89 protein-coding genes and 17 pseudogenes (2 of these 106 only partly in view) are annotated in these 115,343 nt (G+C 62.5%); 68 read left to right on the top strand and 38 right to left on the bottom strand.

Annotation, left to right across the window (positions count from 1 at the left end; translation table 11 throughout):
• From H2O14_RS24630 to H2O14_RS24640, 4 genes and pseudogenes are all read left to right on the top strand, one after another.
• A pseudogene (locus H2O14_RS24630) lies at positions 1–806 on the top strand (methylmalonyl-CoA mutase family protein) (it extends 972 nt beyond the left edge of the window).
• Positions 807–897: 91 nt separating this feature from the next.
• Positions 898–1,359: pseudogene (locus H2O14_RS28130) on the top strand (enoyl-CoA hydratase/isomerase family protein); the annotation flags it as partial.
• A gap of 38 nt (positions 1,360–1,397) precedes the next feature.
• On the top strand, positions 1,398–1,568 hold the full coding sequence (locus tag H2O14_RS28135; RefSeq protein ID WP_246697842.1) for a hypothetical protein: 171 nt from the start codon (positions 1,398–1,400) through the stop codon (positions 1,566–1,568).
• Between the two features lie 2 nt (positions 1,569–1,570).
• Positions 1,571–3,202, top strand: coding sequence for an AMP-binding protein (locus H2O14_RS24640; RefSeq protein WP_182829991.1), 1,632 nt, complete (start codon positions 1,571–1,573; stop codon positions 3,200–3,202).
• Between the two features lie 152 nt (positions 3,203–3,354).
• On the opposite strand, the gene H2O14_RS24645 is transcribed toward H2O14_RS24640, so the two are convergent.
• Positions 3,355–3,726, bottom strand: coding sequence for a nuclear transport factor 2 family protein (locus H2O14_RS24645; RefSeq protein ID WP_182829992.1), 372 nt, complete (start codon positions 3,724–3,726; stop codon positions 3,355–3,357).
• A 109-nt stretch (positions 3,727–3,835) separates the two neighbouring features.
• On the opposite strand from H2O14_RS24645, the gene H2O14_RS24650 reads away from it, so the two are divergent.
• The 6 genes from H2O14_RS24650 to H2O14_RS24670 all read left to right on the top strand — a co-directional run bounded on the left by H2O14_RS24650 (position 3,836) and on the right by H2O14_RS24670 (position 8,504).
• Positions 3,836–4,312, top strand: a complete 477-nt coding sequence (locus tag H2O14_RS24650) for a MarR family winged helix-turn-helix transcriptional regulator (RefSeq protein WP_182829993.1) — start codon at positions 3,836–3,838, stop codon at positions 4,310–4,312.
• Positions 4,313–4,479: 167 nt separating this feature from the next.
• Positions 4,480–5,355 carry a Fic family protein gene (locus H2O14_RS24655; protein ID WP_246697796.1) on the top strand — a complete coding sequence of 292 codons (876 nt, stop codon included), beginning with the start codon at positions 4,480–4,482 and terminating at the stop codon, positions 5,353–5,355.
• The gene (locus H2O14_RS28140) at positions 5,322–5,633 is read left to right on the top strand and encodes a hypothetical protein (protein WP_246697797.1); all 312 of its coding nucleotides are present in this window, start codon (positions 5,322–5,324) and stop codon (positions 5,631–5,633) included. Before H2O14_RS24655 ends, H2O14_RS28140 begins: the two co-directional genes overlap by 34 nt.
• Positions 5,634–5,911: 278 nt before the next feature.
• Positions 5,912–6,808 carry an ABC transporter substrate-binding protein gene (locus H2O14_RS24660; protein ID WP_182829994.1) on the top strand — a complete coding sequence of 299 codons (897 nt, stop codon included), beginning with the start codon at positions 5,912–5,914 and terminating at the stop codon, positions 6,806–6,808.
• Positions 6,809–6,878: 70 nt separating this feature from the next.
• Entirely contained in the window at positions 6,879–7,724 is an 846-nt protein-coding gene (locus tag H2O14_RS24665; RefSeq protein ID WP_182829995.1) for an amino acid ABC transporter permease, read from the top strand.
• 3 nt (positions 7,725–7,727) lie between these two features.
• A complete protein-coding gene (locus tag H2O14_RS24670) occupies positions 7,728–8,504 on the top strand; it encodes an amino acid ABC transporter ATP-binding protein (protein ID WP_182829996.1) in 777 nt (258 codons plus the stop codon).
• A gap of 31 nt (positions 8,505–8,535) precedes the next feature.
• Here H2O14_RS24670 and H2O14_RS24675 read toward each other — a convergent pair whose 3' ends face one another.
• Together H2O14_RS24675 and H2O14_RS28145 are read right to left on the bottom strand one after the other, a co-directional pair.
• Positions 8,536–9,111: a LysR substrate-binding domain-containing protein gene (locus H2O14_RS24675; RefSeq protein WP_246697798.1), complete on the bottom strand. Its 576-nt coding sequence runs from the start codon at positions 9,109–9,111 to the stop codon at positions 8,536–8,538.
• A 173-nt stretch (positions 9,112–9,284) separates the two neighbouring features.
• Positions 9,285–9,374 (bottom strand): annotated as a pseudogene (locus H2O14_RS28145) (LysR family transcriptional regulator); the annotation flags it as partial.
• Positions 9,375–9,520: 146 nt separating this feature from the next.
• On the opposite strand from H2O14_RS28145, the gene H2O14_RS24680 reads away from it, so the two are divergent.
• Together H2O14_RS24680 and H2O14_RS24685 are read left to right on the top strand one after the other, a co-directional pair.
• Positions 9,521–10,735: a PLP-dependent aspartate aminotransferase family protein gene (locus H2O14_RS24680; protein ID WP_182829997.1), complete on the top strand. Its 1,215-nt coding sequence runs from the start codon at positions 9,521–9,523 to the stop codon at positions 10,733–10,735.
• 31 nt (positions 10,736–10,766) lie between these two features.
• Positions 10,767–12,179 carry a M20/M25/M40 family metallo-hydrolase gene (locus H2O14_RS24685; RefSeq protein WP_312858727.1) on the top strand — a complete coding sequence of 471 codons (1,413 nt, stop codon included), beginning with the start codon at positions 10,767–10,769 and terminating at the stop codon, positions 12,177–12,179.
• A gap of 209 nt (positions 12,180–12,388) precedes the next feature.
• Here the strand turns inward: H2O14_RS24685 and H2O14_RS24690 are convergent.
• The 3 genes and pseudogenes from H2O14_RS24690 to H2O14_RS24700 form a co-directional block, all read right to left on the bottom strand.
• Positions 12,389–14,225, bottom strand: a pseudogene (locus H2O14_RS24690) (glycoside hydrolase family 15 protein).
• Positions 14,226–14,228: 3 nt separating this feature from the next.
• Positions 14,229–15,065 carry an SDR family oxidoreductase gene (locus tag H2O14_RS24695; protein ID WP_182829999.1) on the bottom strand — a complete coding sequence of 279 codons (837 nt, stop codon included), beginning with the start codon at positions 15,063–15,065 and terminating at the stop codon, positions 14,229–14,231.
• Between the two features lie 70 nt (positions 15,066–15,135).
• The gene (locus H2O14_RS24700; RefSeq protein WP_182830000.1) at positions 15,136–15,345 is read right to left on the bottom strand and encodes a hypothetical protein; all 210 of its coding nucleotides are present in this window, start codon (positions 15,343–15,345) and stop codon (positions 15,136–15,138) included.
• A gap of 499 nt (positions 15,346–15,844) precedes the next feature.
• On the opposite strand from H2O14_RS24700, the gene H2O14_RS24705 reads away from it, so the two are divergent.
• From H2O14_RS24705 to H2O14_RS24720, 4 genes are all read left to right on the top strand, one after another.
• Positions 15,845–16,387, top strand: a complete 543-nt coding sequence (locus H2O14_RS24705; RefSeq protein WP_312858728.1) for a Pycsar system effector family protein — start codon at positions 15,845–15,847, stop codon at positions 16,385–16,387.
• Positions 16,388–16,783: 396 nt separating this feature from the next.
• On the top strand, positions 16,784–17,620 hold the full coding sequence (locus tag H2O14_RS24710; protein WP_312858736.1) for an alpha/beta hydrolase: 837 nt from the start codon (positions 16,784–16,786) through the stop codon (positions 17,618–17,620).
• Positions 17,621–17,774: 154 nt separating this feature from the next.
• Entirely contained in the window at positions 17,775–18,566 is a 792-nt protein-coding gene (locus tag H2O14_RS24715) for a gamma-glutamylcyclotransferase (protein ID WP_182830001.1), read from the top strand.
• Between the two features lie 68 nt (positions 18,567–18,634).
• On the top strand, positions 18,635–19,354 hold the full coding sequence (locus H2O14_RS24720) for a gamma-glutamylcyclotransferase (RefSeq protein ID WP_182830002.1): 720 nt from the start codon (positions 18,635–18,637) through the stop codon (positions 19,352–19,354).
• 60 nt (positions 19,355–19,414) lie between these two features.
• On the opposite strand, the gene H2O14_RS24725 is transcribed toward H2O14_RS24720, so the two are convergent.
• Positions 19,415–20,314, bottom strand: a complete 900-nt coding sequence (locus H2O14_RS24725; protein WP_182830003.1) for a LysR family transcriptional regulator — start codon at positions 20,312–20,314, stop codon at positions 19,415–19,417.
• 315 nt (positions 20,315–20,629) lie between these two features.
• On the opposite strand from H2O14_RS24725, the gene H2O14_RS24730 reads away from it, so the two are divergent.
• The 6 genes and pseudogenes from H2O14_RS24730 (at position 20,630) to H2O14_RS24755 (ending at position 27,518) form a co-directional block, all read left to right on the top strand.
• Complete coding sequence (locus H2O14_RS24730) at positions 20,630–21,319, top strand: hydrolase (protein WP_182830004.1); 690 nt, start codon at positions 20,630–20,632, stop codon at positions 21,317–21,319.
• A 66-nt stretch (positions 21,320–21,385) separates the two neighbouring features.
• Positions 21,386–21,670 (top strand): XapX domain-containing protein, encoded by a 285-nt coding sequence (locus H2O14_RS24735; protein WP_182830005.1) that lies wholly within the window; start codon positions 21,386–21,388, stop codon positions 21,668–21,670.
• Positions 21,670–23,650: pseudogene (locus H2O14_RS24740) on the top strand (amidohydrolase). The gene H2O14_RS24735 and the pseudogene H2O14_RS24740 overlap by 1 nt, the downstream one beginning before the upstream one ends.
• Before the next feature lie 194 nt (positions 23,651–23,844).
• On the top strand, positions 23,845–24,267 hold the full coding sequence (locus tag H2O14_RS24745) for a DoxX family protein (protein ID WP_246697829.1): 423 nt from the start codon (positions 23,845–23,847) through the stop codon (positions 24,265–24,267).
• Positions 24,264–25,862, top strand: a complete 1,599-nt coding sequence (locus tag H2O14_RS24750) for an MFS transporter (RefSeq protein WP_182830007.1) — start codon at positions 24,264–24,266, stop codon at positions 25,860–25,862. Before H2O14_RS24745 ends, H2O14_RS24750 begins: the two co-directional genes overlap by 4 nt.
• A gap of 102 nt (positions 25,863–25,964) precedes the next feature.
• Positions 25,965–27,518: a VOC family protein gene (locus tag H2O14_RS24755; protein WP_182830008.1), complete on the top strand. Its 1,554-nt coding sequence runs from the start codon at positions 25,965–25,967 to the stop codon at positions 27,516–27,518.
• Positions 27,519–27,694: 176 nt separating this feature from the next.
• Here the strand turns inward: H2O14_RS24755 and H2O14_RS28150 are convergent, their stop codons facing one another.
• Both H2O14_RS28150 and H2O14_RS28155 read right to left on the bottom strand, forming a co-directional pair.
• The gene (locus H2O14_RS28150) at positions 27,695–28,009 is read right to left on the bottom strand and encodes an ATP-grasp fold amidoligase family protein (RefSeq protein ID WP_409526975.1); all 315 of its coding nucleotides are present in this window, start codon (positions 28,007–28,009) and stop codon (positions 27,695–27,697) included.
• Entirely contained in the window at positions 27,907–28,623 is a 717-nt protein-coding gene (locus H2O14_RS28155) for an ATP-grasp fold amidoligase family protein (protein WP_312858729.1), read from the bottom strand. Before H2O14_RS28155 ends, H2O14_RS28150 begins: the two co-directional genes overlap by 103 nt.
• Positions 28,624–28,708: 85 nt before the next feature.
• Here H2O14_RS28155 and H2O14_RS24765 point away from each other — a divergent pair, with 85 nt between their 5' ends.
• On the top strand, positions 28,709–30,211 hold the full coding sequence (locus tag H2O14_RS24765) for a lipopolysaccharide biosynthesis protein (protein WP_182830009.1): 1,503 nt from the start codon (positions 28,709–28,711) through the stop codon (positions 30,209–30,211).
• 31 nt (positions 30,212–30,242) lie between these two features.
• Here the strand turns inward: H2O14_RS24765 and H2O14_RS24770 are convergent, their stop codons facing one another.
• Together H2O14_RS24770 and H2O14_RS29650 are read right to left on the bottom strand one after the other, a co-directional pair.
• Entirely contained in the window at positions 30,243–30,893 is a 651-nt protein-coding gene (locus H2O14_RS24770; RefSeq protein WP_182830010.1) for a hypothetical protein, read from the bottom strand.
• Between the two features lie 77 nt (positions 30,894–30,970).
• A pseudogene (locus H2O14_RS29650) lies at positions 30,971–31,357 on the bottom strand (polysaccharide biosynthesis protein GumK); the annotation flags it as partial.
• A gap of 512 nt (positions 31,358–31,869) precedes the next feature.
• Between H2O14_RS29650 and H2O14_RS24780 the strand changes: the two are divergent.
• Positions 31,870–32,877, top strand: a complete 1,008-nt coding sequence (locus tag H2O14_RS24780) for a dihydroxyacetone kinase subunit DhaK (protein ID WP_182830012.1) — start codon at positions 31,870–31,872, stop codon at positions 32,875–32,877.
• Positions 32,878–32,884: 7 nt separating this feature from the next.
• Positions 32,885–33,526 carry a dihydroxyacetone kinase subunit DhaL gene (gene dhaL / locus H2O14_RS24785; protein WP_182830013.1) on the top strand — a complete coding sequence of 214 codons (642 nt, stop codon included), beginning with the start codon at positions 32,885–32,887 and terminating at the stop codon, positions 33,524–33,526.
• 82 nt (positions 33,527–33,608) lie between these two features.
• On the opposite strand, the pseudogene ybaL reads toward dhaL, so the two are convergent.
• Positions 33,609–35,409 (bottom strand): annotated as a pseudogene (gene ybaL / locus H2O14_RS24790) (YbaL family putative K(+) efflux transporter).
• A 77-nt stretch (positions 35,410–35,486) separates the two neighbouring features.
• Here ybaL and H2O14_RS24795 point away from each other — a divergent pair.
• The gene (locus tag H2O14_RS24795) at positions 35,487–35,759 is read left to right on the top strand and encodes a helix-turn-helix transcriptional regulator (protein ID WP_182830135.1); all 273 of its coding nucleotides are present in this window, start codon (positions 35,487–35,489) and stop codon (positions 35,757–35,759) included.
• A 124-nt stretch (positions 35,760–35,883) separates the two neighbouring features.
• Here H2O14_RS24795 and H2O14_RS24800 read toward each other — a convergent pair whose 3' ends face one another.
• Positions 35,884–36,900, bottom strand: a complete 1,017-nt coding sequence (locus H2O14_RS24800) for a LacI family DNA-binding transcriptional regulator (RefSeq protein ID WP_182830014.1) — start codon at positions 36,898–36,900, stop codon at positions 35,884–35,886.
• 167 nt (positions 36,901–37,067) lie between these two features.
• On the opposite strand from H2O14_RS24800, the gene H2O14_RS28650 reads away from it, so the two are divergent.
• From H2O14_RS28650 to H2O14_RS24820, 5 genes are read left to right on the top strand one after another with little or no spacing between them, the layout of a single operon-like run.
• A complete protein-coding gene (locus H2O14_RS28650; RefSeq protein WP_281410065.1) occupies positions 37,068–37,469 on the top strand; it encodes a substrate-binding domain-containing protein in 402 nt (133 codons plus the stop codon).
• Complete coding sequence (locus H2O14_RS28655) at positions 37,466–38,008, top strand: substrate-binding domain-containing protein (protein ID WP_312858730.1); 543 nt, start codon at positions 37,466–37,468, stop codon at positions 38,006–38,008. The genes H2O14_RS28650 and H2O14_RS28655 overlap by 4 nt, the downstream gene beginning before the upstream one ends.
• A gap of 21 nt (positions 38,009–38,029) precedes the next feature.
• Positions 38,030–39,577, top strand: a complete 1,548-nt coding sequence (locus H2O14_RS24810) for a sugar ABC transporter ATP-binding protein (protein WP_182830015.1) — start codon at positions 38,030–38,032, stop codon at positions 39,575–39,577.
• 46 nt (positions 39,578–39,623) lie between these two features.
• On the top strand, positions 39,624–40,565 hold the full coding sequence (locus tag H2O14_RS24815) for an ABC transporter permease (RefSeq protein WP_182830016.1): 942 nt from the start codon (positions 39,624–39,626) through the stop codon (positions 40,563–40,565).
• A 9-nt stretch (positions 40,566–40,574) separates the two neighbouring features.
• The gene (locus H2O14_RS24820) at positions 40,575–41,405 is read left to right on the top strand and encodes an N-acyl homoserine lactonase family protein (RefSeq protein WP_182830017.1); all 831 of its coding nucleotides are present in this window, start codon (positions 40,575–40,577) and stop codon (positions 41,403–41,405) included.
• Positions 41,406–41,488: 83 nt separating this feature from the next.
• On the opposite strand, the gene H2O14_RS24825 is transcribed toward H2O14_RS24820, so the two are convergent.
• Positions 41,489–42,814 carry an ATP-binding protein gene (locus H2O14_RS24825; RefSeq protein WP_246697800.1) on the bottom strand — a complete coding sequence of 442 codons (1,326 nt, stop codon included), beginning with the start codon at positions 42,812–42,814 and terminating at the stop codon, positions 41,489–41,491.
• A 335-nt stretch (positions 42,815–43,149) separates the two neighbouring features.
• Between H2O14_RS24825 and H2O14_RS24830 the strand changes: the two genes are divergently transcribed.
• Positions 43,150–43,998, top strand: a complete 849-nt coding sequence (locus H2O14_RS24830; protein WP_182830018.1) for a MipA/OmpV family protein — start codon at positions 43,150–43,152, stop codon at positions 43,996–43,998.
• Positions 43,999–44,055: 57 nt separating this feature from the next.
• On the opposite strand, the gene H2O14_RS24835 is transcribed toward H2O14_RS24830, so the two are convergent.
• The 4 genes and pseudogenes from H2O14_RS24835 to H2O14_RS24850 form a co-directional block, all read right to left on the bottom strand.
• Positions 44,056–44,778, bottom strand: a complete 723-nt coding sequence (locus H2O14_RS24835; RefSeq protein ID WP_182830019.1) for a response regulator transcription factor — start codon at positions 44,776–44,778, stop codon at positions 44,056–44,058.
• 151 nt (positions 44,779–44,929) lie between these two features.
• A pseudogene (locus tag H2O14_RS24840) lies at positions 44,930–47,991 on the bottom strand (efflux RND transporter permease subunit).
• On the bottom strand, positions 47,988–49,118 hold the full coding sequence (locus H2O14_RS24845) for an efflux RND transporter periplasmic adaptor subunit (protein ID WP_182830020.1): 1,131 nt from the start codon (positions 49,116–49,118) through the stop codon (positions 47,988–47,990). Before H2O14_RS24845 ends, H2O14_RS24840 begins: the two are co-directional and overlap by 4 nt.
• Before the next feature lie 145 nt (positions 49,119–49,263).
• Positions 49,264–49,491 carry a hypothetical protein gene (locus H2O14_RS24850; RefSeq protein ID WP_182830021.1) on the bottom strand — a complete coding sequence of 76 codons (228 nt, stop codon included), beginning with the start codon at positions 49,489–49,491 and terminating at the stop codon, positions 49,264–49,266.
• A gap of 25 nt (positions 49,492–49,516) precedes the next feature.
• Here H2O14_RS24850 and paoA point away from each other — a divergent pair, with 25 nt between their 5' ends.
• The 3 genes and pseudogenes from paoA to paoC all read left to right on the top strand — a co-directional run bounded on the left by paoA (position 49,517) and on the right by paoC (position 53,264).
• Complete coding sequence (paoA, locus tag H2O14_RS24855) at positions 49,517–50,116, top strand: aldehyde dehydrogenase iron-sulfur subunit PaoA (protein ID WP_409526976.1); 600 nt, start codon at positions 49,517–49,519, stop codon at positions 50,114–50,116.
• A complete protein-coding gene (locus H2O14_RS24860; RefSeq protein ID WP_182830023.1) occupies positions 50,113–51,063 on the top strand; it encodes an FAD binding domain-containing protein in 951 nt (316 codons plus the stop codon). The genes paoA and H2O14_RS24860 overlap by 4 nt, the downstream gene beginning before the upstream one ends.
• A 3-nt stretch (positions 51,064–51,066) precedes the next feature.
• Positions 51,067–53,264, top strand: a pseudogene (gene paoC, locus H2O14_RS24865) (aldehyde oxidoreductase molybdenum-binding subunit PaoC).
• A gap of 110 nt (positions 53,265–53,374) precedes the next feature.
• Here paoC and H2O14_RS24870 read toward each other — a convergent pair.
• The 3 genes and pseudogenes from H2O14_RS24870 to H2O14_RS24880 all read right to left on the bottom strand — a co-directional run bounded on the left by H2O14_RS24870 (position 53,375) and on the right by H2O14_RS24880 (position 57,982).
• On the bottom strand, positions 53,375–55,624 hold the full coding sequence (locus H2O14_RS24870) for an FdhF/YdeP family oxidoreductase (RefSeq protein WP_182830137.1): 2,250 nt from the start codon (positions 55,622–55,624) through the stop codon (positions 53,375–53,377).
• 106 nt (positions 55,625–55,730) lie between these two features.
• Positions 55,731–56,806, bottom strand: a pseudogene (locus tag H2O14_RS24875) (catalase family protein).
• 165 nt (positions 56,807–56,971) lie between these two features.
• Positions 56,972–57,982 (bottom strand): LacI family DNA-binding transcriptional regulator, encoded by a 1,011-nt coding sequence (locus H2O14_RS24880; RefSeq protein WP_182830024.1) that lies wholly within the window; start codon positions 57,980–57,982, stop codon positions 56,972–56,974.
• Between the two features lie 180 nt (positions 57,983–58,162).
• Between H2O14_RS24880 and H2O14_RS28160 the strand changes: the two genes are divergently transcribed.
• The 8 genes and pseudogenes from H2O14_RS28160 (at position 58,163) to H2O14_RS24915 (ending at position 66,626) form a co-directional block, all read left to right on the top strand.
• Positions 58,163–58,468 carry a hypothetical protein gene (locus H2O14_RS28160; RefSeq protein WP_246697801.1) on the top strand — a complete coding sequence of 102 codons (306 nt, stop codon included), beginning with the start codon at positions 58,163–58,165 and terminating at the stop codon, positions 58,466–58,468.
• Positions 58,417–59,405, top strand: a pseudogene (locus tag H2O14_RS24885) (ABC transporter substrate-binding protein). The gene H2O14_RS28160 and the pseudogene H2O14_RS24885 overlap by 52 nt, the downstream one beginning before the upstream one ends.
• Positions 59,344–60,414 carry a carbohydrate ABC transporter permease gene (locus H2O14_RS24890; protein ID WP_246697802.1) on the top strand — a complete coding sequence of 357 codons (1,071 nt, stop codon included), beginning with the start codon at positions 59,344–59,346 and terminating at the stop codon, positions 60,412–60,414. The pseudogene H2O14_RS24885 and the gene H2O14_RS24890 overlap by 62 nt, the downstream one beginning before the upstream one ends.
• On the top strand, positions 60,414–61,283 hold the full coding sequence (locus tag H2O14_RS24895) for a carbohydrate ABC transporter permease (RefSeq protein ID WP_182830026.1): 870 nt from the start codon (positions 60,414–60,416) through the stop codon (positions 61,281–61,283). The genes H2O14_RS24890 and H2O14_RS24895 overlap by 1 nt, the downstream gene beginning before the upstream one ends.
• A gap of 29 nt (positions 61,284–61,312) precedes the next feature.
• Positions 61,313–63,250, top strand: coding sequence for a glycoside hydrolase family 127 protein (locus H2O14_RS24900; protein ID WP_182830027.1), 1,938 nt, complete (start codon positions 61,313–61,315; stop codon positions 63,248–63,250).
• A 10-nt stretch (positions 63,251–63,260) separates the two neighbouring features.
• A complete protein-coding gene (locus tag H2O14_RS24905; protein ID WP_182830028.1) occupies positions 63,261–64,361 on the top strand; it encodes an ABC transporter ATP-binding protein in 1,101 nt (366 codons plus the stop codon).
• A 157-nt stretch (positions 64,362–64,518) separates the two neighbouring features.
• The gene (locus tag H2O14_RS24910; RefSeq protein WP_182830138.1) at positions 64,519–65,223 is read left to right on the top strand and encodes a GntR family transcriptional regulator; all 705 of its coding nucleotides are present in this window, start codon (positions 64,519–64,521) and stop codon (positions 65,221–65,223) included.
• A 263-nt stretch (positions 65,224–65,486) separates the two neighbouring features.
• Positions 65,487–66,626 (top strand): M24 family metallopeptidase, encoded by a 1,140-nt coding sequence (locus H2O14_RS24915; protein ID WP_182830029.1) that lies wholly within the window; start codon positions 65,487–65,489, stop codon positions 66,624–66,626.
• On the opposite strand, the gene H2O14_RS24920 is transcribed toward H2O14_RS24915, so the two are convergent.
• Positions 66,619–67,899: a putative bifunctional diguanylate cyclase/phosphodiesterase gene (locus H2O14_RS24920; RefSeq protein WP_246697830.1), complete on the bottom strand. Its 1,281-nt coding sequence runs from the start codon at positions 67,897–67,899 to the stop codon at positions 66,619–66,621. The genes H2O14_RS24915 and H2O14_RS24920 overlap by 8 nt on opposite strands.
• Entirely contained in the window at positions 67,829–69,796 is a 1,968-nt protein-coding gene (locus H2O14_RS24925; protein ID WP_182830031.1) for a PAS domain-containing protein, read from the bottom strand. The genes H2O14_RS24920 and H2O14_RS24925 overlap by 71 nt, the downstream gene beginning before the upstream one ends.
• Before the next feature lie 433 nt (positions 69,797–70,229).
• Here H2O14_RS24925 and H2O14_RS24930 point away from each other — a divergent pair, with 433 nt between their 5' ends.
• From H2O14_RS24930 to H2O14_RS24955, 7 genes are all read left to right on the top strand, one after another.
• Entirely contained in the window at positions 70,230–71,255 is a 1,026-nt protein-coding gene (locus tag H2O14_RS24930; RefSeq protein ID WP_182830032.1) for a LacI family DNA-binding transcriptional regulator, read from the top strand.
• A 19-nt stretch (positions 71,256–71,274) separates the two neighbouring features.
• Positions 71,275–72,579 carry an ABC transporter substrate-binding protein gene (locus H2O14_RS24935; protein WP_182830033.1) on the top strand — a complete coding sequence of 435 codons (1,305 nt, stop codon included), beginning with the start codon at positions 71,275–71,277 and terminating at the stop codon, positions 72,577–72,579.
• A 90-nt stretch (positions 72,580–72,669) separates the two neighbouring features.
• Complete coding sequence (locus tag H2O14_RS24940; RefSeq protein ID WP_182830034.1) at positions 72,670–73,515, top strand: carbohydrate ABC transporter permease; 846 nt, start codon at positions 72,670–72,672, stop codon at positions 73,513–73,515.
• On the top strand, positions 73,512–74,345 hold the full coding sequence (locus tag H2O14_RS24945; RefSeq protein WP_182830035.1) for a carbohydrate ABC transporter permease: 834 nt from the start codon (positions 73,512–73,514) through the stop codon (positions 74,343–74,345). The genes H2O14_RS24940 and H2O14_RS24945 overlap by 4 nt, the downstream gene beginning before the upstream one ends.
• 14 nt (positions 74,346–74,359) lie before the next feature.
• Positions 74,360–76,072, top strand: coding sequence for an ADP-ribosylglycohydrolase family protein (locus H2O14_RS24950; protein WP_246697804.1), 1,713 nt, complete (start codon positions 74,360–74,362; stop codon positions 76,070–76,072).
• A 2-nt stretch (positions 76,073–76,074) separates the two neighbouring features.
• Positions 76,075–76,449 carry a hypothetical protein gene (locus H2O14_RS28165; RefSeq protein WP_246697805.1) on the top strand — a complete coding sequence of 125 codons (375 nt, stop codon included), beginning with the start codon at positions 76,075–76,077 and terminating at the stop codon, positions 76,447–76,449.
• 10 nt (positions 76,450–76,459) lie between these two features.
• Positions 76,460–77,515, top strand: coding sequence for an ABC transporter ATP-binding protein (locus tag H2O14_RS24955; RefSeq protein ID WP_182830036.1), 1,056 nt, complete (start codon positions 76,460–76,462; stop codon positions 77,513–77,515).
• Positions 77,516–77,610: 95 nt separating this feature from the next.
• Here the strand turns inward: H2O14_RS24955 and H2O14_RS24960 are convergent.
• Positions 77,611–78,518: pseudogene (locus tag H2O14_RS24960) on the bottom strand (LysR family transcriptional regulator).
• Positions 78,519–78,662: 144 nt separating this feature from the next.
• On the opposite strand from H2O14_RS24960, the pseudogene H2O14_RS24965 reads away from it, so the two are divergent.
• The 7 genes and pseudogenes from H2O14_RS24965 (at position 78,663) to H2O14_RS24995 (ending at position 85,086) form a co-directional block, all read left to right on the top strand.
• Positions 78,663–79,786: pseudogene (locus H2O14_RS24965) on the top strand (BMP family ABC transporter substrate-binding protein).
• Between the two features lie 29 nt (positions 79,787–79,815).
• Complete coding sequence (locus H2O14_RS24970; RefSeq protein WP_182830037.1) at positions 79,816–80,925, top strand: ABC transporter permease; 1,110 nt, start codon at positions 79,816–79,818, stop codon at positions 80,923–80,925.
• Positions 80,922–81,845, top strand: a complete 924-nt coding sequence (locus tag H2O14_RS24975; RefSeq protein ID WP_182830038.1) for an ABC transporter permease — start codon at positions 80,922–80,924, stop codon at positions 81,843–81,845. The genes H2O14_RS24970 and H2O14_RS24975 overlap by 4 nt, the downstream gene beginning before the upstream one ends.
• Before the next feature lie 27 nt (positions 81,846–81,872).
• Positions 81,873–82,561, top strand: a pseudogene (locus H2O14_RS24980) (cysteine hydrolase family protein).
• Positions 82,558–84,096: an ABC transporter ATP-binding protein gene (locus H2O14_RS24985; RefSeq protein ID WP_182830039.1), complete on the top strand. Its 1,539-nt coding sequence runs from the start codon at positions 82,558–82,560 to the stop codon at positions 84,094–84,096. Before H2O14_RS24980 ends, H2O14_RS24985 begins: the two are co-directional and overlap by 4 nt.
• On the top strand, positions 84,096–84,761 hold the full coding sequence (locus tag H2O14_RS24990) for a cysteine hydrolase family protein (protein ID WP_182830040.1): 666 nt from the start codon (positions 84,096–84,098) through the stop codon (positions 84,759–84,761). Before H2O14_RS24985 ends, H2O14_RS24990 begins: the two co-directional genes overlap by 1 nt.
• On the top strand, positions 84,754–85,086 hold the full coding sequence (locus H2O14_RS24995; protein WP_182830041.1) for a cupin domain-containing protein: 333 nt from the start codon (positions 84,754–84,756) through the stop codon (positions 85,084–85,086). The genes H2O14_RS24990 and H2O14_RS24995 overlap by 8 nt, the downstream gene beginning before the upstream one ends.
• A 68-nt stretch (positions 85,087–85,154) precedes the next feature.
• Here H2O14_RS24995 and H2O14_RS25000 read toward each other — a convergent pair whose 3' ends face one another.
• On the bottom strand, positions 85,155–86,186 hold the full coding sequence (locus tag H2O14_RS25000) for a LacI family DNA-binding transcriptional regulator (protein WP_182830042.1): 1,032 nt from the start codon (positions 86,184–86,186) through the stop codon (positions 85,155–85,157).
• A 130-nt stretch (positions 86,187–86,316) separates the two neighbouring features.
• Here H2O14_RS25000 and H2O14_RS25005 point away from each other — a divergent pair, with 130 nt between their 5' ends.
• From H2O14_RS25005 to H2O14_RS25025, 6 genes and pseudogenes are all read left to right on the top strand, one after another.
• A complete protein-coding gene (locus H2O14_RS25005; protein WP_182830043.1) occupies positions 86,317–87,414 on the top strand; it encodes an ABC transporter ATP-binding protein in 1,098 nt (365 codons plus the stop codon).
• Positions 87,411–88,301, top strand: coding sequence for a carbohydrate ABC transporter permease (locus tag H2O14_RS25010; protein WP_182830044.1), 891 nt, complete (start codon positions 87,411–87,413; stop codon positions 88,299–88,301). The genes H2O14_RS25005 and H2O14_RS25010 overlap by 4 nt, the downstream gene beginning before the upstream one ends.
• On the top strand, positions 88,298–89,146 hold the full coding sequence (locus H2O14_RS25015) for a carbohydrate ABC transporter permease (RefSeq protein WP_182830045.1): 849 nt from the start codon (positions 88,298–88,300) through the stop codon (positions 89,144–89,146). The genes H2O14_RS25010 and H2O14_RS25015 overlap by 4 nt, the downstream gene beginning before the upstream one ends.
• 60 nt (positions 89,147–89,206) lie before the next feature.
• Positions 89,207–90,535, top strand: a complete 1,329-nt coding sequence (locus H2O14_RS25020) for an extracellular solute-binding protein (protein ID WP_182830046.1) — start codon at positions 89,207–89,209, stop codon at positions 90,533–90,535.
• A 171-nt stretch (positions 90,536–90,706) separates the two neighbouring features.
• A pseudogene (locus H2O14_RS28175) lies at positions 90,707–91,348 on the top strand (sugar-binding domain-containing protein); the annotation flags it as partial.
• A gap of 68 nt (positions 91,349–91,416) precedes the next feature.
• Positions 91,417–93,405: a glycoside hydrolase family 2 TIM barrel-domain containing protein gene (locus H2O14_RS25025; protein ID WP_312858738.1), complete on the top strand. Its 1,989-nt coding sequence runs from the start codon at positions 91,417–91,419 to the stop codon at positions 93,403–93,405.
• 108 nt (positions 93,406–93,513) lie between these two features.
• Here H2O14_RS25025 and H2O14_RS25030 read toward each other — a convergent pair whose 3' ends face one another.
• Positions 93,514–94,407, bottom strand: coding sequence for a LysR family transcriptional regulator (locus H2O14_RS25030; protein ID WP_182830047.1), 894 nt, complete (start codon positions 94,405–94,407; stop codon positions 93,514–93,516).
• A gap of 125 nt (positions 94,408–94,532) precedes the next feature.
• On the opposite strand from H2O14_RS25030, the gene H2O14_RS25035 reads away from it, so the two are divergent.
• The 4 genes from H2O14_RS25035 (at position 94,533) to H2O14_RS25050 (ending at position 100,843) form a co-directional block, all read left to right on the top strand.
• Entirely contained in the window at positions 94,533–96,116 is a 1,584-nt protein-coding gene (locus tag H2O14_RS25035; RefSeq protein ID WP_182830048.1) for a proton-conducting transporter membrane subunit, read from the top strand.
• 3 nt (positions 96,117–96,119) lie between these two features.
• Positions 96,120–98,570: a YbcC family protein gene (locus H2O14_RS25040; protein ID WP_182830049.1), complete on the top strand. Its 2,451-nt coding sequence runs from the start codon at positions 96,120–96,122 to the stop codon at positions 98,568–98,570.
• 39 nt (positions 98,571–98,609) lie between these two features.
• Complete coding sequence (locus tag H2O14_RS25045; protein WP_182830050.1) at positions 98,610–99,878, top strand: glycerate kinase; 1,269 nt, start codon at positions 98,610–98,612, stop codon at positions 99,876–99,878.
• Between the two features lie 92 nt (positions 99,879–99,970).
• Positions 99,971–100,843, top strand: coding sequence for a ribokinase (locus tag H2O14_RS25050; RefSeq protein ID WP_182830051.1), 873 nt, complete (start codon positions 99,971–99,973; stop codon positions 100,841–100,843).
• Positions 100,844–100,859: 16 nt separating this feature from the next.
• Here the strand turns inward: H2O14_RS25050 and H2O14_RS29655 are convergent.
• The 10 genes and pseudogenes from H2O14_RS29655 to H2O14_RS28195 all read right to left on the bottom strand — a co-directional run bounded on the left by H2O14_RS29655 (position 100,860) and on the right by H2O14_RS28195 (position 113,168).
• Positions 100,860–102,409: pseudogene (locus H2O14_RS29655) on the bottom strand (trimethylamine methyltransferase family protein).
• Positions 102,410–102,453: 44 nt separating this feature from the next.
• Positions 102,454–104,010, bottom strand: a complete 1,557-nt coding sequence (locus tag H2O14_RS25060; RefSeq protein WP_182830052.1) for an ABC transporter substrate-binding protein — start codon at positions 104,008–104,010, stop codon at positions 102,454–102,456.
• Between the two features lie 30 nt (positions 104,011–104,040).
• Complete coding sequence (locus tag H2O14_RS25065) at positions 104,041–105,027, bottom strand: ABC transporter ATP-binding protein (RefSeq protein ID WP_182830053.1); 987 nt, start codon at positions 105,025–105,027, stop codon at positions 104,041–104,043.
• Complete coding sequence (locus H2O14_RS25070) at positions 105,024–105,869, bottom strand: ABC transporter ATP-binding protein (protein ID WP_182830054.1); 846 nt, start codon at positions 105,867–105,869, stop codon at positions 105,024–105,026. The genes H2O14_RS25065 and H2O14_RS25070 overlap by 4 nt, the downstream gene beginning before the upstream one ends.
• Positions 105,866–106,771 (bottom strand): ABC transporter permease, encoded by a 906-nt coding sequence (locus H2O14_RS25075; protein ID WP_182830055.1) that lies wholly within the window; start codon positions 106,769–106,771, stop codon positions 105,866–105,868. Before H2O14_RS25075 ends, H2O14_RS25070 begins: the two co-directional genes overlap by 4 nt.
• A 1-nt stretch (position 106,772) precedes the next feature.
• Positions 106,773–107,717 carry an ABC transporter permease gene (locus tag H2O14_RS25080; RefSeq protein ID WP_182830056.1) on the bottom strand — a complete coding sequence of 315 codons (945 nt, stop codon included), beginning with the start codon at positions 107,715–107,717 and terminating at the stop codon, positions 106,773–106,775.
• 58 nt (positions 107,718–107,775) lie between these two features.
• Positions 107,776–109,793: pseudogene (locus H2O14_RS25085) on the bottom strand (CocE/NonD family hydrolase).
• Complete coding sequence (locus H2O14_RS25090; protein ID WP_182830057.1) at positions 109,790–111,055, bottom strand: MFS transporter; 1,266 nt, start codon at positions 111,053–111,055, stop codon at positions 109,790–109,792. The pseudogene H2O14_RS25085 and the gene H2O14_RS25090 overlap by 4 nt, the downstream one beginning before the upstream one ends.
• On the bottom strand, positions 111,055–112,992 hold the full coding sequence (locus H2O14_RS25095; protein WP_312858731.1) for an FAD-dependent oxidoreductase: 1,938 nt from the start codon (positions 112,990–112,992) through the stop codon (positions 111,055–111,057). The genes H2O14_RS25090 and H2O14_RS25095 overlap by 1 nt, the downstream gene beginning before the upstream one ends.
• A complete protein-coding gene (locus H2O14_RS28195; RefSeq protein WP_246697813.1) occupies positions 112,989–113,168 on the bottom strand; it encodes a hypothetical protein in 180 nt (59 codons plus the stop codon). Before H2O14_RS28195 ends, H2O14_RS25095 begins: the two co-directional genes overlap by 4 nt.
• Positions 113,169–113,337: 169 nt before the next feature.
• Between H2O14_RS28195 and H2O14_RS25100 the strand changes: the two genes are divergently transcribed.
• Positions 113,338–113,979: a TetR/AcrR family transcriptional regulator gene (locus H2O14_RS25100; protein ID WP_182830058.1), complete on the top strand. Its 642-nt coding sequence runs from the start codon at positions 113,338–113,340 to the stop codon at positions 113,977–113,979.
• Here H2O14_RS25100 and H2O14_RS29125 read toward each other — a convergent pair whose 3' ends face one another.
• Together H2O14_RS29125 and H2O14_RS28205 are read right to left on the bottom strand one after the other, a co-directional pair.
• Complete coding sequence (locus H2O14_RS29125) at positions 113,980–114,651, bottom strand: amidase family protein (RefSeq protein WP_312858732.1); 672 nt, start codon at positions 114,649–114,651, stop codon at positions 113,980–113,982.
• Positions 114,648–115,343, bottom strand: partial view of an agmatine deiminase family protein gene (locus H2O14_RS28205; RefSeq protein ID WP_246697814.1) — the 3' portion only. 1,404 nt of this gene lie beyond the right edge of the window; the window shows 696 of its 2,100 coding nt (coding positions 1,405–2,100); the start codon falls outside the window, past its right edge; the stop codon is at positions 114,648–114,650. The genes H2O14_RS29125 and H2O14_RS28205 overlap by 4 nt, the downstream gene beginning before the upstream one ends.

Here is a 115,343-nt window from a genome sequence, read left to right on the forward strand (position 1 = left end):
TCGAGCAGATCTGCAAATTCAGGGCCGCCAGGCGGGTCTACGCCAAGATCATGTCGGAGCAATTCCGGGCCAAGAAACCCGAATCCATGCGGTTGCGCGTCCATGTCCAAACCGCCGCGATGAGCCTGACCAAAATCGAGCATCACAACAATCTGATGCGGACGGCGATCCAGGCGCTCGGCGCGGTGCTGGGCGGCTGTCAGAGCATGCACACGAACGGTCTCGACGAGGCTTTCGCCATACCGACCGAAGAGGCGATGAAGCTCGCGATCCGGACCCAGCAGATCATCCGCGAGGAAATCAACGTCACGTCGGTCATCGATCCTCTCGGCGGCTCCTATTTCGTCGAAAGCCTGACGCGCGACATGGAGACCGAGATCTGGAAGGTACTCGACGAGGTGCGCGAGCGCGGCGGCGCCATCAAGCTCGTCGAGGAAGGATGGTTTCAGCAGAAGCTGGCGGACTCGGCCTATGCGACCTTCAAGAAGATCGATTCCGGCGAGAAAGTCTCCGTCGGCGTCAACAGGCATGTCGACGAGGCGAGCATCCAGGCCGAGGTCCATATCCACCCCTATGACGAGGAGTGCACCCAGCGGCAGATCGACCGCCTGAAGGCCGTGCGCGCCGGTCGGGACGGCGAGCGGGTGCAAAAGCTTCTGCATGAGCTCGCCGAGCACGCCAAGTCGGACGACATCAACCTGTTGCCCAAGACGATCGAGCTGGTCAAGGCGAAGGCGACGCTGGGAGAAATCTGCGGCGCGCTTCGGGGCGTCTGGGGCTCCTATGTCGAACCCATGATCGTGTGAGGAGAACATCACAGTGAAAGACGCCGTCATTTCCACGCACGAAGGCCCGATCGCCTGGGTGAAGCTCAATCGGCCGGAACGGCTCAACGCCATGAACCGGCAGCTCGTCGACGGCCTCGCCGCAGCGCTGGCGAGGGCCGAGGCCGACGATACGATCCGCGCGATCATTCTTCACGGCGAAGGTCGCGCCTTCTGTTCCGGAGACGACCTCAAGGATCTCGACGCCCAGACCGCATCGCCCGAGGCGGCGCAGGATTGGGTCGACTCGATACAGGACATCACCTTGCAAATCATGCGGTCGCGCAAGATCGTCATCGCCGCCGTTCATGGATGGTGCGTCGGCGGCGCGCTGGAATGGGCGGTCAACTGCGATTTCCGCATCTTTTCCGAGAAGGCGCGGTGGTTCTTTCCGGAAGTGTCCTACGGCTTGTTCGTCACAGGCGGCGTCACGGCGCTGTTGACCAAGCAGGCCGGTCCCCAGATCGCGAAGGAGCTGATGATCCTCGGCGAAAAGCACGACGCCAGGAAGGCGCTCGAGGTGGGCATCGCCTGGAAGGTCGTGCCGGACGACCAACTGCTGGGGAGGCGCGCATGCTGGCGCTCGCGATTGCCGAGCGGCCGGTCGGCGCTGTCGCCGACATCAAGCATGCGATCAATGAAGGCTTTCACTCATCCCTCGAAGACGCCATGGCGCTGGAAACACGATCGACGGTCAGCGGGTTTCTCTCGCCGGAGGCCCAGGCCCGCGCCAAGGAGTTCTGATCATGACGCTCGTCCTCTCCCCGTCCACCACTCTTCCGGTTCCCGGCATGCGCGACGAGGATATAGAGCAGAGAACGCTGCCGCATATCCTGCGCCATCAAGCGGAGCGATTGGGCGGCAGACCCTTCATCGATATCTGCGGACGCTCGGCCAGCTTCGAGGAAATGTTCGACGTGTCGATGCGGTTGGCGGGCGGCTTGCGTCGGCTCGGCGTGCAGAAGTCCGATCGCGTCGCCATGCTGTTGCCGAACTGTTTCGAACTGGTGGCTCTGTGGTTCGCCATCGCCTCGCTCGGCGCTATCGAGGCGCCCAACAATCCCGGCCTCAAAGGCGACCTCCTTTGCCACAATCTCAACAATTGCGGCGCCGACGTGCTGGTCGCCGACGCCGCGGCGTTGCCTGAACTGGCGCGGGTCCAAGCCGATCTTCCCTTGATCCGCACGCTCATCCTGGTTGGCGTGGACGTCTCCGAAGCCAAAGCCGTCGGGATCGACATCCCTCGTATCGTCCGCTTCGAGGAGTGCCTCGCTTCGCCCGTCGAGGTCGACCGCAGGGCCGTCCATTATTCCGATCCGATGGCGATCCTCTACACGTCGGGCACGACCGGCCCCGCCAAGGGCGCGATCATGTCGCATCACCATTGCTATGCCTGGGCGGCCGCGATGGCGGCCAATCTCGGTTTCACGACGCAAGACAGCTATTTTTCGGCGCTTCCGCTGTTCCACACCGACGCCCAGATGTTCGGTGTTTACCTGCCGCTGATCTACGGAGGCAGGGCAACCCTGGTGGAAGGTTTCAGCGCGTCGAAATTCTGGGAGCAGGTTCGCGCCAGCGGCGCCACCGCGACGAATTTGCTTGGCGCGATGGCGGTTATCCTGATGCGGGCTCCGGCGCGAAGCGACGATGCGGACAACCCCGTTCGCGTTTGTCAGTGCATTCCGATGGTCCCCGACAAGCAGGCCTTCGAGCGTCGCTTCGGCATGCGACTCGTGACGGGATACGGCCAGACGGAGACCAGCTTCGTGACGCTCGACACCGTTGACGAGACCCGCGACGGTTCCTGCGGTCGCGCTCATCCAGACTGGGAGGTCGCCATCGTCGACGACAACGACCAGCCGGTTGCGCCCGGCAGTCTCGGAGAAATCGTCTCGCGTCCGAAAAAGAGCTGGCGCATGTTTTCCGGCTATTATCGCAATGAGCCGAAAACCGTCGAGACGCTCAGAAACCTCTGGTACCATTCCGGGGACGCCGGCGTGATGGATGCGGAGGGCTGGCTCTACTTCAAGCACCGCATGAACGAAGCAATCCGCCGTCGCGGTGAGAATATCTCCGCCTATGAGGTGGAGAGCGTCGCCGATAGCCATCCCGACATCGTCGAAAGCGCGGCCTTCGGCATTGCCTCCGCTTTAACCGAGGAAGACATCATGGTGGTCGCGATGCGGAGACCTGGAGCGACGGTGACGCCGAGCGAACTCCTGGAGCATTTCCGCGTCGCGGCGCCCCGCCACATGGTCCCACGCTATATCGAGATGACCGATACATCTCTGCCGCGGACGCCGACCGAGAAGATTGCGAGGAACGTTTTGCGGAGCAAGGGGGTGAGCGAGGCGACGTTCGATCGCGGCGAGCGTTAGTGAACGGCGCACCTTCGCCCGGTCGAGCCCGCGATCGCCGCATCCGCCCCTTCCCGAAAGATGTCGCGGATCTTTCTCCGGTCCAGCGAAGCCCACCTTCGCCATCATCGGCAGCCGGGCCCGCTGCCTTCCGAAAGACCGCAATACCCTGATCAGGCGACGTCGAAGCGGACGACTTTCCCGTTTTTCATCTGGAAGATGTGCTTTACCGTCTTGTCCTTCAAATCGTGGTCCTGCTCGCCCTCGAGCGGCCGCCCTTCCAGATCATAGACGCGCTGCTCCACCTCGACGACGATCTCGTTGGGTGAGGAATTCCGAAACGTCTTGGGCGTCACGACGGGACTGACCACGGCCCATTGTCGCGTCCAATAGGCTCTCACCGCCTCGCGGCCCTGTTCGTGGCCGCCCTCCATCGCATTCGCCCACGCCACGTCCTCGTCGAGGGCTTCCAGCACGCCATCGATGTCGCGAGCGTTGAAGCGGACGTAAATCTCGTCGATGATCTTGTTGTCGTCTTCGTTCATGTCTTGGTCTCCGCTAGACAGCGATGGATGATGTCGGGCGCAAAGCGGCTCGACATCAAAATGCATATGTGCATATGTAAATTTGGTCAAGCAGCATTGGGGACCAGATATGGATGAAAAAGTACTCCGGACGCCGGGCCATCTCGTCAGCCTTGCGGCCCGCGCTTTCGCCCGCCTCAGCGAGGAGCGGCTCGGGCCTCTGGGTTTCGGGGTGGGACATCTCCCCGTCCTCGTCGCGCTCGGAAACGGCGTCGCGAATACGCAGCGCGACCTCGCTCGTTTCGCTAGAGTGGAGCAGCCGCCGATGGCGCAGATGCTGGCGCGGATGGAGCGCGACGGACTGATCACGAGGACCCGCGATCCCCGAGACGGGCGCAGCAGCCGGATCGATCTGACGCCTGCGGTTCGGGAGCGGCTGCCGCAAGCCTCCGCGACGCTCTTGCAGGGCAATCGAGACGCCATGGAAGGCTTTTCGGACGAAGATGAGCGACGGTTGGTAGAGCTTCTCGACCGGCTGATCGTCAATCTGGATCGCCTCTCGGGCGCTGTAGTCGCAGCGGCTGCCAGTGAGACGGACGAGACCTGAGCGCTGCGCTCCACAGCGGCGGCTAGAGCAGAGCCGATGCACAGATCAGGCTGGAAGATCGGCGAAAATACCGGCAAAACGTTTGCCTGGAAAACAACCTATCGATATGTTCTCAAAGAGGAATTTTATGGCGTAGAAATCGGCGAAACATGATTACATCTGCGAGCATGGAACCGCTGCTTCCGGACAGCAGCAAAGAGTTGGAAGACGTCGCCATCGAACTCACCTCGGCGGCGAGTCGATTTGCGGCGCGGCTGCAGCCGATTATGCGGGCGTCGGTCGGCGATCTCGTGCGGTCGATGAACTGTTACTACTCGAATCTCATCGAGGGCCACAATACGCTTCCCATCGACATCGACCGTGCGATGGCCGGCGAGTATGCCCAGGAACCGGAGAAGCGGAACCTTCAGCTCGAGGCGCGCGCCCATATCGAAGTCCAGCAGCTGATAGACAACGGCGAAATGCCTTTCCCTGTTTTGTCGCTCGACGGCATCTGCTGGATACATGGGGAATACTGCCGGCGGCTGCCCGATGAACTGCTCATCATGCGCAATCCGGACAGCGGTGAAACAATCAGAATGATTCCCGGCCAGCTGAGAACGCTTTACGTGAAGGTCGGAGAGCATATTGCGCCGGAGCCGGATATGATCAGGCCGCTGATCGACAGGTTCGTCGACGCTTATTCATCCAAGATGCTTTCCAAGTTGCAGAAAATCATCGGGGTGGGGGCATCTCATCATCGCCTCGCCTGGATTCATCCGTTTTTCGACGGCAACGGCCGTGTCACGCGGTTGGTATCCCATGCGCTTCTTCGAGATCTCGGGATCGGTTCGGAGCTCTGGTCGGTGTCTCGGGGCTTGCTCGGAATGTCTCGGATTACAAGCGTCTGCTTGCCCAGGCCGATCAGCCGCGACGGGGAGATCTCGATGGACGGGGAAACCTCACTCAAGCCGGCTTGGCTGAATTCACCAACTTCTTTCTCAGGTGTTGCCTGGACCAGGTCACCTTCATGGAGAGCCTGCTCAGGCCGGACGAGTTGTTGAATCGCATCGAAGTGTGGTGCGCCGAAGAGGTTCAGATGCAGCGGCTCCCGAAAGGCAGTTGGCCGTTGTTGCGGGAAGCCGTTCTCGCCGGGGAGTTCCCGCGTTCGCAGGCGCCGTCTTTGACGGGATATCAAGAACGGCAAGCCCGCACGGTCCTTTCCGGTCTCCTGGAGCGTGGTGTGCTGACGTCGCCCAGTCCCAAGGGGAAAGTCCGTCTCGGTTTCCCGGTCGACATCATAGAGCGGTGGCTTCCGCGTCTCTATCCGGCGATCCGGTAATCTGTCTCAACTGCGAGACGCGTGCCCCCGCCAAGCCGGCGGAGAGACGCTTTATCGGATTTTCGACGCCTCTGAAGTCCTGTTATCCGACGAAACGAAAACCGTTATGTCAAAGGGCGATGCTATATCCTCCCATCGATAACCTGTGAGAATAGAATAGCCGGATCTTATTATTGGACGGACTGTTCCTCGGGTTTCATAGTGTCGGCGTCGGGTGAAGATGTCGCTCCTCCCAAGCGCCCCCTCAATCCGTCGCCGAACAAAAATGGGGAACAACAATGTTCAAAACACTGACTTGCCTGCCGATATTTGCCGCGCTCGCCGTGATGTCCATGGGCGGCCAGAGCGCCGCGCAAAGTTTCGATACCTCCTCGATCGAGGTGGAGGATTCTCTGGCGGCCCGGTTGCCGGAGAAGATCAAGGCCGCCGGCGTCCTGACGATCGGCTCCGACACCGCCTATGCGCCATGGGAGTTCCTCAGCGAGAAGGACGGCCAGACGCCGGAGGGCATCGACGTCGATATCGCGAACGCCATCGGAAAGAAGCTCGGCGTCAAGATCGAGTTTCAGACATCCGCCTTCGAAGCCATTCTGCCGGCACTCGGCTCCAAATTCGATCTCGGCGTCTCGGCGTTTTCGATCACCACCGAACGCATGAAAGCCGTCAATTTCGTCAGTTACGCCGATACGGGCAGCATGTGGGCCGTCAAAGCGGGCAATCCGGCCAAGTTCGATCCGAGCGACCTCTGCGGCCGCAAGATCGCAGTTCAGTCGGGCAGCTATCACGAAAAAGCGGTGATCTCCGAAAGCGATCTCTGCAAGTCGGCCGGCAAGGCCGAAATCGAGATCCTGCCCTTCTCGAAGCAGCCCGAAGCACTGACCCGCGTCGCCGCCGGGGGCGCTGACGCGACCGTTTCGGGCGAAGCCGGCATCGGTTACGCCGCGAAGCAGTCGAACGGCGCCTTCGAGACCATGAAGCCGGCCGGCGGCGCGTTGAGCAAACATGGTCCGAACGGCATCGCCGTCGCCAAGTCGGACATGGCGCTGACCGAACTGATCGCCGACACGATCAATTCTCTCATCGCCGACGGCACCTACAAGGCGCTGCTCGACACCTGGGGCGTCGGTTCTGTGATCGTCGACAAGGCTCTCGTCAACCCAGAAGTCAAGATCTGAACCAATGGACTCCACCGTGGACACTACCGGGACCGGCTTTCAGCCGGTTCCATCCCCAAAGGCGGCGATCATGCGCAACGTCGTCGTCCCGCGCCGCCATCCGGGCCGTTGGCTCGCCGTCGCCATTCTGGCAATTCTGGCGCTGCAGATCGTTCAGGCCGTCTCAGCCAATCCCAATTTCCACTGGGACGTCTACCTGACCTATCTTTTTGCCCCGCAAGTCATTCGCGGGGTCGGCTGGACGCTGCTTCTGACGGTCGTCGCAATGACGGTGGCCATCTTGGTCGCAGCTCTGCTCGTCATCATGCGCGACGGCGACAATCCCATTCTACGCGGCATCGCCTATGCCTGGGTATGGTTCTTCCGGGGAACTCCGATCTATACGCAGTTGCTGTTCTGGGGGTTGTTCGCGGTGCTTTTTCCCAGTTTGAGCCTCGCGATCCCTTTCGGGCCCGACATCGTCAGCGTCGAGACCAAATATATCGTCACGCCGGCCATGGCCGCGATCCTCGGCCTCGGATTCAACGAGTCGGCGTATCTGACCGAAATTTTTCGGGCCGGATTCAATTCTCTCGATCGCGGACAGGCCGAAGCGGCGCAAGCGCTCGGCATGAAACCCGCCAAGATCTGGTGGCGGATCCTCATGCCTCAAGCGATGCGGGTGATCATTCCGCCGACGGGAAACGAAACCATCGGCATGCTGAAGATGACCTCTCTGGTCCTCGCCGTGCCCTTCACCCTGGACCTGACCTTCGCGACCAATGCGATTTCAAATCGCCTCTATCTGCCGATCCCGCTGCTGCTGGTCGCCGGCACCTGGTATCTCGCCATCACCAGCCTGCTGATGGTCGGCCAGCATTTCCTCGAACGCCATTTCGGCAAGGGCGTTTCCGTTCACCCGACACGGGCGGAGTAGGCCATGAGCGCACAAGTTTCCGAGTTTTGCGTCGAGATGCAGAACATTCACAAATTCTACGGCCCCGTTCACGCCCTGCAGGGTGTGGACCTTCGCGTGCGACGCGGCGAGGTCTGCGTGGCCATCGGCCCGTCCGGCTCCGGAAAATCGACACTGCTTCGATGCATCAATCAGTTGGAGAGCATTTCGGCCGGCCGGGTTTTCCTCAAGGGTCAATTGCAGGGTTTCACCGAGCGGGAGGGTCGTTTTCATCCGCTTGCGCCGGGCCAGATCGCGGCGCAGCGGCGGCTGACAGGCATGGTGTTCCAGCGCTTCCACCTGTTTCCGCACATGACCGCGCGGGAAAACGTCATGGAGGGTCCCCGGCACGTCAAGGGCTGGTCGAGGGAGCAGTCACGCCGAAAGGCCGACGACCTGCTGCGGCGCGTCGGGCTCGACGGCTTTGGAAACCGCTATCCGGCGCAGCTGTCCGGCGGCCAGCAGCAACGCGTCGCCATCGCCCGCGCACTGGCGATGGAGCCGGAGGTGATGTTGTTCGACGAACCGACCTCGGCGCTCGATCCCGAGCTTGTCGGCGAGGTCCTCGATGTCATCAAGGATCTGGCGCTGAGCGGCATCACGATGGTCGTCGTCACGCATGAAATCGGCTTCGCCCGGGAAGTGGGAAACCATCTCGTCTTCATGGATCAGGGCCAGATCGTCGAGGAAGGACATCCGCGCACCATGCTCGCCAATCCACAAAATCCGCGCACGGCCGCGTTTCTGTCCAAGGTGCTTTGAGGCGGGCATGCGCATGAACACGGCAAAGCGCTCAGATCGCGCGACGCAGCACCCGGATGAAGTCTTCCAGAATTGTGGATGGAAGGCGATTGGGCGGCGTGATGAGAAGCGTCCGGAAATGAAGCGCCGGCTCGAAGGGCCGAAGCGACAATCCGTGTCCGTCATACGGTTCGGCCGTCAGCGGGTTGACGAGGCCGACGCCGATGCCAGCCGCCACCATCGCGCAGATCGTCGTCGAATAGGGCGTCTCCATCACCGTGCGAACGGCGACGCCTTCCTTTGCGAAGGCGATCTCGGCTTCGCGACGGGTCGTGTCCTCGGGCGCGAGCGCGATGAAGGGCTGTCCGGCGAGATCGGCCGGACGAACGACATCGAGGGCTTCGAGCGAATGTCCCTTGGGCAGAGCGATCGCCACGCGAAACCGGGCGAATTCTTCGACTTCGACGCCGGTTCTGTCGATCTCGTCGGCAACGATTCCGAGATCGAACTGGCCGGACGCCACGAGGTCGCGCACGTTCGAAGACATGCGCGCCTGGAATGTGACGGCGACATTCGGGTTGGCGGCCATGAAGTCATGAAGCGCGCGCGGCAGGACATTCGTCGACAAGGCGGACAGGCAGGCGATCCTGATTTCCCCGGAACCGTAGTCGCGAATTCGGGCCGCCGCGCCGCGAAGGTGGGACAGGCCGAGAAAGGCCTGCTCGACCTCCCGAAAAACAATTGGCCCTCTTGGGTCGGTTGCAGCCGTCCCTTGATCCGCTTGAACAGGTCGAAGCCCAGAGAGCGCTCCAACTCCTGGATCATCTTGCTGATGGCGGGTTGGGAGACATGCAGCACCTCGGCGGCGCGCGCCGTGGTGCCATTCGTCATCACCACCCTGAAGACTTCCACCTGCCTCAGGTTCAAGGGCGGGCTCCTCTCACATCAATAACTTCAATGAATAGCAGTAGCGCGAAACTTGCATTTTCGGAATTGATTTCCGCGAGTGCGCCGCGTTTGTTTCGAAAGGCCTTTCCATGAGCGATCTCACCCAATGCGTCCTCACGCCCGACGTGCCGACGGAGGGATTCGCGCCGCTCGGCGCGGGCGTTCATCGCGCCTCGACGATCGTCTTCAAAGACGCCGCCGCCTATGCGTCCCGGGGCGAGCGTGGTCGTGAAGGCTATTCCTATGGCCTCTACGGCACGCCGACGACGCGCACGCTGGAGGCCAAGCTGACGAGCCTCGAGGGTGGCGCGTGGACATTTCTGACGCCATCGGGGCAGGCGGCCAACGCATTGGCGGTTCTTCCTTTCCTGGCGGCCGGCGATCATATTCTGATCGCCGATACAGCCTATCCGCCGATGCGCGACCTGGCTGAAACCGATCTGCATCGTCTCGGTGTGGAGGTCGACTTCTTCGATCCGCGGTCTCCGGACGACGTCGCGTCCAAGATGCGGAAATCGACGCGGATCGTCTGGTGCGAAAGTCCCGGGTCGACCACGATGGAAATCAGCGACCTGCCGCGCATCGCCGCGATCGCCCATGCGCAGGGCGCGCTGGTCGGCGTCGACAACACCTGGGCGACACCCCTCAATTTCAAGCCGCTCGATCACGGCGCCGATATCGTCACCGAGGCGCTCACCAAGTTCGTTTCGGGGCATTCCGATGTGCTGATGGGCTCCATCACCGTGCGGGACGAGTCCCTGATCAAGCCGATCCGTTCGTTGATCGGTCGAATGGGCATCGGCGTTTCGCCGGATGACGCCTCGCTCGTGCTGCGCGGCTTCGAAACGCTCGGTGTGCGCCTTCGCCATTCCGAGCGAGTTGCCCTCGATTTCGCGCGCCGGATCGAAGGTCATCCTCTGGTGAAGGCGGTCCTTCATCCCGCTTTGGCCTCGTTTTCCGATCACGCGCTGTGGAAGCGGGATTTTCTGGGATCGAGCGGCGTGTTCAGCATTGTTTTCACCGAGGAAGCGTCCACACAAGTCGCCGCGTCGCTCGACGCGCTGAAGATTTTCGCCATCGGCGCCTCCTGGGGCGGCACGCGGAGTCTCGCGGCGCCGATGTCCATCAAGGGATTTCGCAGCGCCACCGCCTGGAATGGCCCAGACGTCATCCTGCGGCTGAGCATCGGGCTCGAGGACGAAAAGGAGCTCTGGGACGACATGGAGCGTTTCCTCGGCGTCCTCGAGACCAGGGCCAACGGCGCCGTGAGCGATGCTTCGCAGAGGACGACGCGTCATGGATGACATCGCAAGCGTAAATTCAGGGAACATGAACGTGAAAGACACGCCAAAGACGGAAGACGTGCTGAAGCATATCGACGACACGTTCGATATCGCTCTCGGCAAGCTGCTCGAGTTGATTTCAATTCCGTCGATCTCCAGCGACCCTTCGGGCGCCGAGGGCATCGCTCAGGCTGCGGAATGGCTGAAACGCGAGCTGTCATCCATGGAGCTCATGGCGAATGTGGTCAGCACGAAGGGGCACCCGGTCGTTCTCGGCCGCTCGGCCATGGCGCCGAACGGCAGAAAACCGCGCCTGCTGTTCTATGGACATTACGACGTCCAGCCTATAGGCGATATCGGCCAGTGGAAACACCCTCCCTTCGAGCCGGCTGTCATCGAGGAGGATGGCGTCCATAGATTTTATGGACGCGGCGCCTCCGACAGCAAGAGCCAACTCTGGACCTTCATCGAAGCCTTGCGGGCGTGGAAAACCGTGCATGGCGAATTTCCAGCCGAGGTCATCGTCCTGCTCGAGGGCGAGGAGGAATGCGGATCGCCAAGCCTGCCGGACTTCATCGAGGCGCACCGGAACGACTTGGCCTGCGATGTCGCCTTCATCTGCGACGCCGAGATGTGGTCGGCGACGCAACCGGCCATCACGACCCAGCTCAAGGGGCTGGTCCACGAGCGCGTCACCATTTCCGCGCCGAATCCGGATCTTCATTCGGGACATTTCGGCGCCGTCGCCGCCAATCCGATCCGGATCCTGAGCGGCATTCTGGCAAGCCTGCATGACGACGCGGGGCGGGTCGCCATCGACGGATTCTATGACGGGGTGCGCGTTATTCCGGAAGCGGTGCGCCGGCAGTGGCGTGAGCTCTCGGGGCAAACCGAATTGTTCGGCGATGTCGATCTTTCGGGCGGCGTCACGGAAGAGGGATTTTCGGCGATCGAAGCGATGTGGGCCCGTCCGACGGTGGACATCAACGGGGTTACCGGGGGCAATCAGGGGCCAGGCGAACGGTCGGTCCTGCCGGGCTCGGCGACCGCGCGGCTGTCCTTCCGCCTGGTGGCCGGACAAGCGCCGGAGACGATCCGCCGGCGCTTTCGCAGTCACATCGAACGCTTGCTTCCGAAAGGTTGCCGCGTCGAATTCGAAGGACATGGCGGCAGTTCCGCGGTCGTGCTGTCTCAGGAAAGCCCCTATCTGAAGGCGGCGGCCCGGGGGCTCGAAAAAGAATGGCGAACACCCGTCGTTCTTCGCGGCACGGGCGGCGCCATCCCTTTGGTCGAACAGTTAAGCGACGCCTTGCAGACAGAATGCGTGGTCATCGGGTTCATTCTGCCGAGCGACGCCATCCATGCGCCCGACGAGCGCTACGACAGCGAGCGGCTTCGTCGGGGCGCCAGAAGCTGGATCCGGATCTTCGAGGATATCCAGATGCAGGCGCAAAGCCAGGCTTAGGGGTTCCGGCGCCGGACCGGACCAGCGACGTCGGTCGCGAGACTCTTCGGAGACGCGCCGGCCTCGCCCGTCGCGAAACATGAGAGCGGCAGCGGCGCCCACATGTGGGCGCCGATGTCGAAGGAGGCTTGCTGGCTTTCGGTTCTGCCGCCGTGACTGGCATCCCCTTCATGTTTGCCGGCTTGTTCCGGCCTGCATGAGCCATGATCTCATCCCACGCCTTGCTCGGTTGATTGAGCGCGATCGGCGCGCTGTTCGGCCGGCCCACGGGTGGACATGAGATTATGCGCGGTGTTGACGATGCCGAGATGCGAAAAGGCCTGCGGAAAATTGCCGAGCTGTCTTCGGCTCCGCGGGTCATATTGCTCCGCCAGCAATCCCAGATCGTTGCGAAGGCCGAGCAGTTTCTCGAATATGGCCGACGCTTCCTCGATGCGCCCCATCATCGTCAAGGCGTCCGCGAGCCAGAAGCTGCAGACGAGGAACGTGCCCTCCCCTGCCGCGCAACCCGTCTTCGGCATGCTCGGTGCGGTAGCGCAGAACGAGGCCGTCCTCGATCAGTTCCGTCTGAATGGCGTCCACGGTCGATACGACCCGCGCATCATCCGGCGGCAGAAAACCGGTCAGGGGCATCAGCAGCAGAGAGGCGTCGAGCACATCGGAGCCGAAGCTCTGCACGAACGCCTTCTTCGCTTCACTCCAGCCGTTGGAGAGGATTTCCGTTCTGAGAGCATCCCGCTCGACTTTCCAGTCGTGAGCGGGGCCGTCGAGGTCGAAGTCTTCGACGCCTCTTATGCCGCGATCGAACGCGACCCAGGCCATCAGCTTGGAATGGGTGAAGTGACGCGCCGGGCCCCTGACTTCCCAGATGCCCTGATCGGGAAGTCGCCATTTATTCCTGAGGTCGTTGAGCAGCGCGCGCTGAAACGCCCAGGCTTCGCTGGACGGCCGCAAGCGGTATTTGCGTCCGGCATGCAGAGCATCGATCAGCTCACCATAGACGTCGATCTGGAGCTGTCCATGAGCGCCGTTGCCGATGCGCACCGGCCGGGATCCCTCATAGCCGGGCAGCCAGGCGAGCTCTATCTCGGTCAGCCGGCGTTCACCCGCCAGACCATACATGATCTGCACTTGGGCAGGATGGCCGGCGGTGGCCCGCAACATCCATTCTCGCCACGCCTCGGCTTCTTCGAGATAGCCGGAATTGAGAAAGGCGTAGAGCGTCAGCGTCGCATCGCGGATCCAGCAATAACGATAGTCCCAATTGCGTTCGCCGCCGATCTCCTCGGGAAGCGACGTGGTGGCCGCCGCGACGATGCCGCCGGTCGGCGCAAAGGTCAGCGCCTTGAGCGTGATGAGCGATCGCTGTACGGCCTCGTGCCACTTTGTCGGTTCGGCGATGCCGGGATCGTATCGACCGGACCACTCACGCCACCAGGCTTCGGTCTCCTGCAGGCGTTGCTGTGGATCGAGGTCGCGTTCGCCAATACGGTGAGACGGATGCCAGGCGAGGACGAAGGCAAACGAATCGCCCGCTTCGACGGGAAATTCGGCCACCGAACTCATGTCCTCGCCGACGAGTTTGACAGGCGAATGCAACTCCACCGCATCCGGTCCCGCCACCGCCCGGAGGCCGAAGTCGGTCTTCTGAACCCAGGGTACGGTGCTTCCGTAGCCGAAGCGCAGGGTGAAATCGCAGCGCATCGTTAATCGCCCGCGATTGCCGCGGACGATGCGCACGAGATTGACATGTTCCTCATCCCGCGACAGCGGCATGAAATCGATGATCGTGACCGATCCCTCGTCCGTCTCGAAGGTCGTCTCGAGAATCGGCGTGCCGGGGCGGTAGGCGCGCGTGACCACGGCGGTTTGATCTACCGGCGCGATGCGCCAGGCCCCGCTTTCGGCCGTGCCGAGCAGGGCGGCGAAACAAGCGTCGGAATCAAACCGCGGCAGGCATAGCCAGTCGATCGAGCCGTCCCTGGCCACCAGGGCGCAGGACAGCATGTTGCCGATCAGGCCATAGTCTTCAATCGGCTTGCTCATGGGTCAACCCTCGCCTCGAAAGCCGGGATAGAGCGTCATTCCGCCATCGATGAACATCGTCGAGCCCGTCATGTAGTCGGAAAAGTCAGAGGCGAGAAATAGGACGGCGTTGGCGATATCGGCGGGTTCTCCGATACGGCCATAGGGGATGAGGTCGAGCAACCTCTTTTCCGCCTCGGGCGTCTCCCAGGCCTCTCGGTTGATCGGCGTCCTGATTGCGCCCGGCGCGACGGCGTTCACCCGGATGCGATCTCCCGCCACTTCCTGGGCGAGCGACTTCATCAGGAGAGAAATTCCGCCTTTCGATGCGGCGTAATTTGTTTCGAATGCCCAGGGGATACGTTGGTGGACCGAACTCATGCAGATGATCTTTCCCAAGGCTGCGGAGATTTCGGGTTGAAGGCCGCGCCTGCGAAACTCGCGGACAGCCGACCTCGCGCACAGGAACTGGCCATCGAGATTGACGTCCATGACCTTTCGCCATTGCGACAGCGTCATGTCCCTGAAGGGCGCGCCGGATTGGATCCCCGCATTGTTGATGAGGATGTGCATGGTTCCATACCGTTTGACGACGGTTGCGAACATTCGCTCGACATCCGCCTCATCCGAGACATCGGCGGCCACGACCATCGCCGAGCCTCCGGTCGCGTCGATCTCCGCGGCGATGGACGCGGCGACATCCTGCGAGCTTCGCAGGCAATTTACGGCGACATGCGCCCCGGCCCGACCAAGCGCCAGCGCACAAGCGCGCCCTATGCCCGAACTCGCGCCCGTGACGATGGCGACCTGGCCTCGCAGGCCGAGAAAATCTCGTGTTGCAGCCGTTTCAGCAGCGATCATATTCAAATTCCTTTGCTATATCCGTACGGGCGGCGGCCATGGTCGTCGGCAGGCTTGGAGGCGGTCGTCATCACCCGCCTGCCGACTTGGTGAGTGCGAATGTCGCGAGGAAACCGATTACGGTGATGAGGCTGGCATATTCGTGGGCGGACTCGGAGGCTTCCGGGATCATCGCCGGGATCGCGCCCGCCGCGAGCGCGGTGACGGCGCCAATCAGGTCGGAGCCGGCGCCCGGAAGGGCGATATTGCCCGCGAGAGCCGCAACGCCCGATGCGATCACGGCCCCAGACCTCGGGGAAGAGGGGTAAGAAAAGGGATGGCTGCGCCGAGAAGAAGACGAGCCGATCCTCCGACCAGGCCCCAATATGCCGCCTCCAGCCACATGCGATTGCCTTTCAGTCATATGAAGACTGAATAGCCCAGCGCGCGGAAAGGTTCCGGGTGAACAAAAGCCATTAAGGGCCATCACCCCGCCTGTCGACGACGCATGGCGAAGCGCTTCTGCTCGCAAGCGCGCATTTTCGCATCATTCCCAAATCCCCGGCTTGTCAGAACGATCTCGGCGATTGCGCGAAGCGCGATCTGCATGTGAGAACCCGACAGTGGACGGTCGACTGCATCGTTGAACTTGCCAGAGTGTGGGAGGGTCTCCTGTTGACATGTCGCGTTCATACGGGTCTACGCGCCGCGATCGCCGAGAAGCTGGTAGTCGCCGGTTTCAGTTCTTGAAACGCCTGTCATTTTGGTAGAAGAGACGGCAAATATCGGAGACGCAGGACGTGGCGAGTCATCATTCCGAAATGCAGATCACGCGAACCGCCGGAAACTCCCAGACGATCGGTGATCTCGAGTATTTCGACCATATAAAGAAGATAAATGACGTGTTTTATGATCAGATCAAGCTATCCGATCAAAAGGCGGCCTATATCTTCACGTTCATGATGGCGCTTCTGGTCACGTCGAAGGACGTGAAGGCGGCCTTTACCGCAGCTCATTATATCGATAGCGATGTCGTCACCATCATCGCGTCGGCGTGTCTCGCGATATCCTCGACGCTGACGATGTTGTTCGCCGTCTTCGCGGTGGCGCCGCGTCACGTCCCGAAATCGACCTCGCTCTTCTGGGGCAATTGGATCTCGCAGCGGGAGGATTTCCGGCGGGCCGCTCAGGAGCGAAACGTAGGTTACCTGTTCGAGCAATATCTTGCGAACGCGGACGTGTTGTCGACAATCGCCCGGACAAAGTTCCGTTTCGTAAAATTCGCCTTCCTGGGCATGATGGCGACGGTGCTATCTTACGTCTTCGCCCTGATCATATTCTGATCGCCAGGACTTGCTTCTCGACGATGGCTGGAGACAGCTGTGTGTTGAGCCGGAGCGCGCGCGCCCGATCATGGAAGGTTGGCCCGGCGCGTCCATGGTCCTCTTTTCGATCACGCACGATCATTGCGACTATCGCAATAAACTCGAAACTATTGCCACAATTGTGCGTGGGCTTCTCTTGCCGCAGTATCGAGCTGTCAGACGAACACAGCATTGCCTGACGTTACGCCCTTCGAGATCGCGGTGAGCAAGATGACCGACCACTACAGTTCCATGACACGGCGCGCCATGTTGCTGGCCACCACCGGCGCCGCCGCAACCGTCGCATTTTCACCCGTATTCACATTCGCAGCCGACGCTGCGTCCAATACAACCTCCACCAAAGGAAACAGAACGATGGCTTATGTAACCACCAAGGACGGCGTTGACATTTTCTACAAGGATTGGGGTCCGGAGGACGCGCAGCCGATCGTCTTCCATCACGGTTGGCCGTTGTCCTCGGACGACTGGGACGCCCAGATGCTGTTCTTCCTGTCGAAGGGCTACCGCGTCGTCGCCCATGATCGCCGCGGCCATGGCCGCTCCGCCCAGGTCTCGGAAGGTCACGATATGGACCACTACGCGGCCGACGCCTTCGCCGTCGCCGAACACCTGGATCTGAAGAACGCCGTTCATATCGGCCATTCCACCGGCGGCGGCGAAGTCGCCCGCTACGTCGCCAAGCATGGCCAGCCGGCCGGCCGCGTCGCCAAGGCGGTGCTCGTCTCGGCGGTCCCGCCGCTGATGCTCAAGACCGCGTCCAATCCGGAAGGTCTGCCGATGGAAGTGTTCGACGGCTTCCGCGCAGCGCTCGCCGCCAATCGCGCCCAGTTCTTCCGGGATGTGCCCGCAGGTCCGTTCTACGGCTTCAACCGGGACGGCGCCACGGTTCACGAAGGCGTCATCCAGAATTGGTGGCGTCAGGGCATGATGGGCGGCGCCAAGGCCCATTACGACGGCATCAAGGCGTTTTCGGAGACCGACCAGACCGAAGACCTGAAGGCGATCACCGTGCCGACGCTCGTTCTGCATGGCGAAGACGACCAGATCGTTCCGATCGCGGATTCGGCTCTGAAGTCTTCGAAGCTGTTGAAGAACGGCTCGCTGAAGACCTATCCGGGCTTCTCGCACGGCATGCTCACCATCAACGCCGACGTGCTGAACGAAGACCTGCTGGCCTTCGTGAAGGGCTGACCGGTCGGGCGGCGGATGCAGCCGATCACTGCAGCCGCCGTCTTCGCAGATCCGCGCCGTCATCGAAAACCCCGGCCCCTCGCTGAGCTCACCCTGCAGCCGCCGTTAAACGCGCCAAGGCGCCGGCGGTGATATCGTTTAAACGGAACCTTAAATGCCGAGACGTTCGAACACCGCGACATGCGGTCCGACGCCGTTGCGTCTGACCGCCGAACTCGTCGCCAGAACAATCAAGCCTGTCGAGGAAGAGAGCCCGGAGCCGAATTTGACCCCGATCGCCTCTGAAGAGCTCGATGGACTGGTCAGACGCATCGAGGAAGAGGCCGGCGATCAAGAGATCTGGGTGTTCGCCTATGGATCCCTGATGTGGAACCCAGGCTTCGACGTCGCCGCCAGCGAAAATGCGGTGGCGTCAGGCTGGCATCGCGCCTTTTCGTTGAAGATAGAACGCTTCAGGGCCACGTCCGACGCGCCCGGCCTCATGCTGGCGCTTCTGCCTGGAGGCAGTTGTTCAGGCGTTGTGCTCAGGGTGCCCTGCGCCACCAAGCAGCAGGATCTTCACAGGCTGATGGCGCGTGAGATCCGCTATTCCGAGGCTCGCGATATGGTGCGATGGGTGTCGGTCAAGACCGCCTCAGGTTCACGGCGCGCGCTCACATTCTGGGCGAGTTCGGAGCGCTCTCCACTTACGGAGAAAATGCCGCTCGAAACGGCTGCGAACATGATTTCCCAAGCATGCGGACCCGCCGGATCCTGTGAAGAACGGCTCGCTGAAGACCTATCCGGGCTTCTCGCACGGCATGCTCACCATCAACGCCGACGTGCTGAACGAAGACCTGCTGGCCTTCGTGAAGGGCTGACCGGTCGGGCGGCGGATGCAGCCGATCACTGCAGCCGCCGTCTTCGCAGATCCGCGCCGTCATCGAAAACCCCGGCCCCTCGCTGAGCTCACCCTGCAGCCGCCGTTAAACGCGCCAAGGCGCCGGCGGTGATATCGTTTAAACGGAACCTTAAATGCCGAGACGTTCGAACACCGCGACATGCGGTCCGACGCCGTTGCGTCTGACCGCCGAACTCGTCGCCAGAACAATCAAGCCTGTCGAGGAAGAGAGCCCGGAGCCGAATTTGACCCCGATCGCCTCTGAAGAGCTCGATGGACTGGTCAGACGCATCGAGGAAGAGGCCGGCGATCAAGAGATCTGGGTGTTCGCCTATGGATCCCTGATGTGGAACCCAGGCTTCGACGTCGCCGCCAGCGAAAATGCGGTGGCGTCAGGCTGGCATCGCGCCTTTTCGTTGAAGATAGAACGCTTCAGGGCCACGTCCGACGCGCCCGGCCTCATGCTGGCGCTTCTGCCTGGAGGCAGTTGTTCAGGCGTTGTGCTCAGGGTGCCCTGCGCCACCAAGCAGCAGGATCTTCACAGGCTGATGGCGCGTGAGATCCGCTATTCCGAGGCTCGCGATATGGTGCGATGGGTGTCGGTCAAGACCGCCTCAGGTTCACGGCGCGCGCTCACATTCTGGGCGAGTTCGGAGCGCTCTCCACTTACGGAGAAAATGCCGCTCGAAACGGCTGCGAACATGATTTCCCAAGCATGCGGACCCGCCGGATCCTGTGCGGAGTATCTGCATCGCACCGTGTTGGATCTTGCGGAGCGAAATATCCGCGATCGAAACCTGTGGCGGCTTCAGGAGATGGTGGCTGCGAAATTGAATGCGTTGCCGGAGAGGTAAACGGTCGCGTGCCTGGATCTGGGGCCTTCGGCGCGGTTCGCCCGCCGCGTAGCACGGACATCAGTCCAGCATGACCATATGCGCGGCGACCTGTTCTTCGAAGAATTTCGAGAAGGACGCGATCCGGGGAGGCAGGGCCTGATAGGGCGGATAGAACAGTGTCAGCCATAGATCCGGCGGCGCCCAGCCCTTGAAGACGTGGACGAGACGTCCGCTCCTGAGATGATCGGCGATGTTGAAGCCGGGCAGAAGGGCGACGCCTGCGCCGTCGGCGGCCATATCGGCGAGAAGTTCGCCGGCATTGGCGCTGAACCCCCGACCGGCGGCAATGGTGATGCTCGAGCCGCCGTCCGACAACACCCAGTTCTCCCGCCGGCTTTCGCCACTATAGGCGAGACAGTCGTCCGGCTTCAGTTCGGCGGGATGCTCCATGAAGGTGAACCGGCTGCCCGGCGCGGCGACCAGAATCCGCGGCACCACCCGAATCTTTCGCCAGATCGTGAATTTATCCGACGGCTGCGACGAGATTCGGATCGCGAGATCGTAGTCGTCGTCGACGATGTTGACGAGCCCATCGGACAAGGAGATCTCGAAGCTCATCTTCGGATAACGGTCCTTGAAGCCTGACAGAATGGGCGGCAGAACCGTCTTGCCGAACCAGGTCGGGGCGCTGATCCGCAGCCGCCCTTCATCCGCCTTGTGCGCGTTCATCACGTCGCGCCTGGCATTCTCCAGGGTCTTGACCGCAGGCTGGATCTGTGCGGCGAAGATAGCGCCATCGGTGGTCAGCGACACCTGTCGGGTGGTGCGGACGAAAAGCTGCACGCCGAGTTCCGCCTCGAGCGCCGCGATGGCGCGCGTCACCGCGGCGGGCGTCATGTCCAATTCGCGAGCGACCTGAGCGAAATTCCGCTTTTCCGCAGCGAGCAGGAAGGTTCGCAGGGCTTTGTAGTCGTTCATCTCATTGTTTCACTGATTGCAATTCTAGCCGAATGAATATTGCACTCATCATGATGATTCAAGCCGGATGACGCTACTTCGGTCTTCGCATCGGCGTTTGGTAGGCGCAGTCGCGGCGGACACGACTCCGGTCTCGGCCAGATTATTGTCGTTGATGCAATTCATTCGAAATTATTATTGCAATTACGTCGCTGGGCGTTTCGTTTTAGGTTTGTTTCCAGCAGCCAAGACGAGCCGCGAACGTCTCGCCATTCGACCGCTGCGCCCCGTTCAAGACCCCGCGACGATGGCGGCCAAACCCAGAGGAAGCAAACCATGTCCAAGCTCGAAGTCCTGACCCCCGCAAACAGCCAGCTCATTTTCATCGACCAGCAGCCGCAGATGGCATTCGGCGTGCAGTCGATCGATCGCCAGACGTTGAAGAACAACGTCGTCGGCCTCGCCAAGGCCGCCAAGATCTTCAACGTCCCGACCACCATCACCACCGTCGAGACGCAATCCTTTTCGGGCCACACCTATCCCGAACTGCTCGCCGTCTATCCGGACAACGATATACTCGAGCGCAGCTCGATGAACTCCTGGGACGACCAGAATGTTCGCGACGCCTTGGACAAGAACGCCGCCCAAGGCCGAAAGAAGATCGTCGTTTCCGGTCTCTGGACAGAAGTCTGCAATACGACCTTCGCGCTGTCCGCCCTCAACGATCGTCCTGATTTCGAAATCTACATGGTTGCCGATGCTTCCGGCGGCACCTCCGCCGATGCGCACAAATACGCCATGGACCGGATGGTGCAGGCCGGTGTGATCCCTGTCACCTGGCAGCAAGTGCTGCTCGAATGGCAGCGCGACTGGGCTCGGAAGGAGACCTATGATGCGGTGACCACGCTCGTCAAGGAGCATTCCGGCGCCTATGGCATGGGTATCGATTACGCCTACACCATGGTTCACGGCGCCGAGGAGCGCGTCCGGCACGGCAAGCGCATCGGTCCGAATCCCGCCAAATAAGCATGCTGACAGGCCACTCCGCGTCCCCTGGCGGAGTGGCCGTTTTCAACGCGTGGAGGATATCCCATGAAACTCTATCTCATGTCCCTGGGCACAGGTCTGCTCGTCGGCGTCATCTACAGCCTTCTCAATGTCCGCTCGCCCGCTCCGCCGGTGATCGCGCTCGTCGGGCTTCTCGGCATCCTGGTCGGCGAACAGATCATCCCGCTCGCGAAGTCTCTCTGGAGCAGGGAGCCTGCGGCTATGTCCTGGCTAAATCACGTCAAGCCGCATATGTTCGGCCATATGCCAAAGGGCGGCGAGACGATCGAGCTTGCTCGACGCGCCGAGACCGAATCGGAGAGAAGCTGATGCCGACGCGACGCACTTTCCTCGGCGCCGCGTCGAGTCTCGCCTTTCCGAATCTGTTCACGCCGGCTCAGGCCGCTGATCCCATCGAGAGCGGAGGTTCTTCCATGCATCCTGACATCATCCTTCACAATGGCCGCGTCACCACGCTTGATCGCGGCAATCCGAATGCAACGGCGATCGCCATCGAGAATGGCCTGTTTCTCGAGGTGGGAAGCGATGCGGAGGTCATGGCGCTCGCCGGGCCGAACACGAAGATCATCGACCTCAAAGGAAAGCGTGTTCTGCCGGGTCTGATCGACAACCATACGCATGTCGTGCGCGGCGGGCTGAACTTCAACATGGAACTGCGCTGGGATGGCGTGCGCTCGCTGGCCGACGCCATGGATATGCTGAAGCGCCAAGTGGCGATCACGCCCGCGCCGCAATGGGTCCGGGTCGTCGGCGGCTTCACCGAGCATCAATTTGTCGAAAAGCGTCTGCCCACACTTGAAGAAATCAACGCCGTGGCGCCTGACACCCCGGTGTTTCTGTTGCATCTCTACGACCGCGCCTTGCTGAACGCAGCCGCCCTGCGTGCGGTGGGATACACGAAGGATACGCCCAACCCTCCGGGCGGCGAGATCACCCGCGATGCGCACGGCAATCCCACCGGAATGCTTCTCGCGAAGCCGAATGCAGGCATCCTCTATTCCACCCTCGCCAAGGGCCCGAAGCTTCCGCTCGACTACCAGATCAATTCCACCCGTCATTTCATGCGTGAGCTCAACCGTCTCGGCGTCACCGGTGTCATCGATGCAGGCGGTGGTTTCCAGAACTATCCCGACGACTACGAGGTCATCCAGAAGCTCTCGGATGAGAACCAGATGACCGTGAGGCTGGCCTACAACCTTTTCACCCAGAAGCCGAAGCAGGAAAAGGAAGACTTCTTCAACTGGACGCAGTCGGTCAAATACAAGCAGGGCAACGACTATTTCCGCCACAACGGGGCCGGCGAGATGCTGGTCTTTTCGGCGGCCGATTTCGAGGATTTCCGCCAGCCCCGCCCGGACATGCCGCCGGAAATGGAAGGTGAGCTGGAAGATGTGGTGCGAATTCTGGCCGAAAACCGCTGGCCCTGGCGCCTGCATGCGACTTACGACGAGACGATCTCCCGCGCGCTCGACGTGTTCGAGAAGGTCGACAAGGACATTCCGCTCGAAGGATTGAACTGGTTCTTCGACCATGCCGAAACCATTTCGGATCGCTCCATCGACCGCATCGCGGCTCTCGGCGGCGGCATCGCGACCCAGCATCGCATGGCCTATCAGGGCGAATATTTCGTCGAACGCTACGGCCACGGGGTCGCCGAAGCGACGCCGCCCATCCGGAAGATGTTGGACAAGGGGTGAACGTCTCCGCCGGCACGGACGCCACCCGCGTCGCTTCGTACAATCCTTGGGTATCGCTTTCGTGGATGGTGACCGGCAAAACTCTCGGCGGCATGCAGCTTTATCCGCGCGCCAACTGCCTCGATCGCGAGACGGCGCTTCGGATGTGGACCGAGAAAGTTACATGGTTCTCCAACGAGGAGGGAAAGAAGGGACGCATAGAAAAAGGTCAGTTCGCCGATCTCGTGGTGCCGGACAAGGATTTCCTCTCCTGCGCAGAGGACGAAATCTCTTTCCTCGTATCGGAATTGACGATGGTCGGGGGCCGGATCGTCTATGGAAGCGGCGACTTCAAGACGTTTGATGAATCCTCCATTCCCCCGCGATGCCGGACTGGTCGCCCGTCCGCAAGTTCGGCGGCTACGCCGCCTGGGGCGAACCGGAGGGAGCCGGGGCGCATTCGCTGCGCCGCGCCGCCGCAACCAATTGCGGCTGCGCTGCCGACTGCAATGTGCATGGACATGATCACGCGGGGGCCTGGACATCCAAGCTTCCGATCGGCGATCTCAAGGGCTTCTTCGGGGCGCTCGGCTGCTCATGTTGGGCCGTATGAGCTCAATTCTGTCTCGGGCGGCTCAACCGCCGCCCTAGGCAATCTCGACGACAGTTGCAGAATTCGCAATTAAATCTGAATGATTGCTGCAATTGTTTGCAAGGAGCCAACCGGTCAAGATCGCTTCATCAAAGCAGCGGCTCGAACCGAGCGGCGCTCACGCAGGAGCAGACATGACCAACCGACACCGAACCATGAATGAGGGCCGAAAGCGTCTGGCGGCGCTCGGTGCTTATCCCGTCATCCGCACGCTTTCGCTTTGTGCGCTCTGTGCGGCCTATATACAGGGGCCGATGACCAAGATCTTCGATTTCAATGGCGCGCTGGCGGAAATGGATCACTTCGGTCTTCATCCAACCGCGTTCTTCGCGGTCGCGGTCATCGTCTTCGAGCTCACGGCGTCGGCTTTGGTGATCACCGGGCTTCTCCGTTGGGCGGCAGCTCTGGCGCTGGCGGCTTTCACGCTTATGGCCACCGTCATCGCTCTACGCTTCTGGGAAATGGCCCCGGGTATGGACCGCATGATGGCGACCAACGCCTTCTTCGAACATCTCGGCCTCGCAGGCGCGTTCGTCTTCGTGGCGGCATCCGATCTCATCAAGGGAGAAAGCAAATGAACGCCGCAAAAGCTTCCAGGGGCACGTTTGCTCCCCTTGCTCAGCCGGTCTTCGCGGTTCTCTGGTTCGCCACAGTGCTCGGTAATACCGGCAGCTTCATGCGAGATGTCGCCAGTTCCTGGCTGATGACGGACCTTTCGGCCTCACCCGCCGCCGTCGCCATGATTCAGGCGGCTGGAACGCTTCCGATATTCCTGCTGGCCATTCCGGCGGGCGTTCTCACCGATATACTCGACCGTCGCAAATTCCTGATCGCGATCCAGCTGCTGCTCGCTTCGGTGAGTATTTCGCTGATGGTGCTTTCGCAGACCGGCATGCTGTCGGTCAGCGCCCTCATCGGCTTGACTTTTCTTGGCGGCATCGGCGCCGCCCTGATGGGGCCGACATGGCAGGCCATCGTTCCCGAATTGGTGAAACGCGAAGACGTCAAGAGCGCGGTGGCTCTCAACTCGCTCGGCATCAACATCGCCCGCTCCATCGGGCCCGCCGCCGGCGGTCTGCTTCTCGCCGCCTTCGGCGCCGGGATCACCTATGGCGCGGACGTCGCAAGCTATATCGTCGTCATTGCGGCTCTCGTCTGGTGGCCGCGTGCAAAGAACGGCAATGACGCCTTGCAGGAAAATTTCTTCGGGGCCTTCCGCGCCGGTCTCCGTTACACACGGTCGAGCCAGCCGCTGCATGTTGTTCTCCTTCGCGCGGCGATATTCTTCGCATTCGCCAGCGCGGTCTGGGCGCTTCTTCCGCTTGTCGCGAGACAGCTCCTCGGCGGTGACGCCGGCTTTTACGGCACCCTGCTCGGGTCGGTCGGCGCCGGCGCGATCGGCGGCGCTCTGGTCATGCCGAAGCTGCGTGAGCGTCTCAGCGCTGACGGCCTGTTGCTCGGCGCCGCCCTGATCACCGCAGCCGTGATGGCAATCCTGTCGCTCGCTCCGCCGAAGATCGTCGCGATCCTCGCTCTGCTGTTTCTCGGGGCCGCGTGGATCACTGCGCTGACGACCCTGAACGGCGCCGCGCAAGCAGTGCTGCCGAACTGGGTGCGTGGTCGCGGCCTCGCCGTCTACCTGACCGTTTTCAACGGCGCGATGACGGCCGGAAGCCTGGGCTGGGGAGCCGTCGGCGCGGCTGTCGGCATCCAGTGGACCCTGCTCGTCGGCGCCGCCGGCCTGGTCGTCGCCGGCCTCGCCATGCACCGGATAAAGCTCCCCGCCGGCGACGCAGACCTGACGCCCTCCAATCATTGGCCCGAGCCGCTCGTTGCCGAACCTGTCGCCCATGACCGTGGCCCGGTGGTGATCCTGATCGAATACAAGGTCGAGAAACATCAACGAAGCGCCTTCCTGCACGCGCTCGATCTGCTTTCGAAACAACGTCGCCGTGACGGCGCGTATGGATGGGGCGTGACCGAAGACTCCGCCGACCCGGAAAAGATCGTCGAATGGTTCATGGTGGAATCCTGGGCGGAACACCTTCGGCAGCACAAGCGCGTCTCCAATGCCGATGCGGACCTGCAGGGCAAGGTTCTGGCCCATCACGTCGGTCCCGACAAACCTGTCGTGCGTCACTTCCTGACGATCAACCGACCCGGCGCGGCGTAACGGCGGTTGGTGCCGGATCGTCGTGGATGAAGTTATAAGTCATATCGATTATGTACCGGTTGGACGACCGCAGCCGCTTTTCGAAACATCTGGGAGACGACGATGTCGCATGAAGAACATTTTGCCACCGGTATCCATCATGTCACGCTGGTGACCCGCCGGGTGCAGGACAATGTCGACTTCTATGTCGGCTTCCTCGGGATGAGCCTCGTGAAGCGCACGGGCGGCTTCGAGGACACCGAGCAACTGCATCTGTTCTACGGCAACCCCGAGGCCGAACCCGGCTCCCTCGTGACCTTCCTCGTGTGGGAGGATGGCGCGCCGGGACGCGTCGGAAACGGCCAGGTCTCCGAAATTGCGTTCTCCGTCCCCAAAGACGAGATCGGCCAGTGGGTGACGCGGGCGCTGACGCATGGGGCGAAAGTGGAGGGACCCAAGCAGGAATTCGGTGAACCGGTGCTGCGCCTCAAGGATCCCGACGGGATCATCGTCAAGCTGGTCGGCCTGGCAGACCTTGCGGCGTCTTCCGACGCGGCGGCGACGGGCCCGAAGGTTCATCGACTGAGGGCGGTGACGCTGTTGACGGAAACGCCGGAGGAGACGACGTCCTTCCTTTCACGTTTCGGCTATCGCTCCGGCCCCGCCGAGGGCAATGTCCGGCGCATGCTGTCGGATACCGACGCAGTGGACGTGCGAAATGCGAAGGGCTACGTTCCGGGTATACCGGGCACGGGTACGGCGGATCACGTTGCGTTCAGGGCTGCCGACGTCGCCGCGATCGAGCGGATGGAAACAGACATATCGCGTGACCACTCCATTCAGACGACGATGCATGATCGGAAATATTTCACGTCACTTTATGTGCGGGAGCCGGGCGGGACGCTGATCGAATATGCCACCGACGGCCCCGGCTTTGCGATCGACGAGGAGGCGGGCCGCCTCGGCGAGCAATTGTTCATGCCGCCTTGGGACGAGGCGCGTGCGGCTGATATGAGAGTCTTCCTGCCGCAGTTTTCGCTGCCGGGCCAGCCGCGCATGCCCCGCCGGGACTTGCCGTTCGCGCACCGCTTCTTCGTGCCGGAGGAGCCGGGACGTGAGACCTTCGTTCTCCTGCATGGCAGCGGCGGCAGCGAGGGGGATCTCATGCCCTCGGCGCATCGAATATCAGAACGAGCGACACTGCTCGGCGTGCGCGGGAGATCCACGGAAGAGGGCTCGCTTCGCTGGTTCCGGCGTTTTCCCGGCGGTCTGTTCGACCAGAAGGATATTGAGGCGGAGGTCCACGCTTTCGCCGCTTTCGTCGCCGGCGCCACGGAGAGCTATCGCCTGGAGGCGGACGAGATGACCTTTGTCGGCTTCTCCAACGGCGCCAACTTCCTCGCTTCCGTCTTGGCGCTTTACCCGGATCTGATCCGGCGGGCGATCCTTTTCCGCCCGATGATGGTGCTGGAAAATCCCGCGGTCGTCGACCTCGAAGGGACGCGATTGCTGTTGGTGAATGGCCGGCAGGATGACGTGGTTCCTTCGACGCGACGCTTGGAAACCTGGCTAGCCGAATGCGGGGCGAGGCTCACAGCCAGCTCTATCGACGCGGGGCACCAACTGGCCGACGAGGATGTCGAGCTCGCGAGACAATGGATGTCTGAGAACGACTGACGTCGGCGGGGCGTTGGCGTGCGGCCGCGCCGACTTGACCGGCCCGAGGTCAACCTTCCTGCATGAGGCGGCAAATGGCGGAATTGGGGATCGAAGATTCCAGAATGTTCTCTCGTGGGGCGCCGATTTCGCCACCTTCATCGTCAGACCCAAGGACCTGAAACCGCGACGATCTTTCAGGGAATTTCGAAAGCGAGCGTCCATTTGTCGCCGAGCCACCGATCATAGTCCGGTGGATCGAACCGCTCGAAGCCGCCGCCCGGGTAAAGCGTCAGTTCGCCGACTTTTATCCATTGATCGTCGGCATAGAGATCGACACGGACAAAATCGAAATCGCTGCCGAGCGTTTCGGCCACTCGAAGCATGTCCTCCAAGCGGGCCGGACGCTTCACTTCGCCTGAATAGAGAGGCAGATAGTCGGGATCATGGAAGGGCAGTTTCTCCCAGGCGGGACTGTAGTGGCACGCATAGCCCTTTCCCTCGATACGCATATTGACCTCGATATGCGACACCACGCCATTGAATGTGAAGACGCGATAATCCCAGGGAATGCCCCCTGGGTGCGCAGCATTTGTTCGATGACGATGCGGGGGCTGACCTCGGCATAGGCCCATTCGCGATTATAGGCCGCATGATCGAGCGTCAGCCATCGCGGCGCGGGATTGTCTGTGAGAAGATTGTCTATATCGCGCGCATGGTAGAGAAAACGCCCTTGGGCGCTGGCATGGGTCGGCTTCACCACGGCTGGAAGTTCGACGGCCTTCCAATCCACGTCCGCCAGATCCGTCCCGACCCAATAGGAAGGGATCACATAGTCGCCGCCGACGCGTCGCGCGACGTAGTCTTTCATGGCGGCCTTATCGACCACGACAGGAAAAAGCGGATTGCGGTCATGAAGCTTGCGCGCCTGCACCTTTTCGGTGAAGGTTTTGGGTTGCTTGAGATCCGGCCAGGCGCCTTTGATGACTCGATATTTGACGGCGATGTACGGGCGATCCGGCAGAGGCGCGATCAGCCGCCAGATCGCGTGATGGACAAGCTCCTTCAGGGTTCTGTCCTGGTAGCCCGGAATCAGGAACGTCTCTTTGCGATCTGCTTCGGACATGCCGTCCCCGTCGGAAAATCTCGGTCCGATCAGTGATGAGGGCGTTTTCTTAAATCAAAGTTAGCTTTTCGCGGGAAGATAGCGGATGTCCAGTATTATGCGCTCATTCCTGCTCAATGTGGCCGCAACGGGCGTATCGCTCGGATGCGGGTTGCTCGTCAATATCGTGATCGCGCGTCTGCTCGGTCCCGCCGGCTCCGGCACGGTCGCCTTCATGCTGTGGCTGGCGATCGCCGCCGCCTCCATCGCCGATCTCGGCATGCCGCAGACCATGCTTCGCTACCTCGCAGGGGAGCCAGCGGATGGGACATGGAAATCGCTGTCCCGGGCGGCGTTCATTCGGCTTTTGGCCCCTGCCGCCCTTGTCATTGTCGTGTTTTCCGGCGCATCGGCTTTCGCCTCGCTTTTCCCGAACAGCAATTATGGCGCCACCATCTGGCTGGCTGCCGGCCTTTTGTTTCTCGTCTATCTGCTCGCCGCATTTTCCGTCGCGGCGGCGCGCGGCCGCGGTCACTTCGCTGCGGCGGCCAAAAATACTGTCGTCGGCAATATTCTTCAGCTTCCCGTGGTGTTGGTCTTGGCCTGGCTGTTCGGGCCAGCCGGCGCGCTGCTGGGCATGGTCGTCCGATACCCCCCCAGGCGGCCGATCTGCCGCGCTATATCGATCCTCTCTTCAACCGCGCGCGTCCTGGCTCTGCCGGCAGATTTGCGGCGCTATGCTCGCGGCATGTGGCTGAGCGATCTGGTGGAGATCGTCTTGTTGACCCGCGCCGAATATGTGGTGCTGGGTTTCATGCTGTCGGCGACCGATCTCGGACACTATGCCGTCGCCATCATCTTCGCCGGACTGATCGCGCAACTGGCGTTCCAACTGTCCTCCGCCTTGCTCGTGGGATTTGCGTCATCGCTCGCTACTGACAACGCTGGCGAGGCCGCCGGCCTGCTTTACCGTCGGAGTTTTCGCATCGCCGCGCTCTGCGCCATGCCCGTCGCGTTGGGCGCTGCGGCTATCCTGCCCACGCTCCTGCCGCTGGTGTTCGGCGAAGCCTTCCGTCCCGCCATACCAGCCGCAGCCGCGCTGATGGCGGGCTCGGCGTTCACAGCGCTGACCGTGCCTCCCTGGGCCTTCCTCGCCGCCGGCGGGCAAAGTCGGCGTATCATGCATATCTCGCTCACCTCTGCGGTTGTCCTTCTGACTGTTCTGCCGGGCGCGATCTGGTGGGGCGGCGTCGAAGGCGCAGCGATTGCGCGTCTCGCCATCGACGGCCTGTCGCTCGGCCTTCACACCCGTGCAGTGAAACGGCATGGCGGACCGCTGCTGCCATTTGGCGCACTCTTCGCAACCGGAGTAGCGGCGTCGGCCACCGCCGGCGTCGCCTTCGCAATCGTGTCTTGGCTGCCCGGCGTCGCGGGCATCATCGCTGCGATAGGCGTCGGCGCCCTGGTCTACCTGGCGTCGGTTCGCGTGCTGCGTCTGGTGTCGAAAGAGGATGCGCTCCAGCTTGCGCAATGGCGCCCGGGCGATCGATGGGGCGGCTCGTTCTTTGTTCGTCTTGTCGCTCTGGTCACCGGACACAGGGTCGCCTGAAGCTGACCGTCGCTTTAGAAAAGCGTCAGAATCAGGCGAAAGCTGCCGCCAGGGTGCGTCGGGAGACTTCATCCCAGGTGAGAATGCCGGATCGAAGCGTCTTGCACCGCCGGAGAGCAAGAGCCCGTTCCACGATTCCACGCCAGGAATTCTCACCCATCAGTCGGTACTTGACCTCGTTGCCTCGAGCGACCGGCAGCGCATCGGGCATGACGACCGGTAGCAGGCAGTAGCTGTATTGCAGGAGTTTCAGGCTGGACTCGGCGAGGTAGATCTCATCTCCGGTAACGCGGTAGGGGGCCAGCCCAAGATCCGCATGTCGGATATAGGGCGCTATGGCTTCGAAACTGCGTTCGCCATGAATACGGATGTTCGATGGCGCTTCGCCCTGCCAGTCGATGCCGAACAGATGAAACGTCACGCCCGGCGCGGCCCTTGCGAGGCTGCGGACCGCATTGCGGTCGAACAGCATGTCGCCGACGGCGACGGCATTGCGACTGCCCGCGGCGTAAGGCGATCGTTCCGCCGCGTCGAAAATCGTGGGGTCGATGCCTTGAGGTATGAATTCCACGCGTCCGCCCGCCGGCAGGAGTTCGGCGAGGCGCTGCGATGGAACGCAGATCCTGTCGAAAAGCGGCACGGTCTCGCGCTCGATCTCCTGCAGCACCGGGGCGGCGCCCACCGTGCGCAGCAGATCGCGACAAAATAGAGAGTTCGCGCGGCGGGGTTGAGTGACCGCACCAAGGCGAAAAACGCAAGCGGCGTCCCGCTCTCCAGCACCACGAGATCTGCAGATCTGATCCGCTCGGCGACGAAGTCCGGCAGGCTGCGGCCATAGGCCCTGAACATCGGACCGCTCAGCGTGTTCAACACGGAGCTCGCGCTGCTGAACGCATGCAGCAACGGCAGATAGGCGCCAGCATAGAGGCCCGGAGCGATCTCGGCATAGCGATTGTTTTGTTGCTTTCGCAGCGCCCTGAACTGAAGAGCCTTGCGGAACATGCTCATGCGGCTGTAGCCGACGGTGGTGAAATGCACCTCGTGTCCCTGCGCCGCCCATTGACGCGCCACGAAATGAACGCTCGCCTTGCGGAAACCATCAAGGAAAACATGCGACGTCAGAATGACAATCTTTTTGTTGTTCATATCCGGTCTTTGAAAATATGCGTCGACGTCTTGCGTGACGGCAATGACTTCTATTTTCGGTAATCTTCCAAATTTTAGTTAAGAAACTCCTCAGGCCCCGAGGATGTTGTATTTTACGTTGGTCGATGGTCGAGAATGAGCCGGGCCGCTTTGCAGGATTTCTTCTCATGACGCGCAATTGACACCCTCGCCGGTCCAAACTGGATGGGGAATACCGACGACCGCGGTTCGTCTCCGGCAGCGATCGTCAGTGACGGGTCATGGAATTGCGGATGTGGAGCGCCAGCCGACGCGCCGTACCGCCCCGGTCAGATTCTTTGAGTCCTTCTTGAAGTCGCATTGATAAAAAGCGCAACATCATCGACAAATGTCCGCGTGACTGGTCGAGGAGCCGCCAAGGTCACGCATCGCCGCTCATGGAGGGAGTGGAGTGCGGCATTTCGATGAGGTGCTGAATTTCAGGAACATGCGGCCGGTGCGCGGTGGCGGTCGGTCGCATCAGGGGAGGCGTCATGCAGACCAAGAAGATCATCAACGACGGCGCAAACGCGGTCGACGAGATGGTGGAGGGCATTCTTTCCGCCCATCCCGAGGTTCTGACCGTCGTCGAGGACAATCGCCGCGCCATTGTCGCGCGCCAGGGGCCGCGCCGGGGCAAGGTCGGCATTCTCATCGGCGGCGGATCGGGTCACGAGCCGACATTTCTGGGTTTTGTCGGCAAGGGACTGGCGGACGCCTGCGCGGTCGGCAATGTGTTCGCCTCGCCGCCGCCCGATCCGATCATGGCGTGCACCCGCGCCATCCATGGCGGCGCAGGCGTGCTGTACATGTATGGCAATTACGCCGGCGACGTCATGAATTTCTACATGGCCGCCGAGATGATGGCGCTCGACGACATCGAGGTGCGCACGGTGCTGACCACCGACGACATCGCCTCGGCGCCGCGCGATCAGCGCGAGAAGCGCAGGGGCGTCGCAGGGAACTTCTTCATCTTCAAGCTGGCCGGCGCCGCCGCCGACAAGATGATGTCGCTCGATGAATGCGAGCGCGTCGCCAGAAAGGCGAACGACCGCACTTTCACCATGGGGGTGGCGCTGTCGCCCTGTTCGTTGCCGCAGACGCGGAAATGGAACTTCACCATGGGCGAGGACGAGATGGAGGTCGGCATGGGCATCCATGGCGAGCCGGGGATTGCCCGCGAAAAACTCGCCGGCGCCGATGTCATCGTCGACGCCATCATGGACCGCATTTTCTCCGAAATGGGCGCCGCATCCGGCGATAAGGTGGCGGTGCTGATCAACTCTCTCGGCTCGACGCCGCTGATGGAACTCTACATCATGAACCGGCGGGTCAGCCAGCGACTCGCGGAGGCCGGCCTCGACGTCTACAAGACCTGGGTCGGTCCCTATTGCACGTCGCTGGAAATGGCCGGAGCCTCGGTCACGATCCTGCATCTCGATGCGGAGCTGACGGAGATGCTGGATCATCCGTGCGACTGCGCCATGTTTCAGGTGAGGTAAGGGCTCCATGGTGCAACTGACCGCCGCCGATTTCAAAGCCATGTTCCACAAGCTTTCGGCCCGTCTAGCCGGCGAGCGCGACCATCTCTGCGAACTCGACGGCCATATAGGCGACGCCGACCACGGCATCGCCATGGAGCAGGGGTTCGGCGCGATCGTCAAGGCGCTGGATACGCTGGCCGTGGACGCCGCGACGCCGACCGACGTGTTCAACATCGCTGCAAAATCCTTTCTCAACGCGGTCGGAGCCTCCTCGGGGCCGCTCTACGCCACGGCCTTCCTGCGCGCCGGCGCGGCCTTAAAGGGCAAGGAAACCGTGGAGCTCGACGATGCGCCGGGGCTCATCGAAGCCATGGCGCGCGGCATAGAAGAACGCGGCAAGGCGGAGATGGGCGACAAGACGATGATCGACGCTTGGAAACCGGCGGCTATCGCCGTGGCGCAGGCCCGCGAGGAAGAATGGCCGGTCAAGGATGCCCTTTCGGCGGCGCGCAGGGCGGCCGAGGATGGCGTGGAAGCCACGAAGGCGATGGTCGCGAGCAAGGGGCGGGCCTCGCGTCTCGGCGAGCGGTCTCTCGGCCATGTCGACCCCGGCGCGGCCTCTGCGGCCATCATCGTGGCTGAAATCTGCGATTTTCTCGATCGATAGGCCTCGACATCAACGGCCGATGTCCGCCTTCGAAGCACGGACTTGCCGCGCAGTCGAGGCTTTGCGCGCAGGTTCCGCCGCGTCAGATGGAGTTCGACGGTTTGGCTCCTTCCGGCGCGGGCGTCTCGCCGCTGCCAGGCTGGTCGATCCTCTCTATCATGCCGCGGGCGATTTCGGATTCGCCCATGATCACCGCATCGGCGCCCAACTGGGTGAGATGTGCGACCTCTTCATCCGAATGGGCGCGGCAGAGAATTCGGACCGCCGGATTGGCGGCGCGGGCCGTTTCCACCACATGGCCGGCTTCGAAGGCGTTGGGGATAGCGACGAGCACCACGCGGGCGGAAGCGAGATTGGCGAGCGCCAGAACATTGGGCGATGCGGCGTTGCCGACAATCACCTCGATACCGGCTTCGCCGAGCGCGCGGATGCGGCTTTCGCCATCCTCGATCACCAGGAAGGGCCGTCCGGATGCCTGCAGGGCTGCGCCGATGCGGCTGCCGACCCTGCCATAGCCGACCAGCACGGTGTGATCGGCAAGCGTGGTCGGAGCGACGTCGACCGCTTCCGACGGCGTTTCAGTCGGCGCGGGTTCGACGTCCGCCGGGGGTGTTCACCTGTCGCCTTGGCGGTGCCGGCCCGCAGAACGCGCGTCTCCACCGCTGGACGCAGACGGTCGCAGAGAAAGAAGACCAGTGGATTGAGGATGATCGAAATGATGGCTCCGGCGAGAATGAGGTCCCGGCCCTCGGTGGGCAGCAGATCGAGGCCGACGCCGAGTTCGGCGAGAATAAACGAGAATTCGCCGATCTGGGCCAAACTGGCGGAAATCGTCAGCGCCGTGCCCGCGCCGCGCCTGAAGGCGACGACGATGGCGAAGGCGGCAAGCGACTTGCCCAGCACGATGATCAACACGGTCGCGATGAGCGGAAGCGGTTGCTCGAGCACGATCGCCGGATTGAACAGCATGCCGACTGACACGAAGAACAACACCGCGAAGGCGTCGCGCAGCGGCAGGCTCTCCTGGGCGGCGCGATGGCTGAGTTCGCTTTCCGACAGGATCATGCCCGCGAAGAATGCCCCGAGCGCGAGCGACACCCCGAACAGTTTGGCCGCGCCGAAGGCGACGCCGAGCGCTATTGCCAGCACGCCGAGCCGAAAGAGCTCTCGTGAGCCGGTATGGGCAATGCGATGCAGGATGGCGGGGATTACCCTGCGTCCGACGACCAGCATGAAGGCGACGAACGCCGCGACCTTGACGAGCGTGATCGCAATGATCGCGCCGATGCCGAGCTCGACATTCAGCGCTTCGCCCAGCAGAATGGCGACGGAGTCATGCGACTGTTCCGGATTGCCGCTGGCGACGCCCGCCGCCGCCGGTATCAGGACGAGCGCCAGAACCATGGCGAGGTCTTCGACGATCAGCCAGCCGACGGCGATGCGTCCTCGATCGCTGTCGACCAGTCGCCGCTCCTGCAGCGCCTTGAGAAGAACGACGGTCGAGGCGACGGACAGCGCAAGGCCGAACACGAGGCTGCCGCCAAGAGGCCAGCCCATCATTGCGCCGAGACCCCAGCCCAACAGCGTCGCGAAGCCAATCTGCACGATGGCGCCCGGCACTGCGATCATGCGCACCGACAAGAGGTCCTTGAGTGAAAAATGCAGGCCGACTCCGAACATCAGCAAAATCACGCCTATTTCGGCGAGTTCGGCCCCGAGACTTTGATCGGCGACGAAGCCCGGCGTGTGTGGTCCGACCAGTATACCGGCAATGAGATAGCCGACGAGGGGGGCAATCTCAGCCGGTTCGCCAAAGCTCCGAGAATGAAGGCGAATACGAACCCCGCCACCAAAGTCGAAATAAGCGGGGTCGCATGATGCATGGATCGTCCTCGAACTGGAAAAAAAATGAAAAGTCACTAAATTGGAGTGATGTTGACCAATATGGTTGAAAAAATCGATGAATCAAGACCGGAAAACATCTCTTTTGACCCCTGCGCTCTGCAGAGGCGCGCGCGCCATGCTCGACTGGACGCAGGCGGAGCTGGCTGACCGGGCAGGTGTGTCGCGCAGCACGATCCGCGACTTCGAGGGAGGACGGCATGAGTTGCATCGGGCGACCGAAACGCAGTTGCGCCACGCCTTCGAAGAGGAGGGCGTTCGAATGATGTCGGACGAGCGCGAAATAAGCATTTCGCTCAGAAATGCAGATGCGGCGGACGGGTCTAAATAGGGTTTAGGCGCCGGGCGAGATGGCCGGTCCGCGTCCAATTCGCTGCTCGACTCCATGGGAGCCGCCTCGACGCGCGCCACGCATGCGTCTCCCTATCGCATAGCCAGGGTCGCACCGCTCGCGCTCAGGATCTCCGCCGCGCCGGCGCGCAGCTTTCACCGACCACCAGAGAGGGCTGGAACACGACATTGCGAGAGTCTGCGCCCGCGCCGCGATTGATGCGCTCGACCAGGAGCCGGAGCGCTTCGTTGGTCATGTCGATGACCGGATGTTCGGTTCGGGTCAGTCTCGGCCGCAATCCGCCGATGCCGGGAATGGTGTCGGTCGAGGCAATGGAAATATCGTCGGGACATTTCATCCCCAGATCGGCCAGCGCCCGCATGACGCCGAGCGCCATGACGCCGTTGGCGACATAGAGCGCGGTGGGGCCGTCCGGTTGGGTCAGAAGTTCGCGCGCGACCGAATAGGCGGTGTCTTCGCGAAACTCGCCGGATCGGACATGGGCCGGCGCCGGCTCGTGTCCCCGCGCTCTCATCGCTTCCAGCATGCCGTCCAGACGACCGCGTCCAGTGGTCAGGTGCAGCGGACCGGTGATCGTGCCGATCCTGGTATGACCCAGATCCATGAGATAGTTGGTGACCTGACGCGCGGCGGACACATTGTCGATGGTGATCGTATCGGCCTTCTGCCCCTCCACCGTGCGGCCGAACAACACGGTCGGCATCGGCTCGCCCTCGGAATCGCGTGGCGGCTGCGTGGCGGCGACATCGACGGGCACGAGAATGACGCCGTCGCAGGAAAGCATTTTGATGCGCGACAGAATTCGACGCTCGTTTTCGGGCTTCTCGTCGCTGTTGAACAGAACGAGCGAATAGCCCCAGGCCGCAACGGCCGCTTCCGCAGCCCAGACGAGGCGGGCGAAGAAGGGATTGGCGAGATCGGCGACCACGAGCGCGATCAGCTGGCTTCGGCCGCGCTTGAGGTTTCGCGCCGCCAGCGACGGCGTGTAGTCCAGTTCGCCGATCGCCGCCAGCACGCGAGCGCGCAATTCCGGGCTGACATAGGCGGAGTCGTTGACCACCGCCGACACCGTCGCCGTCGAGACTTTCGCCCGGTTCGCTACATCTCGAATGGTCGCCATCAAACACCTAGCTAATCGTTTCGTTGGCAGAGATGCTTCAAATCAACGGTTTTGTCTAGATAAAATGCAGATTTCGCTTGCGCTCTCAACTGAAATCGAGAATGTTCGACGAAACGGTTAGCTAGTGTTCACTGAACGGAGCGAGCTTGTTTGGAGGAGGAACTGTCATGAAACTGATTTCATTGGGACTGGTCGCTGCCGCCATGAGCGTCACGGCCTTGTCGTCACAGGCGGAAGAAAAGCCGCTTCTCGGTCTGGTTTCCATCGCCGCGACCGAAGCCAACAATGTTCGTTACATCAATGGCGCCAAGAAGGCGGCGGAGGAACTGGGCTGGGAGGTCTCGGTGGTCGACGCCGCCGGCAGCGCCGATCAGGCCAATGCGGCAATTCAGAACTTCGCCCAGCGCGGGGCGCATGCCGTGGTCGATCTGGTCTTTCCGGCCTCGTCGATCGGCGCGGGCCTCGACGCCGCGAAACAGGCCAATATTCCTGTCGTGACCTGGGGCGGCGGCCTAGGCCTGACGGTGGCGGCGACAAACGGGTCGGGGCGCCGATCGCCGAACCGGTGATCAAGAAGATGATCGAGGATCTCGGCGGAAAAGGTGAGATCCTGGCGCTCACCTATCGCACCGGCGAGGTTTGCCGTAATCGTGAAGCGCTGATGGACGAGATGCTCAAGGACCATCCCGACATCAAGGTGACCAAGAACGAAGTGCGCATCCCCGGCTATTTCGAGGATGGAGCGCAATATGCGAATGCGTGGCTCGCATCCCATCCTCCCGGTGATGAGAAGCTCGCGATCTGGGGATGCTGGGACGATCCCGCCATCGGCGCGATCGGTTCTCTTCGATCCCAGGGCCGCACCGACGTCATGGTGTATGGTGTCAACGGCAATGCCCAGGCGATCGAGAATATCCGCAACGGTCACATGACCGCGACCGCATGGGAGGACAGCTTCACCGAAGGCTACGAGATGGTCAAACTGCTCGTGGACATCAAGAAGGCGGGTGCGGACTGGCAGCCGAAGGCGGCCGAAGTTCCGGCCGTCCTGATCACCAAGGATACCGTCGAAGGCTTCCTGAAAGATCACCCGGAAGCAGTCCAGTAAGCCGACGATACAGGAACGACCATGCTTGCCTCAACATCGGAAACGAAAGCGCCGCAAGCGCCGCCGTTCCTAGCCGCCCGAGGCATCGCCAAGGCCTATGGCGGCGTCAAGGCCCTCAAGGGCGTGTCCCTGACCGTCGGGGCAGGCGAGGTTCATGGACTTGTCGGAGCCAATGGCGCCGGCAAGTCCACGCTCATCCGCATCCTCGCCGGACTTGCCCATGCAGACGCCGGCGAAGTCGCGATCGACGGCCGAGCCGTCATGCTCGGCAATCCCGCGCAAGCCGCTGAACTCGGGATGAACTTCATTCATCAGGAACTGGCCTTCGTGCCCGGCATGACGGTGTTGGAAAACATCATGCTCGGACTGCCGAAAAAGACCCGGCTCGGCATGGTGGACTGGACAGCGATCGCGCGTGACGTGGAGCCGGTGGCGCGCCGGGTCGGGATCACGGCTTCGATGGACGCCGAAGTCAGGACTTTATCGACCGCCGAAAACTGGCTCATCAACATCTGCCGCGCGTTGATCCGCAAAGCTCGGCTGATCGTGATGGATGAACCGACCGCCTCGCTGTCGGCGGCCGAAAGCGAAAAGCTGTTCCGCATCATCGAGGACCTGCGCGACACCGGCGTCGCCGTCATCTATGTATCGCACCGCCTGGACGAGATTCTCAGGCTCTGCAGCCGTGTGACCGTGTTTCGCGACGGACAATCGGTGGCGGTGATCGACAAACACGAACTCAGCCGCGTTCGGCTGGTCCATGCGATCGTCGGCGGGGAGGTCGAACAGGTCGAGCACGCCAGAGACGTCGTCCATGCCGAGACCGTGTTGTCGGTCAAAGGATTGTCCCGTTCGCCCCGGGTCGACGATGTCTCGCTGGACCTTCATCGCGGCGAAGTCCTCGGCATAGGCGGCCTTGTCGGCGCCGGCCGCAGCGAGTTGGTGCGTCTCATTTATGGCGCAGACCAGCCTGATGCGGGCTCGATGACCCTGGAGGGCAGAACCTTCGCGCCGGCCAGTCCGGCCGAGGCGGTCAAGGCGGGGATGGGACTGGTTCCCGAGGAGCGGCGCGCCGACGGCTTGTTGCTCGCCAAGAGCGTCGCCTTCAACCTGCAGATCTCCAATCTGATGAACATCGTCAGGAGCCCGGCGCTGCCGCTGATCGACTATGGCAAGCGAAAGAATTTGTCGGCGCGAACGGTTCGGGATCTGGCGATCAAGACGTCGTCGATCGAAACCCCGGTCGGGCTGCTGTCGGGCGGAAACCAGCAGAAGGTCGTCATCGGACGCTGGCTGCTGAGGGCGCCCAAAATCCTGATTCTCGACGAGCCGACACGCGGCGTCGACATCGGCGCACGAGCGGACATACACCGACTGATCCGCAATCTCGCCGCCGGCGGCATGGCGGTTCTGGTCGTTTCCTCCGAGCCGGATGAATTGCCCGACCTCTGCGATCGGGTGCTGGTCATGGCCGGAGGCCGCATCGTGCGCGAACTGACCGGCGCCAACATTACTCGCAATGCCATTGTCGAGGCGAGCTACGCCTTCGAAGGCAGGGAGACGACATGAACGACTTTGCGACCAACCGCAGGCTTTCCCCGGCGCCAAGGCGGCTTTGGGCACCTTCGCCCGTTACGCGACGATCATCGGCCTCGTGGCGATGATCGTCGCGTTCTCGCTACTGTCGCCGCGCGCCTTTCCGACGCTTTACAATTTCACCAATGTGCTGAACCAGGCGTCTCTCGCCATGATCATCGCCGGCGGATTGACGCTGGCCGTGATCGTGGGCGAACTCGATCTGTCGATCGGTTTCGCAGCCTCGCTTCACGGCGTGCTCGTGACGGGCCTGATCGTGTCGAACCAACTGCCCATTCCGGTGGCCATTTTGATCGTCGTGGCGCTGGGCGGGCTGATCGGCCTCGTCAACGGATTGATCGTGACGAAAATCAAGGTCAATTCGGTGATCGCGACGCTCGGCGTCGGCACGATTCTGACCGGGCTTTCCTTCGCCTATTCGGCCGGCGTGCCGATCACCGCCGGCGTGCCCGAGGCGTTTCTGCAGGTCTCGCTCGGACGCTGGCTCTTCGGCATCCCCAACAACATCGTCATCATGGCGCTGGTGCTGGGCGCTCTCTGGGTGCTCGTCGAGCGTACGGCGCTCGGTCAGGAAATACAGGCCGTGGGCGGCAATCCCTCGGCGGCGCGCCTCGCGGGCATCGATGTCGACCGCATCAAAATCCTCGGTTTCGTCGTTTCCGGCATGTGCGCCGCCTTGACCGGCATCCTGCTCGCGTCGCGTCTCGGCTCAGGGACAACCAGCGCCGCCGACCCTTATCTCCTGACGGCCTTCGCCGCCGTCTTCCTCGGCTCCGCGACGCTGCGCGACGGCGAGTTCCATGTCTTCGGAACCTTCGTCGGCGCTCTTATCATCGCCTTCGGCTTCAACGGGTTGAATATCTTCGGCGCGCCGACCTATTCGCAATATATCTTTCAGGGCGCTATCCTGATCATCGCCGTGGGTCTGTCGAGCCTCGGCCGCATCCTCTCGCAGCGATAGGAAACGACTATGACAAATCATTGGGACGTCCATGTCATCGAATTCGCCCGATCGAAGAACCAGCCGCTGATCGACCTCGTCAACGGAGCCTCTCCGGAGACGGTGCTCGATCTGCCGTTCGGCTTCGTCCTCGCGCAGAATGGCGAGCGAAACGTGCTGGTCGACACCGGTTTCCTCAACGAGGGCAGCGGCGCCGAGTTTTCGAAGAAGTTCGGCATACCCGATTGGATTTCGCCGGTGCGGATGCTGGAAGAAATGGGCGTGAAGGCGGACGCGGTCACCGATATCGTGCTGAGCCATGCGCATTTCGACCATATGGGCTCGATCTCGGCTTTCACGAAGGCGCGTATCTTCATCCAGAAGCGCGAATGGCTGTCTTGGAACGAGGCGATGGCGCTGCCGCCGCAATACGGTTTCCTCACGGCCATCATCAATCCCGACGACATGCGCTCCGCATTCGATGCGGCGGTCGAACACCGGCTGATGCTCGTGGACGGCGACAAGGACAACATCCTGCCGGGCATCCATGTGCGCCTCGGCGAGGGTCATACGCTGGGCCAGCAATTCGTGCTGATCGAGACGGGGCGGGGCCGGCTGGTCGCCGCCGGCGACTGCGTCTATTCCCGCCTCAACCTGACGGGCCACAATCACGATGGCGTCTATGCGCCGTTGAACAATGGCGTCGGCAGCATATGGAAACAGCTCGAGACGATGGACCGCATCAATGACGAAATCGCCGGCGACATGTCCCGACTGGTCATGATGCACGACAATGACCGGTGGGGCCATCTGCCTCTCGTCAAGGAGATCGACGGTTTCCGAATCGTCAAAGCTTCATAATAGACGAGGCGCTCCGCTGGCGCCGACCTTCGGTCGTTTTTCCGGACACCGCCGTGTTCGGCGCCAGCGGGTGCAGCATCCTGTCACTCGACGGGTAATTCCAACCGGACAAGCAGCCCATGGGGTTCGCGGTCGAGAAGATGCAGACGCCCGCCATGCGCCTGGACTATCTCCGCCACGATCGGCAGGCCGAGCCCAAAGCCGTCATTCGGTCCGTGTCGTGCGGCGTCGGCCTTGAAGAAGGGCTCAAACACCCGCTTCTTGTCCTCGGCCGAAATGCCTGGTCCGTCGTCGATGATGTCGATCACCACGCGATCGTGAGCCTGATGCAGCTCGACCTGGACCGACTGGCCGAATTTGGTGGCGTTGTCGCAGAGATTGGTGATCGCTCGCGTCATCGCGAGTGGTCGGCATCTGGCGATAAGGCGGTTGGGGCCCCGATAGCCGAGATCGAACCCGACATCTGAAAATTCATTGCAGATGGTTCTGACCAAGATGGCGACATCGGTGCGTTCGACGCTTTCCTGCCGGTGGTTCTCACGCAGGTAATCGAGACTTTCGGTCAAAAGGCGGTCGAGACGGCTGATGTCCGACAGCATTGCGTCTCGCGCCGCGTCCTGGGCCAAGTTCTCGACGCGGATTCGCAGTCTTGTCAGCGGTGTGCGCAGATCATGGCTGATGCCTCTCAGCATCCGCGTCCGCGCCTCCATCATTTCGGAGATGCGTTTGCGCATGCTGTTCAGCGCCTTCGCCACGACGACGATTTCCCGGCTGCCGCGCTCTTCAAACACCGGAGCTTGATCGTTGAGATCGGCGTTGATCGCGGCATGAGCGATGCGCCTCAGCGGCGTCAGGATCGTCCATATCGCGAATGTCGAGAAGAGGAACACCAGAGTGAGGATCGCCACGACATAATAGGCGCCCCGGCCTACAAAATCGGTGATCACCAGGACGTCGCCTGTCGCAATGGTCGAGACGAGCATCGACTTGTCATCGATTTGCATCGCGACGATGCGTTTGTCATCGAGAAACGTGCGCCAACCTCCAAGCGGTGCGATCCACTCGTCCGGTGGGAAGAGCCATTCGATGACCCTGTCGATAAGACGCTCGTTCATCGACGTTCCGGTGAATTGCGTGCTCCGCGATAGGGGTTCGAGTGTCAAATCCCAGCCTGAGCGTCGGGCGGCCGCGATGATCGTTTGCCGCTCGTCCGGTGTGGCGACCTTCAGAATATCGGCCATTGACTGGAGGCGATCGGCGATTTGTTCGATGTCGGCAGGGTGATAATCCTGCCGGAGCCACCGCTCCACGAAGGGGGCGGCCGTCACGACGATCAGCAGCGCCAGGATGACGATCACGACGATCTGTCCATGGATCGTCCTGGGGGTGAACGGCAATCGCAGATTCATAATGCCTCCATGGATGGCCGCAGGGCAATCACACCTTGTCCGCCACGCGAAACATGCCAGGACATCTCGGTTCTATGTTCAGTGGCCACCGCAGGGACGCTCCTTGCATCATCCAACTGCTTGCCTAGCATGACGAAATCAATTCGCCGTACCGGGATTTGTTACATTTCATTTCGATGATGAAGCCTAGCGTCATTCATCGATGGTGTGGTCGCCGCAACAAACGGCAACACAACGACACCCTACGGCTGCCGTTCCCGTGAAAACTGAGAGCGTCGAACCTCCCGCCCGAGGCCTCTAATCCTGGCTTGGGCAACCCCAAATCCGGAGTAAACATGTCTTTCGTCCCACAAAACACGCTGCGCGCCGCATCCCTCGCCTTTTTCACCGGCTTGGGCATCACTATAACGGCTGCGGGCGCGCTTGCCGCAGACGCGATGGATGCGGAGCCGCCGCAGGTCCCGGCATTCGATAAGGAGCGGTTCGAAAACAAGCCCGCCGAGGCGGATTGGAATCTGATCGTCGGCGGCGGCGCAATGTACGAGCCGAAATACGAGGGCAGCGGCGGCTTGAAAATCAGCCCCGTCCCCTTCGCGGTCTTCACCTATGGCGACTGGCTGGAAGTCGATCCGACCGGCGTCACCCTGACGCCGGTCCACTACGCGGATTTTTCCCTCGCCGCCAATGTCGGTTACGAGTCCGGCAGGGACGAGAGCGATCATGCCGCCTTGCGCGGCCTCGGCGACATCGACTTCGCCGCGACGCTCGGCTTGAAGGCGACCTATGAATTGGGGCCTCTCGACCTCTATGCGGGGCTCGATCAGACGCTCGGCGGAAGCGAGAGCCTCATTGGCAAATTGGGCGTCGGCTACACGGCGCCGGTGACGGAAAAGCTCATCCTCAAAGCCAATGCCGAGGCTGTTTTCGCCAACGAAAAGCATATGCAGGCCTATTTCGGCGTCAACGGGGCACAGTCCGCGGCGTCCGGCATGCCAAAGTACAAGCCGGAAGCAGGCTTGAAGCGTGTCGACATTTCCGCCTCCGCCACATATCTGCTCACTGAAAACTGGCTGATCCGCGGCGAGGCGGGCCTTGGTCTCCTGACAGGCGACGCGGCCGACAGTCCCATCGTCAAGGAAAAGCTACAGCCGTCCGCCGGCCTTTTTGTCGGCTACAAATTCTGACGTTGATCGAGAGCGCTGCAAAAAGGGTCGGCCGCGTCGCGCGGCCGACCCCTTTATTCACACCTCTTCGACCACTGCCGTGAAAGTGTAGCCGCCCAGTCTGACCGTCTGCAGAAGGGCCGGTTCGCGGGGATCCGTCTCGATCTTCTGGCGGAGACGGCTGACATGAACGTCGATACTGCGTTCGATCGGTCCGGCGAGGCCCGAATGTGTGAGCGTCAACAGTTCCTCACGGGTGATGATGCGTCCGGGATTGCGGCAGAAAGCCAGGAGAAGGTCGAATTCGGTGGTCGTCAACGCTACCCTGGCATTGGTCGGATCGTGGAGTTGGCGACGCAGCGGGTCGATCTGCCACCCGTCAAAGCGCAGTTTCCGCTGCCCGGTCGTCGCCACGAGGCCATAGGATGCGCGCCTGAGCAGGCTTCGAATACGCGCAACGACCTCCCGTGGGCTGAATGGTTTGGTGATGTAGTCGTCGGCGCCGACTTCCAACCCGACGATTCTGTCCACCTCTTCTCCCAGCGCGGTCACCAGAATGATGGGGATGGTCTTCTCGGCGCGGATCCTCCGGCACAGCGTCAGGCCATCGTCGCCCGGCAGCATGACGTCGAGAATGATCAGATCGAAGCTGTTGTTGCGCAGAAGCGATTGCATGACGTGGCCGTCCTCGGCGACGGTCGGCGTCATGCCGTTCTCCCGCATGGTCGACGCCAGGAGCTTCCCGATCTCGGGGTCGTCCTCGACGATCAATATCTGTGGGTTCGCCGCCGATGCCTGCATGTCTGTCTCCTTGAGCTTGCCATTACAGCATGCCTTTCGGTTCGGCGCCTAGTATTTCAAATTGTTGCATCCTGTTGCGATCTCGGTGAGGCGACAAGAAGCGATGCTGCTCCCTGCTCGCCGTCCTATCGCGGCGCCATGATCCGGAAGATCAGGTTTCCGCCGACCGGAGCAATGGTTTGACGCTTCGGGCGACGCGATCGCCGAGATTGGACACGATCAGGTGCAGAGAGGGAATGACGATCAGCGACAGCAGCGTCGACACCAGCAGCCCGCCGATGACCGCAATCGCCATGGGAGAGCGGAATTCGCCTCCATCGCCCACGCCGAAGGCCGACGGCGCCATGCCGCCGGCCATGGCGAGCGTGGTCATGATGATCGGCCTCACCCGCTCGCTGCAGGCTTCGATGATGGCTTCGACACAGGACAGCCCATGGGCTTCGCGCTCGATGGCGAAATCCAGCAGCATGATCGCATTCTTGGTCACGATGCCCATCAGCATCAGAATGCCGATCACCACGGGCAAGGACAGGGCGCTGCCTGTGAGGATGAGCCCCGCCGCGACCCCGCCAATCGACAGCGGAAGGGACGCCAGAATAGTCCATGGCGCCAGCAGGCTGCCGAACAGCAGGATCAGGACGACGAGCACCAGCATGATCCCGGATCCCATGGCGAGAGCGAAGCTTTCGAAAACATCGCCCTCACTATCGGAATCTCCTGTGGCCTGGATGCGGATTCCCTCGGGAAGGCCTTTCACGCTGTTGAGTTGCATCAACCGTTCCATGCCCTGTCCCGACGTCAGTCCGCCAGCCATGTCGGCTCCGATTTCGACGAGCCGGCTTCGATCCAAACGTTCGATCGCAGTCACGGTCTCGTCGAATTCGATGTCCACGACGGCCGACAGCGGCACATGAGTTCCGTCTGCGCTGGCCACCGTCAGAACTTCCAGCCTGTCGATGTCGTCCCTCGACTGTCGGTCGAGGACGACCCGGACAGGGATCTGCCACGATCCATCGAGCAAGCTCGGCAAGTCGCTATCGCTGTCGCCGACCGTCGAAACGCGGATCAGGTCGGCAATGTCGGCAGGCGAGAGGCCCAACATGACGGCCTCGTCCGTCTTGACCCTAAAGCGGATTTCCGGCCGCATATCGGCATTCTCCGCTGCGGGCGCGACGAATAGGGGATCGCCGGCCATTTCGGCAACGATGCGGTTTGCGGCCTTCTGCACCCCGGCGCCGTCGGCGCCGAGCACCGCAAACGACAAGTCTCTTCCGCCGCGGCTGTTGAGAAATTGCAATCGAACGTCGGCGATCGAGACCAGACTTTTTCCAGATCAGCTTCGATCGCAAATGAAGACCGCGACCGCGCCGACCTGTGCGTGAGATCGATCAGAACGATGGCGTGACGAAGGTCTTGCTGGCCCGAGATACTCGATCCCGCCTGAACGAACACCCCTTCGACCTCTTCGACCCGACGTATGCGGCCGGAAATCTCGTCGGTGACAGCGCGTGTCTCCGCAAGCGACGCGCCTGGCGGAAGCTCGACCGTCAAGGTCAGCCGGCCGGTATCCTCTTCGGGTAGGAAACCCGTGGGGACCGACGCAAGCGCCAGTATGGACACCACGAAGGAGGCGACCGCGATCGTGATCGTCATCCATCGCCAGCCCAGGCTGTAGCGCAGCAACCGCTCATACCACGTGATGAACAGCCCTTTGGAAGGCTCGAACGTCGGGCCGCCGCTCATGATATAGGCGGCCAGGATCGGCGTGATCAGCCGTGCGACGAGCAGGGAAAAGAAGACGGCGATGGCGACCGTCAGGCCGAATTCGCGGAAATAGAGGCCGATCACCCCGCTCATCATGCCTACGGGCGCAAAGACGGCGATGATCGTGGCGGAGATCGCCATGACTGCCAGGCCGATTTCGTTGGACGCGTCCAAGGCGGCTCGATAGGCCGATTTGCCCATGTTGCGGTGACGGACGACATTTTCGATTTCGACAATGGCGTCATCGACCAGAACACCGGTCACCAGCGTGATGGCGAGGAGGCTGAGAATGTTCAGCGAGAAGCCGAGAAGCTCCAGTGCGAAAAAGGTGGGGATGATGGACAACGGCAGAGCTAATGCGGCAACGGCCGTTGCGCGCCAGTCCCTGAGAAACAGGAAGACGACGACAATGGACAGGATCGAACCTTCGACAAGAGTATGCATGGCCGAGCTGTAGTTGCCTGTGGTGAGGGAAACCGTGTCGTTCACGAGGCGGAAACCGACATCCGCATGGCTTGTTTCCAGCGCGAGCACGGCGTCGGAAACGAGAGCGGCGACGGACACGTCGCTGGCGCCCTGCGTGCGGTAAATCGAAAAGCCGACGACGTCATGGCCGTCGAGCGTCGCGAAGGATCGCGCTTCCGCAACGGTGTCCCGCACCTTCCCGAGATCTGCAAGACGCACCGACACGTCGGGGGACACAGCGATCCGTCGGTCGGCGAGATCGGTCGCCGTCTCGGCCGCGGCCACGGTCGTCAACGCCTGTTCCCGGCCGCTCACGCTGCTGCGCCCACCCGACGCAGTCACCTGCGTTCGAACGAGCGCGTCATTCACGGCGTTCGCGGATAAGGAAAAAGCGCGGAGCCTGTCTGCGTCGAGTTCGACGCGGATTTCGCGGTCGGCGCCGCCGACACGTTCGATCCTCCCGACGCCGGGCAGGCTCTGCAGTTTGCGGGAAACGACATCGTCCACGAACCAGGACAGCTCGGCCACCGTCATGTCGCGGCTGGAGACCGTGTAGGTCACCACCGATTGCGCCTCTTCCTCCACGCGTTCGATGAGTGGTTCGTCGATTGTCGCAGGCAGGTCGGATCGAATCCGGGCGAGGGCGTCCCGCACATCGGTCATGGCCCGGTCAGGCGTCACGTCTCCCACTTCGAACTCGACGGATGTCACCGAACGCCCCTGGCCGATCGTCGACTTGACCTCCTTGAGCCCCGGCAGCGACGCGACGGCATTCTCCACCAATCGTGCGACTTCCGTCTCCAGTTCGGTAGGCGTCGCGCCGGACTGATCAATCGTGATCTTGACGGTCGGCGTGATGATGGTCGGAAAATATGTTACCGGCAGGCGCGAAAAGCTCATAAGGCCGACGACCGTGAGGATCACGAACAACAGGATCGAGGGCAGCGGCCTCCGGATCGCCCAGGCTGAAATATTGACGTTCACGGGCCTACTCCTTCTCCGGCTTCGGCCGCCGCCGCAAGCAGAGACAGTTCGCGCTGCTCGACGCCCGCGACAGACGCAGGAACCGGAATGATCCTGTCGCGATCTCTCAGAAAGCCGCCGGCTTTCACAACGACCATCTCGCCGGCGCTGACGCCGTCAACGATTTCGACCAGTTCGTCACGTCTAGCGCCCACCGCGACGGCGCGCTGCAACACCCGGTCGTTTTCGACCACGAAGACACTATTGGTTCCGGCGGCGCTACGGACCGCCGTCCCCGGCAGAAGCACATTGGATCGATACGCGGTTTCGACGACGCCGCGGGCATAGGCCCCGGGCGTCAGGCCCTCCACGGCGTCGAGAGCGATCCTCACCGAACCGCTTCTTGTTTTCGGGTCGAGACGCGCCGCGATCAACCGAACGCTGCCCGACGCCGCCGTATCGATGCCCGCGACGCTGATCCGCGCCGTCATTCCTTCCTTCAGCCGAGCGAAATCGACGTCCGTGACGTCGGCGACGAATTCTATCGCTCCATCACGGGCGATGACGAAGAGCGGACCGTCCGAGAAAGAGGTCACGGCGCCGATGCGAGCGCTGCGATCGATCACCGTGCCCGCGCTAGTGGCCCGCACGGTGCAGCGCTCCAGCGCCACCATGATCTCGCGACGCTCGCTCGCCAAGATCTGCTCGTCTTTTTCAGCTAGGGCCAGCAGCTGCCGGGCCAGCGCCAGTTCGGCGATCGCGCGATCATGGCCATTCTGGTGTTCATCCAGCGTCTGGTTCGAAATTGCGCCTTTCGGCTGCAGCGTCCGGCTTCGGTTCAGTCTTTCTGCAGCCTCGCGTTCACTCACGAGCGCGATCGCCACTTTGCTTTTCTCGGCGGCGATCGCCACGCCGGCGCGTTCCAGGCTCGCAGCATTCTTGTCTAGGGCCAGCAGGGCGTCGGTCGTATCGAGGATCGCCAGAGGCTGGCCTGCCTCCACGCGTTGTCCGACTTCCACCAGGATCTGCTTGATCTCGCGATCCGTGGAGGCTTGAACCCGGGTCTCCTCCCGCGCCGCCAGCGTGCCGACCACGGTGATCTGCTGCTTCACTGGAGCCTGTCGCGCGATCACGACGGTAACGGGCATTCGATCTGCGGCCTGCGCCGCCGCGGGATCCATTTGCAAGACAACAACGCCGGCAAGCGCAAGACTGATGGTTACCCAGTTCAAAAGCCGCACTGGCCTCGCCTTCTTCAGCATCGAACAACCCTCTTCGTTGGTCTGCGGGTATTCATGCAACGCAGACGATTTCGACCCCGACCTTAAAGATCACGTCCGAGAACGGCGTTTCATCCTGTTGCTGTTTGTTGCGAGCGAAGCCGACGGGCAAATTCCGGCCCGACGCAAATTTTCCCTTCTCCGGAGGAACCGAACGACGATTGACGGATTGCTTATTGCGAGCGCGCGGTCCGCAAGGCGATTTGCGCTGCAAGGGAGCCTCGATGCCAAATTCATCCATCCTCGAAATTTCCAGGAGACATCTCATGGTCGGCGCCGCATCAGTTTCTGTCGCCGCGAGCAGCGGGATCGCCCGCGCCTATGGCGAGAGCCGAACCGCTGCCGAAGATCGGCTAGAAAGTGAAGTTCGCCTGACGGTCAATGGGTCGCATCATGATCTCGCTCTCGACAACAGGGTGACGTTGCTCGATGCGCTGCGGGAACATCTGCATCTGACCGGAACCAAGAAGGGCTGCGATCATGGCCAGTGCGGCGCATGCACCGTTATGGTCAATGGCCGTCGTATCAATTCCTGCCTGTCGCTCGCCGTGATGCATGACGGGGACGAGGTGACGACGATCGAAGGACTGGGCCAGCCCGGCGATCTGCATCCCATGCAGGCGGCGTTTTCGAAGCATGACGGATTTCAATGCGGCTATTGCACACCCGGGCAGATCTGTTCCTCGGTCGCCGTGCTCGAAGAGATCAAGGCGAACATCCCGAGCCATGTGACGGCCGATTTGGGCGTCGCCGCCAAATTGACCGAGGATGAAATTCGCGAACGCATCAGCGGCAATATCTGTCGATGCGGAGCCTATTCCAACATTCTCGACGCGATCATGGATGTGGCGGAGGCGCGCGCATGAGAGAGTTTTCCTACGAGCGGGCCTCTTCGGTCGAGGCCGCAGCCAAGGCGGCGGCGTCGAGTCCCGACGCAAAATTCATAGCCGGCGGCACCAACCTCCTCGATCTGATGAAACTCGACATCGAGACGCCCAAGCATCTGATCGACGTCAACGGATTAGGCCTCGACAAGATCGAGAAAGTCGAGAATGGCGGTCTGCGGATCGGCGCGTTGGTGCGCAACACGGATCTCGCCGCCCACGACATAGTGCGCCGCGATTACGCGCTTCTGTCTCGCGCGCTGCTGGCCGGCGCATCCGGTCAGTTGCGCAACAAGGCGACGACCGCGGGCAACCTCCTGCAACGCACGCGCTGTCCTTATTTCTACGACACCAACCAGCCCTGCAACAAGCGCAAGCCCGGCAGCGGCTGTTCGGCAATCGGCGGTTATTCGCGGCAGCTCGCCGTCATCGGGGGCAGCGACGCCTGCATCGCGACCAATCCGAGCGACATGTGCGTCGCGCTCAGAGCGCTCGATGCGATCGTCGAAACCGTCAAGGCCGACGGTTCCCGGCGCTCGATCCCGATCACGGATTTCCATCGACTTCCCGGCGACACGCCGCATATCGAAACGGCCTTGGAAGGCGGCGAGATCATCACGTCCATACTGCTCCCGCCAGCGATCGGCGGCAAGCAGATTTACCGGAAGGTGAGGGACCGCGCGTCCTACGCCTTCGCGCTCGTTTCGGTGGGCGCGATACTCCAGCCCGATGGAACAGGACGAGTGGCGGTCGGCGGGATTGCGCCGAGGCCTTGGCGTCTGGATGCCGCGGATGGCGCGCTGCCCGAGGGAGCCGGGCCGGCGACCAGCGCGTTGCTGGCCGATGCTCGCCCCACCGACGACAACAGGTTCAAGGTCGATCTCGTTGAGCGCACGCTCAGTGCGGTGATCGCTGCAGGAAGGATTTGAGGCATGAAGTTCGAAACGCCTGCGACCGAAAACCCCATCGATCGCCTTCGCGTGGTCGGCAAGCCCATCTCCCGCATCGATGGTCAGCTCAAGACCACGGGCCGGGCCAAATACGCCTATGAATGGCATGACCCGGATATCGCCTATGTCTACGGCTATCCGGTCGGCGCATCGGTCCCGAAGGGACGCATTCTCTCGATCGATGGATCGGCGGCAATGAAATCGCCCGGTGTTCTCGGCGTCATCTCCGCCCTGGATTTCAACGATTTGAAAAAGGGTAAATTGAACACCGCCCGACTGTTCGGCGGCGGCGAGGTTCAGCACTATCACCAGGCGGTCGCGGTCGTCGTGGCCGAGACATTCGAGCAGGCCCGTTCCGCGGCCGCCTTGGTGAAGGTCGATTATGCGGAAGAGCGCGGCGTCTTCGACCTGGCGCAAGCAAAGCCGAAGGCTGAGAAACCCGATGAGTCCGACAAGCCGGACACGGCGGTCGGAGATTTCGACGCGGCCTTCAAGGCCGCGCCCGTCACGCTCGACGAGACCTATACGACGCCGGATCAGTCGCACGCCATGATGGAGCCGCACGCCTCGATCGCCGCATGGGACGGGGAAGACCTCACGGTCTGGACCTCGAGCCAGATGATCGATTGGTGGCGAACAGACCTCGCGACGACGCTGGCCATGGACAAGGACAAAGTGCACATCATGTCGCCTTTCATCGGCGGCGGTTTCGGCGGCAAGCTTTTCCTTCGAACGGATGCCGTGCTCGCCGCGTTGGCGTCGAAGAAAGTCGGACGTCCGGTGAAGGTCGGACTGCCGCGCCCCATGATCATGAACAACACGACCCACAGGCCGGCGACGATCCAACGCATCCGGATCGGCGCGGGCGGCGACGGAAAGATCACCGCGATCGGCCATGAGAGCTGGTCCGGCAATCTTCCCGGCGGCAGCCTGGAAACTGCAGTCAACCAGACCCGGCTTCTCTATGCCGGGGCCAATCGGATGACGGCGATGCGGCTTGCCACCCTCGATCTCCCCGAGGGCAACGCCATGCGCGCCCCCGGAGAAGCTCCCGGCCTGATGGCGCTGGAGATCGCCATCGACGAAATGGCCGAAAAGCTCGGTATGGATCCGATCGCTTTCCGCATCGCCAACGACACGCAAGTCGATCCTGAAAATCCCGAGCGTCCCTTCTCGCACCGCGATCTGGTCGGATGTCTCGAACAGGGCGCGGATCGTTTCGGATGGAAGGATCGCCCTGCGGTCGCCTCGCGGCGCGACGGCGATCTGATGATCGGCTACGGCGTGGCGGCGGCGTTTCGCGACAATCTCGTCATGCCGTCGGGCGCCCGCGTGCGCCTCGGCGCCGATGGATTGGTCACCGTCGAGACGGATATGACCGACATCGGCACGGGCAGCTATACGATCATCGCACAGACCGCGGCGGAGATGCTGGGCGTCGAAATCGACAAGGTGGCCGTGCATCTCGGTGATTCCGCTTTCCGGTGTCTGCGGGCTCCGGCGGTCAGTTCGGCGCCAATTCCTCGACTTCGGGCGTTTACGCGGCCTGCGTGAAACTCCGCGATGCGGTGGCCAGCAAGCTCGGGTTCAATTCCGGCGACGTCGTGTTCGAGAACGGCCAGGTCCGCTCGGGCAACCGGTCAGAAGCGCTCGCGCAAGCCGCCGTCGACGGCGAGATTGTAGCCGAAGACAGCATGGAATGGGGTGATCTGACCAAGACGCACCAGCAATCCACCTTTGGCGCGCATTTCGTCGAGGTCGGCGTCGATGTCTACACCGGCGAAACCCGCGTACGTCGTATGCTCGCCGTCTGCGCCGCCGGTCGCATCCTCAACCCGGTAACGGCGCGCAGCCAGGTGATCGGCGCCATGACCATGGGCGTCGGCGCGGCCCTGTCGGAGGAACTCGCGGTCGACGCCGGCCGCGGCTTTTTCGTCAACCACGATCTCGCAGGATACGAGGTTCCGGTCCATGCGGACATACCGCATCAGGAGGTCGTCTTCCTGGATGAGACCGATCCTTACTCCTCGCCGATGAAAGCCAAGGGCGTCGGCGAACTCGGCCTGTGCGGCGTGTCTGCGGCGATCGCCAATGCGATCCATAACGCGACCGGCATTCGTGTGCGCGATTACCCGGTGACGCTGGACAAGCTGTTGAAGGGCATGCCTTCGCTCGGATGAAGGCTTAATACGCCTCGCTAAGTCCGGCGCCGGCAATGTCTGCGGATTGGCTGAGCCCTGAAACGACAACGCCGCCGACGCGCGAGCGCCGGCGGCGTTTTCATACCGGCTTACGGCTCGATGCGAACCGGCACGGCCTTGGAGGCGGGCGTCTTGGACATTTCGTCATGGTGGTCTATCGCCACGAGGACGTTGGCCTCGGGATAATAGGCGCCGATCGTTCCAGGCGGAAGCGTGTGACGGGTGACCCGCAGACCGGGAAGGGCGCGGCGGACGCCATCCTCGAAATCGCTGACGAGGGTGACGATCTGGCCTTCCGTCAATCCGGCGGACCGGATGTCGTCGTCGCACATCAGCACCACGTCACGCGTGCCTTCGATACCGCGGAAGCGATCGGAATAGCCGTAGATGGTGGTGTTGAACTGGTCGTTGGAGCGCAGGGTCATCAGGCGGTAGCGGCCGGGGGCGTCGGCGAAAGCGAGCGCGTTCAGCCGATCCGGCGTCGTGAAGACGGCCTTGCCTTGCTCCGTCTTCCAGACGCGCTCACGCGCCGCATTGCCGCGGTAGAAGCCGCCCGGTTGGAACATGCGCGCGTTGTAAGCCTTGAAGTCGTCCGGATAGGTCGCCTCGATCAGATCGCGGACTAGGCTGTAGTCTGACGTCCAATCATCCCAAGTCAGTCTCGGGTTCGCAGCCACCGAAGCCTTGGCGATCCCGGCGACGATCGCCAATTCGCTCTTCAAATGCTCCGACGCCGGCGTCCTTTTGCCGGTGGAGGCCGAGACGTTGGAGAAACTGTCCTCCGTGGTGACCGATTGCACCCCTGTCGCCTGTTCGTCCCGCTCGAAGCGCGACAGGCAAGGAAGGATATAGGCGGACTTTCCCGGAAAAAGATGGCTGCGGTTCAGCTTCGTCGAGACCATAACCGTAAGGTCCTGGGCGGCCCAGCACCGTTCCATCGCCTCCTGGTCCGGCGTGGCGCGGACGAGATTGCCGCCGAGCGAAATGAAAGCCTTGATCTTGCCCGACATCAAGCCCTTGACCGCATCGACGATCGTCGTTCCGTCTTCGGTCGGCGGGTCGAAGTCGAACAAGGTCTTCAGCCTGTCCATCGGGATCAGTTTGGTTTTTTCGGCGATCCCGACGGTGCGCTGTCCCTGGACGTTCGAATGTCCTCGCACGGGACAACAGCCAGCGCCCTCGCGACCGATATTGCCGCGCAACAGCAGGAGGTTGACGACCATAGCGATATTGAGTGCGCCTTGGGAGTGTTGGGTGAGACCCATGCCATAGACGCCGATTACGCGTTCCGCCTCGATGTAGATTTCGCCTGCGCGCCGAAGCGCGGCCTGCGACAAACCACTCTCCCGCTCGATCGCATGCCAATCCGTCGAGCGCACGAGTTCGATGAAGCCGTCGAAGCCGGTCGTGTGTTCCGCGATGAAGGCGACATCGATGATCCGCGGCAGGTTCCGGGCCAGAGCGTCGTCGTCGACTTCGATCACGACTTTGCAAAGGCCGAGAATGGCGGCGATGTCGCCGCCGGCGCGGACCTGCAGATATTCGTCCGAGATCGGGGTTTCACGGCCGGTCAGCATGTCGAATGGATTTTGCGGATTGACGAAAGAAACGAGACCCTGCTCGACCACTGGATTGAACGTCACGATCTTAGCGCCGCGCTGCTTGGCCTCCTGAAGCGGATGCAGGAATCGTGGGCTGTTGGAGCCGGGGTTCTGACCGAAAAAGAAGAAGGCGTCGGCCTTTTCCAGATCGTCCCAGACCACGGTGCCGACCGGAGACCCTATGACCTTGTTGAGGCCCACCGAGGTGGTCTCATGGCACATGTTCGAGCTTTGCGGGAGGTTGTTGTTGCCATAGGTGCGGGCGAGAAGCGCATAGAGATAGGAAGCTTCGAGCCCGGCATGGCCCGAGGCGTAGAAGACGACGCTGTCGCGCGGCAGTGATTTCAAGGTCGCGCCAATGTCTGCGAAAGCGTCTTCCCAGGACACGGCTGCATATCGATCCGTTTCGGCGTCGTAGCGCAGCGGATGGGTCAACCTGCCGGTTTGCTCGAGATCGTAATCCTTCCAGCTTCGCAGCTCCGAAACCGTGTGATCACTCCAGAACTCTGGTCCGCAGCGGGCGCCGGTGAGATCCGAGAGCGTGGCTTTCGCTCCATTTTCGCAAAACTCGAACGCTCTGTAATTGGCCGGTTTCGGCCAGGCGCAGGACACGCACATCACGCCGCCGGGCTTGTTCATCCGCCAGATGTCTTCGACGACGCCCGCCGGCGGATGCGTGTCGCTTGCGATGCGGGCGAGTGACGTAAGTGAGCCCCAGCCCCGGCCGGGCCTTCGGATTCAGGGTTGGCGATGGCGTCGGTCATGATGAATTTCCCATTGCGGGTGCAAAAATGGTCGACAGCGCCCTCGTCGTGAAGGCGCTGTCGGTGTGTTCGGCGCAGATTTATTGGGCCGGCTCGTGGAAGGGACAGCCGTTGAAACGAGCCCTAAATTCGGCGGAATGGCGATAGGGCTCTTTCCTCGCCCGATTGATGCCGCCGAGCGGCTGGTGATCGAGGAGGCCCGTCCAAACGCTGAACCGCATTTCCTCATCGACTTTTTGAACGATATCGTCGCGCCAGCTGTCTTGAGGTCCCGCCTCTATCGTCGCGACGGTGACGAAAGGCGCGTCGTCCTCCTTCCACTCCACCGTCGGGTCTTCGACGGGATGCGCGGCGAGATCGCGACAAAGCTGAACTTGAAATTCCCAGACGCCATGCGTCGTCCTCATCTCGGACTGCACCGTCTCCCGAATGGCGTTTTCACGATCCCTGGCGTCGATTTCCGCGCCTGTGCGCCTGGTGAGGTCCGGCGAGACGGGCTTGAGGCGGAATTTGGCGATGTAGTCGCCATAGCGAAACGGCGTGACGCTGAAATAAGTCTCTCCGAGCGGATCGGAATTCGGCGCGCCGCCCAACCCGGCAATCGTCGGGCTGGAGACGCCGACCGCTTCGAGGCCCTTGTTGACTGTCTGCAACACGGTCGACATCACGGTCTTGGTCGTCTCCATCCGGTCCGTCGTCTTGGCGAGAAGCTTCAGGCTCGACAGGAATTTCTCAGGCGTCGGCGCTTGAAAGATCGGACCGTTGACCATGATGAAGTCCTGCGTCCGGCCATCGGCGTCGGGAAGCCGGGCGCCGTCGACCTCGAGAACTTTCAGCGCTAGCCCACGCGGCAGCGACACGGCGTCGGGCAGGATGTCGCCAGCGTTGGTGGAAAGGCGCATAAAGACCCGATGTTCCCCGGGCTTGGCGAACAGACCCTGTGCGAGTTCGGGGGAAGTCCGGCCGCAATGCGCATGACGCCCTCGATCACGCCATGCGCTTTCGCATGCACGGAACGGACGGCGTGACCATAATCCTTGGACGTCGTCTGGAGAATGATGTCGAACTGGTCGATGAGGGCGGCGATGGTCTCCCCCTCGTTCGGTTGGATCGTTTCGACGCCGGGGGCGTAGCGGACGGGGAGGGGAAGTGACATTGGCGCTCCTGTCAAAAACCCGAAACGCGGTCGCGCGCGGCGGGTTCCTGCCAGCGATGTAATGACGCCGCCGCCCTCCGCTCGGGCGTCAACTGCGCCATCTCATGGCAATCGACGATGTTGTGTTGCCGAACTCGTCACCGAAGACGACGTAATCGGACATGTCTATCGAGGATCGGATTGAGACGACTTCCTGACGATCAGACTGCAGGGCAGTCTCGTCGTGCCAGGCTCCACAGATTCGCCGTTGCAAAGCCTATGAATGGCGAGTCCGGCGCGTCGTCCCAAGGCCTTGAGTTCCATGTCGACCGTCGTCAGCGGCGGCCGGGTCTGTTTGGCGACGATCTCCCAGTTGTCGAAACCGGCGATGGCGATGTCGTCGGGAATCGAGATGGCGTTGTCGCGCAACGCATCGATGACGCCGCGGGCGATTTCGTCGCTGCCGCAGAAGATGGCGTCCGGCAGCGCATGTCCGCTGCTCAGCATCTGCGCCACCGCCTCGCGGCCCCATTCTTCCGTCCATTCGCCGAAGACGACCGAAGCGCCATCGCCGGTCAGCGCGCGATAGGCGTCGGCGCGAATGCGCGCCGCCCTGTATTCCTCGGGGCCGGTGATGTGGAGGATCCGCTGGCGCCCCAGGCCCTGGAGATGTTCGACCGCGAGCCTTGCGCCCTGGGCGTCGTCGGGATGGAAGGTGACGCTCTCCTCCGGTCCCTCCGCAAAGGCGTAGACCACCGGGATCGGCAGCTTTGCAAATTCCGGCGGCGGCCTCATGTCGAGGCGCGTAGCCGTGAAGATGATGCCGTCGACCTGGCGATCGAGCAGGGATTCGAGATGGAGACGCGCCAGCCGCGGATCATTGTTGGTGGCGCAAAGGAACACCGAAACTCCGTGGTCGACAAGGGCTTCCGATACGCCCGCGACCATCGGCAATGTCAGTCGGCCATAGGTGTCGTTGGTGATCATGCCGATCGCATGGCTTCGTCGCTTCAACAACCCACGCGCGAGCGCATTGGGACGAAAGCCGATCTCTTCAGCCACCCGGCGCACCTTTTCGACCGTCTCGGCCTTGGTCCGGCCGATGCCGTTGAGCGCATTCGACGCCGTCGCGATACTGACCCCGGCAGCATCCGCCACATCGCGAATCGTACGCCTGCCTTTATCGGATCTGGTCACTCAAGCCTCCTGTTCCGCTTCTATGATAAAACCTTTTAGCAGAAATAATCGTGTTGATGAAAGGTTTTATCAAAAAGTTGCTCCCACGGTGTGCACAGACTGTCGACATTCCGGATCTTCTCTCATAACGTTTCCTTCGTAGAGAGGCCAGGACGGTCCGAAGGAAGAGGAGAACGCATCATGTTGAAGTTGAAAGCCACGGTCACCGCATTTGCACTTTTGGCGAGCACCGCGCTTGCGAGCGCCGAAGAAGTCACGCTCTGGGTGCGCACCTCGTCGGGCGCCGTGCTGCAGGGCCTCGCCGAGAAATACAACGCCGCGCATTCCGATAAAGTCAACGTCACGCAGATCACCGCCGAACAGATGGTCCCGAAGCTGGGAGCCGCTATCGCCGGCGGCGCAGCCCCGATGGCGCCGTGCTCGACCTCATCTACATGCCGACATTCGCCGCCAACGACAGTCTCGAGGACATCTCCGAATTCGTGAAGGGCCTGCCCTACGCCGATGCTCTCAGCCCATCTCACATCCGCCTCGCGACTTACGACGGCAAGATCTATGGCGTGCCCGCGCTGCCCGACGCCTCGATCATCGCCTACAACACCGATCTCTTCGCGAAAGCGGGCCTCGATCCCAAGAAGGCCCCGGCGTCGCTCAAGGAGATCGCCGAAGACGCCAAGAAGATCCATGCTCTCGGTGACGAGACCTACGGATTCTATTTCGTCGCCAATTCCGGCAGCTGGCTGATCTATGATTTCCTGCCGCATCTCTGGGCCGCCAATTCCGATATTTTGAGCGAGGACGGCCGCACGGCGACCGTGGACACCCCGGCGTTCCGCGCTACTGTCGCGGCCTATCGCGACATGTGGGCGGCGGGCGCCATTCACCCGACATCCCGTTCCGGCAATGGCAACAACGCCGTGGAAGCCTTCGCTTCGGGAAGGTCGGCATCCTCATGACCGGTTCCTACATCGTGAACCTGCTGACCAGCAAGTATCCCGACGTGAAATTTGACGTCGCGCCGATCCCGGGTCCGGACGGCGGGGCATCGAGCTTCGCCGGCGGCGACACGCTCGCCCTCATCAAGGGGATCAGCGAGGAAAAGAAGAAAGTCGCGCTGGACTTCGTGAAATTCTACATGGAGCCGGAGCAGCAGGTCTACATCACCAAGGAATCCGGCATGCCGTCGCGCACCGACCTCGCCAAGGAGGCCTATGCCCAGTTCGACCCGCGCAACCTCGTCGCCTATGATATCCTGGCGAAAGCGCGCACGCCCTACACCTTCTCTTCGGACGAATTGTTCGTCAGCCGCACCGGTCCGTTCCTGAACCTCATCCAGGGTGCGATCTTCGGCGAAGACGTCGATGGCTCGATCTCCAAAGCCCAGGGCGAATTCACCAAGATTCTCGATCGCACCAATCCTTGATCGATCAGGTGCGAGGCGGTTCGCCGCCTCGCATTCGACCTCCACGATCTCCCGAATTCCGAACCTGAGGCATCCCGTGTCACAACCGCTCACGAGCGATCAGGAAGCGCGTACGAAGCGCGCCGTTGCCGCCGATGCGGAGCCCAAGGGCTGGCTCGGCCTGGCCTTCATTCTCCCGGGCTTCCTGTTTATCTTCGTCCTGTTCCTCGTGCCGCTGGCGATGACGATCTGGATGAGTTTCTACAACTGGCCGCTGCTCGGCCGTCGAAAGTTCATCGGCCTCGAAAACTATGTCGAACTGCTCGGCGACACCCAGCTTTGGCACTCGCTCGGCTTCACCTTGCTTTACACCGGCCTGGTGACCGCGGCGATCTTCGCGGTTGCGTTTCCGCTGGCGCTTCTGGTCGACAAGCCGCTGCGCTCGGCGGGCTTCTTCCGCACGGTCTATTTCATGCCCGTGGTCATCGGTTTCGGAGCCGCGTCGACACTGTGGATGTGGCTGCTCAATCCCGACAGCGGCGTCTTCGCCCAGGTCCTGCGCGGCCTCGGCCTGATCTCGTCGGCGCCGCGCCCGCTCGAAAGCTTCTGGCCGGCGTTGGCTGTGATTATCCTTATGGTCGTCTGGAAAACCGCCGGCTTCACCATGGTCATCCTTCTCACCGGACTGCAGAGCATCTCCAACGATGTAATCGAAGCGGCCAAGATCGACGGCGCGAGCGTCTTTGCCCGCTTCCGCCGCATCACGCTGCCGCTGATGCGCAACTCGCTGGTGCTGGCGCTGGTGATCAACGTCACTTCTTCCATGCTTGCCTTCGACCAGTTCTTCATCATTACCCAGGGCGGACCGGAGAATTCGACGATATCGGCGGTGTTCTCGATTTATCTCGCCTCCTTCTCGTCCTATCGGCTCGGCTATGGATCGGCTCTGTCCTTCGCCCTGCTCGTCGTCCTCGTCGCGATCAGCGCCATCCAGTTCGTGCTGTTGCGCGACCGCCCGGAGGAAAGCTGATGTCCGGTCCTGCTTCGAAATCAAGCGGCGCGCCGACGAGCGAGCGCCTGGGCTACTGGCTGTTCTTAGCCATCTCCATCCTGCTCGCGATCCTGTTCATCATGCCGATCGTCTGGTCGGTGGCCAACTCCTTCAAGCCTGCCGCCGAAGCGCTGGCCAATCCGGCGGCGCTGTTTTCCAAGGCTTTTTCACTGGAGAACTACCGGCGTCTCGAAAATGTCGGCGCCGGCTGGTATGTCTATGCCGGCAATTCGGTGATGATCGCCATCGGCACGGTCATCCTCACCGTGCTGGTCTCCGTGCCCGCCGGTTACGGATTTTCCAAGTTCAGGTTTCCCGGCCAATCATTGTTCTTCGTGCTGATCATGGCGACGATGATGATCCCGTTCCAGTCGATCCTGACGCCGCTGTTCCTGATCCTGAAGTTTCTCGGTTTGCAGAACAGCCTTGTCGGCCTGGTGCTGATCTACGTGACCTTCCAGCTGCCGTTCTCGGTCTTCATGATGCGCAACGCCTTCGACGCCGTGCCGAAGGCCCTGATCGAGGCGGCGCGGATCGACGGGGCGTCCCAGATGACGATTCTTCGCCGCATCATGCTGCCGATTGCGCTGCCGGGCGTGGCCACCGTGGCCATGTTCGCCTTCCTCAATTCCTGGAACGAGTTCCTCGCCGCCCTGATCTTCCTGTCCGACCAGAACAAGTTCACCTTGCCCATCATGCTGGTGAACGTATCCTCCGGTCTCTACGGGATCATCGATTGGGGCGCGCTGCAGGCCGGCATCGTGGTCACCATGATCCCCTGCATCATCCTGTTCCTGCTCTTGCAACGCTATTACGTGCGCGGCCTGACCGCCGGCGCCGTCAAGTAAAGCGCGGCCCCGCCGCTCTAGGAGTCCCCATGCTTTCGACGAAAACTTCTCCCTCCCGCCGTCCCGTCCAGCGCTATGTCCCGGTCGACCACAGCCGCGTCGTCTTCGACGGCGGCTTCTGGAAGAGCTGGAGCGAAACGGTGCGAGACGTCACCATTCCCACCCAGCACATGCGCCTCGACGAAGAAGGCTTCCTCGAAGTGCTTGATTTCGGCATGCCCCCTGCGCCGCTGGCGCGACCGATCCAGCCGAGCGGTCTTTCGATGCAGCATTTCTTCGATTCCGATTTCGGCAAATGGATCGAGGCCGCGAGCTACACGCTGAAGAACAATCCCAATCCCGATATAGAAGCCAAGATCGATGCGATCGTCGTCCAGCTCGAAAAGGGGCAGATGGAGGACGGTTATCTCAACAGCTGGTTTATCCGCCGCGAGCCGGAGAAGCGCTGGACGAATCTGCGCGATCTTCACGAAATGTACTCCATGGGCCATTTGCTCGAAGGAGCGGTCGCCTATTTCGAAGCGACCGGCAAGCGCCGCTTTCTCGACGTGATGATCCGCGCCGTCGATCACATCATCGACACGTTCGGCCGTGAGCCGGGCAAGCTTCGCGGCTATGACGCGCATGAAGAAATCGAATTGGCCCTGGTCAAACTCTATCGCGTCACACGCGATCCGCGCCACCTGGCGCTGGCGACCTACTTCGTCGACGAGCGCGGCCAGATGCCCTCCTATTTCGACGAGGAAGCGCGCAAGCGTGGTGAAAATCCCGAAGACTATGTCTACAAGACCTATGCCTATAGCCAGGCGCATATGCCGGTGCGTGAACAGCATCAAGTGGTCGGCCATGCCGTGCGGGCCATGTATCTTTTCTCGGCGATGGCCGATCTCGCCGTCGAGAATGACGATCCGTCGCTGTTTGAAGCCTGTGACCGCCTGTACGACAATCTGATCGGCCGGCAACTCTACATCACCGGCGGACTGGGCCCTTCGGCCTCGAACGAGGGTTTCACCCGCGAATACGACCTGCCCAACGAGACGGCCTATGCCGAGACCTGCGCGGCGATCGCACTGGGCTTCTGGAGCCATCGCATGGCCCAGATCGAACTCGACGGCCGCTTCACCGACAAGCTCGAAACGGTGCTTTATAATGGCGCTCTGTCCGGCCTCTCGCGTGACGGAGAGCACTATTTTTATGAGAACGTGCTGGAAAGCCATGGCCAGAATCGACGCTGGAAATGGCATTACTGCCCGTGCTGCCCGACCAACATCGCCCGTTTCATCACGTCGCTCGGCCAGTATTTCTATTCTTGCGCCGAAAGCGACGTCGCGGTGCATCTTTACGGCCAGAACAGCGCCGAACTGACCGTCGGCGATCGTTACCTCCGACTGCGGCAGGAGACCCGCTACCCCTGGGAAGGCGACGTCGCCCTGTTGATCGGCGTCGACGCGCCGGCCCGCTTCACCTTGAGACTCAGAATTCCCGGTTGGTGCCGCAAGGCCGTCGTTTCGGTCAACGGAGAAACCATCGATCTCGGCAAGTCGGTCATCGCGGGCTATGCGGCGGTCGATCGGGAATGGCGTGACGGCGATGTCGTGCGCCTGTCCTTCGATATGCCGATCGAGAGGCTTTATGCCCATCCCGCGGCGACAGAAGATGCGGGACGCGTCGCCCTCCAGCGCGGCCCGGTCGTTTTCTGCGTCGAGGAAACCGATATCGGCACGGAACCGCAACGGCTGCGCCTGGCCGCAGACGCGGCCTTGTCGGCCCGTTTCGACGAGGATCTTCTCGGCGGCGCGACAGTTATCGAGGGCGAGGCCGTCGAAGCCGATGCTTCAGATTGGCGAAACACTCTCTACCGCACGGCTCCACCCAGGTTGAAAGCCCGCCGGTTCAAGGCGATACCCTATCACCTGTGGGCAAATCGCGAGGCCGGCGCAATGTCGGTCTGGCTGCACGAGAAGTAAGGAGAGCATCATGGCCCGGCTCGAATTGCGCAATGTGGTGAAATCCTACGGTATCTACGAGGCGGTGCGCGGCATCAGCCTCGATATCGAAGACAACGAATTCGTCGTCTTCGTCGGTCCATCCGGTTGCGGCAAGTCGACGACGCTGCGCATGATCGCGGGCCTCGAACATATCAGCAGCGGCGAGATCGCCATCGGCGGCCAGACCGTCAATCGCCTCGGTCCCGGCAAGCGCGACATCGCCATGGTGTTCCAGAGCTATGCGCTCTATCCGCATATGACCGTTCGCGAAAACATCTCCTTCTGCCTGGAGCAACAGCGCCTGCCGCAAGCGGAAATCGACGATCGGATCATGCGGGCGGCAGAGACGCTGCACATCACCGAACTTCTCGGACGGCGCCCCGGCCAGTTGTCAGGAGGGCAACGTCAACGCGTCGCCATGGGCCGCGCCATCGTGCGCAATCCCAAGGTCTTCCTGTTCGACGAACCATTGTCGAATCTCGACGCAAAACTGCGCGTGCAGATGCGGACGGAAATCAAGCGCCTGCACCAGCAGATGCCGACGACGACGGTGTATGTCACTCATGACCAGATCGAGGCCATGACCATGGCCGACCGCGTCGTGGTGATGAATCGCGGCGTGATCGAGCAGGTCGGCCCGCCGCAGGATCTCTATCACCATCCCGCCAGTCAGTTCGTGGGCGGCTTTATCGGCTCGCCGTCGATGAACATGCTGACCGCACGCCTGGAGAAAGATGGCGACGATCTCGTCGTCGTCCTGGAAGACGGCTCGCGCCTTGCTGTTCCGGCCCCCAGAGCGGACGTCTACAGCGCCTATGCCGGTAAAGCCGTGGTGTTCGGCATTCGCCCTGAATCGATTTCGAGCCTGGCGCCGAAACCGGGCTTTGCAATGCTCGACGCCAAGATCGATCTCGTGGAGCCGCTCGGTCCCCTGACGATGGTCTATTTCAATATCGGCGCTGCAACACTCTGCGCCAGCATCGAGCCGGAAAGCGAACCTCGTCCGCAATCGACGATGTCATTGTCGTTCAACATGAACCAGATGCATCTCTTCGACTTGGAATCCGGTCGCTCGCTCGCGCGGATGTGAAGCTGGTTTTCTTTTCGCGAAAGTCGCTCTAAGACACGGTTTGCCGAGATCCAGGAGTCCAGATTGTATCGTTCAAGCGCGGACCGCGTTCGGCACGAGGCGATAAGGTGCGTGAACGTTCAGATGGGGTCCGGAGGTCGACATGCTTGATGATGTGATGCAGGGCCAGCCGGAGCCGACGCGAGCGCGTGGCTCCAACACACAAAGCGTCTATGATGCGTTGCGCCACGAGATCCTGACGATGAAGCTGGGTCCGGGCAGCCCGCTCGACGAGGTGGGATTGTCGGAGCGCTTCAGCATGTCGCGCACGCCGGTTCGCGAAGCGTTGCTGAGGCTCTCCGCCGATGGATTGGTCACCACGCTGCCGAACCGCAACACGATCGTCTCGATGATCGATTTCGCGGGTCTTCCTCCCTATTTCGAGGCGTTGACCTTGATGTACAGGGTTACGACACGTGGCGCGGCGCTCCATCGCGGCGGAAGGATGGTGGACGAGATCCGCGCTCACCAGCGGGCATTCGCGACCGCCGTTGTCGCGCGCGACGCTTATGCGATGATCGACGCCAACAGGGAATTCCACGTCGCGATCGCGGAAGCGGCCGGAAACGGCTACTACACGCGTTTTTTTGCGCGTCTGCTCGATGAAGGCCGCCGCATATTAAGGCTTTATTACTCGACGTTCGACGACCGGCTGCCCCGCCAGTATGTCGATGAGCATGAGGAAATGATCGTGACGATCGAGGCGGGAGACGTAACCCGCGCCGACGCGCTCGCCACGGTTCATGCCGCCCAGATCGTTCGGCAGATCCAGGAATATGTCGCGCGCAATCTCGAGGAGCCTATGGCGTTGCCGCTTAAATGAGATCAGCGGGGAAGGGAGCTTCCGACATCCTGCACCATTCGCATCGATTGAAGGAGCATGTTTGGCGACCGTCGCCAGCCGTCGAATTCGGGTCTTTCATCGTCAAGGCAGGCGTATGAGCGACCCGCTCGGCCGTCCCCAGAGATATCTGTGTCGAACAGAATGCCGTCGACAACCCACGCCTCAGTAAGTGATGCGTCTGTCGACAATCTACCTACAGTTTCTTATGCCGCTTGAAAAGCTTGCTCCGAGGGAGAGAAATGATGGATTTGATGCACCCCGTCGCCCGTACAGCGGAAACTGAATATCGCTCCCGGCTCGACCGTCTGAGAGAACGCATGGATCATGCCGGCATCAACGGCGTCTTGCTCGGTTCGACGGAGAGCCTGCGCTATTTCACCGGCCTGGTCTGGCATCAGAGCGAGCGCCTGCTCGGCGCGCTCGTCACCGGGGACGCCATCACTTATGTCGTGCCGGGCTTCGAACGCAGCCGTGTCGAAACCTTGCCCCATATCGCAGGCGAGATTGCCGTCTGGCAGGAGGAGGAGAGCGCCGCCGGCTTGGTTGCCCGACTGATTGGAGCAGATGGAAAACTCGCACTGGATGATGCGCTGCCGCTCTTCGTCTACCATGCGTTGATGCGAGAGTTCGACGCCGAACGGTTGATGGATGGCGGACCGTTGATCCGTGGGCTGCGCGTCCGCAAATCACCGGCGGAAATCGCGTTGATCCAGCACGCGATGGACATCACCATGGATATCCATCGCAAGGTCTTCTCGATGCTCGCGCCGGGCGTCGCGGCCTCCGAAGTCGTCAAATTCATCGACCAGCAGCATCGGCTGGCCGGAGCCGACGATGGGTCGACCTTCGCCATCGTCTCCTTTGGAACGGCGACCTCGTTGCCTCATGGCGCGGACGGAGACCAGATTCTCGCGGCGGGGCAGGTCATCCTGGTGGACACCGGCTGCCGACTCGACGGCTACCATTCCGACATCACCCGCACTTATATGCTCGACGAGGGCGACAAGGCGTTTGCGGAGGGTTGGGCCATCGAGCGCGCGGCGCAGCAAGCCGTTTTCGACGCCGCCGCGCTCGGCGCGCCATGTGAGGACCTCGATAGAGCCGCTCGCGACGTGCTCTCGCGTCATGGGCTCGGTCCGGATTATCGTCTGCCCGGCCTGCCGCATCGCGCCGGCCACGGCCTCGGTCTCGAGATCCATGAAGCGCCCTACATCGTGCGCGGCAACACCATGTCTCTCGAAGCCGGCATGTGCTTCTCCAATGAACCCATGCTGGTGTTCCCAGGTGATTTCGGGATCCGTCTGGAGGATCACATCTACATGACGGATGACGGACCTCGCTGGTTCACCACGCCCGCCAAAGGCCCGACGGAAATCAACTGACGCCAGGGGCGCGAGCAAGTCTTTCAGACTGACTTCTTTCCTGTTTGCACACCACCATCTTGTCGATTTCTTTCAGCAGATCCGTGACCTGATCCGACTTCAGCGGCCGAGACATCAGATAACCCTGGATTTCGTTGCATTGATCGGCGGTGAGGATCGCGAGCTGCTCGTTCGTCTCGACGCCTTCCGCCGTGACGGAAAGACCAAGCGCCTTGCCGAGGCCGAGGATCGCCTGAACGATCGGGCGCGCATTGTCGCTGCTGTCGAGGTCCATGATGAAGCTGCGGTCGATCTTGATCACGTCGAATGGAAAGTTGCGAAGATAGCTCAGCGAAGAATATCCGGTGCCGAAATCATCCATGGCGAGCTTGATTCCAAGGGATTTCAACTCTTCGAGAACTTCTCGCGCATTGGCGGCGTCTTCGAGAAGCACGCCTTCGGTGATTTCGAGCTCAAGCAGTTGGCTTGGCAGGCCTGAGTCCTGCAGGGCCGAACGAACCTTTTGCACCAGATCCCGATCGCGGAATTGGATCGGGGAGAGATTGACCGAGACGCCGATGCCGTCCCAGTCGCGGGCCGTGCGGCAGGCGGTTCTCAGGATCCATTCGCCGAGCGGCACGATCAGGCCGTTCTGTTCTGCGAGCGGGATGAAATCCATCGGGTTGATCCGACCTTTTTCGGGATGCATCCAGCGCACCAGCGCTTCCACGCTCTTGATGCGGCGCGCGCGCGTATCAAACCGCGGCTGATAGTCAAGGTAGAAGTCGCCGGCCGCCAGACTATGCCGCATATCGTCGGCCAGGCGCCGCATGGCGATGATCTTTTCATTCATCTCCGTCGCGAAGAACGCGAACTGGCCGCGTCCTTGCTGCTTGGACCGGTAGAGGGCGGTGTCGGCAGCCCGCAGCAGTTCGTCCGGCGTCCCGCCGTCCGACGGCGCCAGGGCAATGCCGATGGACATTCCCACCTTGATCTCTCCGCGGTCATGCCGGATCGGTTCGCTGATCATGGCGTAGAGTTTGGCGCAGAAGCGTTCGACCGCGTCGACCGTCATCCCCGGCGCGGCGATGACGAATTCGTCGCCACCCACCCGGGCCACCATCTGGTTTTCCCGGAGAGAGCGGCGTAGGCGGTCCGCCACTTCTCCCAACACCTTGTCGCCGACCTGATGGCCGAACGTGTCGTTGATCGGCTTGAAGCGATCAAGGTCGATATAAAAGATTGCGAGGCTGGCGGAGGGATCGGCGAGATGCGCATCGAGAAAGGTCGACAGCTTCGCCCTGTGGGGGCAGCGACGTGGCCGTGTCGTGCAGAGCCTGTCGTTTGGCGTCTTCGAAAGCCTCCGCCAAGGCGACGTTCATCGTCACATCGGTGGCGATCTTGACGACTTTGAGAGGCGCGCCGTTGATGTCGAGGATGGGGTTATAGGAGCATTGCAACCATATTTCGCGGCCATCCTTGCCGACCCGTCTATGCAGACCCTGCTGATAGTCGCCTCGGCGCAGTCCGTCCCAGAAATCGCCATACTCCTTGCTCAGCGCCTCCTGCGCATCCATGAGAACGCTATGGGATTTGCCGAGGATATCCGAGGCGCGATAGCCGAAAATGTCGAGCAGATTTTCGTTGGCGTGAAGGATCACGCCATTCATGTCGAACATGGCCACGGCCTGGGACCGATTGATCGCGTCCATCTGTCCGTTGATTTCGACCTGCTGACGTTTCTCCTCGGTGATGTCGGTGGCGTATTTGATGACCTTCGAGAGCTTTCCGTTCGGATCGAAGATCGGGTTGTAGCTGGCCTGCAACCAGATTTCCGAACCGTTCCTCGAAATGCGTTTATATTCGCCCTGTTGATATTCGCCGCGGCGCAGTTGCTCCCAAAACTCCCTGTACTCGGCGCTTTGTCGGGTCTCTTCGTCGACGAACATACTGTGATGCCTGCCCCTCACTTCCCCATACCGATAGCCGACGGAGGACAGGAAGTTTTCATTGGCGTCCAAGATGGACCCGTCCAGGCTCAGGGCGACGACGCATTGCGCCTTGTCTATCGCCGCGATCTGTCCCTGCAGTTCCGACTGAAAGAGTTTTTCCTCGGTGACGACGGACGCGAATTTGACCACCTTGATCGGCGTGCCATAGAGATCGAAGATCGGATTGTAGGTGGCTTGCAGCCAGATCTCTCGACCATCCCTGGCGATGCGCTTGTAAACCCCGGAGCGATGAAGGCCTTTCCTCAGGTCATTCCAGAAAGAAGCATATTCCTCGCTATGGGCGTATGCCGGCTCGACGAAAATGCGATGGTGCTGGCCGAGAACCGCGGATTTTTCGTAGCCGATCGCGTCGATGAAACGATCATTGACCTCGAGGATGGTGCCGAACATGTCGAAGGTGATGACGGCGTTGGATTTATGGATAGCGTTGATCTGCCATTGGTAATCCGCTTGCTGAAGCCGCTCTTCGGTGACGTCGTTGACATAGGAGACAACCTTGACCACTGAACCCGTGCGATCCCGTATCGGGTTATAGACGGCGCGCAGCCACTTCTTCTCGCCGCTCTTCGCCACTCGGATGAATTCTCCGGCGATATGTTCGCCGTCGGCGAGTCTGCGCCAGAAGAGCGCCTGTTGGTCGGATGACGCGTTTGAGCTTTCCAGGAAGATCGAATGGGGCCGGCCGGCCAACTCCTCGATGTGGTAGCCCATCGTGACGAGGAAGTTCTCGTTGGCGTCGAGCAACAGACCGTCGACGGAATAATGCGCCAAGCCCTGTGTCGCATTCATCGCCGCCATTTGGCCCCGCGCCTCGGCTTCCCGCTCCTGTTCCAACGTGACGTCGCGGGCAATCATGATCGTTTGCGGCGCATCACCACGTTCTGTAACATCGACATAGGACGCGGCCAGCCAGAGACTGGACCCAAGGGCGTCGCACCACAGACCCACATCCTCGTATTTGGACTCGGATCTTCCTTCGGCCCATATCCGTTTTTGGCGTTCGACATCGCGCCCATGCGCAAAGTCGAAGACGTTTCGACCGGAAAGCTGCTCCAGCGGGATCTGGAAAAACTTCGAGAAGTTCATGTTGGCGCTGAGAATGCGGCCGGCTGCATCGAGTCTGGCAACCGCAAAGCATTGCTGGAAAGCCCGAGATTCAGCGGAGTAGTCAGCGGACATTCTGTAGACCTTTGGCGATGGGTTTCAGTGCTTCTCGCAAATATACAGCGTGATCGTTAATTTTGCGCGATCTGGGCATGTTCTCGCCGCGTATAGCCGAAGAATATCCGAAATGTCGCAGAGGCGGGCGAAAGCGGCGATGTAGTCCGTATCGCGCAAAAGCACCGAACCCCAAATGGCCGGTATCGCTTATCCGGCGGTTGCCGGCAGACGCCTTGGCGATTGCGGTTTGAGGTCGACCGACAGCGGCTCGCAAGCAGGACGCGGTCTTCGATTTTCCAAAAACACGGACTGAATCGCGTCTCAAGTGTTTATGGCGCTGATGTCGCCCAGACATTCCCTGGGATACGAAAGATAAATATGAGGCGCCAGTCTTGACGTGTTGATACGTATCAATTATGGAATTGATACGTATCAACGAGATGAAGTCGTCGTGTCCCGAAAACGCATCACGCAAAAAGAAGTCGCTGACCGGGCCGGCGTGGCGCAGGCGACCGTTTCATTGATCCTCAACGGTGGCCGTGAGAAGGTCGCTGTGGAGACCGCAGAGCGCATCGAGGCGGCAATTCAGGAGCTCGGTTACCAGCCCAACCGGTTTGCTCAGGCGCTGCGGACGCAGCGAAGCTACGTCATCGCCTGCATCGTTCCCGATCTGGCCAATCCCTTTTATCCGTCGCTGGTCGTGGCCGTGCAGAGAGTCGCCCGGGCGGCAGGTTACGAAGTGGTCACGATCGATACGGAAGGCGTCGCGGCAAACGAGCGATCCGTCGTCGCCGCTGCGGCGCAGGGCCGCTATGATGGCGTGGTGGGAGTGTTTTTTCATCTCGGCGCCCGGGATCTGGAGCGGCTCGGACGTCTCAACATTCCAGTTGTTCGCATCGAAGTCAGCCGGAAAGCCGGTGGGCCCCAGCCGATCGACGATCTCTATATCGACAATATCGCCGCCGCCCATGCGCTGGCCTCTCACCTCATCGGCCTCGGGCATCGCCGCATCGCCATGGTGGCGGCGCCGGGCGGCCCGCAGCCATTTCGTCTGGAGGGGTATCTTGCGGCCATGGGGTCGGTTGGAGCCGATCCCATCGTCGTGGAGGCCGCCAATTACACGTTGGAAGCCGGACGAGACAGCGTTCGTCGCTTTCTCGACGCGCCCCTGCCGCCGACCGCCATCATCGCCGCCAACGATCTGATGGCGATCGGCGTCATGCAGGGGCTCGCTGCCGAGGGCCTCTCCGTGCCGGGCGATATATCGGTCGCGGGATTTGACGACATATTGGCTTCGGCTCTGGTGACGCCGCCGCTCACCACCGTCGCACAATTCCAGGATCGGCTCGGCGCGCGCGCGGCCGCGGTGCTGGTGGAGCGCCTCTCCGCGGCGACAGGCGGTCCGGGTCACGCCGAGGAAATGCCGTTTGAACTTGTCCTGCGCGGCTCCGTCGGACCGTGTCGGAAAGACGACTAATACAGAGGGAGGAGAACCCATGAACTACAGGAAGAGCCTGTTCGCCTTGATCGCCGTCGCCGGTCTTTCGCAGACCGCGCTTGCGCAGGATCGTGTCAGCTGGTGGTATGAGCAAGCCACGCCCGACCAGCAGAAAATCATCAAGGACAACATCGTCGATCCGTTCGACGCCGCCCAATCGACCTATAATCTCGTGGTCGACTACAGGGGCAACGAGCTCGACAAGCAGCTGCGCGTGGCGCTCTTGTCCGGCAGCGGACCAGACGTGGTCTATACGCCGGGGCCGAGTTACGTCGCGCCGATGGCCCAGTCCGGCCAGCTTCTGCCGCTGGACGACTACGCGGCCAAATTCGGCTGGAGCGACCGCATCCTGCCCGTCTTCCTCGATATGGGCCGCTACAACGGCAAGCTCTACGCGCTGCCCAAGACCTATGAGACGTTGGGCCTGTATTACAACGCCTCGCTGTTCGAAAAGCATGGCTGGCAGGCGCCCAAGTCGATCGCCGAGCTCGAAACGCTGGCCGACGCCATGTTGAAGGAGGGAGTGACCCCCTTCGCCGCCGGAAACGCCGATTGGCGCGGCGCCAATGAGTGGTTCGTGACGCTGGCGCTGAACGCCATCGCCGGCCCCGACAACATCAACAAGGCGCTCAAGGGCGAGATGCCCTGGACCTCCGAGCCGTTCGTCAAGTCCATCGACACGATCGCCGCGTGGTGGGACAAGGGTTACTTCGGAAAGAACTATTTTTCGCTGAACAGCGGCGAACAAGCCGCCGACGCGGTCGCGACGGGCGCAGCCGGCATGATGCCGAGCGGCACCTGGCAGTTCCAGAATGTCGGGACCTACTTCGGCAAGAGCGGAAACAAGGCCGGCTTCGTCGGCTTCCCCAGCGCATCGGGCGATCCGGTGTTTCCGCTCGGCGTCGGCTCCACCTTCTCGATCGCGGCCAAGTCGACGCAGCCCGATGGCGCGGCCGCCGTCATCGACCACATCTTCACCCCCGCCGTCTACGGCTCGATGAATTCCGCCTGGCAGGGCGAGTGGAACATTCCGCTGAAGGATCTGTCGAACGTCAAGATGGCGGACAATGTGATGCCGTTGTTCACCGAAGCCATGGGCGTGCTCGCCAAATCCGTCAACGACGGCAAATACGGCTACACCACCTGGACCTTCCTGCCGCCGGCCACCGACAGCTACCTGATCAACGGCATTGAGGAAGTCTGGCTGAAAAAGGCGACCACGCAGGATTTCCTCGCCAAGCTGGACGCGACCTTCCAGAAGGAAAAGGCCGAAGGCAAGGTGCCTGCCGTGCCGAACCGCTGAGCCCCGGAAACGTCGATCCGAGCTTGAAAACTCCTTCTCCCGCCTCCCCGGCGGGAGAAGTCGGGCCGCCGCGCCCCCAGGAGGAATATCATGCACCGTCTCTATGTCCTGCCGACATTGATCATCAACGCCGCGATCATCGCGATTCCCGCCCTTCTGACCGTGGCGCTCGCCTTCTTCCAGTGGGATGGCATCAGTGCGCCGCAATTCGTCGGGCTCGCCAATTTTGCGGATCTCTGGGACGACAGGGTCTTCTGGACCGCGCTCGGCAACAACATCGTCTGGACACTGATCTTCCTGACGGCGCCGATCGCGCTCGGGCTCCTGGCGGCGACGATGATGCTGATCGCCCGCCGCGGATCGACCTTCTTCCAGGTCATCTATTTCCTGCCTGTCATCATCGCCACCGCCATCACCGGGCGCATCTGGCAGGGCATGATCTATTCGCCCATCACCGGCGTCACCGGGCTGCTGCAGCGCTATGGCATCGAGGCCGACAACCCGCTCAGCCAGACATCGAGCGCGCTCTACGGGATCGCGGTCGTCGATCTCTGGCACTGGTGGGGATTTCTCTGCGTGATCTTCTTCGCGGCGTTGCGCCAGGTGCCGCAGGAGCAACTCGAAGCCGCCAAAGTGGAGGGCGCGACATTCCTGCAGACGGTCCGTTACGTGCTGTTGCCGGGCATCCGCTCAACCATCACGCTGATGATGGTGATGACCGTCATCTGGTCTTTCCTCGTCTTCGACTTCGTCTACATCCTCACCCAGGGCGGTCCCGCTTTCTCGTCCGAGGTGTTGTCCACGTTCGCTTACCGTTCCGCCTTCTACGATCTCGCGGTTGGCAAGGCGGCGGCGATCTCGGTGGTCATCAGTCTGTTCGGACTGGCCGCGACCGTCTTCTACATCCGCATTCAGGCGAAGGAGTTCGACCAATGAGATCGACCGAAAGCCGATTGACGCTCTGGATCGTCTACGCGACGCTAGGCGTCCTGCTGTTCATCACGCTGTTCCCCATCGCGCTGCTGATCCTCAACTCCGTGAAGGGATCGGCCGAGATCGTCCAGAATCCGCTTGCGCTTCCGGAGACCCTGCGCTTCGACAATTTCACACGCGCCTGGAGCGACGCGAATTTCGGCCAGACGCTGATGAATTCCGTGACGTTGACCGCCATGACGATCGTGCTCGTCTGCACGACGGGATCACTGTCGGCCTATGTGCTGGCGCGACGCAAGATCAAGACCTGGAAGCTGGTGACCTTCTACCTGCTCGCCAGCACCACCGCCCCGATCCAGCTTTTTCTGTTCCCGCTCTATTTCGGCTTTGCGCAACTGGGGCTGATCAACAATCCCGTCGCGGTGGCCTTCATCTACACGGCCGTCTACTCGCCCTTCGCCATCATGCTGCTCAGGACCTATTTCCTGGCGGTTCCGAAAGAACTCGAAGAAGCCGCCCTGATCGACGGAGCCACCCATTGGCAGGTGTTCACCCGGGTCTTTCTCCCCATCGTCTCGCCGGGGATACTCACGGTGGCTCTGATCATCGGCCTTTATTCGTGGAATGAATTCCTCATCGCCACGACCTTCCTCCAGGGACAGGAAAGGCTGACCGGCGTCGTGTCGTTCTTCCTTCTGTCCGGCCAGTACAGCTCCGACTGGGGCGTCATCATGGCTGCTGCGCTCATCATCGTCCTACCCATCGTAATCCTCTTCATCCTGCTGCAACGCCGCTTCATCGAAGGCATGGCGGGCGGCTCGGTGAAGGGCTGAACAGGAGAATTCGCATGTCCCTCCCTGCAGACTACCAGAACCGGGTCTATGCCGGCGTCCTCGGCAAGCTCATCGGCGTCTATCTCGGTCGTCCCTTCGAAAACTGGCGCTACAAGGACATTCTCGCCAAGCTCGGCCGTATCGAATATTATGTCCACGACCGGCTGGGCGACCCGCTCGTGGTCACCGATGACGATGTCGCCGGCACCTTCGCCTTTCCCCGCGCCTTGGACGACTACGGCATATCCGCCGATTTGAGCGCCGAGGACATCGGCCGGGCCTGGATGAACTATATCGTCGAAGAGCGCTCGATCCTCTGGTGGGGCGGCGCGGGCAATTCCACCGAGCACACCGCCTGGCTCAATCTGCAAAAAGGCATCATGGCGCCGGCCTCCGGCTCCATCGCCACCAATGGCGTCACCGTGGCCGAGCAGATCGGCGCGCAGATCTTCATCGACGGCTGGGCGTTGGTCTCGCCGGGCAATCCGGCTCAGGCGGCGAAGCTGGCGCGGGCCGCCGGCTCCGTCAGCCATGATGGCGAAGCGGTCAACGCCGCCGTCCTCTGGGCGGCCATGGAGGCGGAAGCCTTCCTCAGCCGCGACGTAGACCATCTGCTCGACACCGGGCTCTCTTATATTCCGAAGGACAGCCTGATTGCGACGCTGATCGCCGATATCCGCCAATGGACCTCCGGCAACGAGGATTGGGAGGCGACGCGGCAGCGCATCGAGGACAATTACGGCTATGACAAATATCCCGGTAACTGCCATGTCGTGCCGAACCATGCCCTGATGATCATGGCGCTCCTGCACGCTCCGCACGATTTCCAGCGCGGGCAGATGATCGTCAACACGTCGGGCTGGGACACCGATTGCAACGCCGGCAATCTCGGCTGCCTGCACGGCATCATGCTCGGGCTCGACGGCCTGGACGCTGGACCGGACTGGCGCGGGCCGGTGGCCGACCGCCTCTATGTCTCCACCGCCGACGGCGGACGCTCGATCACCGATGCTGTGGAGATATCGCTCTGGCTCGCCAATCTCGGCCGCAAGCTGGCCGGCGTCCAAGCCGAGCCTGACCCGAAGAACGGCGCCAAATTCCACTTCTCTCTGCCGGGCTCGGTCCAGGGCTTTCGTGCTCAGGGCGGATTGGCGGCGCTCGCCGACTTTTCGGTCACCGGCACGGGCGAAGCGCTAGCCCTCGATTATCGCGCGCTCGCCAGGGGACGCGAAGCCTCGGCGACGACGCCCGTCTTCACGCCGAAAGAAGTCAAGGGCATGCGCACCTATGACCTGATGGCGAGCCCGCGCGTTCATGCCGGTCAGGTGCTCAGGGCCGTTGTTCGCGCGGCATCCGACAATCAGGGAACCGTCGAGGCGCGGCTGCGCATCCGGCACTATGACGACAAGGACGACCTCGTTGATGTCGACATGCCTCAGCCCATCGATCTGGCCCCTGGTCGTTCGGCGGAACTTGTATGGACAGTCCCGGAGACCGGCTTCCAGCCGATCGCCGAGGTCGGCCTCGTCCTCGCCGTCGCGGACGGCCGGAGTTCGGGCCGCGTGCTCCTCGACAGCCTGACCTGGGACGGCTGCCCGGATGTGGTCTTTCGGAAGCCGGCCGGCAACGGCGATTTCTGGCGGCGCGCCTGGGTCAGCAATGTGCACTTCTTCTCGAAGAACTTCCCCAGGATTTCCGCATCAGCCAAAATCGCGGCGAAGGCCTGATCATGCAGGGCAGCCGCGACTGGGCCGATTACGCCGTCGAGGCCGATCTCATGCTGCATCTCGGCGCTTATGGCGGGGTTATCCTGCGCGCGGAGGGACAGCGGCGTTTCTACGCCGCACGCGTCACGAGCGACGGCCGGTTCCAGATCGTCCGCCGCAAGGACGAGACTGAAACCGTGCTCGCCGAGACATCGCTCGACATGCCGTTCGAAACGGCCTTTTCGATGACGGTCAGCGCCGTCCAGGACCGAATGGAGGCTCGCATCGGCGATACGGTCATCACCGCCAGCGACGCCTCTTTCCCTGGCGGAGCGGCCGGTCTGGTCGTGTATGAAGGGGCGCTTTCCGCCACCCGCATCCGCGTCCGTCCTGTCTGAGGAGAAACTGATGGCAAGCGTCACAATCCAGAACGCGGTGAAACGATACGGCAAGGTGGAGGTTCTCCACGGAGTGGATGCGGCGATCCGGGACGGCGAGTTCGTCGTCCTGGTCGGCCCTTCCGGCTGCGGCAAGTCCACGCTGCTGCGGATGATCGCCGGACTGGAGGACATTTCCGGCGGGGCGATCTCGATCGGCGGGCGCGTCGTCAACGACCTTCCGCCGAAGGAACGCGACATCTCCATGGTGTTTCAGAACTACGCTCTCTATCCGCATATGACGGTCGCGGAAAACATGGCGTTTTCCATGACGCTTGCGGGGGCGCCCAAGGCGGAAAAGGATCGAAGGGTTCGGGAAGCCGCCGAGATCCTCGGGCTCACGCCACTGCTCGAGCGCAAGCCGAAAGAACTGTCGGGCGGCCAGCGCCAGCGCGTCGCGATGGGGCGGTCTATCGTCAGGAGCCCGCAGGTTTTCTTGTTCGACGAGCCGCTCTCCAATCTCGACGCCAAGCTGCGCGTGCAGATGCGCAGCGAAATCAAGGCGTTGCATCGCCGCCTGGGCACGACGATGATCTATGTCACGCATGATCAGGTCGAGGCGATGACCATGGCCGACCGCATCATCGTTCTGCAAGGCGGACGCGTGGAGCAGATAGGCGCGCCGCTGGAACTCTATGATCGGCCCGCCAACAGTTTCGTCGCGCAATTCATCGGCTCGCCGGCCATGAACCTGTTCACGACGACGGTGCGCAATGGGCAATTGCTGATCGACGGTGTCGCCCGGACAGGCATTGCCGCTCCCGCAGGCCTGGCCGAAGGATGCGTTGTCCGGATCGGCAAGCGCCCGGAGGAAATAGCCCTGGACGCGGCCGGTCCTCTTTCGGCCAACGTCGTGAACATCGAGCCGACAGGTTCGGAGACATTCGTCGAACTGGTGATGAACGGTAAACCCATCTCGATGGTCATGCGAAGCCGGCCTGACTTCGGCATCGGGGCGACCTGCTCGCTTCGGCTCGACCAGGGCTCTGTTCATTTGTTCGACGGCGTATCGGGGCTGCGGATCTGACCGTAAGCCCGGCTTGCCTGGGCTTCGATACGATGCGCCCAAAGACAACGGCTTGGGCGCTGCGCAGGCATGCCTCGAGCCGCGCCATGCGCGGCTTACGACGCTTCGAACTGGCTCGCCAGAGCGCTGGTGAGTTGCGAGGCGAAACGGGCGGCCGCAACGGGCAGGGTGCGGCCTTTCAACTGGCCGAGATAAAGAATTCCCGCCGGCACGTCGCGAATGTCGAGGGGGCGGGAGATCAACCGGCCGGTCGAGGTCTGGTCCGACAAACCGATCGGGATCTGGAACGTGACGATGTTTTCCGCCACCGCATGATTGCGGAGAAATTCGAAATTGTCGGACTGGATGACCGGGTCGAGACGCACTCCGGTCATTCGCATTGCGATATCCAGAAGATGCCGGACCCCGTAAGCCGTCGTCGGCAATGAAATGGGATAGTCAATGCAGTCGGATAGACGCAAGGTCGTCTTCGTCGCCAGGGGTGATCCGGCGACATGACCGCATGCACCGGCTGGCGCACCCTGATCAAGGTCATGAAATCCGTCAGCCGAACCGGCTCGAACACGACGGCCAGATCGGCGCTGTGATCGACCAGAGCCCCTTCGGCCGCTTCGCGGTCGCGCAGGTGGACGCCGAAGGTTACATTCGGATGCTCCTTCCGGTAGAGCGCAATCTGGTTCGGCAGGAAATACGGCAAGAGCGCCTGGCTGCAGGCGATCGAGACATGGCCCCGCCTTACCCCTGACAGGTCCGCGATCTGGGAGCGCACCCGCTCCATGTCGGAGAGCTGGTTGCGGATATGGTGGATATAGATCTCGCCTGCCGCCGACAGCCGCACGCCGTGCGGAAGACGCTCGAAAATCGGCACGCCCAACTCCTCCTCCATCGCCAGAATACGGCGATTGAGCGCCGTCGACGTGATGGCGAGCGTATCCGCTGCGGCTCTGATGGAGCCTGCCTTCACCACGGCGTCGATATAGCGGATGGATGACAGATAGCGCATGCCGGCTTCCCTCCGGCGCTGCAATTTTTGCAGCGGCCTGGCCAAAACATAGCACAAGACAGAAGCGCGTCCATCTGGATTACTGGCGTCAGAATTCAAGACGGCGGACGACGCCGCATCAAACAAGAAACGGGGAACAATCTCATGTCCAAGATCCTGATGCCCAATCGCCGCCAGTTTCTTCAAACGACCGCCGGCCTCGCCGGCGCAGCCGCTCTTTCCGGATTGTTGCCGGCCGGAATGGCGCGCGCCGCCGGGCTGACGGTCGGCTTCATCTATGTCGGCCCCAAGGACGATTTCGGTTACAACCAGTCGCATGCTGAAGGCGCCGCCGCCGTCAAGGCGATGGAAGGCGTCACCGTGGTCGAGGAGGAACAGGTTCCCGAAACCGTCGACGTGCAAAAGACCATGGAGAGCATGATCGGCTTCGACGGCGCGACGCTGCTCTTCCCGACATCCTTCGGCTATTTCGATCCGCACATCCTGGCCCTGGCGCCGAAAAACCCGGCTGTGCGTTTCGAGCATTGCGGCGGCTTGTGGACTCCCGACAAGCCCAAGAATGTCGGCTCCTATTTCGGCTATATCGGCATGGGTCAGTATCTCAACGGCATCGCCGCCGGCCATGCGACCAAGACCAAGAAGATCGGCTTCGTCGCCGCCAAGCCCATTCCGCAGGTGCTCCTCAACATCAACTCCTTCCTGCTCGGGCGCGCGCGGTCGATCCCGCCATCACCTGCCAGGTCATCTTCACCGGCGAATGGTCGCTGGCGGTGAAGGAGGCCGAGGCCGTCAATGCGCTCGCCGATCAGGGCGTCGATGTCGTCACCTGCCATGTGGATGGTCCCAAGGTGGTGATGGAAACCGGGGCGGGCCGCGGCATGTATCTGTGCGGCTATCACGCCAACCAGAGCGCGCTTGCGCCCGAAAAGTATCTTACCGGCGCCGAATGGAATTGGGGCAAGGTCTACACCGACATGGTCAAGGCGACCCTGTCGGGCGGAACGATCGACAATTTCGTGCGTGGCGGCCTCGCCGAAGGGTTCATCAAGATGAGCCCGCTCGGCCCGGCCGTCTCCGAAGCGGCCCGCACCCAGTTCGAAGCGGTGAAAGCCGAGATCCTCAAGGGCGGTTTCGCCGCCATCAAGGGGCCGCTCAAGGACAACAAGGGCAAGGTCGTGGCGACCGAGGGGCAGGCCTTCGTCGAGACCGATGTGGCGCTCGAAAGCATGGATTACCTCGTGGAAGGCGTTGTCGGCTCCACCTCCTGAAACAGCGGTTGAAGACCGGAGGGCAGACCATGAGCGTGCAGGTCGAACAGGCGGCTGCGTTCGCCGGACGGGCGGGCTTTCTCAGCGAAGCCGCAGCGCGGCGGGTCGAGGCGGCGCTTCTGCCGCTCGGGGCCTTGCTGGCTGGATTGGCGGCCTTCGCCGTCTTTCTGGCCGCGCTCGGCAAATCGCCCGTCGAATTCTATCTTCTGGTCTACAAGGCCGGTTTCGGCACCGCCTTTTCATGGACCAACACCCTGGCGAGGGCGGGGCCGCTTCTGTTCGCCGCCCTCTGCGTGGCGCTGCCGGCGCGGCTCGGTCTGGTGATCATCGGCGGGGAGGGGGCCATCGTGCTGGGCGGCGTGGCGGCGGGCGTCGTCGCCATGCTCGCGCCGGGTCTGCCGGCGCCCCTCGGCATCGGAATCATGGCGATCGCCGCGATGGTCGTGGGCGGTCTTTGGATCGGCGGGGTCGGGGCGCTCCGCCAGCTGCGCGGCGTCAACGAGACCATTTCAAGTCTGCTGATGGCCTATATCGCCATTGCGCTGATGAACCACCTGATCGAAGGTCCTTTCCGTGATCCCGCCAGTTTGAACAAGCCCTCGACCGCGTCCCTGCCAGAGGCGTGGCGGATCGGCGAGATTCCGGGCATGGGCGTGCATTGGGGTCTCGCGGTCGGCATTTTCGCCTGCCTTGTCAGCTGGGTGCTGATCGAGCGGACGACACTCGGCTTCGCCGCCCGGATCGTCGGCGGCAATGTCCGCGCCGCTCAAATTCAGGGACTGCCGACGGCGGTGCTGGCCATCGGCTTTACGGCTCTCGGCGGCGCGTTCGCCGGCCTTGCCGGCATGTTCGAAGTCGCAGCCGTGCATGGCTCGGCCAATGCGTCTCTGGCCGCAGGCTACGGTTACACCGGCATTCTCATCGCCTTTCTCGCTCGGCACAATGGCCTGGCGATCATCCCCGCCGCAATCCTTCTTGCCGGCTTCGAAGCGTCGAGCGGGCTCGTGCAGCGGCGAATGGATCTGCCCGATGCGACGGTTCTTGTGCTGGAGGGAATGGTCTTTATCGCCATCCTCCTGTCGGACTCGGTTCAGGGCCGGCTGCGCTTTCTGGCGGCTTTCGAACGGAGGCGGGCATGACGGACGATATCGGCCTTTGGGGCGTGCCCCTCGCCATTCTCGGCGGAGCGATCCGCGTCACCACCCCCTTCATCTTCGTCTCGATCGGGGAATGCCTGACGGAGCGCTCGGGACGGATCAATCTCGGTCTCGAGGGCACATTGGTCTTCGGCGCGATGAGCGGCTATGCGGTGGCCTATCACACGGGCTCTCCCTGGCTGGGCACGCTCGCGGCCGCCTTTGCCGGCCTGCTGTTTGGCCTGTTGCATGGCTGGATCTGCAAGATGCCGCGCGTCAACGATATCGCCATCGGCATCGCTCTGATGATCTTCGGAACCGGTCTCGCCTTCTTCTTCGGCAAGCCCTATGTGCAGCCCGTCGCGCCGGATCTTCCGGCCATTCCGCTCGGTTTCTGGTCCGGCAGCCCGCAGGTCGCGGCGGCGCTCAACGTCAATGTTCTTTTCCTGTTGGGCGTCGTGCTGGCTTTCGCCGCGGCCTGGATGCTGAAAAACACCCGCATCGGCCTGACCATCCGCGTCACCGGCGACAGCGCCGACGCCGCCCGCGCCATCGGCATCGATGTGAACCGCGTACGGCTCTGGTCCACGGCGGCCGGCGGCGCGCTCGCAGGCGTCGGCGGAGCCTATCTCTCGCTCTACTATCCCGGCAGCTGGAACGAAGGCATTTCCTCAGGCCAGGGTCTGATGGCGGTGGCGCTCGTCATTTTCGCCCGCTGGAATCCGGTCAATTGCCTCTACGCCTCGTTGCTGTTCGGCGGCGCGGGAGCGCTCGGTCCGGCATTGCAATCGGTCGGCGCCACCAGCGGCTACTATCTGTTTTACGCCGCGCCTTACGTGCTCACCCTTGGGCTGCTCGTCGCCACCAGCTCGCCGACCCGGGCGATGCCGTCGGCTCCGGGTGAGCTCAGCATCACCAAATAGACATGCGCCGCAACCGGCGGCGAAGGAATGGAGACCGTGATGACCACCATTCAGGCCGATCCCTATCTCTGGCCTTACAACGGCGATCTCAGGCCGGAAAACACCGCCCTGATCATCATCGACATGCAGACGGATTTTTGCGGGCCGGGGGCTATGTCGACACGATGGGCTACGACATCTCGCTCACCCGCGCTCCGATCGAACCGATCAAGACGGTGCTCGCGGCGATGCGGGCCAAGGGATACCACATCATCCATACCCGCGAAGGACATCGGCCGGACCTTTCCGATCTGCCGCCGAACAAGCGCTGGCGTTCGCGCCAGATCGGCGCGGGCATCGGCGACGCCGGGCCTTGCGGCCGCATCCTGGTGCGCGGAGAGCCGGGCTGGGAGATCATCGATGAACTCAAGCCGCTGGAGGGCGAGCCGATCATCGACAAGCCGGGCAAGGGCTCCTTCTGCGCCACCGATCTCGAACTGCTCCTGCGCACGCGCGGCATCGAGAACATCGTGCTTTCGGGCATCACCACCGATGTCTGCGTGCACACGACGATGCGAGAGGCCAATGACCGCGGCTTCGAATGCCTGCTGCTCGAGGATTGCTGCGCCGCCACCGACCCCGGCAACCACGCCGCCGCCATCAAGATGGTGAAGATGCAGGGCGGCGTGTTCGGCTCGGTCTCCGACAGCGCCAAATTCGTTGAGGCGCTGCCATGAGAGTCCCGCCGCTCCAGCAGGAGGCGCCGTCGCGCGCCATCGGCGTCGAGACGATCGGCATGACCATGCGCTTCGGCTCTTTCACGGCCTTGAAGGATGTGTCGATCCGGGTCGCGGCCGGTTCCTTTCACGTTCTTCTCGGTGAAAACGGCGCCGGCAAATCCACGCTCGTCAAATGCATGATGGGTTTTTATCGCCCGACATCGGGGCAGATGGCGGTGGAGGGTCGCGAAGTGGAGGTCCCGGATCCGCGCGCGGCGCATGATCTCGGCCTGGGCATGGTCTATCAGCACTTCACGCTCGCGCCGTCGCTGACGGCGGCGGAGAACCTGGTGATCAGCCGCAACGACGCGCCCTCGCGCATCGATTGGGAGAGGGAGCGCGCGGCGCTCTCGGCCTTCATGTCGACGATGCCGTTCGCCGTTCCTCTTGACGTGCCGGTCGGCAGACTGGCGGCCGGGGAAAAACAGAAGCTGGAACTGCTTAAGCAGCTCTATCTCGGTCGCCGCTTTCTCATTCTCGATGAGCCGACATCGGTGTTGACGCCGGCGGAGGCGGATGAATTGTTGGGCATGGTGCGCGGACTGACGACATCGGGCGAACTGACCTGCCTGATGATTTCGCACAAATTCCGCGAGGTGACCGCCTTCGCCGACGAAGTCTCCGTTCTCAGGCGCGGCGAGCATGTCGGCGGCGGCAAGGTCGCCGATCTCTCGACGGTGGATATGGCCGCGATGATGATCGGAGAGAAGGAACTCGTGCGGCCCGCCGCCCGCATGGCGATGGACGGCAAGCCCGTTCTGACGATGTCGGGCGCCAAGGCGTCGGATCGTTCGGGTCTGAAGACGATCGCTATCGCCGATCTCCAGGTCAAATCCGGCGAGATCGTCGGCATCGCCGGAATTTCCGGCAATGGCCAGATGGAGCTGATGGAGATGCTATCGGGCCAACGGCCGCTGTCGGCGGGCCAGATCCGGGTCGGGGATACGTCGTTCCGCGCCAGCCGCAGCGAGGTGAGGGCGCTGAATGTGCGCTTTCTGCCGGAAGAGCCCCTGCGCAACGCCTGCGCGCCGAAGATGAGCGTCGCCGAAAACATCTTCTTCCGTGACTTCGACTTTTCCGCCGGCACATCGAAATTCTGGCTCGAGGGCCGCCGCATGGCCTCGCTCGCCGCCCGGCTGGTCGGCGAATACAACGTGAAAACAGCCTCGCTCGACACGCCGATATCGTCTTTGTCGGGCGGCAATGTGCAGCGCGCCGTGCTCGCGCGCGAACTCAACGGAGAGGTTGATCTCCTCCTCATCGCAAATCCGTGTTTCGGGCTCGATTTCTCGGCCGTCGCCGATATCCGCGCCCGCATCATGGCCGCCCGCAATGCGGGGGCGGCGGTGCTGTTGATCAGCGAGGATCTCGACGAAATCCTCGAGCTTTCAGATCGCATTCTGGTTATGTCGGAAGGATCCGTCGTCTTCGAAACCCAGGCGGCGGGCGCCGATATCGGCGAGATCGGGAAACACATGGCGGGACATCACTGATGGCGACGATCAAGGCGCGACCCTTCGATTTCACCCTCGTTCCGGCGAAAACGGCGCTCATCGTCATCGACATGCAGCGCGATTTCATCGAGCCGGGCGGCTTCGGCGCGACGCTCGGCAACGACGTCTCCCTGCTTCAGGCCATCATTCCCGCCACCGCCAGGCTGATTGCAGGCTTCCGCAAGGCGGGACTGCCTGTCATTCACACGCGCGAATGCCATGCGGCCGATCTTTCCGACTGCCCTCCGGCGAAACGGACGCGGGGCAAACCGTCGCTGCGGATCGGCGACCCCGGGCCCATGGGCCGCATTCTGATCGCGGGCGAAGCAGGCGCAGATATCGTGGAAGCGCTCTATCCGGTCGAGGGTGAAACGGTCATCGACAAGCCGGGCAAGGGCGCTTTCTACGCGACGCCGCTCGGCGACATCCTTGCGGGCAAAGGCGTCTCCCAACTGGTGTTCGCCGGCGTGACCACCGAGGTTTGCGTGCAGACGACCATGCGCGAGGCCAATGATCGCGGCTATGAGTGCCTTCTCGCCACCGACGCCACCGAAAGCTATTTTCCCGAATTCAAGAAAGCCGCCATCGACATGATCACCGCCCAAGGCGCGATCGTCGGCTGGGCGGCCACCGTCGATGAGATTGTCGAGGCGCTTGATGACTGAACCGCTGCATATCGCTGACTTTCTGACCGGCGCCTGGCGTCAATGTACCTTCGAATATTTTCGCGACGGCGTCGAAATCTGCCGCCTTGTCCGTGGCGAGCCGGAGCTGGCGCTGCTTCGATACGCTCCGGGCGCCAGCGTGCCCAAGCATCTGCATACCGGTCTGGAGACAATCCTGGTGCTCGAAGGCTCGCAAAGCGACGAATCTGGCCGATATGGTCCCGGCTCGCTGGTCGCCAACGCGGAAGGCACGGTCCATTCCGTCGCCTCCGAGGAGGGTTGCGTCGTTCTCATTCAGTGGACGAAACCCGTCGCGTTGCTCTGAAGGGCCACCGTGGAGCGAAGGTCCCGTTCAATCGCTCGCCTGCGTTTCCAATAGTTGCGAAGCCCGATCTAAGCGGGCTCCGGCTCTGTTCGGTCGAGAGGGCGAACGGAGGAGCGCTCGATGAGTTCGCACTCGACTTTCAGCTTGTGATGGCCATGCCGGCGTTTCGGCGTGGCGATCATTTCAGCCAATTGCTCGACCGCGCAGCGCGCCATGTCGTAGTGCGGCAATTCCAGCGTCGTCAGCGCCGGCAGCATGTCCGCGGTGAAGGATTCGTTGTCGAAACCGATGATCGAGATGTCGTCCGGTATCGAAAGACCGGCTTCGGCGGCGGCGGCATAGACGCCCATCGCGGTGCGATCGCAATAGCAGCAGATGGCGGTCGGCGGCGTCTGGAGCTTCTGCAGTTTCTTGAAGGCGTTATAGCCGCCTTTGATGGTCCAGCCGCCCTTGATGATCAATGACGTATCCACGGGAATATCATTGGTCGTCAATGCGCGGCGATAGCCCTTGATGCGCTCGCGCGAGGCTTCGATCGTGTCCTCGCCGCCGATATAGGCGATCCGCCTGTGGCCGGCCGCGATCAATCGCAGGGTCGCCGCCATGCCGCCGGCGAGATCGCCGGGCACGACGCTCGGAAACGGGTCGCCCGTCGCATGGCAGTTGAGCAGCACTGTCGGCCAATGTGCGAGTTGAGGAGGCGGTTCGATCTGTTGGGTGATCAGGCGCGTGTAGATGACGCCCGCCACCGGCAGGCCCGCCAGATGTTCGAGCGCCGAATGCTCGGCGTCGTCGTCTCCGGCCGTCGGAATGATCGTCGTGAGGAAGCCGAGATCGTTGGCGGCTTCAGAGACCCCTTCGATCAGGCCTGCCACATGCGGCGAACTCGACACTTCGTTGATGATCATCGCGATCAGGCGGCGTTGCTCAAAGCGGCGATGGCCGGTTTTATAACCGATCTCTTCGGCTTTCTGAAGCACTGCGGCGCGTGTGGCGTCCGAAACGCGGGTCCCCGGCGAATTGTTCAGAACAAGCGACACCGTCGCCTGCGAAACCCCGCAGGCGGTGGCGATGTCGGACATGGTCGGCTTCTTGGTCACGCGGCCCCTCACGCTATGCTGCCTATCGCTTAACACGAAGTTTCGCCGTTCAAAAGATTCGCCGGGGCTTGCCTGATAATAAAATAGGTTATAAACGCTAAATTATAACTAATCGCTCGGGGAGGGGTGAATGGCGAAGGTAGCGTTGGCGAACGTGTCGAAGGACTATGGCGCCGTGAACGTCATTCGCGATGTCTCGCTCGAGATCCGGGACGGGGAGTTCGTGGTGTTCGTCGGGCCGTCCGGTTGCGGCAAGTCGACCCTCCTGAGAATGATAGCCGGATTCGAAACCATCACCGGCGGAGAGATCCGGATCGGCGACAACAGGGTCAACGACGTCGCCGCACGTGATCGCGGCGTGGCCATGGTGTTCCAGAACTACGCGCTCTATCCGCATATGACCGCTCGCGAGAATATGGCGTTCGGGCTGAAGAATATCGGCACGCCCAAGGCGGAAATCGCCCAGCGCATCGCCAAGGCGTCCGATATTCTGCAGCTCGGCCCCTATCTCGAACGAAAGCCCCGGGCCCTGTCGGGCGGCCAGCGCCAGCGCGTCGCCATCGGTCGCGCCATCATGCGTGAACCCGACGTGTTTCTATTCGACGAGCCTTTGTCCAATCTCGACGCCGCCTTGCGCGTGTCCATGCGCACCGAGATTGCGAAGCTCCATCATCGCCTTGCCGCGACGATGATCTATGTCACCCATGACCAGACCGAAGCGATGACGATGGCCGACCGGATCGTGGTGCTGCGCGCGGGGCGGATCGAGCAGGTGGGCGCGCCGATCGAACTCTATGAGCGCCCCGTCAATGCTTTCGTGGCGGGCTTTCTCGGCGCTCCTCGCATCAATCTCATTCCCGCCACGGTTGTCTCCGTGGCCGGCGGCGACGTGGAACTGTCGGCGCCCGGCGGCGCCCGCGTGCAGGCGAAGGTCGCGCCGGGATCGGTCCGGACCGGCGACAAAGTCACGCTCGGGCTACGGCCGGAAAATCTCACGCCGTCCGCGGACGGATCGATCGCGGGCGTCGTCGACGTGGTCGAGCAACTCGGGTCGAGCCAGCTTGTCTACGCCACGCTCGTCGACGGCGCTTCGATTGTTTCGGAGGTGCGGGGCGCGGTCGCGCCGGCGATCGGATCACGCGTTCATTTCGCCATCGGCGCGGGTATTCGGCATGTCTTCAATGGGGACGACGTTGCCATCACCCGGCATGCGGAGGCTGGCGCATGACAGCCGTCACGCACAAGATCGTCCGTCGCCGCGACGCCTTGGCGGCTTTTGTCTTCCTGGCGCCGTTCCTCGTCATCTATAGCACCTTTCTCGTCTATCCCTTCTTCAAGGGATTGTGGATCAGCCTGCATGACTGGGAGCTCGCCGGCGACTATCGGGAGTTCATCGGGTTTCTGAACTATCAGGACCTCTGGGCCGACACGATTTTCTGGAAGGCGGTCGGCAACACGCTGAAATTCGTCGTCATGACCGTTCCCGCCATGACCGTTCTGGCTTTGGCTCTGGCCCTGGCGGTCTTTGGCGACGGCAGGCTCAAGGGTGCGCTGCGGTCGATCTTCTTCATGTCCAGCGTCTTCTCGGTGTCCGTGGTGACGCTGATCTGGTCGATGGTGCTGTCCGCCGACAACGGTCTGCTCGTGCCGCTGTTCAATCTGTTCGGCGTCAAGCCGATCAATTTCCTCGGTCATCCGACGCTCGCCATGCCGTCGCTCGCTCTGACGACGCTCTGGTGGGGCGTCGGGTTGCCGATGGCGCTGTTTCTGGCCGCGCTCAGCCAGATTCCCTCGGAGCTCTACGAAGCAGCCGAACTCGATCATGCGGGCCGGTTCACCACGCTGATCCGGATCACATTGCCTTCCATCCGCCCGACATTGCTGCTGGTGCTGGTGCTGCAGATCGTCGGCCAGTTCCAGATCTTCGGCCAGGCGCATCTGATGACCCAGGGCGGGCCGGCCAACAAGACGAAAATGTTGGTTCAGTACATTTACGAGACGAGCTTCCGCGACTGGCAGGTCGGGTATGCATCGGCCATGTCCGTCGGCCTGTTCATCCTGATGTTCGGCTTCACCATGCTGCAGCTCTGGCTCGGCCGCAAGGGAGAGGAATGATGGCCACCGCACGCGCAATCGGCGCTCGCCGCATCACCGATACGCTGATCCTCGGCGCCACCGTCGCCTTCGCGATCCTGTGGCTCGCCCCGATCATCTGGGTCGTTGCGATGTCGCTGAAGCCCAATCAGGAACTGATGCGCTCCACGGCCGGATTTTTGCCGATCCCGTTCACGTTGGACAATTATATCGGACTGCTGAAACTCGAAACCGTGCCGAACTGGCTGATGCATAGTTTCCTGGTCGCCGTTTCGATGACGTGCGTGGTTCTGGTCGTCTCGTCCATGGCGGGCTACGCGTTCGCCCGTCTCGAGTTCCCGTTCAAGAAGACGCTCTTCCTGCTGATGATCGCGGGTCTGATGGTCCCGGAACAGTCGGTTTTCATCCCGTTGCACACGATGTTTTCCGATTGGGGCCTGCACAACACTCACTTTGCGCTGGTGATGCCGCGGGTGGCCGTACCGATCGGCGTTTTCCTGATGACGCAATTCTTTCGCGGCGTGCCCAAGGAGTTGGAGGAAGCCGCCGCGATCGATCATGCCTCGCGGATGACGATTTTTCTCAAGATCATGCTGCCGCTTTCCGTGCCGGCGCTGACCACGCTGGGGCTGTTCACCTTCATTTTCGCCTGGAACGACTTTCTGTGGCCGTTGGTCTCGGCCACCAAGGCCGACATGTACACGGTGACCCTCGGGCTGGCGTCGATCCAGGGCAATTTCGCCTTCACCGAGGGATTGGGCTCCGTCATGGCGTCTGCCGTCTTCGCGAGCCTGCCGATCGTGCTTCTGTTTCTGATCTTCCAGCGCTTTATCGTGGCGGGTGTCGCCATGAGCGCCGGCAAGTAGACGCCCTCTGTCCCGGCGAGCCGGGCGAGATAACGACAACCGCATCGACAGGAGGATATGATGCGCAAGACAAAAACGATACAGCGCCTGGCGCTGGCCACGGCCTTGATGACCTCGCTTTGGACCGGCGCAGTCAGCGCCGCCGAGATCTCGTTCTTTCGCTTCTTCGGTGACTGCAACACCGAATTCAGCAATGTCACCGACATGTCCAAAGCCTACGGCGAATGCGGCATTATCACCGCTCTGACCAATAAGTTCAACGCCGAGAACAAGATCGGCGCCAAGGTCGTCACACAGACGGTGGATTGGGGCGCCTATTACGATCTGCTGACGGCGACGTATTCGACGGGCAACGTTCCGGATGTCGCGGTGATGCATGCGTCGGTGATGCCGAACTTCTCCGGCCGCGATCTGCTGACGCCGCTGTCCAAGCCGATGGCCGACATCGGCATCGACACCGCAGATTTCGCGCCGGCCGCGCTGAAGAACGCCAGCGCCAACGGCGAAGTCTATGCGCTGCCCTATGACCTGCATGCCGAACTGTTCCACGTCAATATGGACCTGATGAAGCAGGCTGGCCTCGTCAACGCCGACGGCACGCCGATCCTGCCCAAGTCGCCGGAAGAACTGATCGAGCACGGCAAGAAATTCAAGGAAGCCACCGGGAAATTCTACATCGCCGTGGAATCGCAGAGTTCCGAGGGGACGATGGTGCGCATCTTCGACTCGCTGGTCTGGCAGCAGGGCGTCGACGTGATTTCCGCCGACGGCAAGACGGCCAGCATCAATACGCCCGAAGGCCTGAACGCCGCCAAATTGATTTCCTCGATCTATTCCGAAGGTCTCGCAAATCCCGCGCTCGACTATCCCGGTTCCGAGCAGGCTTTCCTGAACGGCGAAGCCGGCATCCTGATCAACGGCACCTGGGGCGTCGACAATTACGACGCGCAGGCCAAGAGCGGCAAGGTCGCGCTCAAGAACTATCGCGTCGCCAATGTCCCGCAGCTGTTCTCGAAGCCGGCCGTCTGGGCCGACAGCCATATGTGGGTCATGCCGAAGAATGACGACCGCAGCGCCGAGAAGACCGAAGCCGCGCTCGCCTTCATCAAATTCCTCAACGACAACAATTTCCAGTGGTCGCGGACGGGTCACCTTTCGGTGCGCCAGTCGGTGCTGGGATCCGAGGAATTCAAGGCGCTGCCGCATCGCGCCGAATTTGCCGACACGGCCAACAACGCCACGTCCTTGCCGCAGATCCAGAACCAGCGCGGCATCTACAACGCCATGACGACCGACCTCAACGCCATGTGGCTCGCCGGCTCCGAACCCCAGGCTGCGCTGGAAGCCATGCAGGCCGGCGCGGAACGCATCTTGCGCCGCAACCGCTGACCGTCCCCTCCAGCCCTGCTTGTCGGGGCTGGCCTCCCACCAGGACATGCGGGCTCGGCGCTCGCATGTCCTGGACCGAAATCGCCTTGCCGAGGAAAACCCGATGAATGCCCATTCCCCATGCCCCGCCAATCCCGGACGCCGCTTCGCACGGCGATTTCCCTCGATGGAATGTGGCAGTTTCGCTTCGAGAAGGAGGCCGGTTGGCGGCAGGCGAAAGTGCCGGCGCCGTGGCAAGCCTGCTTCGACGATCTCGCCGTCAGTTTCGGCGAAGCGACATACCAGCGCGCGTTTTCGATCCCGGCGGGCTGGGGCGGCAAGCAAGTGGCGCTTTGCTTCGGCGCGGTGAGCGAATTCGCCGTCGTTTCGGTCAATGGGCTTGAGATCGGCAGTCACGAGGGCGGCTATCTGCCGTTCGAGATCGTCATCCCGGAGCATGTGCTGAAAGAGGACAATGTCGTCGAGGTGATCGCTACCTTGCCGGACGCGCGTCGTCGCGGCGATCATACCGATTTCGCAGAAATCCCGCATGGCAAGCAAAGCTGGTACGGTCCCCAAGGGGGCATCTGGCAGTCGGTGCGACTTGAAGCGCGCAATCCGCTGCATATCGGCACGCTTCGGCTGGACCCGATATGGCCGGAAGGCCGGCTCGATATCCTGGCCGGCGTTTCCGAAGGATCGGCCCTGTCGCTCGCCTTCGAAATCACCAGTGCGGACGGGACGGTGGTGCATACGAGTTCCTGCGCTGTCGATAGTGGGCAAGGCCGGCACAGCGTATCGCTGAACGACGTCGAGTCCTGGTCGCCGGATGCGCCGATTCTCTACAAGGTTCGCGCCACGCTGCGGGCTGGCGATACTGTCATGGATGAGCGCGTCAGTGGATCGGCTTTCGAAAGTTCGAAACCCGGGACGGCTATCTACATCTTAATGGCGAACCACTCTATCTCCGCGGCGCGCTCGACCAGGATTATTATCCCGATGGTTTCGGAACCCCGCCCTCGCTCGAAATGCTGGAAGACCAGCTTCGCAAGGCCAAGGCCATGGGGCTCAACTGCCTGCGCTGCCACATCAAAGTGCCTGACCCGCGCTACTACGACGTCGCCGATCGTCTGGGCATGTTGATCTGGACGGAGATCCCCAATATCGAGACATATTCCCCCGCTTCGAGCGCGCGGTTGCGGGCCACGATGGAAGGGATTCTGGCGCGGGACCGCAACCATCCGTCGATCGTGATCTGGACCTTGATCAACGAAGACTGGGGCACGCGGTTGCGCGAGGCCGCCGAGCAGCGCGAATGGATCTCGGCGATGGTGGACTGGCTGCGCGCGGAGGATCCGCTGCGCCTGGTGGTCGACAATTCCGCCTGCTTCCCCAATGTCCACGTCAAGACCGATATCAACGACTATCATTTTTATCGCACGGCGGTCGATCGCCGTGAGGAATGGGACAGGCTCTGCCAGGAATTCGCGGGCAATCCGGACTGGACCTTTTCTCAGGACAATGAAGCGGTCCGGACCAAGCAGGAGCCGTTGATCCTGTCCGAATTCGGCGTCTGGGGCCTGCCGGATCCGGCCAAGCTGCGTGACGAGAACGGCCGCGATCCCTGGTGGATGCCTTATGGAGCCACCTGGGCCGATGGCGTCGCGCTGCCGCAAGGCGTGGAGGCGCGCTATCGCGAGCTCGGCCTGGGGCAGGTCTTCGGAGCGTTTTCGAGCTTCATCGAGCAGGTGCAGTGGCACCAGCACATGAACCTGAAATATGAACTCGAGGTGATCCGCAGCCATGCGCCGATCGGTGGATATGTGATCACCGAACTCACCGATGTCCATTGGGAAGGCAATGGGCTGATGGACATGGCGCGCAATCCTCGCGTGTTCGCCGAGGCGCTCCCGGAGGTGAATTCCGATATCGTCATATCGCCGGGCGCGCGACGTTTCGCAATCGCCTCTGGCGACGATGCGACGTTCGATCTCAAGATTGCCACCGGCGGGGCAACATTGCCCGAAGGCAGTCGCCTCGTATGGCGGTTTGGCGATGAGAGCGGCGATGTGGCGCTCCGATCCTCTTCGCCGATGCAGGTGCAGGATGTCGAAATTTGCGCAGGGTCGGGCAGGGCGGCCGGCGCAGATCGCAGGACGGCGGAATTCAGCATCCTCGGTCCGAATGGCCAGCGGCTGGCGCGCAACACCGAGACGATTTCGATCCATGCGAGCCGCAAGGACCTGCAGCCGGTTCGGTTTGCGTCCGACGCCGAGGATATCGCTGCGCGTCTGGTGGCGCTTGGGCATGAGCAGGTCGATATCGGCGACAGCGAGGTCTTCGTCACCGGCGACATCGACGCGGCGCGGGTGGAAGCGATCCATTCGGGTCTGCGCGTTTTGCAGATCGTCGCCAAGGAGCCGGGCCGCCTGCGCGACGACACGCCGCCGCGCGACGGCCCCATGTCGATCGAGATCGATCCCGGCGCCGGCGGCATGATCTCCGGCCCTTACTTCAGCTTCCCCGGTTATAATCTCGTCAATCGTCACAAGACGATCTGGCGCGGTGACTGGGTGGGCAATTTCTCATGGCTTCGGCGAGACGGCGCCTTTTCGGTGATCCCGGGCGGCCCTTTGTTCGATCTGTCCTTCAGCACGGTCGCGCCCCAGCAATTGATGGCGGGTTTTCGCCCCTGGGAGTTTCAGGGCCGGGTTCATGCCGGCGTTGTCGTCGGCTGGGTCCACAAGCCGGCTGCGTTTCTGGTCGAGAAACGGCTGGGTCGCGGCAAGCTGGTGGCGACGACGTTCAGGCTCAACGAGGAGGCGCCCGGCGTAGATCCCTTGGCGACTGCGCTCTATGACGGCTTGCTGTCTCTCGCGAAGGCGGACTGACGGTGTGTCCGTCATGCAGCTGGAATGGGCTGGAGCGTGCATTGCGCTCCAGCGTTGGAACATAGACAGTGTGCGGCGCCGGGCGAAACCGTCGGCAACCATTTTTCGTCATGTCCCGATCGTCCGCTCCAGTGCGGGTTCCAGGAGCGGGCCGATCAGCGGGTTGGGGAAGCGGCGTTTGACCGTCACCGCATAGAAGGATTCGATCATCCCAGGCAGGGCGTCGAATTCCACGAGCGCGCCCGTTTCGAGTTCACCCTTGACGACGATCGGCGGCAGCACGGCGAGGCCCGCGCCCTCACGCGCCAGGAGGCGCATCATCGCCATGTCGTCGACTTCTGCAGCCACTTGCGGGGATACGCCGAGGCGCGTCGCCAACGCCTCGAACTGCGTGCGCACGCCGCTTTCGAGCGTGGGCAATATCACCGGATGAGTGGCCAATAGATCCGAGAGTTTCGCGCCTGGTTCGCCATAGGATGGTCGGCCGACGAGGCTCACCCGCTGTTGATAGACATGCTGGGCGATGAAGGGCGTGGCGGCTTCGGCCATGGGCGGCTGGTTCAGAAGAACGATGTCGAGATTAAGTCCCTCCAACGCGCCCAGCAATTCCCCGGCGCTGCCCGAACGCAGGATGATGTCTACGTCCGACCGGCCGAGAATCGGACGGAGAAACTCGATCTGGAAGTTGCGCGACAGCGTCGCGAGCGACCCGATGCGGATGGCGCGTCGACTTCGCCCTGTCTCCTTCAGGGTTTCGACCAGTTCTTCGCCGGCGGAGAAAATCGTGTCGGCATGATCGAGCGCGATCCGGCCGGCTTCGGTCAGAAACAGTTGCCGACCTCTGCGCTCGAAGAGCGCATGTCCCAGCCGCTCCTCCAACTGTTTGATTTGGATCGACAAAGCCGACTGCGACAGATTGAGGCGTTCCGCCGTGCGCGTCAGGTTCCCGTCATGGGCGACGGCGCGAAAATAGCGCAGATGATGATAGTTCAGTTCCAGCATAAATCTATTTTATAGAATTAAATTGCAGAAACAATGAATTTTTATTGAGGAACTTCGCCTGATAACAAAGCCGTGAATTGGCCTATGCCGCCGTCCGGGGCTGGGCTTTTGATCGGAGCGTTTTCATGATCCATGCCTTGCCGTTGCTCGCGCCGTTGTTTTTCGCGGCAGCTTCCGTGTTCGCGTTCATGTCTCCCGGGCGTCGTCCGCGAAGAGCAGTCCGCGCCGCTGAGATCGCAGCCGTGTGTTCCATAATAGTTGTTACCGCTTCCGCGTTCGTGATCGGCAGGTATGGGGCCGGGACCAGCCCCGCCATTGGTATCGGTTATGTCACGCTCTCTGCTCGCTTGGATCTCGTCAGTCTTGTTATGCTCGCCCTCGTCTCTTTCGTCGGCTGGGTGGTGCTTCGTTTCGCAGGCGTCTTTCTCGACGGCGAGGCCCGGCAAGGGGCATTCACCGGCTGGATGACGGCGACGCTGGCTGCGGTCCTGTTGCTGGTTCAGGCGGGCTCGCTGCTGATGCTGATCATCGGCTGGGTCGGCGCCAGCCTGCTGTTGCATCGGTTGCTGTTGTTTTATCCGGAGCGGCCGGCTGCGCGGCGAGCCGCGCGCAAGAAGTTCATCGTCTCGCGCTTCGGCGACGCGGCGCTGATCGGTGCATCCGGGCTCTTGGCCGTTTCCTTCGAAACCGGAGACATCGCCGCCATTCTGGCGTCCGCGCGGCAGGGGCAAGAACTACCGCTCACGGTCTGCGCGGCCGCTCTCTTCGCACTCGCCGCACTCCTGAAGTCCGCGCAGTTTCCCACCCATGGCTGGCTGACGGAAGTCATGGAGGCGCCGACGCCCGTCTCCGCCCTCCTGCATGCCGGGGTCGTCAATGCCGGCGGCTTCCTGCTTATCCGTTTTGCCGATGTCATGTTGCAGGCGCCCGGCGTGCTGGCGGTGCTGGTCATGGTCGGCGGGTTCACCGCGCTGTTCGGCTGCTTGGTGATGCTGACCCAGCCGGCGGTGAAGACGTCGCTGGCCTGGTCCACGGTCGCGCAGATGGGCTTCATGATCCTGCAATGCGGTCTCGCCCTGTTTCCGATCGCGCTGCTACACATCGTCGCCCACTCTCTTTACAAGGCGCACGCCTTTCTGGCGTCCGGCTCGGCCATCGAACGGGTCGCGTCCATCCGCCGGCCCGGCCCGGTGGCGATCCCCGACGCAAAGGCCGTCGGTCGCGCCTTTCTGCTGGCGCTCGCCATCTACGCGGTGATCGGCCTGCTGTTCGGCTTTGGCCATATGTCGCCGCAAGCGCTGGCGCTCGGCGCCATGCTGATCTTCGGCGTCGCCTATCTCATCGCGCAGGGACTGGCCGATGCGGCCCCTTGGGCGCTGACCTGGCGGACGACGCTCTATTCGATTGCCGCCGCCACAGCCTATTTCGGGCTTCACCGCCTGTCGGACTTGCTGATGCATGGCGTCTTGCCGCCCCCGCCCTCGCCCGGGCCGCTCGAATGGTCGCTGATGCTCTTGGCCGTCGTTTCCTTCGGCGCGGTGGCGGTGGCGCAGTCGCTCTTCCCGCTCTGGGCTTATCACCCGGCCGCCGCCGGCCTCCGCGTCCATCTTTCCAACGGGCTCTATGTCAACGCCCTCTTCGATCGCTTCCTCGGCGGTTGGTCCAGCTCTCGCTCGCTCTCCGCTCAACCCGCTACTTCGAAGGATTGACCCATGGACGACACTTCTTCTTTCGACACGTTGCATGGTCAGGCGCTGTCTCGCGCGGCGGACAAGGCCGTCAGGGCGATCCCGCCGGCCTGGCCGCTTACCGCGACCGTCGCCGTCAATCCCTTTCTCGGCCAGTCGACCGAAAGCTTCGAAACGACCGCCGCCCTCCTCTCGCGCATCGGCGGCGTGCGCCTCGCTCTGCCCCGCAAGCACTACGCCGACAAGGTCGCTGCGGGCGACATCACGGACGACGATCTGCTGGCGGCGCTTCACGCCTCCAGCGGCGGGTCGGACCTGGATCTCGCTGCGCTCAAATCGGCGCTGACTGTCGAGCCGAAGCCGGTCTCCGCTTTGCCCACCATTGCCCAACTCGCGGCCCGCGCTGCCGGCAAAGATTGGCCGGCGCTGGTGGCGGACCGGATCGGCGCCTTCGCCGCCGGCTTCTTCGACGAGGGGCAGGCGCTCTGGGCCGCCTCGCGGCGCAATGGCCTCTTTGCCGCCTGGCGCGCATTCGCCATGCATGACCTGACGCCGGAGATCCTCGGCCTCAAGGGTTTTGGCGGACATGTCTCCGACACGCCGGAAACGCCGCAGGCGGCGATCGAACGCGCCGCCGTTTCGCTCGGCCTCGGCGCCGAGCCCGGCTCCTATTTCCACCAATTGTTGCTGACCCTTGGCGGCTGGGCGCAATATGCCCGCCATATCCAGTTTAAGGCCGAGATCTCAGGCGGGAGCGACACGACGCCGCTCGAACTCCTCGCCATACGCCTCGTCTTCGAAGAAGCCCTCTATCTCCGCCACAGAAGCGCAATCGAGGATGAGTGGCGCGGGGTTCGGAATACCCATGCCGAGCCGGCGATCCCGGATGCCGACACCCGCATCGACGCCGTGCTGCAACAGGCCGCCGAGAGGGCTGCGCAACGCAAGCTGGCGTCCTTGCTCGCCGCCCCCTCCCAAGCCAAAGTCGCCGAGATCAGGCCGATGCTGCAGGCCGCTTTCTGCATCGACGTGCGTTCGGAAGTGTTCCGGCGCGCGCTCGAAAGCGCCGATAGCGGCATCCGCACTCTGGGCTTCGCCGGCTTCTTCGGCCTCGGCGCCAGCCATAGGGGTTTTGCCTCCGACGTGTCGGAACACCGCTTGCCTGTGCTTCTAAAGCCGTCGGTCTTCACCTGCGCCGAAGTCGATCGGGACAAGGATGTGGACAGGCAGGCCCGCTTCACCGCGCGCGGCCTTCGCGCCTGGGGTCGGTTCAAGCTCGCGGCAGTCTCGTCCTTTGCCTTCGTCGAGGCGATGGGGCCGGTCTATGCGGCCAAACTCCTGCGCGACGGTCTCGGCTTCGGCAAGGCCAAGCGTCCAGATACTGCCAAGCCGCGCTTCTCTGCGAGCCTCGATTTAGACCAGCGCGCCGGCATTGCGGAGACCGTGCTGGAGGCGATGTCGCTGACGGAAGGCTTCGGCCGCTATGTGCTGATCGCTGGCCACGGCGCCAACACAGTCAACAATCCCTATGCCAGCGCACTGCATTGCGGCGCCTGCGGCGGCTATGCCGGCGACGTCAATGCGCGTCTCCTGGCGGATCTCCTTAATGATCGGGCCGTGCGCGAACGGCTTGCCGTGAAGGGTCTCCGCATCCCGCCGGACACAGTTTTCCTCGCCGGTCTGCATGACACGACCACGGATGCGGTCACCCTGTTTGCCGATGATGTCGAACCGGCGATCGCGGCTGAAGACCTCGCGCGCATCCGACATTGGCTCGCTCTCGCGGGACAGCTGACACGGGCCGAACGGGCCCGGAAGCTGCCGCGCGCCAAAGCGAGCGATGTGATTGCCCGGAGCCGCGACTGGTCGGAAGTGCGGCCGGAACTCGGTCTCGCCGGCTGCCGCGCCTTCATCGCTGCGCCGCGGTCGCGTACGGCGGGCCGGTCGCTCGACGGGCAGGTCTTCCTGCATGATTATGTCTGGCGGAAGGACGAGGGCTTCAAGATCCTCGAACTGATCCTGACGGCGCCGGTGGTGGTGGCGAGCTGGATCAGCCTGCAGTATTTCGGTTCCTCGGTTGCGCCCTCGCTGTTCGGCGCCGGCAACAAGCTGTTGCACAATGTCGTCGGCGGCGTCGGCGTGGTCGAAGGCAATGGCGGAAACCTGCGCGCCGGTCTGCCCTGGCAATCCGTGCATGACGGCGAAGCCTTCGTACACGAGCCCTTACGTCTGACGGTTGCCGTGGAAGCGCCGAAGGAGGCGATTTCGGAAATCCTGCAGCGTCATCCGAATGTCCGCGCACTGTTCGATAATGGTTGGCTCAGTCTCTTCACCCTTGATGACGGGGGACAGATGGCCTGGCGCTACGACGAGAACCGGACTTGGGTGGAGTTCTCTCCTGTAGCCGCCGGAACCGCCCGGGTCAGGGCCGCCGGCCGACGGGAGATGCGGGCGCCGAGCATGCGACTCAGATAAACAGGCCTCATCCCATCTCATGCGAAGGGCGGAGCCAGCGTGATCGAGCATCCCGGAGACTTCCTGAAACGGCTGTTTGACCGGGCGGTGGAGGTCGCAGATCCCATGCGCGCCCTCGCCGCCTTCCTGCCGTCGAAGCCGCAGGGCCGCATTCTGGTCGTCGGGGCCGGCAAGGCCAGCGCTCGGATGGCCGAGGCGGTCGAGGCGGTCTGGGGGCCTTGCGAGGGTCTGGTGATCACCCGCTACGGCTATGGCCGTCCCTGCCAAGGCGTCGAGATTGTCGAAGCGGCGCATCCGGTGCCTGACGAAGCCGGGCTCCAAGCGACGGCGCGGATGCTGGAGCTGGTCCAAGGCGCATCGGAAGCGGATTTCGTGCTGGCGCTGATCTCAGGCGGAGCGTCGGCGCTTCTGGCGCAACCGGTCGACGGTGTGACGCTTCAGGAAAAGCAGGCGGTCAATCAGGCGCTTTTGGCCTCCGGCGCGCCGATCGACCGGATGAATACGGTGCGCAAGCATCTGAGCCGTGTGAAGGGCGGACAACTTGCGGCGGCGGCCTATCCCGCCCGCATGCTGGCGCTTCTGCTGTCGGATGTGCCTGGGGATGATCCCGCCTTTATCGGCTCCGGACCAACGGTCGGCGATCTGTCGACGCCGGCCGATGCGCGCGCGGCGCTGGAGCGCTGGAAGGTCGGCGTGCCCGCCTCCGTCGAGCAAGCGCTCAAGGGCCATTCGGGCGTCGTTGCCCCTGAAGACGTGAGGCTATCTCGCGTCGACAACGTCATCTTCGCCGCGCCGCGCCAGTCGCTGCAGGCGGCGGCCGATCTCGCTTCCGAAAGCGGCTGCGACGTTCGCATTCTGGGCGATGCGCTGGAGGGCGAAGCACGCGATGTCGCTGCCGAACAGGCGCGCCTCGCCCTGCAAATCTGCGCCTCGCTGAAGCCTGGCGATGCGCCCGTCCTGCTCCTGTCCGGCGGCGAGCTGACGGTAACGCGCCGTGGCGGTGGTGTCGGCGGGCCCAATGCGGAATATTGCCTCGCTCTTGCTCTGGCGCTCGGTGGCGCGACTGGCATCCATGCGCTCGCCTGCGACACCGACGGCGTCGACGGAGCGGCGGAAGTCGCCGGCGCATTGGTCGATCCCGATATATTGGCTGACGCCCAACAGGCGGGGCTCGACGCGGCCAAGGCGCTGGCGGAGAACGATGCGCACACTTTCTTCGGCGTGATCGGCCGTCAGGTCGTCACGGGGCCGACTCTCACCAATGTCAATGATTTCAGAGCCATCCTGATCGAGCCCGGCGCTGGTTGACGCGATTTCCGGTCTGTGGATGTTGAACTGAAGGCGGCAGTCGCGCACAACAAACTCATTGCCGCCATGTCGAAGCGAAAGGACGAGATCCCATGAGTTCAAAGCCGTCGGTGGTGGTGCTCGGCAGCCTGCATTACGACATCATGGTCTATGGCCCCGACCGTCCACGCAAGGGCGAAACGGTCACCGGCCGCGCCTGGGAGCCGAAATGCGGCGGCAAAGGCGGCAATCAGGCTGTGGCCGCCGCCCGCGCCGGCGTTGCAACGGCCATGATCGGGGCGGTCGCCGACGACGCTTTCGGCAAGGCGCTGATCGACAATCTCAAGGCCGGCGGGGTCGATCACCGCCATGTCCGTACGCTTGCCGGTTCAGGCAGCGGCATGAGCGTGGCGATCTTCGACGCTGAAGGCGATTATGGCGCGGTGATCGTCTCCGGGAGCAATCTCGCTTTGGGACAGGCCGATATTGACGCCGCCACCGACCTCTTCAAGAATGGCGCTGTTCTGGTGTTGCAGAATGAAGTTCCCGAAGCCGCCAACATCGCCGCCGCCAAGGCCATGCGCAAGGCAGGCGGCGCGGTCATCCTGAACGCCGCGCCGGCGCGTCCGCTATCAGAGGAGATGGCGGGGCTGGTCGACGTGCTCGTGGTCAACGCCATCGAGGCCGAGCAGATCGGCGGCTCAGCCGTGGTCGATTCCCTCCCCGGCGCGCTCGATGCGGCCAAGGGGCTGGCAAAACGCTTCCCCGCCGTCGTGGTGACGGCCGGCGGCGACGGTGTCGCGGCCGTCTCAGACGGCGAAGACTACTCGATCGAGGCGATCAAGGTGAAGCTGGTCAGCACTCATGGGGCCGGCGACGAATTTACCGGCGTTCTCGCCACCGAGATGGCGCGGGGAGCAGGCTTCGAGCAGGCTCTGCACAGCGCCAACCGCGCAGCGGCAGCCCTGGTCAGCAAGGAGAGATGATCGGACCGAGGTCCGATCAGGCCGCGTCGAGTTGGCCGCGGCCAATCTCTTCTTTCCGGCGCGCGACATAGGCTTCCAGTTCCTCTCCGACAGCGGGATCCAATGCCGGCTCCTGATAGGTTCTGAGCAGCTCCTTCCAGATGGCGTTGGCGCGTTCGGTGCCGCTGCGAGCGCCCGTCTCGGACCAAGTCTCGAAATTGCGCCAATCCGACAGCATCGGCTCGTAGAACGCGTTTTCGAAACGGGCGATCGTGTGCGGCGCGCCGAAGAAATGGCCGCCGGGGCCGACATCGCCGATTGTCTCGACGGCGCGGGTGTCGGCGTCGACCTGCAGCGGATCGAGGAAGCTGCGCATCATCTGCAGCATTTCGGCGTCGAGGATCAGCTTTTCGAAGGAGGCGGTCAGCCCGCCCTCCAGCCAGCCGGCGGCGTGTTCGATAAGATGGGCGCCGCCCATGATCGTCGACCACAGCGACATGCCGCTTTCATAGGCCGCCTGGACATCGACTGTATTCGACGCCGTGACGTTCGAAGAGCGGAAGGGAATGTTGTATTTTCGCGCCAGTTGGCCCGAGGCGATCTGCGCTTTGGCGTATTCCGGCGTGCCGAAGGCCGGTGATCCCGTGCGCATGTCGACATTCGAGGTGAAGCCGCCATAAAGCACCGGCGCGCCCGGCGCTGCGATCTGCGCCAGGGTGATCAGCGCCAGCGCCTCGGCGTTCTGCTGGGTGAGCGCGCCGGCGATCGTGACCGGGCTCATGGCGCCCGACAGCGTGAACGGCGTCATCGCTACCGGTTGGCCGGCCCGCGCCATGGCGAGAAGCCCCTCCCCATGGGAATATCGAGACGGAGCGGCGAGTTGGAGTTCACCACCGTCAGCGTCGCCGGCTTCCGGCGCAACTCATCGCGGCTCTGGCCGAGCGCGATGGCCAGCATGTCCAGCGCGTCTTCCACCCGATAGCGGCCCAGCGCCCAGCATTGCCAGGTCTTGTCGGTCAGCCGGATGGCCGCGTCGTAGAAATCGAGATGGCGGCTGTCAGGATCGAGGTCTGTGGGCTCACAAGGGCAACCGCCTTCCTGGTGAATGACGTTCAGGCTCTGGACGACTTTGATATAGTCGCACATGTCGCGATAATTGCCGGCGCGGCGGCCGCGATCGAGATCGGAGACGAAGGCCGGGCCGCCGGTGGCCGCGAAAATCAGGCTGCCGTCGCCGACGCGGAGATCGCGGGCGGGATTACGGGCATGCAATGTGAAGGACGATGGCGCGCTGCGGATGATCTCCTCGATCATGGCGGGATCGAAGCGCACCCGCTGGCTGGCTTCGTCGACATCGGCGCCGGCCGCTTTCAGCAGCTTTCGGCTTTCGCCATGCATCACCTCCATACCCGTGCGGGCGAGAAGATCGAGGGAGGCGAGATGGATGGAGTGGACCTCGTCTTCGCTCAACAGCGCGATCGGCGGATAGCGATTGACGACGCCGCCAAAGCCCATCTGCCTGATCCCGCCCGCCGCCCGTCTTGCCTCGCGGCGTCCCGACTGTCGCATCATGGTTATCTCCTGCATCAGGGGCTCCTCTTCGACAAAGAGGAGCCGTATCGGGGTTTCGGTCAGGCTTTGGCGAAGCGGGTGACATCGAGATAGCCGTCGGCGAGGATAAACGGCTTAAGCCCTTGGCGCGCAACGGCGGCGAAGGTTTCATGCGTCAGGAAGACGAAGCCGCCGGATTCTTCCATCAGATCCTGCATCTTCTTGTAGATGACGTCGCGCTTGGCCGGATCGGTCTCGGCCATGCCGTCCTGATAGAGCTTCTCGAAGTCGGGACTGTCGAATTGCGACCAGTTGTAGACGCCGATCTGGGAAGGTCGGAACCAGGTGAGATTTTCGGACGGATCGACGCCGCCGGCGAAATTCATCAGCACGATCTCCAGCGTCTTCCACTGATCGCCGGAACTCTTGTCGCCGACCGTCCAATAGACGCCGTCATCCAAGGCCTTGATCTCGACGGTGACGCCGATCTGGCCGAGCAGCGCCTGGACGATCTGGCAGGTCAGCTGGCTGGTCTTGTCGTTCTGGCAGATCAGCTCCACCGTCAGGTCCGAAACGCCGGCATCTTCCAGGAGCGCCTGCGCCTTTGCGGCGTCGGCGGGGTAGAGGATCGCGTCGCGATGGCCTGTCATCCCCGGCGGGATTACACCCGTGGCCGCCTTGGCGAGGCCGGAATAACTGCCCTGCATGATCTGCTCGACATCGACGGCATATTGGATCGCGCGGCGGACGCGCTCGTCCTTAAATTTTTCATTGTTGACGTTGATGGCGAGCCACAGAAAGCGGTTGCCGTCCATCTCGATCAGGTCGGTATTCTCCGGCAGCTTGTCGCGATAGGCGGCGAGCGTGTTGAGGCTGATCTTGGCATAGTCGATCGCCTTGGATTCATAGGCGAGCGCGGCGGCCTCGTCGTCGGTGACGATCTCGAAACGGATTTTCGGGAAGACCGGGGCCGGTCCCTTCCAGCCGGGATTGAGGGCGAGCGTCAGATTCTGCTTCGGCGTCCATTTTTCGATCACATAGGGGCCTGACGTCGCCGGCGCTTCGGTGGTGAATTTGCCGCCCGCCTTTTCCACCGCTTTGCGGCAGACAATCTTTCCCATGTAATAGGGCATGGTGGTCAGCCAGAAGGGCGCCGAGGGCGCGTTCAAGTTGATGACGCCGGTGCGTTCGCCCGTCACTTCGACCTTGTCCATGGCGTCGAAGGCATAGGCCCAGGCCGAGGCGTTGGCGGGATCCTTCACCCGTTCGAAGGAGAATTTCACGTCGTCGGCGGTGACGGGGCCATGGCCGCCGGTCCATTCCAGCCAGTCATGCAGCTCAAAGCCGATTTCGGTCGGCGACAGTTGCTTGAGCTCCTTGGCGGCGTAGAGATCCCATTTCGTGCCGCCGCGGACATCGCCCAGCCGGTTGAGCGACAGGAACAGCGCGCGGCCGACTTCTTCCTCCAACAGCCCGTTCTGAAAGGCGGGGTCGAGGACTTCGATATCGGAGGCGCCGCGGATCACCAGCGTGTCGCCCTCGACGGCGTAGGAAAGTCCCGGTCTCAGCGCCAGTGCGCCGGCCGCCGCAGCTGCCGTGTGAAGGAAATGCCTGCGATTCATCATCAGTCCGGTCATGATCGTTCCCTCTTTTGTGATGCGATGCGGTCAGCCGTCTCCTGACGCCGGCGGCGTGAGCGGAGTGTGGCAGCGAATGCGATGGTCGTCTGAGAGCCGCGTCTCCTCAGGCGCTTCCGTCCTGCAGCGGTCTTGCGCGAGGCGACAGCGCGGATGAAATTCGCAGCCTGTGGGGCGATGCAGGAGGCTCGGCGTTTCGCCGATCACCGGCGGTTCGGTTCGCCGCTTGCGCGGGTCCGGCGCGGGTTCTGCGGCCAGAAGCGCCTGCGTATAGGGATGGCGCGGCGCGGCGAAGATCGCGCGCGTCGGTCCTGTCTCAACGATGCGGCCGAGATACATGATGGCGACGCGGTCGGAGACGCGGCGCGCGACGGCCAGGTTATGAGTGATGATCAGGAAGGCCGAGCCGACATCGTCGCGAATGTCGAGAAACAGGTTGAGAACGCCCGCCTGCACCGAGAGATCGAGGCCGGCGGTCGGCTCATCGGCGATGATCAGCCTCGGCGTCACCGAAAGCGCCCGCGCCACCGCTGCCCGGCGCGCCTGTCCGCCTGAGAGCCCATGCGGAAAGCGTTCGAGCAGGTTGCGCGTGAGACCGGCTTTCGCGGCCAGCTCCGCGATCGCGTCCCGGCCCGTGTCGCGGCGGCCGGCGATATGGCGCGGCTCGGCGATGATCGAGCCGATGCGCTGGCGGGGGTCGAAGGAGGTGACCGGGTCCTGAAACAGAAGCGCCGCCGCATCGCGTAGCCGCCGGGCGCTTGCCCGCGATCTCGGCAACGCCTCGCCGTCGAGCATGATCTCGCCTCCCGACGGGTTCATCAGGCCAACCAGCGTGCGCCCGAAGGTCGATTTGCCCGAGCCGCTTTCGCCGACCATCGAGATGATTTCTCCTCGGCCTATATCCAGCGATACGTCCCGGAGGATATCGACAAGCTGACCCTTCACGAAAGGCAGGCGGCTCTTGCCGGGAACGGAGACCGAGAGGGAGCGCGTCTCAAGGATTGGAGCCGCCGTCATCGCGCCGCCTCCATCGTCTCATCCCAGGCGATGGCCGGAAGCCGTCTGGCGCCATCTTCGACCAGCGACAATTCGCAGGCGAGCAGCGCCCGCGTATAGGGATGCCGGGGGTCCGCGAAGATCTGCTCGACGGGCCCCTCCTCCACGATCCGGCCCGCCTGCATCACCGCGACACGGTCGCAGATTTCGGCGATGACGCCGAGCTGATGCGAGATCATCAGGATCGCGACGCCGGTCCTTTGCCTGAGTTCGCGCATCAGATGCAGGATCTGCGCTTCCATGGTGACGTCGAGCGCGGTGGTCGGCTCGTCGGCGATCAGAAGCGCCGGCTCGCACATCAGGGCGGCGGCGATAGAGACGCGTTGCAACATGCCGCCCGAGAGTTCGAAGGGATAAGCGTCAAAGCGCGCTTCGGGGTCGGAAATGCCGGCGTCCGCGAGGGCTGCGATGATTTTCGCCCGCTTCTGGCGCTCTGTGGAGGTCCGGTCGCGCCAGAGGAAATCCGTCAGTTGCCGGCCGATCCGGTGCAGCGGGCTGAAGGTCGCCATCGGATTCTGGAACACCATGGCCGCCGCCGGCCCGCGCAGGCGGGCGAAATCGCGCTCCCCGGCCTTGAGCAGGTCGACGCCGGCAAGCTGCATGCGGTTCCCGCTGATCTCGGCGCTTTTGAGCAGGAGGCCGAGAATGGAATGGGCGAGCGTTGATTTTCCCGATCCGCTTTCGCCGATCAGCCCGACCACCTCGCCGGGCGCCACTCGGAGACTGACCTCGGACACCGCGCGCGCGACACCGCTATAGGTGATGCTGACCTTGTCGATGTCGAGCACGGGAGCGTCCGTCATGTCGACCGCCTCCTGGCGAGCTTGGGATCGAGCGCGTCGCGCAGGGCCTCGCCGAAGAATGTGAAGCCGATCGTGGCGATGATCAGCGGCAGGCCGCCGGCGATGACCGGCACCGGCGTCTTGCGCAGCACGGCGAAGCCATCGCTGAGGATATTGCCCCAACTGGGGATCTGCGGCTTCACGCCCAGGCCGAGAAAGGAGAGACCCGCTTCGAGCGTGATGATGGTGGAGAGATCGAGACAGGCGAGGATGAGCAGTGGTCCGACCGCATTGGGCAGCAGATGCAGGAAGAGAATGCGCGGCGTGCTGGCGTTCATCGCCTGCTGAGCCCGGATGAAATCGAGCGATTTCAGGCTCAGCACCTGGGCGCGCACCAGCCGGGCGTAGCTCGGAATGCAATAGAGGACGATGACGAGGATGACCGTGCCCAGGCCTGGTCCGAGAAGCACCACGAGCGTCAGGCCGAGCATGATCATCGGCAGCGAGGAGAAACTGTCGAAAACAAGGATCATCAGCGCGTCCAGCCAGCGCGGCCCATAGCCGGCGATCAATCCCAGCGGCAGGGCGGCGGCGAGCGCGATGGCGAGCGCCGTCAGCGCCACGCTCATCGCCGTGCGCGTGCCGATCACCACGCGCGAGAACAGATCGCGTCCGAGCTGATCGGTGCCGAGCCAATGCGCCCAGGAGGGATCGGCAAGCCTCTCCTTCACATTGATGGCGGTGGCCGGATAAGGCGCGAGCCAGGGCGCAAACAGCGCCGTGAAGACGACCAGCAACACCAGCGCCGCTCCGATCAAGCCGAGCGGCGTCGACAGGACCGAGACCAGCACCGCCCCGAACCGCGCCAGCGCGCCGGGCTCCTGATGTCTGTCTTCGGTCCCGGCGCTGGCGATCTCGGCCATGTCAGAGGGCGCTCCTGACGCGGGGATCCAGCGCTGCGGCGAGGAGATCGGCGATGATCATGCAAGCGACATAGAGGGCTGAGGCAATCAGCACAGCGCCCATCACCAGCGGATAATTACGCGACATCACCGCGTCATAGGTCAGTTTGCCGAGGCCGGGGCGGGTGAAGACGATTTCGGCGAAAACCGAGCCGGTGAGCAATCCGCCAAAGCCGATGGCGATCACCGGCAGCGCCGAGAGAAAGGCCTGTCGCAGCGCGTAGCCATAGACGATGCGGCTTTCGCGCACCCCGAAGGCGCGGAGCGTGCGGACATGGCTTTCGCCGAGCGCTTCGATCATCGCCGCGCGCATGATGCGGGCGACATAGCCCACCCAGCCGATGCCGATCGCGAAGGAGGGCAGGATCAGCGCCCGGATCTGCGACAGAGGATCGCCCGCCTCCCCTGCGCCGATCGCCGGCAGCCAGTTGAGCGTCACCGCGAAGAACAGCAGCGAATAAAGCGCCACCACGAAGGAGGGCACGGCGACGAAACCGACCGAGAACAGGCCGATCAGCCAATCCTGCCAGCGGCCATGATGAACCACGGCGACGCAGCCGAGCAGCGTGCCGAGCGTCACCGCCCAGGCGAAACTGCAGAAGGCCAGCGTCACCGTATAGGGCAAGACCTCCATGACGATCTCCGCCACCGGCCTGCGGCTCCAGACATCCTGACCGAGATCGAGATGGGCAAGGCGAACAAGATGGGCGGCGAGCTGCTCGACAAGCGGCTTGTCGAGGCCCATCATCGCGCGGAAGGCTTCGCGCATCTCAGGCGTCGAACGCGGCCCGAGCGCGACCACGGTGGGATCGCCGGGGATCATATGCAGCATCAGGAAGAGCAGGATCGAGACCAGAAGAAGGATCAGCCCGCCAAGCGCGATGCGGCGAATAACGAAGGCGGTCATGACCTCGCCCTCCCACGGCCAAGGCGCGGCTCACTCGCTCGCCGTCTCCCCAACGGGGCTAGAGATGATCCCGGTCGATCCACGCCTCGCCCTCCCTGGTGAAAATAGTCTCGTTCTTCTCCCGCGCCTCGATGCGCCATTGCAGATGGAACTGTGTCGCCGTCGAGCATAGGGTCACCTGCGAGGTCGCCTCGGCGTCGCAATCGCCGCTCTTGAAGCCGAGCGTCCAGCCGGTTTCCAGTCTGGCCGACAGCGGATCATCCTCGGTGATCGCCATGATGTCGCGCACTGCGGACCAGGTTTCGATGCCGCGATCCTCAAGCCGCTGACGGCCGTAGTCGCTGTCGAGCGTCAGCGTTTCCCGCCGCATGCCAGCGTCGATCGTCACAATGCGGCTGTCATGCGTCTCGCGCAACTCCGTCACTGCGACGGGCGGGGACATTTCGGCGGGCTCAAAGGCGATGTCGCCGTCGTTGGGTTGGGCGGTGCGGATCGGCAGCAGGAGCGCCGAGGCGCCAGATTGCATCATGAAGGTCGGCATTTCAGGCGCGGGCCAGAGAACGGGCCAGTGCTGGTTGGAGAGAACCAGACGGAGACGGTTGCCGCGGGCCAGTCGTCGGCCGCAATGATTGAGTTCGAGCCGCGCCTTGACGGTTTCGCCGGGGACGAGCGGCGTCGGATCTTCGCGGCTTTCCCGTTGGCTCAGATTGAGCGCCCCCATGTGATCAATGTGGACACGCCATCCGGCCAGACCGCGCAGAGCCTGGCGATGATGGTCGCTTGCGGCTGGTCCGAGGCCAGTTCGAGTTCGACTGCGGCTGCTCCGAGCAATGTGAGGTCGTCGTCGAGTTCCTCAGTCTCGAAACAGAGCCCAAGCCCATCCTCGCGGCGCTGATCGCCCGCCATATCCGGAACTTCACCGCCATAGCCGCCGTAACGGCCGCAATCGCGGCCGGCGGTGACGGGTGATTTGAGCCGCATGACGGGACCTGTTGCCGGCTCCATGGCAAGCCCCGTCGTATTGAGATAGAGCCGTTGCACCCCAACAGACGGCGTCGGCCAGCTTGGCTCTCCCACCCATTGACCGGGATGATCGGGGTAGAACTGCGCCGGCCGGTGCGGGTCCTTGATCAGCACGGTATAGGCGGGCTCCTCCATGATGCCGGTGTCTTCGCCGACCAGCCAATGCCGCCACCAGCGGATCGCCTGTTTGAGATAGTGGATGGCGGGACCGGGCGCGCCGAGAAAGGGATAGGCATGGCTCCAGGGGCCGATCAGCCCCTTCTTCGGTCCTTTCAACCCCTGCATCAACCGGGGCACGGCGTTGAAATAGGTGTCGTCCCAGCCGCTGATCGCATAGACGGGAATATCGATGGCGGCGAAATCTTCCGAGACGGAGCCGAACTTCCAATAGGCGTCGCGGCGCTGATGACGGAGCCAGATTTCCGACCAGCAGGATATGGCCTCCAGCCGCTCGCGCCACATCTCCCGCCAGCGCGCGCCGACGATCTGCGGGTCCGGCGGCAGCGCATTCATGCCCAGCATGAAACTCGACCACATGCCGTCCTCGGTCAGCAGATTGCCGCCGAAATAGTGGACGTCGTCGGCATAGCGGTCATCCGAACAACAGAGCGCGATCACCGCCTTCAACGCCGGCGGCCGTCGGGCGGCCACTTGAAGCGCGTTGAAGCCGCCCCAGGAAATACCAGTCATGCCGACAGCGCCCGTGCACCAGCTTTGCGCGGCCAGCCAGGCGATGATGTCTTCGGCGTCCCGCTGTTCCTGTTCGGTATATTCGTCGGTCAACATGCCTTCGGAATCCCCCGATCCCCTAATGTCGACACGGACGCAGGCGAAGCCGTGGCCGGCAACATAGGGGTGCATCTTCATGTCGCGGAACACCGTGCCGTCGCGGCGCCGGTAGGGAATGAGTTCGAGAATGGCCGGGACGGGGTCGGCCTCGGCGTCTTCAGGCAGCCAGATCGTGGCGGCGAGCCTGACGCCATCGGGCATGGTGATGAACACCGGATCGAGGGTGTTGATCTTGCGCGGGAAACTGTCGACGATCCGGCTCATGGCCCAGCCTTTCCGTCGCTGTCGGAGGCCTGATCATGCGGCGTCCATTCATAGACCATCGGCGAAGTCTGGGGATAGGCGACGAATTGCTCGCGCTTGCGGGCCGGCGGCTGGCGGTAGAGCCGGAACAGCGCGTAACCGGCAAACAGCGCCGAGAGACCGATGCCGTACCAGAAGAACAGATCCGCCCCGAAAGAGCCGACGCCGGCCGTGACGATCGCCGGGCCCACTGCGCCGCCGAATGCCCAGATCAGCAGGAGATTGGACGACAGCATGACGAAATCGGCGGGATCGGCCTTGTCATTGGCATGGGCCACGCCGAGCGGATAGAAGATCTCGGATATGCCGCCGAACAGCGAAAACAGGATGAGATAGAGCCAGAACGGCGAGTCCGCCCGCATCAGCAGGAAGACGCCGCAGACCAGCGCGAGCGAAAGCGACAACCACAGCATCATCGCGCGGCGGTCCACCCGGTCGGAGAGGTAGCCGAGCGGAAATTGCAGGAACAGCGCGCCCAGCTGCGCCGCCGCCATCAGCAAGACGATGGTCTTCTGACTGAAATTCATCTGCAGCCCGTAAAGCGGCCCGATCGAGGCGAAGGTCGAGGAGATGAGCCCCGTCATCAGGCATGCCAGCGCGCCGATCGGCGAGATCGCGAAGGTGCGGAACAGCCTCACGCCGACAGGCACATGCAGTTGCGGCTCGCCGACCCAGATGGCGGTCACAGGCGCAAGCGCAATGACATAGAAGCCGGCGGTGATCATCAGCATCGGATGGCCGGCGGGATCGAGATTGGTGGCGAGCAACTGGCCCAGGCCATAGAACAGGCCGAGCACCAGCACATAGAGCGTCAATACGCGGCCGCGATGGACATTGGAGACCATGGCGTTGATCCAGCTTTCGATTACCACCGCCTGACCGGCATTGGCAAAGCCGATCACCGCCTGGATCGCCATGAACAGCGCCAGATGCGGATCGAGACCCAGGCAGAGGATCAGTGTCGCCGACACGGCCGATAGCGCCGCGTAAGCCCGGACTTCGCCCACCGAGCGGATCAGCCGGACAGAGCCGATGCAGCCCAGAATGAAGCCTGCGCCTTCCGCGCCCACCACCAGACCCACTGCGTCCGCCCCCTGCCCGTCCGCCACCAGCCGCAAGGGCAGAAGCGTGTGGAACAGGCCCGACCCCACCGCATGCAGCGCCCCGCCGGCGAGCGGCGATGCGACGGACCAGGGCGAGAGAGTGGGAGCGGAGGTGGTCATCACGCCTCCGCCAGGCCGGCGCGCGAGGTGAAAGCCGGCTCGAATTCGACGATCGGCGCATCGCGGCGGAAGCCCCGGGCCCCCTGCCCCATGTCTCGCGCATAGAGATGGCCGCTATGGACGGCATGCGCGATGGCGCCGGGGGCGAGCGCATCGCCGATCCGTTCGATCGTCTTGACGCCCGCGTCACGCAACATGTCTCGCCGGGCGATCAACTCCTGGAAAAGTTCGTCCTTAGGCAGTCGCAGCCCGGTGATCACCAGATTGCGGCAGGGCCGCTTTTCCGTCTCGCCGGTGAAGATATGGGTGAGCGTCGCCACCTCGCCATCGAAATCCGAGACGGTGACCAGCGTGGTGACCGGCACGGCGCGGCGGCTGAGCGCGCGATGCACCAGCGGCAGCTCATTGGTCATGATCGTCCAGGCCGAGGCTTGCCCCGCCGGCGTGGCGTAGGAGACGCTCACGCCTAGCCCCGCCAGATGTTCGGTGATGACGCCGCCCATGTAATAATTGTCGAAATCGAACACCAGCGTCGGACCTTCGGGCAATCGTCCTGCGGCGATATCGTCGGGCGTGAAGACATGGGGATGCTCGATGCGGCCGACCGGGATCTCCATCGAGGAATAGGTGAAATTGGTCCAGCGCGCGCCGGTGGCCACTGCCACATGATCGGGGGCGAAATCGGCGATGTCGTCGGCCCCCAGCCGGCTTTCGAGATAAAGCTGGACATTGGGCATTTCCCGCAAGCGGCCAAGGCGGTAATCCACCACCCGGTTCCAGGCTGAAAGACCGGGAAGACCGCGTTCGAACACCAGCCGGCCGCCGAAGCTCGAGCCTGCCTCGGCCAGCGTCACCTCATGGCCGCGCCGGCCGAGCGTCAATGCGGCTTCGAGCCCGGCGGGACCGCCGCCGATCACCAGCACTTTTTCGCGCCGCTCGGCCTTGCCCGGATTTTCCGGATGCCAGCCGCGCCGCCATTCCTCGCCGGCGGTCGGGTTTTGCGTGCAGCGCACCGGCACGCCGTCATGCCAGCTGGAAATGCAGATATTGCAGCCGATGCATTCACGGATCTCGTCCACTCGGCCCTCGCGGATCTTGGCCGGCAGGAAGGGATCGGCGATCGAGGGACGCGCGCCGCCGATGAAATCCAGCACCCCGCGCCGGATCTGGCTCACCATCGTATCCGGCGAGGTGAAGCGGCCGACGCCGACGACAGGCTTTTTCGTCAGCGTCTTGACGAAATCGATCACCGGCTCATGGCTGCCCTCGCCGGTGAAGCGGGAGGCGGAACAGTCGGTCGGGCTGGAATCCATCTTGACGTCGAAGAGATCCGGCGTCTCCGCCAGCAGCGAAATCACCTCATGCGCCTCAGACGGCAGATGCCGGCCGGGGCGGCCGCGCAACTCCTCGATCGAAATGCGAAGCGCCACGCCGCAATCCTTGCCGACCGCGTCCTTGGTGACTTCGATAAGTTCGCGCACGAAGCGGACGCGGTTTTCGATCGAACCGCCATATTCGTCGATGCGGTGATTATATTCAGGCAACAGGAATTCATAACCGAGATAGCCCATGCCGGCATAGACATAGACGATGTCGAAGCCGGCTTGCCGGGCCTTGCGGGCGCCTTCCGCCTGCCAGCGCAGCACGTCGCGGATGTCTTGTCTGTCCATGGCGCGGGGGCGCAGATTGCCCATGAAGCCGACATGGGTAGCCATCCAGGGAATGCCGGAAGGCGACAGCGGCGCGATGCGGCTCGACCGGTTCATCACCGAAGCGCCGCCATGCCAGAGTTCGACGCCCGCCAGCGCGCCATGGCGATGCACGGCCTCCGTCATCAGCGCATGCGCCCGGATATCGTTGTCGTCCCACATCGTCGCCATCGGCAGAGGCGCGTCGTCGGAGGAGACGTCGATGGAGCAGGCGCCGGTGCAGATCACCCCCAGCCGCCCTCGGCCTTCATTTCACGGAAGCCCGCTCTCACTCGGGGAAGAGCATTGGTCATGCCCGAGGCGTGCGGCACCTGATAAAAACGATTGGGCGCAGTGACCGGGCCGATCCGGACAGGCTCGAACAGGACGTCATACCGCGATTGCGGTTTCGTCATCACATTCATGCAGTTCCCCTTTGCCGGCTTTGCCGATCTTGAGGTCAGGATAGAAGCGCCGCTCCTGAAGTCAAGGAAAATTATACGATCTTATAACAAGAAGAAAAAAACCAATTAAATTATGGTGTTGATGGATGGTTTGGAAAAGGGTAGATAGAAGCGCGAAGGGATTTCAATTGTGACGACTGCCAAGACAGGACCGAAGACACGCGCCCGCTTTCGCCGCGAGGCGCCGGAGGAGCGCCGCCGCCAATTGGGCGAAGCGGCGCTGCGCTGCATCGTCAAACATGGCAATGCCGGCGTGTCCGTACGGCAGATCGCGGCCGAGGCGGGCGTCACGCAGGGGCTGATTACCCATCACTTCGGCGAGATCAACGAACTTGTCGCCTATGCCTTCGACATCATGTCCGAAGGCATCCTGCAATCGATCGTCAAGGCGGTGGAGGAGGCTGAGCCCACGCCGAAAGCGCGGCTCGACGCCTTCATCACGGCCTCCTTCTCGCCGATCATGATGGACCGCGACGTGCTCGGCGTCTGGGTGGTGTTCTGGAGCCTGATCCTGCATTCGCCGCGCATGAGCGCATCGCAAAGGCAGGAATACGGCGACTATGTCGGCACGGTCCAAGGCTTGCTGGGCGATCTCTCCCGCGAAGAAGGGTTTGTGGTGGCTGATCTCCGCCTCGCAGCCGTATCCTTCACCGCGCTGATGGACGGGCTTTGGCTGGCATGGTGCCTCAACCCGGACGCCTTTCGCCCGGCAGAAGGCGTCCGTCTCTGCAACAACTGGATTGAAGGCCTGCGCCGCGGCGCCCATGCATGACTAGAGCGCGGGCGTCCGCGGTGGTTTCGTCCTCCGCACGCCGGTCATCTCGAAGGCGGCCGCCAGCGCAAGTAAATTGGTATCGTCATATGCGCGTCCGGCGAATGTCAGGCCGACCGGCATGCCCGTATCGGCCATCGTTCCCATCGGCACGGTGACTGTCGGGATGCCCAGATGGCGAATGGCGAGATTGCCGTTTGCGACCCAGACGCCGTTGCGCCATCCAAGATCGGCATGGACCGGATTCACATCCATGTCGGCGTGGCCGATATCGGCGACTGCGGGGAACAGTACCGCGTCCAGACCGAGCCCGTCCATCCAGAGCTCCAGATCCTGCCGCCTTGTCTCCTCGAGACCTCGCAGGCCTGCCTCGAGCGCAGGGATTTCCTCGAGCGAGCGATAGGGACGCGCCCGGGCGAGCGCCGGATATTGCGAGATATCATCGGAGAAGCCGGTGTAGCGATCGGGCAGCGCGCCGGGCGGGCGCGGGAAAATTTTGGCGCCGTCGACATCCGCGAGACTGTTCAGCGCGGGATCGCCGTTGGCCTGCAGGAAATCCTCCCAGCCCCAGGCGGAGAGGTCATGGATTTCGTAATGCAGGAAGTCGGGGTCGACGAGGCCACGCGTGGCGATCGAAGGCGCGCCCGGACGATCCGACTCATAGTTCGTCACGGCGGGAAAATCGACGAGGATGACCTCCGCGCCCGCCGCTTCGAGATCACGCCTCGCCTGGCGCCAGAGCTCGATGATCGAGGCCCGCGTATTGATGGGCTTGCCCGTCGAGCCGCCGATGCCGCCTTTCGGATTCGAGCCGGCCTCCGGATCTTCGTTGACGTACATGCTGGGGCGCCGAAACGTCTGCCGGCCAGCGCCTTCCGCGCCGCATTTTCATCCGAAGGCGCAAGCGCCGGATAGTTTGTCGGTCGCATGGTCGATGCGGCCGGCAGCTTGATCCAAGGCTGGGCTCGCCAGAAATCGCCGCGCGTCTGCGGATCGTCGACGACGATGACGTCCAGCAGTTCCAGCATGTCGGTCATGGTTCGGGTATGCGGCGCGACGACGTCCATCGTCGGCACCAAAGGCCAGTTGCCGCGGACGGAAATGACGCCGCGCGAAGGCGTATAGGCGCAGAGCGCATTGTAGGAGGCCGGCGCCCGACCGCTCGACCAGGTTTCCTCGCCGAGGCCGAAGGCCGCGAACGACGCCGACGTCGCCGTGCCGGAGCCGTTGGACGATCCCGAGCCGAATGCGCTGGTGAGCCATTCGGGATTGTAGGGGCTTTCAGCGCGTCCATAGACGCCGCGCTGCATGCCGCCATTCGCCATTGGCGGCATATTGGTGAGGCCGATGCAGATGGCGCCTGC

The sequence above is a fragment of the Rhizobium sp. G21 genome, from assembly GCF_014158035.1.
In the GTDB taxonomy this organism is placed as follows: Bacteria; Pseudomonadota; Alphaproteobacteria; order Rhizobiales; family Rhizobiaceae; genus Rhizobium_E.

Coding starts and splice junctions, on each gene's coding strand:
- H2O14_RS28195 (WP_246697813.1), bottom strand. CDS start 113,168: ATGAATGTGATGACGAAACCGCAATCGCGGTATGACGTCCTGTTCGAG.
- H2O14_RS24910 (WP_182830138.1), top strand. CDS start 64,519: ATGCAGGGCCAGCCGGAGCCGACGCGAGCGCGTGGCTCCAACACACAA.
- H2O14_RS24945 (WP_182830035.1), top strand. CDS start 73,512: ATGAGATCGACCGAAAGCCGATTGACGCTCTGGATCGTCTACGCGACG.
- H2O14_RS25080 (WP_182830056.1), bottom strand. CDS start 107,717: ATGACCGCCTTCGTTATTCGCCGCATCGCGCTTGGCGGGCTGATCCTT.
- H2O14_RS24935 (WP_182830033.1), top strand. CDS start 71,275: ATGAACTACAGGAAGAGCCTGTTCGCCTTGATCGCCGTCGCCGGTCTT.
- H2O14_RS24735 (WP_182830005.1), top strand. CDS start 21,386: ATGAAACTCTATCTCATGTCCCTGGGCACAGGTCTGCTCGTCGGCGTC.
- H2O14_RS24890 (WP_246697802.1), top strand. CDS start 59,344: ATGGCTCGATCTCCAAAGCCCAGGGCGAATTCACCAAGATTCTCGATC.
- H2O14_RS25005 (WP_182830043.1), top strand. CDS start 86,317: ATGGCGAAGGTAGCGTTGGCGAACGTGTCGAAGGACTATGGCGCCGTG.
- H2O14_RS24975 (WP_182830038.1), top strand. CDS start 80,922: ATGACGGACGATATCGGCCTTTGGGGCGTGCCCCTCGCCATTCTCGGC.
- H2O14_RS24680 (WP_182829997.1), top strand. CDS start 9,521: ATGAGCGATCTCACCCAATGCGTCCTCACGCCCGACGTGCCGACGGAG.
- H2O14_RS25035 (WP_182830048.1), top strand. CDS start 94,533: ATGATCCATGCCTTGCCGTTGCTCGCGCCGTTGTTTTTCGCGGCAGCT.
- H2O14_RS24660 (WP_182829994.1), top strand. CDS start 5,912: ATGTTCAAAACACTGACTTGCCTGCCGATATTTGCCGCGCTCGCCGTG.
- H2O14_RS28650 (WP_281410065.1), top strand. CDS start 37,068: ATGAAACTGATTTCATTGGGACTGGTCGCTGCCGCCATGAGCGTCACG.
- H2O14_RS24750 (WP_182830007.1), top strand. CDS start 24,264: ATGAACGCCGCAAAAGCTTCCAGGGGCACGTTTGCTCCCCTTGCTCAG.
- H2O14_RS24720 (WP_182830002.1), top strand. CDS start 18,635: ATGCCGAGACGTTCGAACACCGCGACATGCGGTCCGACGCCGTTGCGT.
- H2O14_RS24955 (WP_182830036.1), top strand. CDS start 76,460: ATGGCAAGCGTCACAATCCAGAACGCGGTGAAACGATACGGCAAGGTG.
- H2O14_RS24990 (WP_182830040.1), top strand. CDS start 84,096: ATGGCGACGATCAAGGCGCGACCCTTCGATTTCACCCTCGTTCCGGCG.
- H2O14_RS24985 (WP_182830039.1), top strand. CDS start 82,558: ATGAGAGTCCCGCCGCTCCAGCAGGAGGCGCCGTCGCGCGCCATCGGC.
- H2O14_RS24745 (WP_246697829.1), top strand. CDS start 23,845: ATGAATGAGGGCCGAAAGCGTCTGGCGGCGCTCGGTGCTTATCCCGTC.
- H2O14_RS24845 (WP_182830020.1), bottom strand. CDS start 49,118: ATGCCCGTTACCGTCGTGATCGCGCGACAGGCTCCAGTGAAGCAGCAG.
- H2O14_RS24755 (WP_182830008.1), top strand. CDS start 25,965: ATGTCGCATGAAGAACATTTTGCCACCGGTATCCATCATGTCACGCTG.
- H2O14_RS28160 (WP_246697801.1), top strand. CDS start 58,163: ATGTTGAAGTTGAAAGCCACGGTCACCGCATTTGCACTTTTGGCGAGC.
- H2O14_RS24860 (WP_182830023.1), top strand. CDS start 50,113: ATGAGAGAGTTTTCCTACGAGCGGGCCTCTTCGGTCGAGGCCGCAGCC.
- H2O14_RS24915 (WP_182830029.1), top strand. CDS start 65,487: ATGGATTTGATGCACCCCGTCGCCCGTACAGCGGAAACTGAATATCGC.
- H2O14_RS28155 (WP_312858729.1), bottom strand. CDS start 28,623: ATGTCCGAAGCAGATCGCAAAGAGACGTTCCTGATTCCGGGCTACCAG.
- H2O14_RS25075 (WP_182830055.1), bottom strand. CDS start 106,771: ATGGCCGAGATCGCCAGCGCCGGGACCGAAGACAGACATCAGGAGCCC.
- H2O14_RS28165 (WP_246697805.1), top strand. CDS start 76,075: ATGCAGGGCAGCCGCGACTGGGCCGATTACGCCGTCGAGGCCGATCTC.
- H2O14_RS24765 (WP_182830009.1), top strand. CDS start 28,709: ATGTCCAGTATTATGCGCTCATTCCTGCTCAATGTGGCCGCAACGGGC.
- H2O14_RS25060 (WP_182830052.1), bottom strand. CDS start 104,010: ATGACCGGACTGATGATGAATCGCAGGCATTTCCTTCACACGGCAGCT.
- H2O14_RS24655 (WP_246697796.1), top strand. CDS start 4,480: ATGGAACCGCTGCTTCCGGACAGCAGCAAAGAGTTGGAAGACGTCGCC.
- H2O14_RS24970 (WP_182830037.1), top strand. CDS start 79,816: ATGAGCGTGCAGGTCGAACAGGCGGCTGCGTTCGCCGGACGGGCGGGC.
- H2O14_RS24850 (WP_182830021.1), bottom strand. CDS start 49,491: ATGGATGAATTTGGCATCGAGGCTCCCTTGCAGCGCAAATCGCCTTGC.
- H2O14_RS24640 (WP_182829991.1), top strand. CDS start 1,571: ATGACGCTCGTCCTCTCCCCGTCCACCACTCTTCCGGTTCCCGGCATG.
- H2O14_RS25070 (WP_182830054.1), bottom strand. CDS start 105,869: ATGACGGACGCTCCCGTGCTCGACATCGACAAGGTCAGCATCACCTAT.
- H2O14_RS24800 (WP_182830014.1), bottom strand. CDS start 36,900: ATGGCGACCATTCGAGATGTAGCGAACCGGGCGAAAGTCTCGACGGCG.
- H2O14_RS25065 (WP_182830053.1), bottom strand. CDS start 105,027: ATGACGGCGGCTCCAATCCTTGAGACGCGCTCCCTCTCGGTCTCCGTT.
- H2O14_RS24795 (WP_182830135.1), top strand. CDS start 35,487: ATGAATCAAGACCGGAAAACATCTCTTTTGACCCCTGCGCTCTGCAGA.
- H2O14_RS24810 (WP_182830015.1), top strand. CDS start 38,030: ATGCTTGCCTCAACATCGGAAACGAAAGCGCCGCAAGCGCCGCCGTTC.
- H2O14_RS24950 (WP_246697804.1), top strand. CDS start 74,360: ATGTCCCTCCCTGCAGACTACCAGAACCGGGTCTATGCCGGCGTCCTC.
- H2O14_RS24825 (WP_246697800.1), bottom strand. CDS start 42,814: ATGAATCTGCGATTGCCGTTCACCCCCAGGACGATCCATGGACAGATC.
- H2O14_RS24905 (WP_182830028.1), top strand. CDS start 63,261: ATGGCCCGGCTCGAATTGCGCAATGTGGTGAAATCCTACGGTATCTAC.
- H2O14_RS25030 (WP_182830047.1), bottom strand. CDS start 94,407: ATGCTGGAACTGAACTATCATCATCTGCGCTATTTTCGCGCCGTCGCC.
- H2O14_RS28150 (WP_409526975.1), bottom strand. CDS start 28,009: ATGCGTATCGAGGGAAAGGGCTATGCGTGCCACTACAGTCCCGCCTGG.
- H2O14_RS24900 (WP_182830027.1), top strand. CDS start 61,313: ATGCTTTCGACGAAAACTTCTCCCTCCCGCCGTCCCGTCCAGCGCTAT.
- H2O14_RS24895 (WP_182830026.1), top strand. CDS start 60,414: ATGTCCGGTCCTGCTTCGAAATCAAGCGGCGCGCCGACGAGCGAGCGC.
- H2O14_RS28135 (WP_246697842.1), top strand. CDS start 1,398: ATGCTGGCGCTCGCGATTGCCGAGCGGCCGGTCGGCGCTGTCGCCGAC.
- H2O14_RS24940 (WP_182830034.1), top strand. CDS start 72,670: ATGCACCGTCTCTATGTCCTGCCGACATTGATCATCAACGCCGCGATC.
- dhaL (WP_182830013.1), top strand. CDS start 32,885: ATGGTGCAACTGACCGCCGCCGATTTCAAAGCCATGTTCCACAAGCTT.
- H2O14_RS24710 (WP_312858736.1), top strand. CDS start 16,784: ATGGCTTATGTAACCACCAAGGACGGCGTTGACATTTTCTACAAGGAT.
- H2O14_RS24925 (WP_182830031.1), bottom strand. CDS start 69,796: ATGTCCGCTGACTACTCCGCTGAATCTCGGGCTTTCCAGCAATGCTTT.
- H2O14_RS25090 (WP_182830057.1), bottom strand. CDS start 111,055: ATGACCACCTCCGCTCCCACTCTCTCGCCCTGGTCCGTCGCATCGCCG.
- H2O14_RS24715 (WP_182830001.1), top strand. CDS start 17,775: ATGCCGAGACGTTCGAACACCGCGACATGCGGTCCGACGCCGTTGCGT.
- H2O14_RS24695 (WP_182829999.1), bottom strand. CDS start 15,065: ATGATCGCTGCTGAAACGGCTGCAACACGAGATTTTCTCGGCCTGCGA.
- H2O14_RS24835 (WP_182830019.1), bottom strand. CDS start 44,778: ATGCAGGCATCGGCGGCGAACCCACAGATATTGATCGTCGAGGACGAC.
- H2O14_RS25010 (WP_182830044.1), top strand. CDS start 87,411: ATGACAGCCGTCACGCACAAGATCGTCCGTCGCCGCGACGCCTTGGCG.
- H2O14_RS24780 (WP_182830012.1), top strand. CDS start 31,870: ATGCAGACCAAGAAGATCATCAACGACGGCGCAAACGCGGTCGACGAG.
- H2O14_RS24730 (WP_182830004.1), top strand. CDS start 20,630: ATGTCCAAGCTCGAAGTCCTGACCCCCGCAAACAGCCAGCTCATTTTC.
- H2O14_RS24665 (WP_182829995.1), top strand. CDS start 6,879: ATGCGCAACGTCGTCGTCCCGCGCCGCCATCCGGGCCGTTGGCTCGCC.
- H2O14_RS28140 (WP_246697797.1), top strand. CDS start 5,322: ATGGAGAGCCTGCTCAGGCCGGACGAGTTGTTGAATCGCATCGAAGTG.
- H2O14_RS24820 (WP_182830017.1), top strand. CDS start 40,575: ATGACAAATCATTGGGACGTCCATGTCATCGAATTCGCCCGATCGAAG.
- H2O14_RS24995 (WP_182830041.1), top strand. CDS start 84,754: ATGACTGAACCGCTGCATATCGCTGACTTTCTGACCGGCGCCTGGCGT.
- paoA (WP_409526976.1), top strand. CDS start 49,517: ATGGTCGGCGCCGCATCAGTTTCTGTCGCCGCGAGCAGCGGGATCGCC.
- H2O14_RS25015 (WP_182830045.1), top strand. CDS start 88,298: ATGATGGCCACCGCACGCGCAATCGGCGCTCGCCGCATCACCGATACG.
- H2O14_RS25020 (WP_182830046.1), top strand. CDS start 89,207: ATGCGCAAGACAAAAACGATACAGCGCCTGGCGCTGGCCACGGCCTTG.
- H2O14_RS24725 (WP_182830003.1), bottom strand. CDS start 20,314: ATGAACGACTACAAAGCCCTGCGAACCTTCCTGCTCGCTGCGGAAAAG.
- H2O14_RS25040 (WP_182830049.1), top strand. CDS start 96,120: ATGGACGACACTTCTTCTTTCGACACGTTGCATGGTCAGGCGCTGTCT.
- H2O14_RS24650 (WP_182829993.1), top strand. CDS start 3,836: ATGGATGAAAAAGTACTCCGGACGCCGGGCCATCTCGTCAGCCTTGCG.
- H2O14_RS24645 (WP_182829992.1), bottom strand. CDS start 3,726: ATGAACGAAGACGACAACAAGATCATCGACGAGATTTACGTCCGCTTC.
- H2O14_RS24670 (WP_182829996.1), top strand. CDS start 7,728: ATGAGCGCACAAGTTTCCGAGTTTTGCGTCGAGATGCAGAACATTCAC.
- H2O14_RS24830 (WP_182830018.1), top strand. CDS start 43,150: ATGTCTTTCGTCCCACAAAACACGCTGCGCGCCGCATCCCTCGCCTTT.
- H2O14_RS25050 (WP_182830051.1), top strand. CDS start 99,971: ATGAGTTCAAAGCCGTCGGTGGTGGTGCTCGGCAGCCTGCATTACGAC.